This is a genomic window from Aeromonas taiwanensis (assembly GCF_000820165.1).
Taxonomy (GTDB): domain Bacteria; phylum Pseudomonadota; class Gammaproteobacteria; order Enterobacterales; family Aeromonadaceae; genus Aeromonas; species Aeromonas taiwanensis.
Genome location: NZ_CDDD01000101.1, coordinates 110,185 through 223,317 on the forward strand (window position 1 = coordinate 110,185; position 113,133 = coordinate 223,317).

At 63.1% G+C, this 113,133-nt stretch carries 106 protein-coding genes and 3 tRNA genes (2 of these 109 cut by a window edge); 54 read left to right on the forward strand and 55 right to left on the reverse strand.

Annotated elements, in window-relative coordinates; genetic code table 11:
* Positions 1–196, forward strand: the 3' end of a protein-coding gene (locus tag BN1136_RS18155) for an AhpA/YtjB family protein (RefSeq protein WP_043757478.1). Its footprint begins 422 nt before the window's first position; the window shows 196 of its 618 coding nt (coding positions 423–618); its start codon lies off the left edge, out of view; the stop codon is at positions 194–196.
* Positions 197–251: 55 nt separating this feature from the next.
* Positions 252–2,498: a sensor domain-containing diguanylate cyclase gene (locus BN1136_RS18160; protein ID WP_043757475.1), complete on the forward strand. Its 2,247-nt coding sequence runs from the start codon at positions 252–254 to the stop codon at positions 2,496–2,498.
* An 86-nt stretch (positions 2,499–2,584) separates the two neighbouring features.
* On the opposite strand, the gene BN1136_RS18165 is transcribed toward BN1136_RS18160, so the two are convergent.
* From BN1136_RS18165 to BN1136_RS18200, 8 genes are all read right to left on the reverse strand, one after another.
* The gene (locus BN1136_RS18165; protein WP_231557908.1) at positions 2,585–3,403 is read right to left on the reverse strand and encodes an RT0821/Lpp0805 family surface protein; all 819 of its coding nucleotides are present in this window, start codon (positions 3,401–3,403) and stop codon (positions 2,585–2,587) included.
* Positions 3,404–3,530: 127 nt separating this feature from the next.
* Complete coding sequence (gene deoD, locus BN1136_RS18170; protein ID WP_043757474.1) at positions 3,531–4,247, reverse strand: purine-nucleoside phosphorylase; 717 nt, start codon at positions 4,245–4,247, stop codon at positions 3,531–3,533.
* 80 nt (positions 4,248–4,327) lie between these two features.
* Positions 4,328–5,536, reverse strand: a complete 1,209-nt coding sequence (locus BN1136_RS18175) for a phosphopentomutase (protein WP_043757472.1) — start codon at positions 5,534–5,536, stop codon at positions 4,328–4,330.
* Between the two features lie 14 nt (positions 5,537–5,550).
* The gene (deoA, locus tag BN1136_RS18180) at positions 5,551–6,882 is read right to left on the reverse strand and encodes a thymidine phosphorylase (protein WP_043757469.1); all 1,332 of its coding nucleotides are present in this window, start codon (positions 6,880–6,882) and stop codon (positions 5,551–5,553) included.
* 83 nt (positions 6,883–6,965) lie between these two features.
* The gene (deoC, locus tag BN1136_RS18185) at positions 6,966–7,739 is read right to left on the reverse strand and encodes a deoxyribose-phosphate aldolase (RefSeq protein WP_043757466.1); all 774 of its coding nucleotides are present in this window, start codon (positions 7,737–7,739) and stop codon (positions 6,966–6,968) included.
* A gap of 390 nt (positions 7,740–8,129) precedes the next feature.
* Complete coding sequence (locus BN1136_RS18190) at positions 8,130–8,300, reverse strand: XapX domain-containing protein (RefSeq protein ID WP_010673027.1); 171 nt, start codon at positions 8,298–8,300, stop codon at positions 8,130–8,132.
* 123 nt (positions 8,301–8,423) lie between these two features.
* Positions 8,424–9,698 (reverse strand): NupC/NupG family nucleoside CNT transporter, encoded by a 1,275-nt coding sequence (locus tag BN1136_RS18195; protein WP_043757461.1) that lies wholly within the window; start codon positions 9,696–9,698, stop codon positions 8,424–8,426.
* A gap of 213 nt (positions 9,699–9,911) precedes the next feature.
* On the reverse strand, positions 9,912–10,700 hold the full coding sequence (locus tag BN1136_RS18200) for a TatD family hydrolase (protein ID WP_043757459.1): 789 nt from the start codon (positions 10,698–10,700) through the stop codon (positions 9,912–9,914).
* On the opposite strand from BN1136_RS18200, the gene BN1136_RS20325 reads away from it, so the two are divergent.
* Complete coding sequence (locus BN1136_RS20325) at positions 10,674–11,009, forward strand: hypothetical protein (RefSeq protein ID WP_156135315.1); 336 nt, start codon at positions 10,674–10,676, stop codon at positions 11,007–11,009. The genes BN1136_RS18200 and BN1136_RS20325 overlap by 27 nt on opposite strands.
* 227 nt (positions 11,010–11,236) lie before the next feature.
* Here BN1136_RS20325 and BN1136_RS18205 read toward each other — a convergent pair whose 3' ends face one another.
* From BN1136_RS18205 to BN1136_RS18220, 4 genes are all read right to left on the reverse strand, one after another.
* A complete protein-coding gene (locus BN1136_RS18205; protein WP_043757456.1) occupies positions 11,237–11,749 on the reverse strand; it encodes a GNAT family N-acetyltransferase in 513 nt (170 codons plus the stop codon).
* A gap of 127 nt (positions 11,750–11,876) precedes the next feature.
* Positions 11,877–13,229: a 23S rRNA (uracil(1939)-C(5))-methyltransferase RlmD gene (gene rlmD, locus BN1136_RS18210; RefSeq protein WP_043757452.1), complete on the reverse strand. Its 1,353-nt coding sequence runs from the start codon at positions 13,227–13,229 to the stop codon at positions 11,877–11,879.
* Positions 13,230–13,453: 224 nt separating this feature from the next.
* Positions 13,454–14,878: an ammonium transporter gene (gene amt / locus BN1136_RS18215; protein WP_043757450.1), complete on the reverse strand. Its 1,425-nt coding sequence runs from the start codon at positions 14,876–14,878 to the stop codon at positions 13,454–13,456.
* A 646-nt stretch (positions 14,879–15,524) separates the two neighbouring features.
* Positions 15,525–15,609, reverse strand: a tRNA-Leu gene (locus BN1136_RS18220).
* A 143-nt stretch (positions 15,610–15,752) separates the two neighbouring features.
* Here BN1136_RS18220 and BN1136_RS18225 point away from each other — a divergent pair.
* Positions 15,753–16,268, forward strand: coding sequence for an RDD family protein (locus tag BN1136_RS18225; RefSeq protein WP_043757449.1), 516 nt, complete (start codon positions 15,753–15,755; stop codon positions 16,266–16,268).
* A 108-nt stretch (positions 16,269–16,376) separates the two neighbouring features.
* Here the strand turns inward: BN1136_RS18225 and lptG are convergent, their stop codons facing one another.
* Together lptG and lptF are read right to left on the reverse strand one after the other, a co-directional pair.
* On the reverse strand, positions 16,377–17,447 hold the full coding sequence (gene lptG / locus BN1136_RS18230) for an LPS export ABC transporter permease LptG (protein ID WP_043757446.1): 1,071 nt from the start codon (positions 17,445–17,447) through the stop codon (positions 16,377–16,379).
* 25 nt (positions 17,448–17,472) lie between these two features.
* Positions 17,473–18,585, reverse strand: a complete 1,113-nt coding sequence (gene lptF / locus BN1136_RS18235; RefSeq protein ID WP_043757443.1) for an LPS export ABC transporter permease LptF — start codon at positions 18,583–18,585, stop codon at positions 17,473–17,475.
* 172 nt (positions 18,586–18,757) lie between these two features.
* Between lptF and pepA the strand changes: the two genes are divergently transcribed.
* The 6 genes from pepA to pbpG all read left to right on the forward strand — a co-directional run bounded on the left by pepA (position 18,758) and on the right by pbpG (position 26,989).
* Positions 18,758–20,269, forward strand: coding sequence for a leucyl aminopeptidase (pepA, locus tag BN1136_RS18240; protein ID WP_043757441.1), 1,512 nt, complete (start codon positions 18,758–18,760; stop codon positions 20,267–20,269).
* Between the two features lie 167 nt (positions 20,270–20,436).
* Complete coding sequence (locus BN1136_RS18245; protein ID WP_043757438.1) at positions 20,437–20,889, forward strand: DNA polymerase III subunit chi; 453 nt, start codon at positions 20,437–20,439, stop codon at positions 20,887–20,889.
* A 63-nt stretch (positions 20,890–20,952) separates the two neighbouring features.
* A complete protein-coding gene (locus tag BN1136_RS18250; RefSeq protein WP_043757433.1) occupies positions 20,953–23,817 on the forward strand; it encodes a valine--tRNA ligase in 2,865 nt (954 codons plus the stop codon).
* 231 nt (positions 23,818–24,048) lie between these two features.
* Complete coding sequence (locus BN1136_RS18255; protein ID WP_043757430.1) at positions 24,049–25,341, forward strand: hemolysin family protein; 1,293 nt, start codon at positions 24,049–24,051, stop codon at positions 25,339–25,341.
* Positions 25,342–25,359: 18 nt separating this feature from the next.
* Positions 25,360–26,025 carry a DedA family protein gene (locus tag BN1136_RS18260; RefSeq protein ID WP_043757427.1) on the forward strand — a complete coding sequence of 222 codons (666 nt, stop codon included), beginning with the start codon at positions 25,360–25,362 and terminating at the stop codon, positions 26,023–26,025.
* A gap of 178 nt (positions 26,026–26,203) precedes the next feature.
* Positions 26,204–26,989, forward strand: a complete 786-nt coding sequence (gene pbpG / locus BN1136_RS18265; protein WP_043757426.1) for a D-alanyl-D-alanine endopeptidase — start codon at positions 26,204–26,206, stop codon at positions 26,987–26,989.
* A gap of 428 nt (positions 26,990–27,417) precedes the next feature.
* Here pbpG and BN1136_RS18270 read toward each other — a convergent pair.
* From BN1136_RS18270 to pncC, 8 genes are all read right to left on the reverse strand, one after another.
* Positions 27,418–27,494, reverse strand: a tRNA-Arg gene (locus tag BN1136_RS18270).
* Between the two features lie 3 nt (positions 27,495–27,497).
* Positions 27,498–27,590: transfer RNA gene (locus BN1136_RS18275), tRNA-Ser, on the reverse strand.
* A 213-nt stretch (positions 27,591–27,803) separates the two neighbouring features.
* A complete protein-coding gene (gene csrA, locus BN1136_RS18280) occupies positions 27,804–27,992 on the reverse strand; it encodes a carbon storage regulator CsrA (protein ID WP_005315760.1) in 189 nt (62 codons plus the stop codon).
* A gap of 93 nt (positions 27,993–28,085) precedes the next feature.
* On the reverse strand, positions 28,086–29,333 hold the full coding sequence (locus tag BN1136_RS18285) for an aspartate kinase (protein ID WP_043757420.1): 1,248 nt from the start codon (positions 29,331–29,333) through the stop codon (positions 28,086–28,088).
* Between the two features lie 16 nt (positions 29,334–29,349).
* Complete coding sequence (gene alaS, locus BN1136_RS18290; RefSeq protein ID WP_043809032.1) at positions 29,350–31,974, reverse strand: alanine--tRNA ligase; 2,625 nt, start codon at positions 31,972–31,974, stop codon at positions 29,350–29,352.
* Positions 31,975–32,235: 261 nt separating this feature from the next.
* Positions 32,236–32,745: a regulatory protein RecX gene (locus tag BN1136_RS18295; protein ID WP_043757408.1), complete on the reverse strand. Its 510-nt coding sequence runs from the start codon at positions 32,743–32,745 to the stop codon at positions 32,236–32,238.
* 41 nt (positions 32,746–32,786) lie between these two features.
* Positions 32,787–33,851, reverse strand: a complete 1,065-nt coding sequence (gene recA, locus BN1136_RS18300) for a recombinase RecA (protein ID WP_043757404.1) — start codon at positions 33,849–33,851, stop codon at positions 32,787–32,789.
* A gap of 80 nt (positions 33,852–33,931) precedes the next feature.
* Positions 33,932–34,423: a nicotinamide-nucleotide amidase gene (gene pncC / locus BN1136_RS18305; protein WP_043757401.1), complete on the reverse strand. Its 492-nt coding sequence runs from the start codon at positions 34,421–34,423 to the stop codon at positions 33,932–33,934.
* A 200-nt stretch (positions 34,424–34,623) separates the two neighbouring features.
* Between pncC and BN1136_RS18310 the strand changes: the two genes are divergently transcribed.
* The gene (locus BN1136_RS18310; protein WP_043757398.1) at positions 34,624–35,031 is read left to right on the forward strand and encodes a Spy/CpxP family protein refolding chaperone; all 408 of its coding nucleotides are present in this window, start codon (positions 34,624–34,626) and stop codon (positions 35,029–35,031) included.
* 273 nt (positions 35,032–35,304) lie between these two features.
* On the forward strand, positions 35,305–37,875 hold the full coding sequence (gene mutS / locus BN1136_RS18315) for a DNA mismatch repair protein MutS (RefSeq protein ID WP_043757395.1): 2,571 nt from the start codon (positions 35,305–35,307) through the stop codon (positions 37,873–37,875).
* A 73-nt stretch (positions 37,876–37,948) separates the two neighbouring features.
* Here mutS and BN1136_RS18320 read toward each other — a convergent pair whose 3' ends face one another.
* Both BN1136_RS18320 and BN1136_RS18325 read right to left on the reverse strand, forming a co-directional pair.
* Positions 37,949–39,547 (reverse strand): BCCT family transporter, encoded by a 1,599-nt coding sequence (locus BN1136_RS18320; protein WP_043757391.1) that lies wholly within the window; start codon positions 39,545–39,547, stop codon positions 37,949–37,951.
* Positions 39,548–39,556: 9 nt separating this feature from the next.
* On the reverse strand, positions 39,557–40,084 hold the full coding sequence (locus tag BN1136_RS18325) for a hypothetical protein (protein WP_043757388.1): 528 nt from the start codon (positions 40,082–40,084) through the stop codon (positions 39,557–39,559).
* 164 nt (positions 40,085–40,248) lie between these two features.
* On the opposite strand from BN1136_RS18325, the gene BN1136_RS18330 reads away from it, so the two are divergent.
* Positions 40,249–40,728, forward strand: coding sequence for a MarR family winged helix-turn-helix transcriptional regulator (locus BN1136_RS18330; protein WP_043757386.1), 480 nt, complete (start codon positions 40,249–40,251; stop codon positions 40,726–40,728).
* A 61-nt stretch (positions 40,729–40,789) separates the two neighbouring features.
* Here the strand turns inward: BN1136_RS18330 and BN1136_RS18335 are convergent, their stop codons facing one another.
* On the reverse strand, positions 40,790–41,371 hold the full coding sequence (locus BN1136_RS18335; protein ID WP_043757364.1) for a YjaG family protein: 582 nt from the start codon (positions 41,369–41,371) through the stop codon (positions 40,790–40,792).
* A gap of 160 nt (positions 41,372–41,531) precedes the next feature.
* Here BN1136_RS18335 and BN1136_RS18340 point away from each other — a divergent pair, with 160 nt between their 5' ends.
* Entirely contained in the window at positions 41,532–42,476 is a 945-nt protein-coding gene (locus BN1136_RS18340) for a D-2-hydroxyacid dehydrogenase (RefSeq protein ID WP_043757362.1), read from the forward strand.
* Positions 42,477–42,535: 59 nt separating this feature from the next.
* Here BN1136_RS18340 and mepM read toward each other — a convergent pair whose 3' ends face one another.
* Positions 42,536–43,873 carry a murein DD-endopeptidase MepM gene (gene mepM, locus BN1136_RS18345; RefSeq protein ID WP_043757360.1) on the reverse strand — a complete coding sequence of 446 codons (1,338 nt, stop codon included), beginning with the start codon at positions 43,871–43,873 and terminating at the stop codon, positions 42,536–42,538.
* A 267-nt stretch (positions 43,874–44,140) separates the two neighbouring features.
* Between mepM and BN1136_RS18350 the strand changes: the two genes are divergently transcribed.
* Entirely contained in the window at positions 44,141–45,436 is a 1,296-nt protein-coding gene (locus BN1136_RS18350) for a LapD/MoxY N-terminal periplasmic domain-containing protein (RefSeq protein ID WP_043757358.1), read from the forward strand.
* Entirely contained in the window at positions 45,433–46,374 is a 942-nt protein-coding gene (locus BN1136_RS18355) for a TAXI family TRAP transporter solute-binding subunit (RefSeq protein ID WP_043757357.1), read from the forward strand. The genes BN1136_RS18350 and BN1136_RS18355 overlap by 4 nt, the downstream gene beginning before the upstream one ends.
* On the opposite strand, the gene BN1136_RS18360 is transcribed toward BN1136_RS18355, so the two are convergent.
* Together BN1136_RS18360 and znuA are read right to left on the reverse strand one after the other, a co-directional pair.
* Positions 46,369–47,040, reverse strand: coding sequence for a transglutaminase-like cysteine peptidase (locus BN1136_RS18360; RefSeq protein WP_043809034.1), 672 nt, complete (start codon positions 47,038–47,040; stop codon positions 46,369–46,371). The two genes, BN1136_RS18355 and BN1136_RS18360, sit on opposite strands and share 6 nt — an antisense overlap.
* Before the next feature lie 76 nt (positions 47,041–47,116).
* Positions 47,117–48,049, reverse strand: coding sequence for a zinc ABC transporter substrate-binding protein ZnuA (gene znuA, locus BN1136_RS18365; RefSeq protein ID WP_043757352.1), 933 nt, complete (start codon positions 48,047–48,049; stop codon positions 47,117–47,119).
* Positions 48,050–48,143: 94 nt separating this feature from the next.
* Here znuA and znuC point away from each other — a divergent pair, with 94 nt between their 5' ends.
* Both znuC and znuB read left to right on the forward strand, forming a co-directional pair.
* On the forward strand, positions 48,144–48,908 hold the full coding sequence (znuC, locus tag BN1136_RS18370) for a zinc ABC transporter ATP-binding protein ZnuC (protein ID WP_043757349.1): 765 nt from the start codon (positions 48,144–48,146) through the stop codon (positions 48,906–48,908).
* Positions 48,909–48,917: 9 nt separating this feature from the next.
* On the forward strand, positions 48,918–49,697 hold the full coding sequence (znuB, locus tag BN1136_RS18375; RefSeq protein ID WP_043757346.1) for a zinc ABC transporter permease subunit ZnuB: 780 nt from the start codon (positions 48,918–48,920) through the stop codon (positions 49,695–49,697).
* 6 nt (positions 49,698–49,703) lie between these two features.
* Here the strand turns inward: znuB and BN1136_RS18380 are convergent, their stop codons facing one another.
* On the reverse strand, positions 49,704–50,621 hold the full coding sequence (locus BN1136_RS18380; RefSeq protein ID WP_043757344.1) for a LysR substrate-binding domain-containing protein: 918 nt from the start codon (positions 50,619–50,621) through the stop codon (positions 49,704–49,706).
* 91 nt (positions 50,622–50,712) lie between these two features.
* On the opposite strand from BN1136_RS18380, the gene BN1136_RS18385 reads away from it, so the two are divergent.
* Complete coding sequence (locus BN1136_RS18385) at positions 50,713–51,567, forward strand: DMT family transporter (RefSeq protein WP_043757341.1); 855 nt, start codon at positions 50,713–50,715, stop codon at positions 51,565–51,567.
* 10 nt (positions 51,568–51,577) lie between these two features.
* On the opposite strand, the gene BN1136_RS18390 is transcribed toward BN1136_RS18385, so the two are convergent.
* On the reverse strand, positions 51,578–52,159 hold the full coding sequence (locus BN1136_RS18390) for a uracil-DNA glycosylase family protein (RefSeq protein WP_043757337.1): 582 nt from the start codon (positions 52,157–52,159) through the stop codon (positions 51,578–51,580).
* A gap of 100 nt (positions 52,160–52,259) precedes the next feature.
* On the opposite strand from BN1136_RS18390, the gene rarD reads away from it, so the two are divergent.
* Both rarD and BN1136_RS18400 read left to right on the forward strand, forming a co-directional pair.
* Positions 52,260–53,153: an EamA family transporter RarD gene (gene rarD / locus BN1136_RS18395; RefSeq protein ID WP_043757334.1), complete on the forward strand. Its 894-nt coding sequence runs from the start codon at positions 52,260–52,262 to the stop codon at positions 53,151–53,153.
* Positions 53,150–53,485, forward strand: a complete 336-nt coding sequence (locus BN1136_RS18400; RefSeq protein ID WP_043757331.1) for a GIY-YIG nuclease family protein — start codon at positions 53,150–53,152, stop codon at positions 53,483–53,485. Before rarD ends, BN1136_RS18400 begins: the two co-directional genes overlap by 4 nt.
* Positions 53,486–53,571: 86 nt before the next feature.
* On the opposite strand, the gene pspG is transcribed toward BN1136_RS18400, so the two are convergent.
* From pspG to BN1136_RS18420, 4 genes are all read right to left on the reverse strand, one after another.
* Complete coding sequence (pspG, locus tag BN1136_RS18405; protein WP_043757328.1) at positions 53,572–53,790, reverse strand: envelope stress response protein PspG; 219 nt, start codon at positions 53,788–53,790, stop codon at positions 53,572–53,574.
* Between the two features lie 48 nt (positions 53,791–53,838).
* On the reverse strand, positions 53,839–54,045 hold the full coding sequence (locus BN1136_RS18410) for a PspC domain-containing protein (RefSeq protein WP_043757374.1): 207 nt from the start codon (positions 54,043–54,045) through the stop codon (positions 53,839–53,841).
* A 2-nt stretch (positions 54,046–54,047) separates the two neighbouring features.
* On the reverse strand, positions 54,048–54,710 hold the full coding sequence (gene pspA, locus BN1136_RS18415; RefSeq protein ID WP_043757324.1) for a phage shock protein PspA: 663 nt from the start codon (positions 54,708–54,710) through the stop codon (positions 54,048–54,050).
* A 212-nt stretch (positions 54,711–54,922) separates the two neighbouring features.
* Positions 54,923–55,651: a 1-acylglycerol-3-phosphate O-acyltransferase gene (locus tag BN1136_RS18420; protein ID WP_043757323.1), complete on the reverse strand. Its 729-nt coding sequence runs from the start codon at positions 55,649–55,651 to the stop codon at positions 54,923–54,925.
* A gap of 164 nt (positions 55,652–55,815) precedes the next feature.
* Between BN1136_RS18420 and BN1136_RS18425 the strand changes: the two genes are divergently transcribed.
* The 4 genes from BN1136_RS18425 to BN1136_RS18440 are packed head-to-tail and all read left to right on the forward strand — an operon-like array spanning position 55,816 to position 59,558.
* Positions 55,816–56,190, forward strand: a complete 375-nt coding sequence (locus tag BN1136_RS18425) for a hypothetical protein (RefSeq protein WP_043757371.1) — start codon at positions 55,816–55,818, stop codon at positions 56,188–56,190.
* A gap of 52 nt (positions 56,191–56,242) precedes the next feature.
* Positions 56,243–58,282, forward strand: a complete 2,040-nt coding sequence (locus tag BN1136_RS18430) for a protein-disulfide reductase DsbD family protein (protein ID WP_043757320.1) — start codon at positions 56,243–56,245, stop codon at positions 58,280–58,282.
* Between the two features lie 10 nt (positions 58,283–58,292).
* A complete protein-coding gene (locus tag BN1136_RS18435) occupies positions 58,293–59,030 on the forward strand; it encodes a DsbA family protein (RefSeq protein ID WP_043757317.1) in 738 nt (245 codons plus the stop codon).
* Positions 59,031–59,033: 3 nt separating this feature from the next.
* Complete coding sequence (locus tag BN1136_RS18440; protein ID WP_043757315.1) at positions 59,034–59,558, forward strand: protein disulfide oxidoreductase; 525 nt, start codon at positions 59,034–59,036, stop codon at positions 59,556–59,558.
* Between the two features lie 73 nt (positions 59,559–59,631).
* Here BN1136_RS18440 and BN1136_RS18445 read toward each other — a convergent pair whose 3' ends face one another.
* On the reverse strand, positions 59,632–60,063 hold the full coding sequence (locus BN1136_RS18445) for an EF-hand domain-containing protein (protein WP_043757313.1): 432 nt from the start codon (positions 60,061–60,063) through the stop codon (positions 59,632–59,634).
* A 290-nt stretch (positions 60,064–60,353) separates the two neighbouring features.
* Between BN1136_RS18445 and atcJ the strand changes: the two genes are divergently transcribed.
* The 6 genes from atcJ to BN1136_RS18475 all read left to right on the forward strand — a co-directional run bounded on the left by atcJ (position 60,354) and on the right by BN1136_RS18475 (position 63,813).
* A complete protein-coding gene (gene atcJ / locus BN1136_RS18450; RefSeq protein ID WP_041212306.1) occupies positions 60,354–60,638 on the forward strand; it encodes a cold adaptation protein ActJcold adaptation protein ActJ in 285 nt (94 codons plus the stop codon).
* Between the two features lie 22 nt (positions 60,639–60,660).
* Positions 60,661–61,209: a cold adaptation protein AtcA gene (gene atcA / locus BN1136_RS18455; RefSeq protein ID WP_017778352.1), complete on the forward strand. Its 549-nt coding sequence runs from the start codon at positions 60,661–60,663 to the stop codon at positions 61,207–61,209.
* A 13-nt stretch (positions 61,210–61,222) separates the two neighbouring features.
* Positions 61,223–61,990: a cold adaptation protein AtcB gene (atcB, locus tag BN1136_RS18460; protein ID WP_005305283.1), complete on the forward strand. Its 768-nt coding sequence runs from the start codon at positions 61,223–61,225 to the stop codon at positions 61,988–61,990.
* Between the two features lie 11 nt (positions 61,991–62,001).
* Positions 62,002–62,904 carry a cold adaptation protein AtcC gene (gene atcC / locus BN1136_RS18465; protein WP_043757301.1) on the forward strand — a complete coding sequence of 301 codons (903 nt, stop codon included), beginning with the start codon at positions 62,002–62,004 and terminating at the stop codon, positions 62,902–62,904.
* 223 nt (positions 62,905–63,127) lie between these two features.
* Positions 63,128–63,379, forward strand: coding sequence for a hypothetical protein (locus tag BN1136_RS18470; protein WP_043757298.1), 252 nt, complete (start codon positions 63,128–63,130; stop codon positions 63,377–63,379).
* Positions 63,380–63,438: 59 nt separating this feature from the next.
* Complete coding sequence (locus BN1136_RS18475; protein WP_043757295.1) at positions 63,439–63,813, forward strand: hypothetical protein; 375 nt, start codon at positions 63,439–63,441, stop codon at positions 63,811–63,813.
* 120 nt (positions 63,814–63,933) lie between these two features.
* On the opposite strand, the gene BN1136_RS18480 is transcribed toward BN1136_RS18475, so the two are convergent.
* Positions 63,934–64,146 carry a hypothetical protein gene (locus BN1136_RS18480; protein WP_041212302.1) on the reverse strand — a complete coding sequence of 71 codons (213 nt, stop codon included), beginning with the start codon at positions 64,144–64,146 and terminating at the stop codon, positions 63,934–63,936.
* A 388-nt stretch (positions 64,147–64,534) separates the two neighbouring features.
* On the opposite strand from BN1136_RS18480, the gene BN1136_RS20330 reads away from it, so the two are divergent.
* Positions 64,535–66,091 carry a HEPN domain-containing protein gene (locus tag BN1136_RS20330; protein WP_156135316.1) on the forward strand — a complete coding sequence of 519 codons (1,557 nt, stop codon included), beginning with the start codon at positions 64,535–64,537 and terminating at the stop codon, positions 66,089–66,091.
* 48 nt (positions 66,092–66,139) lie between these two features.
* On the opposite strand, the gene parC is transcribed toward BN1136_RS20330, so the two are convergent.
* From parC to nudF, 8 genes are all read right to left on the reverse strand, one after another.
* Positions 66,140–68,434: a DNA topoisomerase IV subunit A gene (gene parC, locus BN1136_RS18485; RefSeq protein ID WP_043757286.1), complete on the reverse strand. Its 2,295-nt coding sequence runs from the start codon at positions 68,432–68,434 to the stop codon at positions 66,140–66,142.
* Positions 68,435–68,517: 83 nt separating this feature from the next.
* On the reverse strand, positions 68,518–70,416 hold the full coding sequence (parE, locus tag BN1136_RS18490) for a DNA topoisomerase IV subunit B (RefSeq protein WP_043757282.1): 1,899 nt from the start codon (positions 70,414–70,416) through the stop codon (positions 68,518–68,520).
* Positions 70,417–70,544: 128 nt separating this feature from the next.
* Positions 70,545–70,940, reverse strand: a complete 396-nt coding sequence (locus tag BN1136_RS18495; protein WP_043757279.1) for a GFA family protein — start codon at positions 70,938–70,940, stop codon at positions 70,545–70,547.
* A 36-nt stretch (positions 70,941–70,976) separates the two neighbouring features.
* Positions 70,977–71,600, reverse strand: a complete 624-nt coding sequence (locus tag BN1136_RS18500) for an NUDIX hydrolase (RefSeq protein WP_043757275.1) — start codon at positions 71,598–71,600, stop codon at positions 70,977–70,979.
* Positions 71,601–71,602: 2 nt separating this feature from the next.
* Positions 71,603–72,190 (reverse strand): YqiA/YcfP family alpha/beta fold hydrolase, encoded by a 588-nt coding sequence (locus BN1136_RS18505; RefSeq protein ID WP_043757272.1) that lies wholly within the window; start codon positions 72,188–72,190, stop codon positions 71,603–71,605.
* Positions 72,191–72,200: 10 nt separating this feature from the next.
* Complete coding sequence (gene cpdA / locus BN1136_RS18510; protein WP_043757271.1) at positions 72,201–73,019, reverse strand: 3',5'-cyclic-AMP phosphodiesterase; 819 nt, start codon at positions 73,017–73,019, stop codon at positions 72,201–72,203.
* A gap of 28 nt (positions 73,020–73,047) precedes the next feature.
* Complete coding sequence (locus BN1136_RS18515; RefSeq protein ID WP_043757268.1) at positions 73,048–73,494, reverse strand: DUF1249 domain-containing protein; 447 nt, start codon at positions 73,492–73,494, stop codon at positions 73,048–73,050.
* Positions 73,495–73,593: 99 nt separating this feature from the next.
* Positions 73,594–74,235 carry an ADP-ribose diphosphatase gene (nudF, locus tag BN1136_RS18520; protein ID WP_043757266.1) on the reverse strand — a complete coding sequence of 214 codons (642 nt, stop codon included), beginning with the start codon at positions 74,233–74,235 and terminating at the stop codon, positions 73,594–73,596.
* A gap of 307 nt (positions 74,236–74,542) precedes the next feature.
* Here nudF and tolC point away from each other — a divergent pair, with 307 nt between their 5' ends.
* Positions 74,543–75,868, forward strand: coding sequence for an outer membrane channel protein TolC (tolC, locus tag BN1136_RS18525; RefSeq protein WP_043757263.1), 1,326 nt, complete (start codon positions 74,543–74,545; stop codon positions 75,866–75,868).
* A gap of 99 nt (positions 75,869–75,967) precedes the next feature.
* Here the strand turns inward: tolC and hldE are convergent, their stop codons facing one another.
* The gene (gene hldE, locus BN1136_RS18530) at positions 75,968–77,395 is read right to left on the reverse strand and encodes a bifunctional D-glycero-beta-D-manno-heptose-7-phosphate kinase/D-glycero-beta-D-manno-heptose 1-phosphate adenylyltransferase HldE (protein WP_043757260.1); all 1,428 of its coding nucleotides are present in this window, start codon (positions 77,393–77,395) and stop codon (positions 75,968–75,970) included.
* A gap of 262 nt (positions 77,396–77,657) precedes the next feature.
* Between hldE and lpxL the strand changes: the two genes are divergently transcribed.
* On the forward strand, positions 77,658–78,581 hold the full coding sequence (lpxL, locus tag BN1136_RS18535) for an LpxL/LpxP family Kdo(2)-lipid IV(A) lauroyl/palmitoleoyl acyltransferase (protein WP_043757257.1): 924 nt from the start codon (positions 77,658–77,660) through the stop codon (positions 78,579–78,581).
* A gap of 116 nt (positions 78,582–78,697) precedes the next feature.
* On the opposite strand, the gene BN1136_RS18540 is transcribed toward lpxL, so the two are convergent.
* From BN1136_RS18540 to BN1136_RS18550, 3 genes are all read right to left on the reverse strand, one after another.
* On the reverse strand, positions 78,698–80,677 hold the full coding sequence (locus BN1136_RS18540) for a bifunctional 2',3'-cyclic-nucleotide 2'-phosphodiesterase/3'-nucleotidase (RefSeq protein WP_043757254.1): 1,980 nt from the start codon (positions 80,675–80,677) through the stop codon (positions 78,698–78,700).
* 127 nt (positions 80,678–80,804) lie between these two features.
* Positions 80,805–81,425 carry an L-lysine exporter gene (gene lysE, locus BN1136_RS18545; protein ID WP_043757303.1) on the reverse strand — a complete coding sequence of 207 codons (621 nt, stop codon included), beginning with the start codon at positions 81,423–81,425 and terminating at the stop codon, positions 80,805–80,807.
* A gap of 263 nt (positions 81,426–81,688) precedes the next feature.
* Positions 81,689–82,471: a LuxR family transcriptional regulator gene (locus tag BN1136_RS18550; protein ID WP_043757251.1), complete on the reverse strand. Its 783-nt coding sequence runs from the start codon at positions 82,469–82,471 to the stop codon at positions 81,689–81,691.
* Between the two features lie 579 nt (positions 82,472–83,050).
* On the opposite strand from BN1136_RS18550, the gene BN1136_RS18555 reads away from it, so the two are divergent.
* The 7 genes from BN1136_RS18555 to BN1136_RS18585 all read left to right on the forward strand — a co-directional run bounded on the left by BN1136_RS18555 (position 83,051) and on the right by BN1136_RS18585 (position 92,766).
* On the forward strand, positions 83,051–83,950 hold the full coding sequence (locus BN1136_RS18555; protein ID WP_043757249.1) for a LysR family transcriptional regulator ArgP: 900 nt from the start codon (positions 83,051–83,053) through the stop codon (positions 83,948–83,950).
* An 86-nt stretch (positions 83,951–84,036) separates the two neighbouring features.
* Entirely contained in the window at positions 84,037–86,058 is a 2,022-nt protein-coding gene (locus BN1136_RS18560; protein ID WP_043757246.1) for an exoribonuclease II, read from the forward strand.
* 749 nt (positions 86,059–86,807) lie between these two features.
* Complete coding sequence (locus BN1136_RS18565; protein WP_043757244.1) at positions 86,808–88,736, forward strand: PTS mannitol transporter subunit IICBA; 1,929 nt, start codon at positions 86,808–86,810, stop codon at positions 88,734–88,736.
* 37 nt (positions 88,737–88,773) lie between these two features.
* Positions 88,774–89,922: a mannitol-1-phosphate 5-dehydrogenase gene (locus BN1136_RS18570; protein WP_043809036.1), complete on the forward strand. Its 1,149-nt coding sequence runs from the start codon at positions 88,774–88,776 to the stop codon at positions 89,920–89,922.
* Between the two features lie 117 nt (positions 89,923–90,039).
* Positions 90,040–90,561: an MltR family transcriptional regulator gene (locus tag BN1136_RS18575; RefSeq protein ID WP_043764261.1), complete on the forward strand. Its 522-nt coding sequence runs from the start codon at positions 90,040–90,042 to the stop codon at positions 90,559–90,561.
* 95 nt (positions 90,562–90,656) lie between these two features.
* Positions 90,657–92,447: a cation:proton antiporter gene (locus BN1136_RS18580; RefSeq protein ID WP_043809038.1), complete on the forward strand. Its 1,791-nt coding sequence runs from the start codon at positions 90,657–90,659 to the stop codon at positions 92,445–92,447.
* A gap of 70 nt (positions 92,448–92,517) precedes the next feature.
* The gene (locus BN1136_RS18585) at positions 92,518–92,766 is read left to right on the forward strand and encodes a hypothetical protein (RefSeq protein WP_043757232.1); all 249 of its coding nucleotides are present in this window, start codon (positions 92,518–92,520) and stop codon (positions 92,764–92,766) included.
* Positions 92,767–92,818: 52 nt separating this feature from the next.
* Here the strand turns inward: BN1136_RS18585 and BN1136_RS18590 are convergent, their stop codons facing one another.
* Complete coding sequence (locus BN1136_RS18590; protein WP_043757230.1) at positions 92,819–93,337, reverse strand: mechanosensitive ion channel domain-containing protein; 519 nt, start codon at positions 93,335–93,337, stop codon at positions 92,819–92,821.
* 9 nt (positions 93,338–93,346) lie between these two features.
* Positions 93,347–94,312 (reverse strand): zinc transporter ZntB, encoded by a 966-nt coding sequence (gene zntB, locus BN1136_RS18595; RefSeq protein WP_043757227.1) that lies wholly within the window; start codon positions 94,310–94,312, stop codon positions 93,347–93,349.
* Between the two features lie 132 nt (positions 94,313–94,444).
* Between zntB and BN1136_RS18600 the strand changes: the two genes are divergently transcribed.
* Positions 94,445–94,894, forward strand: coding sequence for a YaiI/YqxD family protein (locus BN1136_RS18600; RefSeq protein WP_043757226.1), 450 nt, complete (start codon positions 94,445–94,447; stop codon positions 94,892–94,894).
* A gap of 118 nt (positions 94,895–95,012) precedes the next feature.
* Here the strand turns inward: BN1136_RS18600 and BN1136_RS18605 are convergent, their stop codons facing one another.
* The gene (locus tag BN1136_RS18605) at positions 95,013–96,218 is read right to left on the reverse strand and encodes a NupC/NupG family nucleoside CNT transporter (protein ID WP_043809040.1); all 1,206 of its coding nucleotides are present in this window, start codon (positions 96,216–96,218) and stop codon (positions 95,013–95,015) included.
* Positions 96,219–96,736: 518 nt separating this feature from the next.
* Here BN1136_RS18605 and dbpA point away from each other — a divergent pair.
* The 3 genes from dbpA to BN1136_RS18620 all read left to right on the forward strand — a co-directional run bounded on the left by dbpA (position 96,737) and on the right by BN1136_RS18620 (position 100,198).
* Positions 96,737–98,116 (forward strand): ATP-dependent RNA helicase DbpA, encoded by a 1,380-nt coding sequence (gene dbpA / locus BN1136_RS18610; protein WP_043757210.1) that lies wholly within the window; start codon positions 96,737–96,739, stop codon positions 98,114–98,116.
* A gap of 90 nt (positions 98,117–98,206) precedes the next feature.
* The gene (locus tag BN1136_RS18615; protein ID WP_043757207.1) at positions 98,207–98,497 is read left to right on the forward strand and encodes a YkgJ family cysteine cluster protein; all 291 of its coding nucleotides are present in this window, start codon (positions 98,207–98,209) and stop codon (positions 98,495–98,497) included.
* A 300-nt stretch (positions 98,498–98,797) separates the two neighbouring features.
* Entirely contained in the window at positions 98,798–100,198 is a 1,401-nt protein-coding gene (locus BN1136_RS18620; protein ID WP_043757205.1) for a PepSY-associated TM helix domain-containing protein, read from the forward strand.
* A 91-nt stretch (positions 100,199–100,289) separates the two neighbouring features.
* Here BN1136_RS18620 and BN1136_RS18625 read toward each other — a convergent pair whose 3' ends face one another.
* The gene (locus tag BN1136_RS18625) at positions 100,290–101,195 is read right to left on the reverse strand and encodes a 1,4-dihydroxy-2-naphthoate polyprenyltransferase (RefSeq protein ID WP_043757202.1); all 906 of its coding nucleotides are present in this window, start codon (positions 101,193–101,195) and stop codon (positions 100,290–100,292) included.
* A gap of 209 nt (positions 101,196–101,404) precedes the next feature.
* Here BN1136_RS18625 and BN1136_RS18630 point away from each other — a divergent pair, with 209 nt between their 5' ends.
* The 7 genes from BN1136_RS18630 to BN1136_RS18660 all read left to right on the forward strand — a co-directional run bounded on the left by BN1136_RS18630 (position 101,405) and on the right by BN1136_RS18660 (position 109,555).
* Complete coding sequence (locus BN1136_RS18630) at positions 101,405–102,736, forward strand: isochorismate synthase (RefSeq protein WP_043757198.1); 1,332 nt, start codon at positions 101,405–101,407, stop codon at positions 102,734–102,736.
* Positions 102,737–102,769: 33 nt separating this feature from the next.
* Positions 102,770–104,515 (forward strand): 2-succinyl-5-enolpyruvyl-6-hydroxy-3-cyclohexene-1-carboxylic-acid synthase, encoded by a 1,746-nt coding sequence (menD, locus tag BN1136_RS18635; protein ID WP_043757196.1) that lies wholly within the window; start codon positions 102,770–102,772, stop codon positions 104,513–104,515.
* Positions 104,505–105,272: a 2-succinyl-6-hydroxy-2,4-cyclohexadiene-1-carboxylate synthase gene (menH, locus tag BN1136_RS18640; protein ID WP_043757192.1), complete on the forward strand. Its 768-nt coding sequence runs from the start codon at positions 104,505–104,507 to the stop codon at positions 105,270–105,272. The genes menD and menH overlap by 11 nt, the downstream gene beginning before the upstream one ends.
* On the forward strand, positions 105,265–106,125 hold the full coding sequence (gene menB / locus BN1136_RS18645; RefSeq protein WP_043757191.1) for a 1,4-dihydroxy-2-naphthoyl-CoA synthase: 861 nt from the start codon (positions 105,265–105,267) through the stop codon (positions 106,123–106,125). The genes menH and menB overlap by 8 nt, the downstream gene beginning before the upstream one ends.
* Positions 106,125–107,054 carry an o-succinylbenzoate synthase gene (gene menC / locus BN1136_RS18650; protein WP_043757186.1) on the forward strand — a complete coding sequence of 310 codons (930 nt, stop codon included), beginning with the start codon at positions 106,125–106,127 and terminating at the stop codon, positions 107,052–107,054. Before menB ends, menC begins: the two co-directional genes overlap by 1 nt.
* Positions 107,047–108,480, forward strand: a complete 1,434-nt coding sequence (locus tag BN1136_RS18655) for an AMP-binding protein (RefSeq protein WP_231557910.1) — start codon at positions 107,047–107,049, stop codon at positions 108,478–108,480. The genes menC and BN1136_RS18655 overlap by 8 nt, the downstream gene beginning before the upstream one ends.
* Positions 108,481–108,646: 166 nt before the next feature.
* Entirely contained in the window at positions 108,647–109,555 is a 909-nt protein-coding gene (locus BN1136_RS18660; protein WP_043757182.1) for a SanA/YdcF family protein, read from the forward strand.
* Between the two features lie 77 nt (positions 109,556–109,632).
* On the opposite strand, the gene BN1136_RS18665 is transcribed toward BN1136_RS18660, so the two are convergent.
* Together BN1136_RS18665 and BN1136_RS18670 are read right to left on the reverse strand one after the other, a co-directional pair.
* Positions 109,633–110,247 (reverse strand): superoxide dismutase, encoded by a 615-nt coding sequence (locus BN1136_RS18665; RefSeq protein WP_043757179.1) that lies wholly within the window; start codon positions 110,245–110,247, stop codon positions 109,633–109,635.
* A gap of 23 nt (positions 110,248–110,270) precedes the next feature.
* Complete coding sequence (locus BN1136_RS18670) at positions 110,271–110,696, reverse strand: hypothetical protein (protein WP_043757214.1); 426 nt, start codon at positions 110,694–110,696, stop codon at positions 110,271–110,273.
* Between the two features lie 279 nt (positions 110,697–110,975).
* Here BN1136_RS18670 and BN1136_RS18675 point away from each other — a divergent pair, with 279 nt between their 5' ends.
* Both BN1136_RS18675 and BN1136_RS18680 read left to right on the forward strand, forming a co-directional pair.
* A complete protein-coding gene (locus tag BN1136_RS18675) occupies positions 110,976–111,887 on the forward strand; it encodes a lipase family alpha/beta hydrolase (protein WP_043757178.1) in 912 nt (303 codons plus the stop codon).
* Positions 111,884–112,639: a lipase secretion chaperone gene (locus BN1136_RS18680; protein ID WP_043809042.1), complete on the forward strand. Its 756-nt coding sequence runs from the start codon at positions 111,884–111,886 to the stop codon at positions 112,637–112,639. The genes BN1136_RS18675 and BN1136_RS18680 overlap by 4 nt, the downstream gene beginning before the upstream one ends.
* Before the next feature lie 145 nt (positions 112,640–112,784).
* Here BN1136_RS18680 and BN1136_RS18685 read toward each other — a convergent pair whose 3' ends face one another.
* On the reverse strand, positions 112,785–113,133 hold the final stretch of the coding sequence (locus BN1136_RS18685) for a hypothetical protein (protein ID WP_043757113.1). 353 nt of this gene lie beyond the right edge of the window; 349 of the gene's 702 nt are visible here — the last part of the coding sequence; its start codon lies off the right edge, out of view — the gene reads right to left on this strand; it ends in the stop codon at positions 112,785–112,787.

Below are 113,133 nucleotides of genomic sequence, written 5' to 3' on the forward strand. Positions count from 1 at the left end.
GATCACCCTGGAAGAGCAGAAGCTGCTGGCTGCGCAGGATACCCACCTCAAGGTGAATCAGGAGAAGCAGCGCCTGATGCTGCTCGTCATGTTGCTTGCCGGCCTGCTCATCTCCTACGGGGTGCGCCGCAACTACGTGCGGGTTCGCAAGCACAAGAAGCAGAGCAAGCCGGTCACACCGCAAGAAGGGGGGTAGATCGCGCCAGCCCGCTTGTATATAACTCTGACAGGATGACTGGCAGGAGAGCCACATGATTGCCCCCCCCTTGCCGCTGGACGAGCACAGCAGACTGGAGCGACTGCGCGTCCTCGGCCTGCTCGACCGCGAGCCCATCGACCAGCTGGATCGCCTCACCCGGCTCATCACCCGCCATTTCTCGCTGCCCATCGCCATGGTCTCCCTGACCGACGTGAACCGGCAGTGGTTTCTCGCCCGCACCGGCGTCGCACTGTGCGAGATCAGCCGGGAACACTCCTTCTGCGGCCACGCCATCCTGCGCCCCGACATCATGCAGGTGCCGGATGCCAGGCTTGACCCGCGCTTTGCCGACAACCCGCTGGTGACGGACGAGCCCCGCGTGGTCTTCTATGCGGGCCGACCGCTGCGGGCACTGGATGGCGTGGTGCTCGGTACCCTCTGCCTGGTGGATCATGCACCGCGCCACCTCGACGAGGAAGACTGCCGCGATCTCGACGACTTCGGCCACCTGGTGGAGAGCACACTGCACGATCTGGAGCGACGCCATCAGGTACGCAGCCTCAACCAGGTGCTGGAGGACAAGGACCACCTTTTCACCCTCACCTTCAATCAGGCGTCGGTGGGCATGGCCCTTTCTTCGGTCGAAGGACGGTGGCTACGGGCCAACCCGGGGCTGGAACGGCTGCTCGGATACAGCGAACAGGAGATGCTCAGCCGCACCTGGCACGCCATGACCCACCCCGAGGATCTGCCGAGGGAGCTCGCCCTGTTCACTGCACTCCTCGCAGGGCAGCGCCAGGAGTATCGCCTGGAGAAGCGGATGATCCGGGCCGATGGCAGCCTCTGCTGGGTGCAGCTCAGCGTGACCCTGTGCCAGAACCATACCATGGCCCCCCACATGATCGCCGTGTTCGCCGACCTCACGGAGCGCAAGCAGGTCGAAGCCGAGCTGCTGCAACTACAGCAGGGGCTCGAGCAGCAGGTGCGCGAACGCACCCGCGAGCTGTCGAGCACGGTGGAGCAGCTGCATCGTGAGATGCAGGAGCGCGGCACCGTGCAGCAGCGCCTGTGGCAGGAGCAGCGCCGGCTGCAACACATGCTGGAGCACACCAGCAACGCCTTCCTCGAACTCGACGAGACGCTGGTCATCACCGGCTGGAACCCGGCCTCCACCACCCTGCTCGGCTGGCATCCCGAGGAGATGCTGGGGCGCCCCCTGCCCGCCCTGCTCGGCAACGAGCACCCTCTGCTGGCTCATTTGACCCATTCCCAGACCACGCCTCGCCGTCTCGAGTGCGACATAGGTACGCGCGCCGGCCGCCACATCCCGGTCGAGGTGATCGCCGAGCGCTACCAGTTCGACGGCAAGGTGCGCCTCGCCCTGTTCCTGCACGACATCAGCGCACGGCGCCAGGTGCTGGCCGAAATCGAGCGCGGGCGAGCCCGGCTGCGGGCCATCACCGACGGCCTGCCGGTCACCATCAGCATGGTCTCCCCCGAGGGGCGCTACCTGTTTGCCAACCGGGCCTACTGCCGCTACTTCGGGCTGGATCCCGAGCGGATGCGGGAGATGAGCGTGCGGGACGTCATCGGCGAGGAGGCCTATGATCGGGCCATCACTCACCTGGCGCGGGCCGTGGCGGGCGAGCAGGTGAGCTTTGAGAACCGTTTCGAACTGCCCATCGGGCGCCGCGACCTCAGGATCACCATGATCCCGAGTCGTGGCGACGAGCCCGGGGTCTACATCCTCGGCAGCGACATCACCGAGTACAAGGCACTGCAAGACCAGCTGGAGCACGAGGCGGCCCATGACCCCCTCACCGGCCTGCCCAACCGGCGCGCCTTCACCCTGCGCCTCTCCCGTGAGCTGGAACGGGTGCATCAGAACGCCGAGCCCCTGGGCCTGCTGTTCCTCGACCTCGACGGCTTCAAGGGGATCAATGATCGCCTCGGCCACCACGTCGGCGATGCCCTGTTGCAACGCTTCGCCGAGGTGCTCGCGGCCGAGGTGCGCCCTGGCGACATGGTGGCGCGCCTCGCCGGTGACGAGTTCACCATCATACTGCCCGCCCTGCGCCAGCCAGAGCTGGAGCTGCCCGCCCTGTGCGAGCGCCTGCTGGCAGCCATGGCCGTGCCCGCCGACGTGGCCGGCCACCCGCTGCCCCTCGCCGGCAGCATAGGTGGCGCCCTCTGCCGTTCCGGCCAGTACTGCCACATCGACGATCTGCTGCACCGGGCCGACAGCGCCATGTACCGGGCCAAGCAGGCTGGCAAGGGGCGCTTTGCCCTCGAGCTGTGACCGACATGCCAGGGCGCTGACTGACAGACATCAAGAAACAGGGAGGCGTGATGCCTCCCTGCTCGTTTCCCCGCCCCGAGATTTTCTCAGTCCGAGACGATCTCCCAGGAACCGTCCGCGTTCTGGCAAGCGGTACCGAACGCATCCTCCTTTTTGCCCCCGACATTGACGGTCTGCTGGAATTCACGGCAGTAACGACCGTTGTTGCTGGTGCCTTCCCGCACCGCCGTCACCGAACCGTTGGCATTGCCGTCGCTCCAGGTGATGGGATCGTTCAGGGGAGCCGTGGTTGCCCTGACCTGGGCGCTCTCGTGTTCACGCTGCTGCGCTTCATTCAGGTTGTCGAGGATCTTCAGGGTGATGGCGGTGAAGGCCAGCCATTTCCAGGCATCGTTGTCGTCGTAGTAGTTGCCATAGCCCCCGTACCAGTGGCCATAGGGGCGCACCACCACCACGTCGTGATAGACCCGGCGCCGGTTGGGGGGAACGACGATGTGGTTGTGCCGATTGTTGATGATCACGTTATTGCCATGGATGTCGCGACTGTTGTCAAACTTGCGGTGATCGTCGATGTGACGATTCTTGATCTGGTTGCCATCCACATGACGATTCTGAACATGCAACTGACGGTCGCTCGAATGAACCGGGCGGGTCGCCTTGTCCCGCGCCCGCACGTTGCCCCAGCCCTCCTTGAACTTGACCGACTCCCGATTGACCTGGCGCGGCGCGGTATGCTGGCGCACCGCCTTGGGCTGGACCGGTTTGTGCTGTACCGGCCTGTGCTGTGGGACCCTGTGTTGCGTCGCCCTCTGCTGGAGCCTGCCCTCCGCCGCCGCCACCTCCTGCCAGCCCATGGGCACCAGCAGGATGAGCAGCAGCGGGGTCAAAATATGTATTCGTTTCATGGTGTCAGCCTCGTGAGGAGTTGCCCGAAAGTATAGACAGCGCAACCTGGCTGCCACGGACTCTCACGAGGAATAAAAAAACGGCGACCCGAGGTCGCCGTTTTGCGTGAATACCGATGTGGCGGGATCAGTTGTCGCCCAGCAGCACGGAGTCCAGCGCGATTTCGATCATGTCGTTGAAGGTCAGCTGACGCTCTTCGGAGGTGGTCTGCTCACCGGTACGGATATGGTCGGAAACGGTGCAAATGGTCAGCGCCTTGGCACCGTACTCGGCGGCCACGCCGTAGATACCGGCGGCTTCCATCTCGACACCCAGGATGCCGTACTTTTCCATGACGTCGAACATGGAGGGATCCGGGGTGTAGAACAGGTCGGCGGAGAAGATGTTGCCCACGCGCACGGCGACGCCCTTGTTCTTGGCGGCTTGCACGGCATTGGCCACCAGGTCGAAGTCGGCGATGGCGGCGAAGTCGTGATCCTTGAAGCGCAGGCGGTTCACCTTGGAGTCGGTGCAGGCACCCATGCCGATCACCACGTCACGCAGTTTCACGTCTTCACGCACGGCACCGCAGGAGCCCACGCGGATCAGGGTCTTCACGCCGTAGTCGGTGATCAGCTCTTTTGCGTAGATGGAGCAGGACGGGATACCCATGCCGTGGCCCATGACGGAGATGCGACGGCCCTTGTAGGTGCCGGTGAAGCCGTACATGTTGCGCACGTCGCACACCTGCTCGACGTTCTCCAAGAAGGTCTCGGCGATGTACTTGGCACGCAGGGGGTCACCCGGCATCAGCACGGTATCAGCAAAGGCGCCATCTTTCGCATTGATATGAGGAGTTGCCATTCTCTTTATTCCTTCACACTAGGTTGAGTTTTATTGTCTTTATTGGGTTGCCCGCCACCTCGCGGCGGCGGGCCGGTACATTACAGGAAACTGGTGCCGTATTGCAGCTTGGGCAGACCATGGTAAGCCGCGATGCTCTGACCGATGTCGGCAAAGGTCTCGCGACGACCGACGGAGCCCGCCTTGACCGGCTTGCCGTAGAACAGCACCGGAATGTATTCGCGGGTGTGGTCCGTGCCGCTCCAGGTCGGGTCGCAGCCGTGGTCGGCGGTCAGCACCACCACATCGCCCTCCTGCATCACCTCGAACAGCTCAGGCAGACGGGAGTCGAAGTACTCCAGCGCATCGGCGTAGCCCTTCACGTCACGGCGGTGCCCGTAGGAGGAGTCGAAGTCCACGAAGTTGGTGAAGACGATGGTGTTGTCACCGGCGGCTTTCACCTCTTCCAGGGTTCTGTCCCACAGCTCGGCCAGACCAGTGCCTTTCACCTGCTTGGTGATGCCCTGCTGGGCATAGATGTCGGCGATCTTGCCGATGGAGACCACCTGGCCGCCCGCGTCCTTCATGTAGTCCAGCACGGTCGGCGCCGGCGGCAGCACGGAGTAGTCGTGACGGTTGCCGGTGCGCTTGAAGTCGCCCTTGCCACTGCCCACGAACGGACGGGCGATGACGCGGCCGATGTTGTAGGGCTCCAGCAGCTCGCGGACGATGTGGCACAGCTCATAGAGCTTCTCGAGGCCATAGGTCTCTTCGTGGCAGGCGATCTGGAACACGGAGTCGGCAGAGGTATAGAGGATCGGCTTGCCGGTGCGCATGTGCTCTTCGCCCAGATCGTCCAGCACCTGGGTGCCGGAGGCGTGGCAGTTGCCCAGATACCCGGGCAGGCCGGCCTTCTCGACGATGGCGTCCAGCAGCTCCTGCGGGAAGCTGTTGTGGTGATCGTGGAAATAGCCCCACTCGAACAGCACGGGCACGCCGGCAATCTCCCAGTGGCCGGACGGGGTGTCCTTGCCGGAGGAGAGCTCCTGGGCGAAGCCGTAGGCGCCGATCACCTCGATATCTTTCTTCAGGCCGGCCGGGAAGACGCCGCTGGCGAGCTCGCCCGCGTGACCCAGACCCAGCTTGTTGAGGTTCGGCAGGTTGAGAGCGCCACGGCCCTCGATCTCGCCGGCGGCGCAGGCCTTGGCGATATGGCCAAGGGTATTGGCGCCCACATCTCCGAACTTGTCGGCGTCGGCGGCAGCGCCGATACCGAAAGAGTCCATCATCAGAATAAAGGTACGTTTCATGGGACTTCCCCTTGTTACAAATCAGCCAGACCGATGCGACGGTAGACCTCGGGCAGCGCCTCTGGTCGGGTGTCACCGATCTTGACGGCAGCCTGCACCATGCGGGCGGCCTCGGCAAATTGAGCTTCTGTCTGAGCGTGGATCAGGGCGAGCGGCTTGTCAGCCTCGACGCTCTGCCCCAGGCGGATAAAGTCGGTCAGACCGACTGCGTAATCGAGTTTGTCGCCCGCGGCGCGACGGCCACCGCCCATGGCGACCACGGCCAGACCCAGTTCACGGGTATCCATGGCGGTGACGAAACCGGCGTTGGCCGCGTACACCGGGCGTACGATGGCAGCCTTGGGCAGGTAGGCGTCGTAGCGCTCCATGAAGTCGGCGGGGCCACCGAGGCCGGTCACCATGCGACCGAAGATCTCGGCCGCCTTGCCGTTGTCCAGCACGGCCTGCAGCTTGGCACGGGCCTCTTGCTCATCGCGGGCCAGACCGGCGGAGATCAGCATCTCGGCACACAGGGCCATGGTCACTTCGTGGATACGCGGGTTGCGGTATTCACCGGTCAGGTAGCGCACCGCCTCGCGCACTTCCACCGCGTTGCCGGCACTGGAGGCCAGCACCTGGTTCATGTCGGTCAAGAGCGCAGAGGTGCGGCAGCCGGCGCCGTTGGCCACCGCGACTATGCTCTTGGCCAGCTCCTCGGATGCCTCAAAGGTCGGCATAAAGGCGCCGGAGCCCACCTTGACGTCCATCACCAGCGCTTCGAGCCCGGAGGCGAGCTTCTTAGAGAGGATGGAGCCGGTGATCATGGCGATGGATTCGACGGTGGCCGTGATGTCGCGCACCGCATAGATGCGCTTGTCGGCAGGTGCGAGATCGCCGGTCTGGCCGATGATGGCGACACCCGCCTCTTTTACCACTTTCAGGAAGCGGTCGTTGTCTACCGAGGTCTGGTAGCCAGGAATGGCATCCAGCTTGTCCAGGGTACCGCCGGTGTGACCCAGGCCACGGCCGGAGATCATCGGCACGAAACCGCCGCAGGCCGCGACCATGGGGCCCAGCATCAGGGAGACGACGTCACCCACGCCACCGGTGGAGTGCTTGTCGACGATGGGGCCACCCAGATTGAGGTGGTCCCAGGTCAGCACCATGCCGGAGTCGCGCATGGCACAGGTCAGGGCAACCCGCTCATCCATGGTCATGTCTTTGAAGTAGACCGCCATTGCCAGGGCCGCAATCTGGCCCTCGCCGATGGTGTTGTTGGTAATGCCCTGAACGAAGAATTGAATCTCTTGGGTACTGAGCGCTTCACCGTTGCGCTTCTTGCGAATGATTTCTTGAGGCAAAAACATCTTTCATTCCCTCCGTGCGTCACGCACGAACACTGACCGAACAGGATCCGGAGAGGGGGCGGCACACCGCCCCCTGCCGTCGCTTAGTAACCGCTGGTGTTGGCCGGCTTGTCGCCGTGCCCCAGGGTTGCCAGCAGGCTCGCCAGCAGGCTGGAGGCGCCGAAGCGGAAGGTGCGGGCGGATACCCAGTCTTTGCCCAGGATCTCTTCGGCCATGGCCAGATATTGGCCGGCAACGGCGGCGTCTTTCACGCCACCTGCGGGCTTGAAGCCGACGCTCGGGTTCTTGGCCTTGATCACTTCCATCATGATTCTGGCCGCTTCCGGGGTCGCGTTCACCGGCACCTTGCCGGTGGAGGTCTTGATGAAATCGGCACCGGCGTCGATGGAGATCTCGGAGGCGCGGCGGATCAGCGCTTCTTCTTTCAGCTCGCCGGTCTCGATGATCACCTTCAGCAGCACCTTGGCGCCACAGGCTTCCTTACAAGCTTTGACCAGATCGAAGCCGACCTGTTCATTGCCAGCCATGAAGGCACGGTACGGGAAGACCACGTCCACTTCGTCGGCACCATAGGCCACGGCGGCGCGGGTCTCGGCCACGGCGATCTCGATGTCGTCGTTGCCGTGGGGGAAGTTGGTCACGGTCGCAATGCGCACGTCGGCAGCACCGATGTCACGCAGGGTCTTGCGCGCGATGGGGATGAAACGGGGATAGATGCAGACGGCGGCGGTCAGGCCGGCCGGAGACTTGGCCTTGTGGCACAGGTCGATCACCTTCTGATCGGTGTCGTCATCGTTCAGGGTGGTCAGGTCCATCAGGTTCAGGGCGCGTTGGGCGGCCAGTTTCAGATCAGTCATGCTATGTCTCCAAAGTCTTGATAAGCCCCGTCCCTCCACGATCGGCCGTCACCGGACACCAAGGTCGGCAAGGAGCGATCCCGGCGCAACGGGATATGGAATTGCAGCGCAAGTGCACAGGCAATACGGCTGCAAATTAGGCAAGAGCCCTGTCACTTTCTTACAAAAGTGCGGACTTGGTTCCATGAAGACTTGAGAAAGGCAGACAAGGTCTGACCCGACTTCCCAATCAATTCCATTTGACCGCCAACACCCGGATGCACCGGGCATTAGTCAATGCCAGCACCCTGCTGGCATCGCCTATTTCAGCCGAGATACCCCGTGTTTGCAAGCCGGATTTGCCAATTTCAGAGGTATCTCACATCCGGCAAACCCAGCACTGACAGGTGCTTACGAGAAGAAGCGGGTCAGGATCCAGGAGTAGGCAATCCCCCCCAGATACACCCCCACAATCCCCATTACCCCGGACAGTACGGGGGGCGCCGGGATCGGCAACTTGAGGAAAGAAAACAACACCCCAACGATAAAGCCGGCGGCCATTGCCAGTAGCACTTCGTTCATAGAACCTCCGATTTGACTCATTTTATTATTAGTCTAGAAAGGAAAACGGTTGTCACCGCCCCAAACGAGAACGCCACAGCTTTTCGCTGTGGCGTTCGTCTTTACCCTGACAGTCAGGCGATATTACATGCCGGACAGCGCCAGGAAGAAGCCTGCGATGGTCGCAGACATCAGGTTGGACAGAGAACCTGCCAGTACGGCCTTCAGACCGAACTTGGCGATGGTGCCGCGACGGTTCGGTGCCATGGAACCCAGACCACCGAGCAGAATGGCGACGGAGGACAGGTTGGCGAAGCCACACAGGGCGAAGGAGATGATGGCCTTGGTGTGCTCGGACATGGCCACGCCATTGATCAGCACTTCGTCCTTCAGATAGGGGGCAAAGTTCAGGTACGCCACGAACTCGTTGACGACCAGCTTCTGACCGATGAAGGAACCGGCAACGACGGCTTCACTCCAGGGCACACCGATCAGGAAGGCCAGCGGGGAGAACAGCCAGCCCAGCAGCAGTTCCAGGGAGAGCTGCGGATAACCGAACCAGCCACCCACACCGGAGAAGATGCCGTTGATCATGGCGATCAGGCCGATGAAGGCCAGCAGCATGGCGCCGACGTTCAGGGCCAGCTGCAGACCGGCGGAAGCACCGGCGGCGGCGGCGTCGATCACGTTGGCCGGCTTGTCGTCCAGCTCGCTCTCGGCGCTGCTCTCGTCGTAGCTCGGGGTCTCGGTTTCCGGTACCAGCAGCTTGGCGAACAGCAGACCACCCGGTGCAGCCATGAAGGAGGCCGCGATCAGGTATTCCATCTTGACGCCCATGGAGGCGTAACCGGCCAGCACGGAACCGGCAACGGAGGCCAGGCCACCACACATGACGGCGAACAGCTCGGAGTCGGTCATCTTGGAGATGAAGGGACGCACCACCAGCGGCGCTTCGGTCTGACCGACGAAGATGTTGGCAGTCGCGGACAGGGATTCAGTACGGGAGGTGCCCAGTACTTTCTGCAGGCCACCGCCCAGCAGTTTGATCACCCACTGCATGATGCCGAGGTAGTAGAGCACCGCGATCAGGGAAGAGAAGAAGATGATAACGGGCAGGACGCGGAAGGCGAAGACGAAGCCACCGCCACCGAACACTTCAAACATCTTGTTGCCAACCAGACCACCAAACAGGAACTCGATGCCGTTCTGGCCATAGCCGATGACGCTGGAAACGGCGTCAGATACACCCACCAGGATGTCGCGACCAACCGGGACGTACAGCACGAAAGCCCCCAGGCCGGCCTGAATGGCAAAGGCGCCGCCTACGGTACGTATTTTGATTGCCTTGCGGTTGCTGGAGAACAGCACCGCAATCAGGATGAGCGTCGCCATCCCTACCAGACCCATTATCAGATTCATTATTAATACTTCCTCTTTAGTAGCACCTGCCAGCTTGTTAACGATTTGTGTATTGAAGCCGCTAATCAAGGGTGCGCATTATACTAATTACGGTGCGACAAAATAGAATACTGGTCACATTTTATAAGCCGGAAACGGACCGGACATCGTTTAATTAGACCGAAAACGATTTTTATGGGTTTGGTTTTTTACCACACCGGCATCAATAGTTAATCATATGTTAATTTGGTGATTTTTCAGCGGGAACAGTTTTTGGGTGGATTCATGTAACACCGAAATAACATCTGCCAGCGGCTGCTGGCGCAACTGCGCCAGCAAGGCGGCGATCTCCGGCAGACTGGCCGGGGTATTGGTCTCCCCCTGTCGTCCCTGCAGCGGCATGTCGGGGGCATCGGTCTCCAGCAGCAGGGCCTCCAGCGGCATGGCTCGCACCGCTTCCCTTGTCTTGTTGGCTCTCTCATAACTGATGACCCCCCCTATCCCCAGCCGAAACCCCAGCAGCCAGAAGGCCTCAGCCTGCTGAAGGGAGCCGCTGAAGGCATGAATGACGCCCCCTTGCGCCGGTTTGAAGCGCCGCAGGATCCTGGCAACCGTGTCATTGGCACGCACCGAGTGAACGATGAGGGGCAGTTCATGGGCCATGGCCAACCTCACCTGCGCCTCGAATGCCTCGACCTGCCCTTCCTGAGGTACCTGGCTGCGCAGATCCAGTCCGCACTCGCCCACCGCCACCAGTCCCCGGGGCCGGCTTGCCAGCAGGGCGGCCAGCCTGTCCAGCGCCCCCTCCGTCTGGGCCCCCACGTACCAGGGGTGGATCCCCAGGCCATAACGGATACTGTCGTGGCTCCCTGCCAATGCCATCACCCTGGCCCAGTTCTCTTCCCCCACGGCGGGGATGATGTACTCGCCCACCCCCAGCTGGTTCCACTGATTCAGCAATGCCTCACGCTCGGTATCGAAGACGGGAAAATCCAGGTGGCAGTGGGTATCTATCAGTTTCATGTCGCGCTTACCTGTCGGTCGTACTCAATGGGTGCATCTCATGCCACAACGCATCTCCCGCAGCCTCATGCCGGAACTTGTCATGCCGGTACCGGGGATCCTGGCTGTCACCACCCTCCCCACATCATCAACGTCCAGAGCGATGCCCTCAAAAGCCATTTCTCGGTGACGGCGGACAGCTCGCCCATGCCGGCCGGGCTGGTCCAGGTGAAGGAGGAACCGCTGTCCTTCTATCACTTTAGCGCCCTGGGGACGCAGAACCTCGACATCAACGGCATCATTGGTGCCGTGACCGGCCAGTATCCGTGAGTGACGCCTCCTCCCTTTGCTTTGGCGCCTGCTCATCCTGCTCGCGGCGCACCGGTGTGCAGCAGCGCCGGTTCTCAGGAATGAGTCCCCACTCCTCACACCAGGCATCGTAGCGAGCGAGCCAACGCAGCAATATCCCCTTCATGAACGCCTCCTTGTTTCGATTGCTTACTGACACAGCCTGCCCCAGACGCGTTCCCCGTGCCAGCGTCACGGGGCCAGCGGCGTCATGCTTCGCCCAACGGCAGCAGCAGGCCCATGGTGATCTCGTCCACATAGCCCTCGTCCAGTCGATACGCCTGCCGTCTCAGCCCCTCATCCATGAAACCGCACTTGCGGTAAAGGGCGTGGGCCACCTCGTTGTGCACCATCACGCCCAGCTCCAGCCGCTGGAGGCCGCACCCCGGCGCGGCGGCGATCAGGGTCTGCAGCAGGCGCTCTCCCCAACCCTGGCCCCGCGCCCCCGTCAGCAGCCCCATCACTACCAGGGCGCAGTGCCGGTTGCGTCGCAGCGCGCCCCCCATCATCACCGCAACCCCCTGCACTTCCCCGTCCAAAACGAGGATCCAGAGGCGTTGATTGGTGCTGGCTACCATGGCGGCCAGACGCTGGCGTTGCCCTTCGATATCCGAGGGGCGCTCTCCCGCCTCATACAGCATGAAGCGGGTCTCCCCATCCAGTTGCCGGAAGAAGTGATCCAGGACGGCGGCATCCTCCACCCCGGCCAAACGAATGCTCATATCGGGCCTCCAGCCGATCGACCCCGGGCCGACCATAAAAAAACGACTCCATTTGGAGTCGCTTTTATCAGAGCCATCTGGCTAATGCCATGCCTCCATGGCGAGGCTGCCTCCCAGCCAGGCCTGATCAGCCTTTCGCCGGCAGGCTCAGACGGGCGACCGCCTCCACGTGCATGGAGTGCGGGAACATGTCCACCGGCTGCACCTCGTCCAGCACGAAGCCCTGCTTGACCAGCCAGGCGAGATCCCGGGCCAGGGTCTGGGGGTTACAGGAGACATAGACCAGCCGGCGCGGCGCCATGGCCACCAGGGTCTGCAGCACCGCCTTGTCGCAACCCTTGCGGGGCGGGTCCATTACCACCACATCGGCGCTCACCCCGTCGGCATGCAGCACGGGCATCAGCTGCTCGGCCTTACCCACGTGGAACTCGGTGTGCTCGATGCCGTTGAGAGCCGCATTGCGGCGGGCATCGCTGATGGCGCTCTCCACCGACTCGATCCCCACCACCTTGGCAGCCTTGCCTGCCAGGAAGAGGGAGATGGTGCCGATGCCGCAATAGATGTCGAACACCGTCTCGCTGCCGGTCAGCTCGCAATACTCCAGCGCCTTGGAGTAGAGCACGTCGGTCTGGCTCGGGTTGTTCTGGAAGAAGGAGAGCGGCGAGATCTCGAACTCGAGGTCGTGGATCTTGTCGCGGATCACCCCTTCCCCCAGCAGCACCCGGTTGGTCGCGCCAAGAATGCGGTTGGTACGCTCGTCATTGATGTTCTGCACCAGGGTGGTGATGGGCAGATCGCTCAGGGCGGCCAGCAACTCCGCTTCGAACGGCAGATCCTCGCCCAGGGTCACCAGCACGACCATCAGCTCGCCGCTCTTGAAACCCTTGCGGGTCATCAGGTTGCGCACGCAGCCGGTGTGGTTGACCTCGTCATAGGCCGCGATGTCGTGCGCGCGCATCCACTGGCGCACCCGGGCATTCAACTCCACATGGAGCGGATCCTGCACCGCACAGTCGTCGGCGGTGATGAGGTCGTGGGAGTGCTTGCGATAGAAGCCGATCTCGGCCCCCGCCTCGCTGCCGCGCACGGCGTACTGGGCCTTGTTGCGATAGGCGAACGGGCTCTCCATGCCGAGGATGGGGTTGACCGGGGTCTCACCCAGACCAGCCTGCTCGAGCGCCTGCTGCACCATAGTCTGCTTGAGGGCGAGCTGGGCCGGATAGGCCAGCGGGCGCACCTGGCAGCCGCCGCATTCGGTGTTGGGGCAAAAATCGGCGACCCTGTCGGCAGACGGCTGGGTCAGCTCCACCAGCTTGCCGTGCAGGTAGTTGGGCTTGACCTCGGTCAACTCGACCAGCGCCTGCTCACCGGGCAGCAGACCCTCGACAAACAGGGGGCGATCGAACAGGCGACCCTTGCCATCCCCCTTGTCGGTCAGTTCCAGAATATCGATCTGATGTTGGTGTCCCACTAACGGCATGAGCGGCTCCGAAGGCATAAAAGAAGGGGGCGACGGGGCGGATCCGGCGGCCCCGAATAAAAGGGTGGCAGAGTTTAGCGAAGATCTGCCCAAAATGCAGGCACAAAACCGCCTCGTCAGGCAAATATCGGCGGGAACTGCTCCCCCGGCCCCGATGGCGGCCCGTTGCCGCCATAAAAAAACCGCCGGACGGTGCCGGCGGTCTCGAATCCTGGATCACGGGATCACAAGCTGTAGGCTTTCTCGCCATGGCTGGTCACGTCCAACCCTTCCCGCTCCGCATCTTCCTTCACCCGCAGGCCGATCAGCAGGTCCACCAGCTTGTAGGCCACGGCAGAGACCAGCGCGGTCCAGACCACAGTCACCAGCACGCCGATGACTTGCACTTTCACCTGGGCCAGGATGGAGTAACCTTCGGCCACCTGGTTGGTCACATAGTCCCACACCCCGGTACCACCGAGATCCGGACTGGCGAATACGCCGGTCAGCACGGCCCCCAGGATCCCGCACACTCCGTGCAGGCCGAACACGTCCAGGCTGTCATCGGCCCCCAGCAGGCGCTTGAGACCGTGTACGCCCCACAGGCCGGCAACGCCGCTCAGCAGGCCGATGATGAGGGCGCCCCCCACACCGACGAAGCCGGCTGCGGGGGTGATGGCGACCAGGCCAGCCACGGCACCGGAGACCGCCCCCAGCAGGGAGGGGCGCCCCTTCATCGCCCACTCGGCAAAGGTCCAGGAGAGCGCAGCACTGGCTGGCGCGATCCAGGTGTTGGCGAAGGCCAGGGCCGCCGTGCCGTTGGCTTCCAGGGAGGAGCCGGCGTTGAAACCGAACCAGCCGAACCAGAGCAGGGCGCCGCCGATCATGGTCATGGTCAGGCTGTGGGGCGTCATGGGGTCACGACCGTACCCAACCCGCTTGCCGACCATGAAGGCCCCCACCAGGCCGGCCACCGCCGCGTTGATGTGCACTACGGTGCCGCCCGCGAAATCCAGGGCGCCGTGCTGGAACAGATAGCCCGCGGTCGCCCCAGCCGCCTCGGCAGCGGCGGCATCCGTGTAGGCATCCGGGCCGGCCCAGTACCACACCATGTGCGCCATCGGAATGTAGGCGAAGGTGAACCAGATCACCGAGAACAGCAGCACGGCAGAGAACTTCATCCGTTCGGCGAAACCACCGACGATGAGCCCGCAGGTGATGGCAGCAAAGGCCCCCTGGAACACCACATAGATGAACTCGCTGATCCCCACCCCCTTGTTGAAGGTGGCGGCGATGGAGTCCGGCGTCACCCCGGCCAGCAGCACCTTGTCAAAGGAGCCGTAGAAGGCGCCGCCCTCGGTAAAGGCCAGTGAATAGCCGTAGATCACCCAGAGAACGGTGATGAGACAGAACAGGGTGAAGACCTGCATCAGCACGCTCAGCATATTCTTGGCGCGCACCAGACCGCCATAGAAGAGGGCGAGCCCGGGAACGGACATCAGGATCACCAGAGCCGCCGCCACCATCAGCCAGGTATTGTCCCCCTTGTTGATGGTCACGGTTGCCGCCTGTACCACATCGGCCTGCGCGGCCACCTCTTCGGCCCAGCCAGGGGCGGCCATGGTGGCGCTCAACGCCAGCAGGCCAGTCATTACGAGTCTCTTGAACATACAGCCCTCTCCTTGTCGTCCCGGCATCCGGGTCCATTTCCTGATTTGAATTCCATTCCTGATCATCACCCGTCCTGTTCATTCCGCTTGCCAGGTACCACCCGGGGATGAGGTCGCAGACTTGTGATGGCGACATGACATGGGCAAAAGCATAAAGCAGGCCAACAAAAATTTTCATTTAAATTCAATTTCTTATATCTAAATGATGACTTTAATGCACCATATTGGCGCACCATGCCCCGCAACGGAGGGAAAATCGCACTTTGGCTGTGCATCGCTGGAAGAGTGCACCAGGATGACTCAATCCCCCGGGGAAAGTGTCATCCCGGGATATGGGACAGGGGGCCTTGCATACCACCAGGACGCGAAGCTGATGCCCCATTGTTGCGGCACAAGGTTGGGCGGAAGCGAGGAGCGGGATGGTCGGGCAAGTCGTCATCCACTTGCCTGGGTCATGAAGAGCGGGAATGTGGTGACATAAGATGGGGTGCGTCCGGCCACACAGGCCAAGTCGAACGGGGAAGCAGACGCCTCGGGAGAATGATCTTTCCCCCCTGGATGGAATGATGAGCAGCCGCCCATGGTGTGGCGCCAGAAAAACATAAGGCCACCCGTTTGGGTGGCCTTATGTCATTGAATTTGTTGATGGTGCCCGGGGTCGGACTCGAACCGACACGTATTGCTACGGCGGATTTTGAATCCGCTGCGTCTACCGATTTCGCCACCCGGGCAACTGCGAGGGATTATACGAATGGCGTTTTGGCATGCAAGGTGTTTTTCTTTCGCCCACTGTTGTTTGCTCATTTATTCAACGCCTTGCCGATGCAGGATCTGTTACATAGAATGCCCGCATCATATTAATGGAATAATCACCATGGCCAAGCGCAAGACCCCCTCCTCTCTCCAGCCCCCTCCCCATCGACACCCATCGGCCGGCCTGCTGCGACGCCTGGGTGCACTGCTCTACGACTATCTGGTGGTCATCGCTCTCCTGATCATCGCCGGCTTCATCGGCATGGGGGTAGCGCAACTCCTGCTGGCTACCGGCATGGCGACCGTCCCCGAGGGCAAGGATGCGTCCTGGCTGCTCACCAGCCCCCTCTACAGCGCCTGGCTGGCCCTGGTGATCTGTGGTTTCTACACCTGGTTCTGGACCCGCGCCGGTCAGACCATCGGCATGCGCGCCTGGCGGCTGCGCATCCAGAATCTGGACGGCAGCAATATCCGTATCACTCAGGCCCTGATCCGGCTCGCCACCTCGGCCTTTGGCCTTGGCAACCTGCTCTGCGTGTTCAACCGCGCCCGCCCCCGCGCCTTCCAGGACATCTGGGCCGAGTGCGAGGTGGTGGTATTGAGCAAGGAGGAGAACCTGGAACAGCTGAACAAGTGACCGGAGCCTGCACGCAATAGAAAGAGGGCACCCTGGGGTGCCCTCTTTGCATCTGCTGGTATCACATGGCCGCGAGCATGGCGGACGCCGCAGTGCTCCCGGCCACCGTTACTGCTTGCGGCTCAGGATATAGAAGGAGATGCCACCGAACAGCAGGCTGGGGGCGATGGCCGCCAGTATGGGAGGCACCGCATAGACCAGACTGACGGGGCCAAAGACCCGGTCGCTCACATAGACGGCGAAGCCTGTCATGATCCCCATCAGCATCCGCGCGCCCATGCTCACCGAGCGCAGCGGGCCGAAGATGAAGGAGGAGGCCAGCAGTATCATGGCCACCACGGAGAGGGGGGACAGCAGCTTGCGCCACATTTCAAGCTTGTAGCGTCCGGCATCCTGCTTGTTGGCATCCAGATAGCCGATGTAGTCCATCAGTCCGGAGACGGGCAGGTTCTCGGGATCTATGCTGACCACCCCGAGCTGCTTGGGGGTCAGCTCTGACTGCCACTCCATCTGGGGATGCTGCTCGGTCACTATCTGCGTGGGATCGTCAAACCGGGTGACAGAGATATTGTTGAGCCGCCAGTGGTGTTGCTCGAACACCCCTTCCTGCGCCTGCACCACGTCGATCAGATCACGGGAGGGGGTGAAACGATAGAGGATAATACCGGTCAGGGCGCCGTCGTTGCGTACCCCGTTGATGCTGACGAAGTTGTTGCCATCCCGCGCCCAGACCCCGTAGGCGGAGACGGTCAGGCGCCCCTCCGACATGGCGCCCGCCTTGATGTCATCGGCCATCCGCTTGGCGGCCGGAGCAACGTACTCTCCCATCAGCCCCACCAGCAGCATCAAGGGGATCGCCGTCTTGAGTGCCGCCATGACGATGCTGATCTTGGAGCGACCGGCCGCCTGCATCACTACCAGCTCGGAGCTGGTCGCGAGCTGGCCCAGACCAATCAGACCGCCCAGCAGTGCTGCCAACGGGAAGAAGAGCACGGCCTCCTTGGGCATGGAGAGCATCACGAAGTAGAGGGCGTTGAGCATGTCATAGTTGCCCTCCCCCACGGCCTTCAGCTGTTCCACGTACTTGATGAGCGCTGCCAACCCGACCAGGGTCAGCTCGCACAGCAGGATCGACATGAAGATGACCCGGCCGATATATCTGTCGAGAATGCCGAACATCAGCAGAAACTCCTATGTTGCAGCATCATGCTGACTTTCTCTGGAAGAAGTGACCCTTGACCCCGTTCCACCAGCTGGTGCCCTGCAGGTTGAGCGGCAACCCGATCAGCAGCAGATAGACCAGCGGCACCAGGAACATGCCGGGCCAGTGGGGCAGACGCCCGCTGTCGATGGCCGAGCGGGCGGCGCTGAGCAGCAGGAAGTAGGAGAGATAGAGCAGGATGGCCGGCAGCAGCTTGGCATAACGCCCCTGGCGGGGGTTGACCCTGGCCATCGGCACCACCAGGAAGGTGAGCACCAGGATGGAGAGCGGCAACGACAGACGCCACTGCAGCTCGGCCATCAGCTGGTTGTCCTGGGTGCCGAGCAGTTCCATGGTCGGCTTGGCCGCCGCCTTGCGGTTGGAACGCTCCATCTCCTGCTGGCGGATCACCAGGCTGTACTCGGCAAACTCGGAGACCTGGAACTGGCGGGTGCCGAAACGCCCCTCGTAGCGGGAGCCATCCTTCAGGGTCAGCCACTGCAGTCCGTTGTCGTCCACCGTGACCACCCCTTCCGTCGCCACTACCACGGAGGGAGGGGACGTTCCTTCTGCCCGTTGCAGCACGAAGATCTTCTGCAGCTCGGAGCCCTTGTCGTTCAGATCCTGGATGTAGGCGACCAGACGCCCCTTGTCGAGCTCCATGAATCGGCCAGCCTGCAGGAAGGAGATGCCCGGATCGGCCTTGAATTCGTCGATTACCTGGTACTCGCGCTCCTTGGCCTGGGGGGCAATCCAGCCGGTGTTGAATGCCGCGACAGCCGCCGTCAGCAGGGCCAGCACCATGGCACTCCCCATGATGAAACGGTGGCTGAAGCCCACCGCGTGCATCACCGTCATCTCGCTTTCTGCGTACAGACGACCGTGAGCAAACAGAATGGCTAAAAACAGACTGATCGGCAGCATCAACAGGGCCATATTCGGCAGGTTGAGCAGCAAGAGGGTGGACACCAGGCGCGTCGGCACCTCGCCATCGGCGGCGTCGCCGATGATCTGGATGAATTGCTGGCTGACGAAGATAAGCAGCAGTACGAAGAGCACCGCCAGCTGGGTTTTCAGGGTCTCCCTGAACAAATATCGGAAAACGATCACAGTCATTCCCAAGTAAACTTGTGTTTTTAGTCGAATGCCTGAAAAATAGGGCCCTATATTGGATTTTTACCAGTTTGAACTGCGGAGCCTGTGGCTGTTCGCTCCGCCTCTGATACCCCAACAAGCACCGCATTATTCAATAAAAGGTGCCTTTTGTCTTTAGGATGTAGGAGATTCCATGGAGTTCAGTGTAAAGAGTGGCAGTCCTGAGAAGCAACGCAGCGCCTGCGTCGTGGTCGGCGTTTTTGAGCCGCGCCGCCTCTCTCCGGTTGCCGAACAGCTGGACAAGATCAGCGACGGCTACCTCAGCTCGCTGCTGCGCCGCGGCGATCTGGAAGGCAAACCAGGCCAGATGCTGCTGCTGCATCAAGTACCCGGAGTACTCAGCGAGCGCGTGCTGCTGGTGGGTTGCGGCAAGGAGCGGGAACTCGACGAACGCCAGTACAAGCAGATCATCAACAAGACCATCACCACCCTGAACGAAACCGGCTCCATGGAGGCGGTCTGCTTCCTGACCGAGTTGCACGTCAAGGGCCGGGACACCTACTGGAAGGTACGCCAGGCGGTAGAAACCACCAAGGCGGGCCTCTACAGCTTCGACCAGTTCAAGACCAACAAGGCCGAACCGCGCCGCCCCCTGCGCAAGCTGGTATTCAACGTGCCGACGCGTCGTGAACTGACCATAGGCGAGCGCGCCATCAACCACGGTCTGGCCGTGGCCAAGGGTGTGCGCATCTGCCGCGACGTGGCGAACATGCCGCCCAACGTCTGCAATCCGGCCTACCTCGCCTCCCAGGCCCGCCGTCTGGCGGATGCCTACGACAACATCACCACCAAGGTGATCGGCGAGCAGGAGATGGCCGAGCTCGGCATGAACTCCTACCTGGCGGTGGCCCGCGGCTCCGAGAACGAGGCCATGATGGCCATCATCGAGTACAAGGGCAACGCCGATGCCAAGCCCATCGTGCTGGTGGGCAAGGGGCTGACCTTCGACTCCGGCGGCATCTCCATCAAGCCGGCCGACGGCATGGACGAGATGAAATACGACATGGGTGGTGCCGCCTCCGTGCTCGGCACCATGCACGCCCTGGCCCAGCTGCAGCTCCCCATCAACGTCATCGGCGTGCTGGCGGGCTGCGAGAACATGCCGGGTGGCAATGCCTACCGTCCCGGTGACATCCTCACCACCATGTCCGGCCAGACCGTCGAGGTGCTCAACACCGACGCCGAAGGTCGCCTGGTGCTGTGCGATGCCCTCACCTACGTGGACCGCTACGATCCCGAGACCGTGATCGACGTGGCGACCCTGACCGGTGCCTGCATCATCGCCCTGGGTCACCACACCTCGGGCCTCTTGGCGAACCACAACCCGCTGGCCCACGAGCTGCTCAACGCCTCCGAGCAGGCTGGCGATCGCGCCTGGCGCCTGCCCCTGTTCGACGAGTATCAGGAGCAGCTGGAGAGCCCGTTTGCGGACATGGCCAACATCGGTGGTCGTCCGGCGGGGACCATCACCGCCGCCGCCTTCCTGTCGCGCTTCACCAAGAAGTACAACTGGGCCCACCTGGACATCGCCGGGACCGCCTGGAAGAGCGGCAAGGAGAAGGGCTCCACCGGTCGTCCTGTGCCCCTGCTGACCCAGTTCCTGCTCAATCGAGCCGGCGTGGCGGACGTCGAAGACAAGGAGTAATTCCCTCCATCGACTCCATGAGCGATGCGAAAAGGCGTTACCCTGTATCACAAGGAAGAGGCCTGCCTCTTCCTTGTTTCATTGAGAGAATCCGGGGAAATCCGTGCCGGCACGGGACTCCGAAGACGGCCAATCGCTGTCCGTCACAGCCAAACGGGACCAACCTGATGAGCCAAGTGACCTTTTACCTGATGAGCGAGCCGGACGACGGCCAGGCTTCTGCCGTCGAGCGCCTCGCCTGCCAGCTTGCGGCCGATGGTTGGAGCGCGGGCCACCTCTACCTGTTCTGCGACGACGAGGCCCAGGCTCTGCGCCTGGACGAGCTGTTGTGGCAGCTGCCGCCGGATCGCTTCGTGCCGCACCAGTTGCAGGGCGAGAGCGGCCAGGCCCCGGTGGAGATAGGCCATCAGCCGCCACGGCGGCGCTATGCCTGCCTCATCAACCTGGCCCGGCAGACACCTTTGTTTGCAGGACACTTCGCTCAAGTGGTAGATTTTGTCCCCACTGACGAAACGCAGAAGCAGCGGGCCCGCGAGCGCTACAAGCTTTATCGCCAGGCGGGACACACCCTCGAGATGAGGGATCAGCCCGTCGCGACTCAGGATCCGGCGCAGCCCTGACTGCCCCCGTTTCCTCCACCACCATCAGCACCAGAATCCATCCATCCAGAATACGGCGAGACCATGGAAAAGACTTTTAATCACAACGCCATCGAACAGGCGCTCTACCAGCACTGGGAAGCCCAGGGTTACTTCAAGCCCCACGGCGACACCAGCAAAGACTCCTTCTGCATCATGATCCCGCCGCCGAACGTCACCGGCAGCCTGCACATGGGTCACGCCTTCCAGCAGACCCTGATGGACACCCTGATCCGCTACAACCGCATGCAGGGCAAGAACACCCTGTGGCAGGCGGGTACCGACCACGCCGGTATCGCCACCCAGATGGTGGTGGAGCGCAAGATCGCCGCCGAAGAGGGCAAGACCCGCCACGATTACGGCCGCGAAGCCTTCATCGACAAGATCTGGCAGTGGAAGGAAGAGTCCGGTGGCACCATCACCCGCCAGATGCGCCGTCTGGGCGACTCCGTGGATTGGGAGCGCGAGCGCTTCACCATGGATGAAGGCCTCTCCGCCGCCGTGCAGGAAGTGTTCGTCCGTCTCTACGAAGACGGCCTGATGTACCGTGGCAAGCGCCTGGTGAACTGGGATCCCAAGCTCAACACCGCCATCTCTGACCTGGAAGTGGAAAACCGCGAGATCAAGGGCCACATGTGGCACCTGCGTTATCCGCTGGCCAACGGCGCCAAGACCGCCGAAGGCAAGGATCACCTGATCGTCGCCACCACCCGTCCGGAGACCATGCTGGGTGACACCGCCGTGGCTGTGAATCCGGAAGATCCGCGCTACAAGGCGCTGATCGGCCAGCACATCCTGCTGCCGCTGGTGAACCGCCTGATCCCCATCGTCGCCGACGAGCACGCCGACATGGAGAAGGGCACCGGCTGCGTGAAGATCACCCCGGCCCACGACTTCAACGACAACGAAGTCGGCAAGCGCCACAACCTGCCGATGATCAACATCTTCACCCTGGACGCTCACGTGCGTGCCGAGGCCGAAGTGGTGGATGCCAACGGCAACCCGAGCACCGCCTATGACGCCGCCCTGCCGGTCGAGTTCGCGGGGATGGAGCGCTTCGCGGCCCGCAAGGCCATCGTCGCCAAGCTGGACGAGCTGGGCCTGCTGGCCGAGATCAAGGATCACGTGCTGCAGCAGCCTTACGGCGATCGCGGTGGCGTGCCCATCGAGCCCATGCTGACCGACCAGTGGTACGTGCGCGTGGCCCCCATGGCCAAGACCGCCATCGAAGCCGTCGAAGATGGCCGCATCCAGTTCGTGCCGAAACAGTACGAGAACATGTACTTCTCCTGGATGCGCGACATTCAGGACTGGTGCGTCTCCCGTCAGCTGTGGTGGGGTCACCGCATCCCGGCCTGGTATGACGATGCCGGCAATGTCTTCGTCGGTCGCAGCGAGGAAGAGGTGCGCGCCAAGCACAGCATCCCGTCCGTGACCGTGCTGCGTCAGGACGAAGACGTGCTCGACACCTGGTTCAGCTCCGCCCTGTGGACCTTCTCCACCCTGGGCTGGCCGAACAACACAGAGGCGCTCAAGACCTTCCACCCGACCGACGTGCTGATGAGCGGCTTCGACATCATCTTCTTCTGGATTGCCCGGATGATCATGATGACCATGCACTTCATCAAGGATGAGGACGGCCAGCCGCAAGTCCCGTTCAAGACCGTCTACATCACGGGTCTTATCCGCGACGAGGAAGGCCAGAAGATGTCCAAGTCCAAGGGCAACGTGCTGGACCCCCTCGACATGATCGACGGCATCAGCCTGGAAGATCTGCTGGAGAAGCGCACCGGCAACATGATGCAGCCGCAGATGGCCGAGAAGATCGCCAAGCGTACCGCCAAGCAGTTCCCGGAAGGGATCGACGCCCACGGCACCGACGCCCTGCGCTTCACCCTGGCGGCGCTCGCCTCTACCGGTCGTGACATCAACTGGGACATGAAGCGTCTGGATGGCTACAACAACTTCTGCAACAAGCTGTGGAACGCCTCCCGCTACGTGCTGATGAACACCGAAGATCAGGATTGTGGCTTCTCTTCGCAAGGCAATGGCGGCGAGATGCTGTTCAGCCTGGCGGACCGCTGGATCCAGTCCCAACTGCAGGTAGCCATCCGTGACTTCCGCACCGCGCTGGATACCTACCGCTTCGACATCGCGGCCGGCGTCTTGTACGAATTTATCTGGAACCAGTTCTGTGACTGGTATCTGGAGCTGACCAAGCCGGTGCTGACCAAGGGTTCCGAGGCCGAGCAGCGTGCTGCCCGCCACACCCTCGTGACTGTGCTGGAAACCCTGCTGCGTCTGGCGCACCCCATCATCCCGTTCATCACCGAGACCATCTGGAAGTCGGTAGCCCCGCTGGCCGGCGTCAACGCCGACACCATCATGGTGCAGGCCTTCCCGCAGGTGGACGAGCGTAAGCTGGACGAAGCCGCCATGGCGGATCAGGAGTGGGTGAAGGAGTTCATCGTCAGCATCCGCAACATCCGCGCCGAAATGAACGTGGCACCGAGCGTGCCCCTCAACGTGCTGCTGAAATGCGATGCCAAGGATGCCGAGCGTGCCGCTGACAACGAGGCCTTCCTCAAGTCCCTGGCCCGTCTGGAGTCCATCCGCGTACTGGCGGATGGTGAAGCTGCTCCCCTGTCGGTGACCAAGCTCATCGGTGCCACCGAGCTGATGATCCCCATGGCCGGCCTCATCGACAAGGAAGCCGAACTGGCCCGTCTGGCCAAAGAGGTAGCCCGTCTGGTGGGCGAGTGCGGCCGCATCGAGGGCAAGCTCGGCAACGAGGCCTTCGTCGCCAAGGCGCCGGAAGCGGTCATCGCCAAGGAGCGCGAGAAGCTGGAGGACTACCGCCTCCAGCTGACCAAGCTGGAAGCCCAGCAGGCCGAGATCGCCGCCCTGTAAGCGAGTCTGTCTCCTTCAAAGCCCCCGTCCATCGGGGGCTTTTTCGTTTCTGGCGCAGGCCCGTCTTGGCACCCAAGCCCGGCCCTTACGGCCCGACTTAACGGGAAAACGCCGCCTGCAGAGGAGGCTGATTGAAAAATTCACGAGCCAAATCACCTCCTTTCACAAGCGCATCGCCCGCAAATTCATTACACTGCCAGCGGTCTTATCTATCGGGAGTGCTGCTGCAGTATGGAAATATTGATCCTGTTTGGATTGATTTTGCTCAATGGCGTCTTTGCCATGTCGGAAATCGCCATCGTCACCGCCCGTAAGGCACGGCTTGCCAAGATGGCCAATGAGGGGAGTCGTTCCGCCGCCATCGCCCTCAAGCTGGGCGAAGATCCGACCCATTTCCTCTCTGCCGTCCAGATCGGCATCACCAGCATCGGCCTGCTCAACGGTATCTATGGCGAATCCCTGCTGGCCCAGCCCTTCGCCCTCTGGCTGCAGGAGTGGGGACTCTCCCCCAAGAGCAGCAGCCTCCTCGCCACCGTCATCGTGGTGGTCCTGGTCACCTACCTCTCCATCGTGGTGGGGGAGCTGGTGCCCAAGCGTCTCGGCCAGCTCAGCGCCGAGCGCATCGCCTGCCTGGTGGCCCGTCCCATGCTCTGGCTCGCGACCCTGACCCGCCCCTTCGTCTGGTTGCTGTCCGCCTCCACCAACACCACCTTGCGCTTGCTGCGGGTCGATCAGAGCAGCGGCGCCAACGTCACCCAGGAGGAGATCCACGCCATGCTGGTGGAGGGCTCGGAAGCCGGGGTGATCGAGGATCACGAGCACACCATGTTGCGGAACGTGTTCCGCCTCGACGAGCGCAGCCTCTCGTCGCTGATGGTGCCCCGCAGCGACATCCGCTACATCGACCTCTCCCTGCCGCTGGAAACCAACCTGCAGCGTCTGGTGGAGTATCGCCACAGCTTCTTCCCGGTCTGTGACGGCAGCCTCTCGGATCTGGTGGGCATTCTCAACGTCAGCAAGGTGCTGCACGCCTACATCAAGGGGGAGCCCATCGATCTGGCGGCCCTGACCCAGGATGGCAGCCTGCTGCCGGAGACCCTGAACGGCCTGGAGCTGCTCAACCATTTCCGCACCCATTCCGAGCACATGGTGCTGGTGGTGGATGAATATGGCGAGCTGCAGGGGCTGGTCACCCAGCAGGATCTGCTGGAAACCCTGGCCGGCGACTTCCAGCAGGAAGGTGGGGAGGACAACTGGGCCTTCCAGCGCGCCGATGGCAGCTGGCTGCTCGACGGCCTCATCCCCCTGCCCGAGCTGAAGGATTGTCTGGAGCTGGTGCGACTGCCAGAAGAAGAAAAACATCACTATCACACCCTTGGAGGGCTTATCATGCTGCTCCTTGGCCGCCTTCCCCAGACCGGAGACCTGGTCACCCTGGAACAGTGGCAACTGGAAATAGTGGATATGGACGGCCTGCGCATCGACAAGGTGCTTGCCATGCCCTTGACCGACCAACCCAGCTAACCTGCGGAGTTTGCATGTATGGAGCAGTTTTACCACCTGGCTCACGCCTTCATTAATCAGGATCTGGCGACGCTTTCCAATCCCGACATGGTCTTCATGGTCTATGTCGTCCTCCTGACATTCCTGGTGCTGGAGAATGGTTTCATCCCCACCGCCTTTCTGCCCGGCGACACCCTGCTGATCCTGACCGGCGTGCTCATCTATCAGGGTGTGCTGCCCCTGGCAGTCGTCCCGCTGCTGATCCTGGCTACCTTCTGCGGCACCTGGCTCGGCTACATGCAGGGGCGTTTCCTTGGCCACACCCAGATGTATCACAGGCTGATGTCCCATCTGGACGACAAGCACAAGGAGAAGGTGCACTACCTGCTCAACAAGTACGGCATCATCACCCTGATCACCGCCCGCTACATTGCCTTCGTGCGCACTGCCTACCCCTATATCGTCGGCGCCAACGAGATCCCCCAGGGACGCTTCCTGGTAGTCAACCTCATCAGCTCCATCATGTGGATCTGCCCCCTGGTCGGACTGGGTTACTACCTGAGCCACACCAAGTTGGCCGCGCAGTATGAGTCCCAATTTCTCAGCGTTATCCTCTATCTGCCCGTGGTGTTGCTGGTGGGGGGTCTCATCGCCCTGGTCTGGCGCTGGTGGAGCAAACGCAAGGCCGGTGTCTCGCCGAAGTGAGGCAAATCAGAGGGTCGCCGACAGGCGGCCCTTTTTTATGGAAAATAGTGGCGAATTCCCCCTGCCCGCTCTTGTAAAGCAAGGGCAAAAATGAGTGAATCTACCGCCTTTTTTCGCTGTGGATGGAGTCGGTCGTATGGGGTGTTGGATTCGCGCAATCGCGCTGGTAGGTGGATTGATGGGAGTGCTCGGATCGCCGGCCGCCCTGGCAACCCCGAACCCGGCCAAGTTGCAACTCAAGTCGGGCAGCGCCCTGGTGATGGACGTCAACACCGGCAAGACGCTCTACCAGAAGAACCCCGCCCAGGTGCGTCCCATCGCCTCCCTCACCAAGCTGATGACGGCGCTGGTGGTGCTGGATGCCCGCCAGAACCTGAACCAGACGCTGACCATCGATCAGAACGACAGGGACAACCTCAAGCACACCTACTCCCGGGTGCGCATGGGCACCAAGGTGAGCCGCCGCGACGCCCTGCATCTGGCACTGATGTCCTCCGAGAATCGCATGGCCTCGGCGCTGGCCCGCCACTACCCGGGCGGCCGCTCGGCCTTCATTCGCGCCATGAACAACAAGGCCAAACAGCTCGGCATGCGCAACAGCCGCTTCTACGACGCCACCGGCCTGTCGACCCGCAACGTCTCCACTGCCCGGGATCTGGCCAAGCTCATCGCCGCCGCCTATCGCCAGCCGCTGATCCGCGAATTCACCCAGGACACCAGCAAGGAGATGCGCTTCAGCACTCCTGCCTACAGTCTGATGTTCAACAACACCAATCCCCTGGTGAAGAACCCGGACTGGGGTGTGCGCCTCTCCAAGACCGGCTACACCGACGAGGCGGGCCGCTGCCTGCTGATGCGTGCCAAGCCGGATAGCCAGGAGCTCGCCATCGTGCTGCTCAACTCCGTGGGGAAACGCACTCCGGTCGGGGATGCCAACCGCATCCGCAAGTGGCTGAAAAGCTGATTCTCTCCACGACGACAAGAAAGGATGCTGCGGCATCCTTTTTTATTGCCCGCAAACCGCCTCTATCCACATCTGAGCACATTCACCAGCAGAAGGTGACAAGGTGTTGTCTTGGACGAAGGGATACGCATAGGGCGCGATAGCGTGAGTGGGGGGCAAAGTTGGTAAAGGAGGCAGGGTGAGGCACCGAGCGAGCGCCCGCCATGCCGGCGTGGCAGCCGTTGTCACGAGCCTGCTGGTGACCGCCTGGATGGCCAGGATGGGATGATCGCGACCACAGCAGCGAAGCAGCAGCGCTGAGGCAAAGAGGTGAAGAGGTGAAGAGGTGAAGAGGTGAAGAGACGAGTATCACAACCAGCCGAATCGCATCGACACGCCTGGAGCGGCCCATAAAAAAACAGCCCCGACCGAAGTCGAGGCTGTCTGTATGGTGCGCCCGAGAGGATTCGAACCTCTGACCACCTGGTTCGTAGCCAGGTACTCTATCCAGCTGAGCTACGGGCGCTAATGGCGGAGAAGGGGGGATTCGAACCCCCGATGCGGGTATAAGCCGCATACTCCCTTAGCAGGGGAGCGCCTTCAGCCTCTCGGCCACCTCTCCGTTTGCGGGGCTGATAATACTTCACAGGGATTTTTAGTCAAACACTTTTTTGGAGAAAACAGAGCGTTCGCTCAGCATTTGGCCAAAGAGTGGAATATTCAAGCAATATCGACACTTACCCAGTTCCACCGCGCCCTGCAGGCCGATTGCCGGGGCCCGGAAAAACAAAAGGCGACACATGAGATGTCGCCTGATAGCTGCTAGCTGTACCGCTTAGAAGTTCGGTTGACCCGGTACCTTCTCGGCCTGTATCCGCATGTAGATCTCTTCGCGGTGTACGGAGACCTCTTTCGGTGCATTCACACCGATACGCACCTGGTTACCCTTGACGCCCAGTACGGTCACGGTCACTTCGTCACCAATCATCAGGGTTTCCCCAACACGACGAGTCAAAATAAGCATTCGCTTGCTCCTGTATCCTGTTTTGTATTTATATCGATATGCGCCATTATCTTACAAAGATACCGATATGGTAAATGGTTGAAACTAAATCAATCAGGGATTGTTCCCCAAGGGCTGCTCATGAGGCTCATTATCCAGCCCGAACGCCGAGTGCAATGAACGCACTGCCAGCTCCAGGTACTTCTCGTCAATCACCACGGATATCTTGATTTCAGAGGTGGAAATCAGCTGCATGTTGATCCCCTCCTCGCCCAATACCTTGAACATGGTGCGAGCGACGCCCGGATGATTCCACATGCCGACCCCGACGATGGAGACCTTGGCGATCTCCCCGTTGCCCTGCACGCAGGCGGCCCCCAGCTGGGTGGCGGTCTCCTCCAGCAGGGCGCGGGCCCGGCGGTAGTCATCGCGATTCACCGTGAAGGTGAAGTCGGCGGTGCCATCCCCCATGGTGTTCTGCACTATCATGTCGACATCTATGTTGGCATCGCTGATCGGATTCAGGATCTGCGCCGCCACCGTCGGCCGGTCCGGCACACCCAGAATGGTCAGACTCGCCTCGTTGCGATTGAACGCAATGCCGGATACCAGGGGTGCTTCCATCCTCTCACCTCCATATGTGATTAAGGTTCCCTCTCCGTCGACAAAACTCGACAGCACCCGCAACGGCACGCGGTACTTGCCCGCGAACTCCACCGAACGGATCTGCAGCACCTTGGCCCCCAGACTCGCCATCTCCAGCATCTCCTCGAAGGTGATGGTATCGAGGCGACGCGCCTTGGGCTCGATGCGCGGGTCCGTGGTGTAGACACCATCCACATCGGTAAAGATCTGGCATTCATCGGCCTTGATGGCCGCCGCCACGGCCACGGCCGTGGTGTCCGAACCACCACGTCCCAGGGTGGTGATGGCATTGTGCTCATCACGCCCCTGGAAGCCGGCGATCACCACCACCTTGCCGGCACCGAGCTCGGCCTGAACCTGCTCGGTGTCGATCCGGGTGATGCGCGCCTTGCCATAGGCGGAGTCGGTGTGGATACGGACCTGATCGCCGGTCATCGAGACCGCAGGGCAACCGCGCTTGTTCAACGCGATCGCCAGCAGCGCTATGGTGACCTGCTCACCGGTCGAGATCAGCACATCCATCTCGCGCCGATTGGCATCCTGATCCAGCTGCTGGGCCATGCCCAGCAACCGGTTGGTTTCGCCCGACATGGCGGAAACGACCACCACCACGTCATGTCCCTGGGCACGGGTCAGCTGAACGCGATCGGCGACTGCCTCGATCCGCTCCAGCGTCCCGACCGAGGTTCCACCGTACTTCTGAACAAAGAGTGCCACAGATCACCTCGCCCGCTTACAGGCGCTCTTCCAGCCAGGAGTGAACGGATTGCAGCGCCGCCGGCACCGCCTCAGGCTGGGTACCACCCGCCTGTGCCATGTCCGGACGACCACCGCCCTTGCCACCCACCTGCTGGGCCACCAGATTAACCAGCTCGCCAGCCTTGACCTTGCCGGTCAGGTCATTGGTCACGCCGGCAATCAGATTCACCTTGCCGTCGCCGCTGGTTGCCAGCAGTACGACACCGGACTTCATCTGGTTCTTCAGCTCGTCCAGCATGCCACGCAGGGACTTGGGATCGGCCCCTTCCAGCGCCGCGACCAGCACCTTCTGGCCATTGATCTCGATGACCTGGCTCAGCAGGTCGTTGCCGGCCTGGGCGGCCAGCTTGGCCTTGAGCTGTTCCAGCTCGCGCTCCATCATCTTGGCCTTGTCCAGCACCTGGCGCACCTTGTCGACGATGGAGAATTGATCCCCCTTCACCAGGGCGGCCGCCTCTTCGATCTGCTCACCCATCTGGTGCATGAAGTCGATGGCACCCTTGCCGGTCACGGCTTCGATACGACGCACACCGGCGGCAATACCGCTCTCGGCGACGATCTTGAAGAAGCCGATGTCACCGGTACGCTTGGCGTGAGTACCGCCACACAGCTCGGTGGAGTAGTCGCCCATGCGCACGACGCGCACGTCGTCTTCGTATTTCTCGCCAAACAGCGCCATGGCGCCGGCCGCCTTGGCCGCGTCCAGGTTCATCAGCTGGGTAGCCACTTCGTGGTTGGCACGGATCTGGGCGTTGACCAACTCCTCGACCCGGCGGATGGTCGCCATGGTCAGGCCTTCGAAGTGGGAGAAGTCGAAGCGCATGCGCTCGGCACCCACCAGGGAGCCCTTCTGGGTCACATGCTCGCCCAGCGCCTGGCGCAGGGCCGCGTGCAGCAGGTGAGTCACGGAGTGGTTCAGGGCCACGGCCTGACGGCGCTCCCCATCGACCACGGCCTCGACCTCGGCGCCTTTCTCCAGGGTGCCCAGCTCCAGATAACCCTTGTGAATGATGGCCTTGCCGGCCTTCTGGGTATCGGTCACGGCGAAGATGCCGTCGTCCACCTTGAGGATGCCGCTGTCGCCTACCTGGCCACCGGACTCCGCATAGAAGGGGGTCTCGGCCAGCACGATCACGGCTTCTTCACCGGCGATGAGACCATTGACCTCGACGCCATCCTTGTAGATGCCGACCACCTGGGTGGTCTGGCTCAGTTGCTTGTAGCCGGTGAAGGGGGTCTCGAAATCGAGTTTCAGGACCTCGTTGTAGTTCACGCCAAAGCTGGAGGCCTCTTTCGCGCGGGCGCGTTGCTTCTCCATCTCGACCTTGAAGCCCTCTTCGTCGATGCCGATCTCGCGCTCGCGCACCACGTCAGCGGTCAGATCCGCCGGGAAGCCATAGGTGTCATAGAGCTTGAACACCACCTCGCCCGGGATGACCTTGGCGTCGCCGAGGTTCGCCAGCGCGTCTTCCAGCAGCAGCAGACCTCTGTCCAGGGTGCGGACGAACTGCTCTTCCTCGATGCGCAGCACGCGCTCGACCAGAGGCAACTGGGCGATCAGCTCTTCGGCCACGTCCTTCATCTGCACCGCCAGCTCGGCCGCCAGCTTGTAGAAGAAGACCTCGGTAGCGCCCAGCTTGCGACCGTGACGCACGGCGCGGCGGATGATGCGGCGCAGCACATAGCCCCGGCCTTCGTTGGAGGGCATGACACCGTCAGCCACCAGGAAGGCACAGGAGCGAATGTGGTCGGCGATAACGCGCAGGGATTGGTTGCTCAGATCCGTGGTACCGACGATCTCGGCGGCCTTCTTGATCAGCGCCTGGAAGATGTCGATCTCGTAGTTGGAGTGCACGCCTTGCATGATGGCGGAGATACGCTCCAGGCCCATGCCGGTGTCCACAGACGGACGGGGCAGCGGCTCCATGGTGCCGTCTGCCTGACGGTTGAACTGCATGAAGACCACGTTCCAGATCTCGATGAAACGGTCGCCGTCTTCTTCGGGCGAGCCGGGAGGGCCACCCCAGATGTGGTCGCCGTGATCATAGAAGATCTCGGTGCAGGGACCGCACGGACCGGTATCGCCCATCTGCCAGAAGTTATCGGAGGCAAAGGCGGCGCCCTTGTTGTCACCGATGCGCACGATGCGATCGGCCGGTACGCCGATCTCGTCCGCCCAGATGTTGAAAGCTTCGTCGTCCGTTTCATAGACGGTCACCAGCAGGCGCTCTTTGGGCAGCTTGAGGGTACCGGTCAGGAATTCCCAGGCAAAACGGATGGCGTCCTGCTTGAAGTAGTCACCGAAGCTGAAGTTGCCCAGCATCTCGAAGAAGGTGTGGTGACGTGCGGTATAGCCGACGTTTTCCAGGTCATTGTGCTTGCCGCCCGCCCGCACGCAGCGCTGGGCCGTGGTGGCGCGGTTGTAGGCACGCTTGTCGGCGCCAAGGAACACGTCCTTGAACTGGTTCATCCCTGCGTTGGTGAACAGCAGGGTCGGGTCATTGTGCGGTACCAGCGAGCTGGAGGTGACAACCTGGTGCCCCTGGGAGCGGAAATACTCGAGAAACGCGGCGCGTATCTCTGACGTGGACATATACATGGAAAATCCTGCTTGATTCGAATACGGACTTTTAACCGCATTAATGTAAGTTTTCTGCCGGGTAAAGTAAAACGCGCGGGCCCCTTGCGGGTGAAAAAGCCCGCAACGGATACGGCGGCGAGCGACGCGTTGGCAAGCGGGGCGTAAAAGGGGAGTCGGCCGGCTGACACTGGCAGCCCTCTGGCAGCAATCGGAGGGGTCAATGGGAGTACAAACATGGTCGCGCGGGCGAGGGAGCCGCCACCGCACACCAAGACGAGTCTACTGCCCCTCCTCCTGCAAAGCAGAGAGGGCATAGCGAGACTGATCTTGCGTGAACCCCCGGCCAAGCAGGTATTTCAGCCATTTCATGCGCAGTTTGAAGTCGGCGAGATCGGCGGCCCGGGCACGCCGCGCCAGCAATGCCAGGGCAAGCTCGAACCAGTCCAGCTCGGGTTGCTCGAAGGCGGCATCAATCTGGACATCGCTCAGCCCCTTGCGGCGCAAGTCGAAACGGATCTTGAGCGGGCCATGCCCCTTGGCGGCACCAGCCCGCACCGCCATGGCACCGTAGCGCTCGTCATCGATCCAGTGATAGCCGCGACAGTAGTCGAGCACTGCGTCGATCACTTCCTCCTTGAAGCCTTGCTGGCGCAGGCGCCTGGCCAGCTCCGACTCGGCGCTCTCGCGCCGTGCCAGGCTGCGCATGGCGAAGGCGCGGGCGGCGGCCAGCTGCTCCTCAAAGGTGGGTTCGACGGGCTCGGCAGGCTCGGTAACGGATTCATCAACCATAAATGACAAGGCCGGGTATCAACCCGGCCTTCCTTTCGCTCTTATTCGAACTCTTGTTCGTTTTCGGCTTCAAACTCGTCGTACTCGGCGGCGGAGGCTTTCTCCTCCACCGGCGCGGCGCCGGAGAGCAGCAGCTCGCGCAGCTTGGCTTCTACCTCGCCAGCCAGCGCCTTGTTCTCGGAGAAGAGCTTCATGACGTTGGCCTTGCCCTGACCGATCTTCTCGCCGTTGTAGCTGTACCAGGCACCGGCCTTGTCGATCAGCTTGTGTTTGACGCCCAGATCAACCAGCTCGCCCTCTTTGGAGATGCCAGCACCGTAGAAGATCTGGAACTCGGCCTGCTTGAAGGGGGGCGCCACCTTGTTCTTGACCACCTTGACGCGGGTCTCGTTGCCGACCACTTCGTCCCCTTCCTTGATGGCGCCGGTACGACGGATGTCCAGGCGCACGGAGGCGTAGAACTTGAGCGCGTTACCACCGGTGGTAGTCTCCGGGCTGCCGAACATGACGCCGATCTTCATCCGGATCTGGTTGATGAAGATGCACAGGCAGTTGGCATTCTTGATGTTGGCGGTCAGCTTGCGCAAGGCCTGGGACATCAGGCGGGCCTGCAGGCCGACGTGGGAGTCACCCATCTCCCCTTCGATTTCCGCTTTCGGCGTCAGGGCGGCCACGGAGTCGACGATGATGACGTCGACGGCGTTGGAGCGTACCAGCATGTCGCAGATCTCCAGCGCCTGTTCACCGGTATCCGGCTGTGAGATCAGCAGGTCGTCGACGTTGACCCCCAGCTTGGCGGCATAGACGGGATCCAGGGCGTGCTCCGCATCGACGAAGGCGCAGGTCTTGCCCTTTTTCTGGGCCTCGGCGATCACCTGCAGGGTCAGCGTGGTCTTGCCGGAGGATTCCGGACCGTAGATCTCGACAATACGGCCGCACGGCAGGCCGCCGATCCCCAGCGCCACGTCCAGGGAGAGGGAGCCGGTGGAGATGGCTTCGATATCCATGGTCTTGCTGTCGCCCAGACGCATGATGGAGCCTTTGCCAAACTGCTTTTCGATCTGGCCCAGCGCAGCCGCCAGTGCCTTCTGTTTGTTCTGATCCATGCCAATCTCCGCTGGGAATCGTGATGAAGAAGTGAAGTTGGGCTAAGTATACTGTTTATGCATACAGTATCAAGTCCAATTTATTTGAGCAGGGCCAGCAGTCCGGACAAGGCCTGTCTGACCGCCTGCTGGCGAACCTGATGGCGATCCCCGTCGAAACGAGCGAGCAGGGAGTGATGGCGGCCGGTGCGATCCGCCCAGGCGAACCAGACGGTACCGACCGGCTTCTCGTCGCTACCGCCGCCGGGCCCGGCGATGCCGCTGATGGCCACGCAGATCCCCGCATCGGAGCGGGCCAGACAGCCTCGCGTCATCTCCAATACCACCGCCTCGCTGACGGCGCCGTGGCGCAGCAGGCTGTCAATGCTGACTCCCAGCATCTGCTGCTTGGCCTCGTTGGTATAGGTGACGAAGCCGCGATCGAACCAGGTCGAGCTGCCGGCGATATCGGTAATGGCCGTGGCCACGCCGCCGCCGGTACAGGACTCCGCCGTGGCGGCCAGCCAGCCCTTGGCCAGCAATGCTTCGCCCAGCTCCTGGGATAAACGGGTGATCTCTGCCTCCAGTCCCATCGTCATCTCCTCAGTTGCCCCTTGCAGGGCGAAATATGCGGCTCATTATGCAGTTGCCCCGCCCCCCGGGCAACCGACCCGGGTTCGTGCGCGTCAGCAAGTTGTCACGGCTTAAGCTCCAGTACAAGGGCACCTCGTATCATCTCATGGCACCGTCATGCGTGCGGTTTCACCCCGTGACAGAAAAGGAGAACACACCGATGAAACACCCGTTCAAAGCCGCCCTGGTTGCCCTCGCCCTCTGCGCCACCACCCAGGTTTTTGCCGCCGAGGCAACCCCGGAGCTGCAGACCGAGACAACCCTGGCCCAGGAGCTCAACCTCTCGAACGCGCAGATGGAGCAGATCAAGGGACTGCGTGAGCAGGCAGCCAAGGACCTGGGAGCCGTCAAGCTCGATGCCATCGGCCAGGACGTCATCGTCAACATGATCAAGTCCGGCAAGTGGGACGAGGCGGCCGCCAAGAAACAGCTGCAGACCATCAGCGACGTACAGGCCGAGGCTCGCTATTATCGCGCCCACTACCTGTTCGAGGTGAGCCAGGTGCTGACACCTGAGCAGAAAGCCAAGCTGCACGAGATGCTGAACGGCGGCGAGGCGATGTACTGAGAGGCGGTTTCCCTCCTCTGGCCCCGATCCCCGCGCCGATGCGGGGATTTTGTCTGCTCCTCCTCTTCTGCCCCGGTTGAACAAGGCTCAGGAGCCCCCTCTCTTTGCCCTCCCCGACCCCGCAAGAGGCGACCAGGCCAGGCTAGGACGCCGGCTTTACCCCCAAGACGGAGATTCCCCCTCACCATCCGCCCCCGAGCATGTAGAATGGCCTCCAGATTCAGACCCATGATGGCAGACGCTTGCCTGCCAGAGCACCTTCTGGAAAAGCACATGACAGCACAGCACCCAGTCAGCGGCGCCAATCTCAGCGCCCACACCCCCATGATGCAGCAATACCTGACCCTCAAGGCAGAGAACCCGGAGATCCTGCTGTTCTACCGCATGGGCGACTTCTACGAGCTCTTCTACGACGATGCCCGCAAGGCCTCCCAGCTGCTCGACATCTCCCTGACCAAGCGTGGCCAGTCCGCCGGCAGCCCCATCCCCATGGCGGGGGTGCCTTATCACGCCATCGAGGGGTATCTGGCCAAGCTGGTGCAGCTCGGCGAGTCCGCCGCCATCTGCGAACAGGTGGGGGATCCGGCCACCAGCAAGGGGCCGGTGGAGCGCAAGGTCATTCGCATCATCACCCCGGGCACCGTCTCCGACGAGGCGCTGCTCACCGAGCGTCAGGACAACCTGATCGCCGCCGTCTACCACGACGGCCGCCGCTTCGGTTACGGCACCATGGACATCGGCTCCGGCCGTTTCTTCATCAACCAGTTCGAGAAGGAAGAGACCCTGCTCGCCGAGCTGCAGCGCACCAACCCGGCCGAGCTGCTCTACCCCGAATCCTTCGAGTTCCTGCGCCACGTCGAGGGTCGCCGTGGCCTGCGCCGCCGCCCGGAGTGGGAATTCGAACTCGGCACCGCCCGCAAGCTCTTGTGCCAGCAGTTTGGCACCCAGGATCTGGTGGGCTTCGGCGTCGAGCAGAGCGAGACCGCCCTGTGCGCCGCCGGCTGCCTGATGCAGTACGTGAAAGACACCCAGCGCACCGCCCTGCCCCACATTCGCAGTGTGCGCCTCGAGCAGCCCGATCATGCGGTCATCATGGACGCCGCCACCCGCCGCAATCTGGAGCTGACCCAGAACCTGGCCGGCGGCCACGACAACACCCTCTCCGCCGTGCTGGACTGCACCGCCACCCCCATGGGCAGCCGCCTGCTCAAGCGCTGGATCCACCAGCCGATCCGCGACCGGGTGATCCTCAAAGGCCGCCAGAGCACCATCAAGGAGCTCATCGAGCAGAACCTCTATGACGATCTCGGCGGCCTGCTGCGCCAGGTCGGTGACGTGGAGCGGGTGCTGGCGCGCCTGGCCCTGCGTTCCGCCCGTCCGCGTGACCTCACCCGCCTGCGCCAGGCCTTCGCCCAGCTGCCCGAACTGCAGCGCCTGCTGGCGGAGAGCGAACACGAGGCGGTGCAGCAGCTGCGCGAGCGGGCCAGCACCTTCCCCGAGTTGCATGACCTGCTGGAGCGCGCCGTGATGGAGGTACCGCCTGTGCTCATCCGCGATGGCGGCGTCATCCGCGAAGGGTTCAACCAGGAGCTGGACGAGCTGCGGGATCTCGCCAACGGCGCTACCGCGAGCCTGGCCCGCATCGAGGAGCGTGAGAAGGCGCTGACCGGCATCAATACCCTCAAGGTGGGTTACAACAAGGTGCACGGCTTCTATATCGAGGTGAGCCGTGCCAACAGCCATCTGGTGCCGGCCCACTACATCCGTCGCCAGACGCTGAAAAACAACGAGCGCTACATCATCGACGAGCTCAAGAAGTACGAAGACAAGGTGCTCACCGCCCAGGCCCAGGCGCTGGCGCTGGAGAAACGCCTCTACGAGGAGCTGCTCGATGCCCTGCTGCCGCACCTCGGCGATCTGCAGGAATCCGCTGCCGCCCTGGCGGAGCTGGACGTGCTGGCCAACCTGGCCGAGCGGGCCGAGACCCTCGACTACCGCTGCCCGACGCTCATCGACGAGGATCAGATCCTGATCGAGGCGGGCCGCCATCCCGTGGTGGAGCAGGTGATGACGGATCCCTTCATCGCCAACCCGATCCACCTCGACCGTGATCGCCGCATGCTGATCATCACCGGCCCCAACATGGGGGGTAAGTCCACCTACATGCGCCAGACTGCGCTGATCGTGCTGCTGGCCCATATCGGCGCCTTCGTGCCGGCCGACAGCGCCCGCATCGGTCCCATCGACCGCATCTTCACCCGCATCGGGGCATCCGATGACCTGGCATCGGGCCGTTCCACCTTTATGGTGGAGATGACCGAGACCGCCAATATCCTCAACAACGCCACCGCCCGCAGCCTGGTGCTGATGGACGAGATCGGCCGCGGCACCAGCACCTACGACGGCCTGTCCCTGGCCTGGGCCTGCGCCGAGCAGCTGGCGAGCAAGATCGGCGCCTACACCCTGTTCGCCACCCACTACTTCGAGCTGACCCGGCTGCCGGAGCTGATGAACGGGCTTGCCAACGTCCATCTGGATGCGGTGGAGCACGGCGACACCATCGCCTTTATGCACGCGGTGCAGGAGGGGGCGGCGAGCCGCTCCTACGGCCTGCAGGTAGCCGCCCTGGCGGGGGTGCCGAAATCGGTGATCCAGCAGGCCCGCCACAAACTGCACGAGCTGGAGAGCGCCACCCCGGTGGCCGCCGGCGAAGTGCGCCCGACCCCGGTCGCCCTGCCGCCCCAGAGCCATCCCGTGGTGGAGGAGCTGGAAGCGGTACGCCCGGACGAGCTGACCCCGCGTCAGGCCCTGGATCTGCTCTATCGCCTCAAGCAGATGCTGTAACCCGTCACCAACACAGCCATAAAAAAGGGGAACCGCGAGGTTCCCCTTTTCGTTGTCATGGTTCTGCCTGTCATCAGGCCGGCCCTATCCTGTCCATCAGGCTCATGTGGCTGGAGCCATCGTGGCGCTTGAGGTTCTGGCGATACTCGAACTGGCGCTGGCTCTCCTGCTTGAGGCCCAGCATCAGGGAGTAGCACATGGCCAGCATGATCAGGGAGAACGGCAGCGCCGCTATGATGCTGGCCGCCTGCAGGGCTGCCAGACCGCCGGAGACCAGCAGAATGGCCGCCACCAGCCCCTGACCCAGCCCCCAGACCGCGCGGTGCAGCACGGGGGGATCCTGATCCCCGATGGAGAGCAGGGTGGTGATGACGAGGGTGCCCGAGTCGCTGGAGGTGATGAAGTAGGTGCAGATGAGCAGCGTCAGCACCCCCTTGGCGATCCAGCCGAAGGTCTCCCAGTGCAGCAACTCCACCGTCTTGTAGAGCGCCAGGGTGACGTCCTGATTGACCGCTTCTACCACGCCGCCCGAGCCGAACAGCTCGAGGTGCATGGCGGTCCCGCCGAAGACGGTGAGCCAGAGCATGCCGAGCAGGGAGGGCACCAGCAACACGCCGAGCACGAACTCGCGGATGGTGCGTCCCTTGGAGATGCGGGCGATGAACATGCCGACGAAGGGAGCCCAGGCTATCCACCAGCCCCAGTAGAAGGCGGTCCAGCTCGATTGCCAGGCCGAGGTGCCGTTCGCCTCTGTGTTGGTCCAGAAGCTCAGGCGGACGATGTTCTGCAGGTAGTCACCGATGTTCTGCACATAGGCATTGAGGATATAGGTGGTCGGGCCCAGCGCCAGGAACAGGGCCAGGACGAAGACGCTGAGCCAGATGTTGAGCTCGGAGAGGATCTTCACCCCGCGCCCGACACCGGAGATGGCCGACAGGGTCGCGATCAGGCTGATGCCCCCGATGAGCCAGAGCTGGTTCGCCTGCGAGACCGCCATGCCGAACATCTGGTTGAGACCCGTGTTCATCTGGGAGACCCCGAGGCCGAGGGAGGTCGCCACCCCGAACACGGTGCCGAACACCGCCAGCACGTCGGCGGCGTGGCCCCAGAAGCCGTAGATGCGATCGCCGAGGATGGGGTAGAGCACAGAGCGAATGGCCAGCGGCAGCTTGCGCCGGTAGCTGAAGAAGGCCAGCGACAGGCCGACGATCACGTAGATGGCCCAGGGGTGCAGGCCCCAGTGGAAGAAGGTGAGACGCATGGCGATCTGCGCCGCCTCCGGGGTCATGCCTTCGGTGACGAAGGGGTTGCCCTGCAGGTGGTACATGGGTTCGGCGATGCTCCAGAACACCAGGCCGATCCCCATGCCGGCGCTGAACAGCATGGAGAACCAGGCGAAGTAGCCGAACTCCGGTACCTGGTCGTCGTCGCCCAGCCGGATGCTGCCAAAGCGGCTGAACATCAGATAGACGGCGAAGAACAGGAACAGGGCGACCACCAGAATGTAGTACCACTTGAAGCCTGCAATGATGGTGTCCTTGGCGCCGGTGAACCAGGTGCCCGCGGTGTCGGGATCAAATACGCCAAACAGCAGGAACAGGGTCACGACGGTCAGGGCCGTCATGGCCATGGTGGGATTGAGGCCTTTCAATAGCCCTTTGGTTGCTCTCATCAACCCTCCTTAGTCGTTGTTGAAGAAGTCTTCGCCCACGTGATCACCCGCACCGCCGATGGCGCGATAGACCAGTCGACCGGCGACCTGCTCACGGTGATCCACCAGGCTGACGGACGGCTGACCGTTCACCGCGTGGCGCTTGCCGAGGAAAATGGCCATGGGGACCCCCAGGCTGGAGACACCGCTGGTGATCCAGAGGCGGTTGAAATCGTAGGAGCCGCCGATGAACTCGAGCTGGGCCAGGCCGTTGTCCAGACCCGCCAGGTAGAAGTTCATGGCGCTCTCGTCGGGAAAGAGGTGCACCAGCACATAGGCATAGCGCAGTTCATTGACCAACTCCTTTAGGCTGAAAGAACCTGTATTGCTGCAGGAGAGGGGCAACTCGCCATCATAGTGATGCACCTTGAGGTTGTTGGGATCCTCGTCATAGGCGGGCTGATAACGTACGAAAGCCGCAGTATCCGGCAGTTCATAACGGACTCTGACCACGCGCAGGTCGGCAACCAGGGACTTGATATCCAGGTCGTCATGCATGATGTCACTCCTTAAATATCGGGTTTTCATGGGAAAATGGTTCAATAACCTAACACAATATTATTTAGAGTAGAAATGATTACACCAAAAACCATATTGACCCGATGGTGAATTAGGTGGAGAATTTTGCGCCTCTCCACAGCCCTGCACTAACCCGGACTCCCATGGAAAAACATGATGAAGTGCTGATCGCACTGCGCCAGATCATCCGTGCCATCGATATGCACTCCAAACGCCTGATCAAGGAGGCCGGGCTGACGTCGCCCCAGCTCCTGCTGCTCAAGGGGATCGACGAGCTGGGCCAGATCTCCATGCGCCAACTGGCGGATCACACCAACATGAGTCAGGCCACCGCGACCACCATCATGGACCGGCTGGAGAGCCGTCAGCTGGTGCAGCGCATCCGCAGCGATACCGACAAGCGCAAGGTCCATGCGACCCTGACTGACGCAGGGCGCGCCCTGCTCGCCCAGGCCCCCACTCCGCTGCAGGAGAGCTTTATCCAGCGCTTCCAGGCCCTGGAAAACTGGGAGCAGGGTCTGCTGCTCTCCTCCCTGCAGCGCATCTCGGCCATGATGAATGCCGACGGCATCGACGCGGCCCCGGTGCTGAGCGTCCGCCCCCTGACCGAAGAGCGGGCCTGAACGCCAGGCATAAAAAAAGCTCCCTGACGGGAGCTTTTTTTATGGGGCCTGAAGAAAAGACTCACTCTTCCAGACTGATGCCGATGTTGGAGACACCGTCCTGAGCCGCAAATTTGCGGATGGCCAGGATGCGATCGCTGTCGCGCTCGTGAGCCACCCGCTTGAGCAACTCGACCTGGAACTCCAGCTCGGCTTCCATGTGCTCGTGCTCGTAGAGCTCCTCGTCGGTCAGCTCGCGCCCTTCCAGCATGTCGATGAACCCCGCTACCGTCCCCACCGAGGCATGGCTGGCGTCGTTCGCCTCCTCACCCACCCGGCAGATCACCGAGTTGTAGGCACAACCCAGCGCCACGCAGGCATCCAGCGCCGGATAGGCACCATAGGATTCAAACTTGCTGGGCTCGGGAATATAGACCTCGAATGCCTCCAGGATGGCGCCCAGATTGACGCGGGATCCCTTGACGGTCAGGTAGTTCCACATCTGATCCAGGGCGTGGCGAAACGCCTTTGCATCCCCGAAGCCGGTCGCCTGGGTAAACAGCACATAGTTGGGGTACATGCGCTCTGCCAGCGCCAGGGTGTAGACCGTCTGCTGCCAGGGTTGCAGCTCGGCCAGTCGCTTATAAAACTTGTCACCAAACACTGGAGTCGGATCCTTTGCAAAATGTGGGGCAGATTGTAGCCCACGAGGGGCGCGGCGAAAATGAAAAAGCGCCCTGCTCGACTTTCTTGCCCGATCAACTGGGGTAAGATGGGAACAGCACCCTCATCGCCCTGCCATAAACATGATAAGGAACAAGAGTATGAGCCAACGTACCCTGCTTCTGCTCAGCCAGGACAACCACCACTACGAGCGTCTGCTCAAGGCAGCCAATCTGCCCCATCTGCGCATCCTTCGGGCCGACAATCAGGGCGAGGCCGAGAAACTGATCGGCGATGCCCACATCCTGATGGCCGAGCCGGCGCGGGCCAAACCCCTGCTGGCCAAGGCCGGCCGGCTGAGCTGGCTCCAGTCCACCTATGCCGGGGTCGACGTCCTGCTGGATGCGAGCTGCCGCCGTGACTACCTGCTCACCAATGTACGCGGCATCTTCGGCCCGCTGATGAGTGAATACGTGTTTGGCCACCTGCTCAGTCTCACCCGCCAGCTGCCGCTCTATCGTGATCAGCAACAGCAGAAGCTGTGGCAGAGCCACCCCTATCAGGGGCTGAGAGGCAAGACCCTGCTGCTGCTCGGCACCGGCAGCATAGGCCAGCACATCGCCCACACCGGCAAACACTTCGGCATGAGGGTGCTCGGCATCAGCCACAGCGGCCATGAGTGCGCCGGGTTCGATCAGGTATATCAGCTACCCGCGCTGAACAAGATGCTGGCCCAGGCCGACGTCATCGTCAGCGTGCTGCCGTCGACCCGCGAGACCCGCCACCTGTTCACCGCCGATCGCTTCAACCACTGCAAGCCGGGCGCCATCTTCTTCAACGTCGGCCGGGGCAGCGCGGTCCACGAGGGGGATCTGCTGGCAGCCCTGCGCGGCGGCCAGCTCGGCACGGCGGTGCTGGATGTGTTCGAACAGGAACCCCTGCCCGCCGACAGCCCGCTCTGGCACCAGCCCAACCTCATCATCACCCCCCACAACAGCGCCTACAGCTTCCCCGAGGATGTGGCCCAGATCTTCATCCGCAACTACATCCGCTTCATCGACGGCCAGCAACTCGACGGCCGGATTGACTTCGACATGGGCTACTAGCCGCCCAACGAAAAGGCCCCGCCAGTTGGCGGGGCCTTCGTTTGTGCGAGGGAGGAGGATCAACCCGCCTCCATCTCCTTGCGGTAGCTTTTCACCTTGGCGAGGAACTGGCGCTTCTCCTTGCCGGAGAGGGGTTCCGCCATCGGCAGCTTGACCTTCATGGCATCCACCGGACGGTTGTTGATCCGCACCTCGTAGTGCAGGTGGGCACCGGTGGAGCGGCCCGTGTTGCCGGAGAGCGCGATCTTGTCCCCCATCTTCACCCTCTGACCCGGTTTCACCAGCAGCTTGCTCAGGTGCAGGTAACGGGTCGTCAGGGTACGGCCATGCTTGATGACCACATAGGTACCGGCCAGCGGGTGGCGGGTGGCCTTGAGCACGACACCGTCCCCGGTCGCCATGACGGCCGTCCCGACCGGCAGGGCAAAGTCGGTCCCCTCGTGAGGGCGCACCTGACCCGTGATGGGGTGGCGTCGTGCCGGGTTGAAGTTGGAGCTGACGCGATAGCGGCTGTGGGTCGGGTAACGACGGAAACCGCGCTCCAAGCTGTTCGCCTGACCGTCATAATAGTTGCCATCCTCGGACAACCAGGCGGACACCGCCTTGCCCTGGCTGAGCACTTCGACCCCCAGCAACTGGGTGTTGCCCGTGCTCTTGCCCTCGACCGTCTCCTGTCTCACCAGCACCTTGAACTTGTCGCCCTTTTTCAAATCCTTGGCAAAGTTCATGCGCCACTGGAACAGGTTGGCGATCTTCTGGATGTGATTCGCCGGGATCCCTGCGTTGCGGGCACTGACATAGAAGCTGCCATTGATGACACCCTCATAGCTCTTCTGCTGCCACTCCACCTCTTCGTTGAGCATGTTGGCGCTGTAGGAGTCATCCGTGCGCTCCAGCACCAGGGTCTGCTTGATGTTCAGGCGGATCTTGAGCTGCTGCAGTATGTTGTCCTGATCGATCAGCAACTCTATGGTCTGACCGGGTTTGAGGCGAGCCAGATTGTTCTTGGCATCCGCATCCAGCACCTTGTAGAGGGTGGTGGTGGACAGCCCCAGGTTGTTGAAGATGGTGGTGAGAGTTTCGCCATTTCGTACCCGGTAATCCTGCCACTGGGGGGTGGCATCGGCCGGAATGTCATCATCCGGAGCCGCAGCCTCCACCAGCTCGTGATCCGGGATGTCGTTGAAGTCGGTGTTGTCTTCGTTGGTGGCCGTGCCTGTCGTGGCAATCGGCAATTCCAGACGCAGTGGCCGCTCCAGGATGTCACCCGGAGCTGGCAATACGGCTACCGCTGACAGCGTCATGGCCGTGAGCAATAGCATGGCGTAAAAGTGTTTGCGGGGAACCGGGGGTTCCCAGTTGGCAGCCTGCGCTACCAAGGGACGGAGACGTTTCATCCGCTATCCTGTTATTAGATCTAAGGGTGGTTGTGGGTCTGTCTTTATAAATTTTTATTATGAAAATCGAATATCTGGGTGTTAGACCTAAATACTTACAAAAAGTTCATACCTACATGCACGAAACTCACATTTTATGCATAACCTTCCAGCATGGGCAGAAATGATCGTCGTTTTGGGCCATTTTTTTCTATTTTTAAGAACCCTGTCCGGTTGCGTGGCCCCCTGGCCTCGCACATGTTGCAAAAACATTTCCATGGAGTGGGTATGTCATTGGCAAAATTGTTAAACATCATCATTGTGGTTCTGTTCGCCATCGGTGCCGCCTTGCTGCTGCTGCTGGAGATCACCACGGTCCGGCAATCTATTCTCGACCAGATGTCCGCCAATCTTGAGACCTCCATCACGGCGCTCGGTCTGGTGCTGCAGGGCACCCTGCTCAATGATGACAAAGTCCTCGCGGAAACCATCGTCAACGCCATGTTCGACGGTGGGTTTGTCAGCTCCGTCGTCTTGCTGGATCCGGATGGCCAGCCGTTGTTCCAGAGGGTGTTCCACTCCGCACAGCAGAACGTGCCGAGCTGGCTCCCCTCCCTGGTCCACATGCCACCGGTCAAGGTGGAGCAGGAGCTGACCGATGGTTGGCGGATCCTCGGCACCCTCACTCTGGAAGGGCACGAGGGTTATGCCTACCAGCACCTGTGGAATGCCATCAGCCGCACCGGGCTCGCACTGCTCGCCGGTGTGCTGGTCTTTACCCTCATCATCACCTGGGTATGCCATCGCCTGCTGCGCCCGCTCGAGCAAGTCAGCCTGCAACTGACGCAGCTTCGCCAACGCCAGTTCAGCGGCAGTCTGCCCACTCCCTGGCTGCGCGAATTGAAGGAGGTCGTCGCGTCCATCAACCAGCTGGTCTCGGAACGCAAACGGGATCTGCTGCAACAACGGCTCAAAATCACCCAGCTCGGCAAGCAAGCCACCCCGTCAGCCCATCAGAAGCTGACGGGATTGACCGACACCGCAGGTGACATGTACCTGCAACACTTCGTCTCCACCCAGGGCAGCATCAGGCTGTATAGCCGGCTCCTGCCCAAACATCCCCCCGGCACGGACAGCTCGCCCGACGAGATCAGGTCCCTGATCCACGACTGGCTTGCCCAGAAGGCGGAGGGGCTCCAGCTGCCTCTCAGTCTGCTCAGCCATCCCGACTGGGCACAGTTTGCACCCGTCCTGGCCGGCGCCAGAGGCAGGACCCTGGACTGGCGCTGGGATCTGTCAGCCTTTCCTGCCCTCGCCGAGGAGCGACTGGATACACTGCGAGCCCAAGGCGTCGAGATGGCCTTCAGCAATGTGCCGATGAGCAACGACAACCTGGCCAGGCTCGACCCCGTCAGGCCCGTCTTCATCTGCTGCCAGCTGACTCAGGCCCCCCTCTACTGGAACCTGCTCTCCCAGTGCCTCCATGCTTCCGGCTATACCCTGCTCGCCGAAGCCAGCGAGGTAAGCGACGTGGACACCCTGCGCAACTGGGGCATTGATGGTTATGCCCAGGAGGCCGTATGAGAACCCCGCTGCTGTTGCTGGCCCTGCTGTGGCAACCCGGCCTGCATGCCGCCATGCTGACCATAGGCACGGGGGGCGAGCAGGGCATCTATTACCAGGTCATCAAAGAATTCTGCCGGTTGGCCCAAAAGAGTGACCCCGGGTCGCAATGCAAGCCGCAGGCCAGTTCGGGTTCCATCGAAAATCTGCACCTGCTGCAGACAGGTGACATACCCTACGCCCTCGTCCAGTCCGACTGGCTTTATCAAGCCAGCAACGGAACCGGGCCTTTCGCCCAAAAACCCCAACCCGAATTGCGGACGCTCTTCGCCACCCACGCCGAGCCCTTCACCATAGTGGTGCGAGCCGATGGGGATATCACCACCCTGGCACAGCTCAAGCTCGCGCCCATCGACATGGGGCTGAAACACTCGGGCACTCGCCAGACGGCATTGGCACTGTTCAATGCACTGGGCACCAGAGAGCAGGACCTCGACCTGAAGAGCGTGGCCAATCTTTCCGAAGCACTGTGCAGCAAGCAGATCGATGCCTATGGGCTGGTGATGGGACACCCCAACCGGATCGTCCTGGAGACCGCGAAACGCTGCGCCATCCGCTTCCTGCCGATCGAGGGGGAAACGCGGGACCAGCTGCTCAAGGGGGTCAAATATTATCAGCGCAGCCAGGTGCCGGCGCGTATCTATCCCGGCAACCTCAAGGCCACCCCGACCTTTGCCATCGCCGCCACCCTGGTGACCAATGCCGCCACGCCAGACGAAGATGTCTATCGCCTGACCAAAGCCATGCTGAGCCGGCAAACCAGTTTCAACGAGCAGACCTACGGCTACGCCAACCTGTTCCACAAGGCCCGCAACAAGGTGGGTCCGGTGCTGAGCGTCACCCAGCATCCGGGAGCAGCAAAATACTTCGAGGAGTTGAAGGCGGCAGGCAAGCTATAGCTGGCGGCGGGGAGTGCGCAGATGGTCGCTGGAGAAGCGGCTCTGCATCGAGGTCCACTGGGTCAGGCGATCGGCACTCCCCGCCAGCGTCCCATCACGGCGTGACTTCATGATCCAGATGCTCCTGGCATCGAAACTGTAGACAGGTTGCAGATCCGTACGCTGACTGCCCGGCAAGATGCGGCCATTGATGTTGTCGAGCACCATGGGATCGGACTTGGTCGTCGCGAAGTAGAGCGTCACCATATGAAACTGGTTGTAACGGATCGCCTTCACATAGGCCAGCCGCAGTTTCTTCTCGTCGACGCCGAGCTCCATCAGGGTGTAGTACTTGGAGATGCTGTAATCCTCGCAATCCCCCCCCCGGGCACCGATAAACTCCAGCGGATTGGCCCAGTAGTCCTCTTCTCCCCACAGCCTGGGATCTTCGCTGTACGTCAGATTGTTGAAGTAGTTGTTGACCAGCTCCAGCTTCTGCTGGTCCGTCGTACCAGCCCTTGGCGTGAGCAGGCGAGAAAAGGCTTCGGCTCGCTGGATAGCCCTTGCCCCATAGACGGCCTGCATCTTTGCCTTGAGCTCGGGGCTGACAACGTGTTTGGAGAGACGAGACGCCTGCACGTTGCCCAGCAGGGCCAACGTGCAGACGGGAACTAACCACCATTTCATAACAGACACTCCATGTCGGATGCTGGAGGTCAGTATAGTTGGCAGTGACAGTCCTATCAGAAATGTCGGGCGTGGCTCAACGACACTGGGCGAAGGCGTCGGCCAGCTGCTGCATGAACTGCGGATAGGCATCCGGGCCGAGCGGCACCTGCTCGCCCACCTCATCCAGCAGCAACACCTTGGCCCCGGTGTTGCGGGCGACCGACTCGATCACCGCCGGCGAGAATTGTGGCTCCGCATAGATGCAGCTCGCCTTCTTCTCTTCCAGCGCCTTGCGGATCTCCACCAGGGTCTTGGCGCCAGGACGGCGCTCCGGGCTCACGGTGAAGTGCCCCCTGGAACTCATCCCGTAGTGGCGTTCCCAGTAGCCATAGGCTTCGTGAAACACGAAATAGCCTTTCTGGTTGACCACCTTCATCTGCTCGGCGATCACCTTGTCCCTGGCATCTACCTTGTGCTCGAACGCCGCGAGGTTGGCGGCATAACGAGCCTGGTTGGCCGGGTCCAGTTTGCCCAGCTCGGTCGCGATCGCCCTGGCGATCACCTTGGCCTGGGTCGGACCCAGCCAGAGATGGGGATCCACCCCTTCGTGGTGGTGCCCCTCGTGTCCTTCGTCATGGTCACCCTGCTCATGGGCACCATGATCGTGGTCATCATGATCATGGTCGTCGTGATTCGCCTGGGTGGCGTAGTTGAACAGGGGCATGCCCGACACCTGAGTCAGAGTCAGGGCATGGGGATGCCTTGCCAGTGGCTTGGCCATGAAACCTTCCAGTTCAGGGCCAACCCACACCACCAGGCCGGCGTCGTTGATACTGCGGATGTCGGAAGGACGCAGGGAAAAATCGTGGGGGGAGGCGCCGGTCGGCAGCAACACCGTGGGCTCGCTCACGCCGTCGGTGATCGCCGCCGCGATGAAGCCGAGGGGCTTGATGGTGGTCAGCACCTCGAGGGCACGGACAGGCAGGCTCACCGCCAGCAGGGCAGTGATCAGGGCAAGAATTCGCATAGGGGTCTCGTCAGGGAGTGTGTGTGTGATAATATAACAAACCAACATCGCTGTTATATTATAACTCTCACAGGCTGTAAACCCCGGAGCTGTCATGACCCAACTGGTGGAGCTGAAAGAGGTCTGTCTGTCGTTTGACGGGCGATCCGTGCTCGACAAGGTCTCCTTTACCCTGAACAAAGGCAAAATCACCACCCTAGTCGGCCCCAACGGCGCGGGCAAGAGCACCCTGAGCAAACTGGTGCTGGGCCTGCTCACACCTGATTCCGGCAAGATCACCCGCCGCCGCGATCTGCGGGTCGGTTATGTGCCCCAGCGCCTCTACCTGGATCCCACCCTGCCGCTGACGGTGCGCCGCTTCCTGCAGCTTGGCAAGAATGGCCGCCTCTCCATCGAGGAGGCCCTGACCCGGGTCGGCGCCCAGGATCTGCTGGACAACCGGATGCAGAAGCTCTCCGGCGGCGAGATGCAGCGAGTGCTGCTGGCCCGCGCCCTGCTGGTGAAACCCGAGCTGCTGGTGCTGGACGAGCCGGTGCAAGGGGTGGACATCACGGGCCAGATCGAGCTCTACGCCCTCATCAGCCAGCTCGCCGCCGAGTTCCACTGCGCCGTGCTCATGGTCTCCCACGACCTGCACCTGGTGATGGCCAGCACCCACGAGGTGATCTGCCTCAATCGCCACGTCTGCTGCCACGGCGAGCCGGAGAGCGTGGCCCGACACCCCGAGTTCGCCCGCCTGTTCGGCCGGCCGGAGCGGGAAGTCCTCGCGGTCTACACCCACCATCACCACTGCGATGGCGAACATCACCACCATGAACCGCAGGCCCCCGTCATCCGCCTGCCCTCTCGCAACAAATAGGATCACCCCGTGGACAGCTTTCTGTTATACGCCCTCGCGGCCGGCCTCGGCATCGCCCTGCTGGCAGGCCCTCTCGGCAGCTTCGTGGTCTGGCGCAAGATGGCCTATTTTGGCGACACCCTCTCCCACGCCTGCCTGTTCGGCATCGCGCTCGGCATCCTGCTGCAGGTGGATCTGACCCTGGCGGTGGTGGTCTGCTGCCTCGCCATGGCCATGCTGCTGGTGATCATGAGCCGCAACCAGCAGGTGGCCACCGATACCCTGCTCGGCATCCTGGCCCACAGCGCCCTGTCGCTCGGCCTGGTCACGCTGAGCTTCATGGACAACGTGCGGGTGGATCTCATGGCCTACCTGTTCGGCGACCTGCTCTCGGTGCAACCCATGGACCTGCTCTGGATCTACGGCGGCGGCGCCCTGGTGCTGCTCACCCTGTGGCGGCTCTGGGATCCCCTGCTCTCCATGACCATCTCGGAGGAGCTGGCCCGGGTGGAAGGGGTTCGGGTGGATGTGCTGCGCTGCGTGCTGATGCTGCTGATTGGCCTGGTCATCGCGGTGGCGATGAAGTTTGTCGGGGCGCTGATCATCACCTCGCTCCTGATCATTCCCGCCGCCACCGCCCGCCGTTTCAGCCAGACGCCGGAGCAGATGGCCGGCTTTGCCGCCCTGATCGGGTGCCTGGCGGTATTGGGAGGGCTCTCGCTCTCCTGGTATCAGGACACGCCGGCCGGTCCGTCTGTCGTGGTCTGCGCCACCAGCCTATTCGTGCTGAGCCAGTTCAAGCGCACCTGAGCCGGTTCAACCCCGCCTAAATGGCTCATTCTCCCCGGGACGCAGGCTCGCCTGCGCCTCCTGCCAGAGCCACTGGCGCAACCGGCTGATGGCGGGCTCATGGGCCCGAGAGCGCTTGCAGACGAAATAGAAGTTGTCCCCTGTCTCCAGGGCGTGCAGCGGTAGCCGCACCAGACCGGGGTCTTCCGGGCGCAGCATGTAGTCATTGATGAGCGCCACCCCCTGATCCCAGCTGGCCGCCTCCAGCGCCAGCAGGATGTGGCTGAAGTGGTGCATCCGCGCCTCGGGGGGAATGGTCAGCCCGCCCACCTCGGCCCAGCGCCGCCAGTCCTCCCCCTTCTCCCGGTAGATCGCCTGGATGGAGAGCAGCGGCAACTGCCACAGGGCCGCGGGCCACTCCCCCTCCACCTGCTGCCACAGGCGACGGCTGCACACCGGCATCAGCCGCTCCCGGTAGAGCAGGTCGTGCAGATAGCCCGGCCCCTCGGGGGAGACGGTGATGAAGCCGTCCGCCACCCGGTCGGAGAGCTCGGGGTCTTCCGCCACCATCTCCAGGCTGAGATCCAGCTCGGGATGGAGCTGGCGCAGCCCCGCCAGGCGCGGGATCAGCCACTTCACCGCGAAGGAGCTGTAGACAGCCAGCCGCACCCGCATCTCGCCGCCGCCACGCAACTGCTCGCTGCTCTGGGCTATCTGGCCGAGCCCGGCGGAGATCCCCTCGAAGTAGACTTCCCCCTGGGGCGTCAACGACAACAGCCGGCCCTGGCGCAGCAGCAGCCGCTCCCCCAGAAAATCCTCCAGCAGGCGGATCTGGTGGCTCACCGCGCTCTGGCTGACATTGAGCTCCAGAGCGGCGCGGGAGAAGCTCAGCAGGCGGGCAACCACCTCGAAATATTGCACCGCACGGAGGGGAGGCAGCTTCATTATCCAAAATTCTCATGCATGGTGATTTTTTATCATTTTACTGGATAACTGAGGGCGGGCTACCCTCCTCTCATCTGAATCTGGAGGTGGTATGAACGCAGTCGGAATAGGCATCCTCTATCTGGTGCTGGGCAACATGGTGGCGGTCTTTTCCGATGCACTGGTCAAGGTGCTGGAACCGGACCAGCCCCTCTTCCAGTTCGTCTTCTTCCGCCAGCTCTCCGCCGCCCTGCTGCTCGCCCCCTGGCTGCTCTGGTCCTGGCGTCGCCACCCGCCGGTGGCCCTCAAGTGGCATCTGCTGCGGGCCCACATCTGGGCCATCGGCGTCTGCCTGATGGTAGTCGCCCTCACCCGGTTGCCGCTCGCCACCGCCAACGCCCTCTTTTATGCAGCGCCGCTCCTGATGGTGCCGCTCGCGGTCTGGCTGGCGGGGGAGGCGTTGTCGCGCCAGAAGGTGCTGACGGCGCTGCTCGGCTTTGTCGGGGTGCTCATCGTGCTGCGCCCGACGGAGGTGAACTGGGCCGCCCTGGCGGCGCTCGGGGTCGCCCTCTCCCTGGCGCTCAACAACCTGCTGATCAAACGGATCCCGCTCCAGCAGCCCATCGCCCAGACCCTGTTTTTCACCAACGTGCTGAGCATGCCCCTCATCCTGGCGCTGGCCTGGTGGGAAGGGGGAGAGTGGCAGTGGCAGATGTGGTGGCCCGCCTTCGGCTCCTCGGCGCTGATCATGGTCTACGCGGGGCTGTGCGTGATGGCCTATCGCAAGGCGGAGGCGAGCAAGATCGCTTCGGCGGAGTACACGGGGCTGCTGATGGCGGTCGCCATCGGGGTCTGGCTGTTCGACGAGCAGCCCGGCCTGCCGCTGCTGCTCGGGTGCCTGTGCATCATACTGCCGCTCATCGCCATGGCCCGCAAACCCAAGCCCCAGGCCGAACCGGCGCTCTAGGAGACGCGGTTTATCCCAAGAACGGGGCGACCCTCTGCCGCAGGTGAGGCACCACCTCCTGCTCGAACCAGGGGTTCTTCTTGAGCCAGAGGGTGTTGCGCGGGGACGGGTGCGGCAGCGGCAACCAGGCTGGGCCATAGTCCGTCCAGTGTCGCACCGTCTCGGTGAGGGTCTCCTTGCCCGCCTTGCCCAGGTAGTAGGCTTGCGCATACTGGCCGATAAGCAGGGTCAGCTCGACCCGGGGCAGCAGCATCAGCACCTTGTCGTGCCAGGTGGGGGCACACTCGGGCCTGGGGGGCAGATCCCCCGACTTGCCCCGGCCGGGGTAACAGAGCCCCATGGGCATGATGGCGATACGGGATTCGTCGTAGAAGACGCTCTTGTCCACTCCGAGCCACTGGCGCAAGCGATCCCCCGAGGGGTCGTCCCAGGGAATGCCGCTGGCATGGACCCGGGTCCCCGGAGCCTGGCCGATGATCAGCAGACGGGCGTGCTCGCTACCGCGGATCACCGGCCTCGGTCCCAGGGGGAGGTGAGCCTCGCACAGGCGGCAGGCCCGGATCTGTTCAAACAGGGAGTCGAGTCGGTTCATGGCCGGATAGTACCAGAGTTTTCCCCCGCTCCCGCTTGTGAAAGTGTCAGCGGATACTTATCATGCAGCCGCCATTGTTTAGTTTAATAAACGGAGAGAGATGAAGAACTGGATGGGCACCGGCAGCGCGGCCCTCTCATTCGTGCTGTGGGGCATGCTGCCCCTCTATTACCAGTTCATGCCCGAGATCAACATGTGGGAGCTGCTCTCCCACCGGGTGCTCTGGTCCGTGGTGCTGCTGGCAGGCCTGTTCCTGCTGCTCGGTCACCGGGTGCCCTGGGCGACCCTGCGCGGCGAACCCCGCCAGCTCGGCCTCATCCTGCTGGCCGGCCCCGTCATGTCCATCAGCTGGTGCATGTTCACCTGGTGTCTGACCACGGGTCAGGTGCTGGCCACCAGCCTCGCCTTCTTCATGACGCCCCTGTTCAACATCGCCTTTGCCGTCCTCTTCCTGAAAGAGAGGCTCACCCCGCAGAAGCATCTGGCGGTGGCCCTGGCGCTGGCGGGGCTCGCCTACATGCTGTTCTCCTACGGCCAGCTGCCCTGGTTCTCCCTCATCATGGGGGCCAACTTCGCCCTCTATGGCCTCATCAAGAAGCAGGTGAAGCTGGACGCCGGCAGCAGCCTCTATCTCGAATCCCTGGTGCAGCTGCCCGTCGCCCTTCTCATCATCGGCTGGCTCTCCCTGCACGGCGCCAGCCAGTTTATGGCAGGTGACTGGACCGAGCGACTGCTGCTGATGGGCAGCGCCCCCGCCACCCTGCTGCCGGTCGGCCTGTTCTGCTATGCCGTGACGCGCACTCCCATGAGCACGGTGGGGCTGCTGCAATACATAGAGCCGAGCCTCGCCTTCCTGCTCGCCATCTTCTGGTTTGGCGAGATCCCGGATCCGGTGAAATCCGTGGGCTTTGCCTTCGTCTGGGCCGGCCTGCTGGTCAGCCTGCTCCCCCTGCACCGGCTCCGGCGCCAGCGGGCCGGGTGGCGAGCGTCATGACCGCCGCTCCCTCATCCCGCTGGTTTGTCTATCTGGTGCGCACCGGCGCAGGGGCACTCTATGCGGGGATCAGCACGGATCCCGAGCGGCGCCTGCGCCAGCACCAGAGCGGCAAGGGGGCACGTGCCTTGCGCGGCAAGGGGCCCCTCTCCCTGGTGTGGCAGCAGGAAGTCCAGGGCAAGGGGGAGGCACTGCGCCTCGAGTACCGCCTCAAGCAGCAGAGCAAGGCGTTCAAGGAGCGTCTGGTGCTCAACCCCGCGCAATGGCACGACTGGAGCCAGTTATGGCTAAACGCCCCCGCCGAGCCCGTGCCGGCTCCCCAGGCTAACTGACGTCACCACCCCAAGACTCGCGATTCCCCTCACCCGCCCCATGAAAAAGGCCACCGCAAGCGGTGGCCGAAAAGTATCAGGGAGGCTTAACGGTAGGTGTTCGACTGCTTGCGCCTGTTGCTGAGCAACCAGCACACCACCAGCACCAGCAACAACCAGGGTGCCAGCTTGATGATGAGGGCAAACATGCCGGCCAGGGCGCCAAACAGCACGAAGACCCCGCTCACCAGCAGCATGGCCAGCACGGTGAACCCGGTCAGCGCCATGCCGATCAGCACCAGTATCAAGACGATAAATTCCAGCATGTTGTGCTCCTCACAGGTGTGCACTTGCCGGCGGGACGGATCCGGAGATCACTCCAGCCAGCGCTTCAATTCACGACGGGGCGGCATGACGAGCACCGCCAGCAGATACAGGGCCAGGGCCAGGGGCGGCATCAGGATCAGGGTGAGCAGGGCCACCACCCGCACCGTCACCCTGGAGATCCCGAGCCCCTTGGCCAGACCGGCGCAGACGCCGGTCAGCTTGCGATGGGCCAGGTCCTTGGGCCAGGGAGTCATGATCACGCCTCCGCCTTTTGACCCTTGAGTCGAGCCAGCTCCCGCTCAATCTCGTCGTTCAGCTCCAGCTCGCGGAACTGGGCCTCGAGGGACGGATTCTGCCCCAGGGTCGCCGCCTCCAGTTGCGCCTCCAGCTGATCGACCCGGTTCTGGAAACCGTCGAAACGGGCCACCAGCTCGTGCATGCGCTGGTTGTCCACCTGGGCGCGGGCACGAAGGCGGCTGTGGGCGGTCTGCTCCCGCAGGGTCAGCAGCTTCTGCTTCTCCCGCGCTTCGGTCAGCTTGGCCGCCAGCCGCTCGCTGTCGGCGGTGAGCTGGGCCAGTACCTCGGCCACCCGGGCCTTGTCCTCTTCCAGCCGTTCGCACTGCTTCACCTCGGCCAGCTTCTCGGTGAGGGCGGCACGGGCGAGATCTTCCCGGCCTTTCTGGATGGCGAGCTCGGCCTTGGCCGACCACTCCTGGATCTGGTGGCGCAGCGCCTGCTGATGGCGCTCCAGCTGCTTCTGTTCGGCGATGACGCGGGCGGCCTGGGTACGCATCTCGATCTGGACCTGCTCCATCTCCTCGATCATCAGCCGCAGCATCTTCTCCGGCTCTTCGCTCTTGTCGAGCAGGCTGTGCAGGTTGGCATTGATCACGTCGGTCAGGCGGCTGAATACGCTCATGGTCTGGCTCCTTGTTGATGGGATGACAATCTCTTCCCATGACATTACAAGAGCCGTGCCAAGATAAATTATTGTTGTTTTACATATAGATATGAATCACACACTCGCTACCAGTCGGCCTAATGTGGTGAAAACAACCACCCAAGTGGCGATATTTACCAACAAAAAAGGGAGCCCCTGGCTCCCTCTTTTTTCTGTCAGCTGTGGCAGGCTCAGGCAGCCGGACGGTGACCCAGCTTGCCGTCCAGCTCCGCCAGCTTGGCTTCCATCTGCGCCCGGCAGGTGTCGGAGAGCTCGCGAATGCCGGCGGCGCCGTGCTCCTTGGAGCACAGGGGAGGCAGCATCTCCAGCAACACCTCGCCGTTGTCCCAGCGGTTCAGATCCACCTGGCCGAAATAGCTGGAGCAGACGATGGGCACCACGGGCACCTCGGCCTGGACGGCGGTATGGAAGGCGCCGGCCTTGAACGGCAGCAGACCGCGCCCCTGGGAGCGGGTCCCCTCCGGGAACATCCAGATGGAGGTGCCACGCGCCTTGATGCGATCCACCACCTGGCCTATGGTGCCGATGGCGCGGGAGCGGTTGGAGCGGTCGATCAGCACGTTGCCGGAGAGCCAGAAGATAAGGCCGAAGAAGGGCAGCCACAGCAAGCTCTTCTTGCCCACCGCCACCACGCCGGGTCGCACCGCACCGGTCACTGTGAAGATGTCGAAGTTGCTCTGGTGGTTGCAGACATAGACCGCCGGACCTACCGACTTGACCTCGTCCGGAATGGTGACCCGCACCTTGAGCCCGATGAGGGGGCAGACCGCGTGGTACATGCGGGCAAAGACATAGACGTTGTTCGGATGGCGCGGGCGCACCAGACAGAGCAACAGGCCAAAGACGAACCAGAAGACGAGCAGCAGGGCCAGCAGCAGCACACGGGCAAGTTTGAGCATCGAACACCTCGAAATGTGATTCGGCGCAGTATACTGGTCCCCCTTTTAGCGAACAAGCGTTCGCCAGACAGAACCGACCAGCCCCGGACGGCCACCCGCGGCCCCGACTTGCCCCTCCCGCCATTGGCCGTTAGGATGTGCCCATCTTGATGAACGGGGCGAGCATGATTCACCAACAACGCGTGGCGAAACGACTCCTGCTGCTGGTCTGCCTGCTGGTGCTCAATTGCGCTGCCCAGCCGCTGGCCCGGCTCGCCCTGCTCGATCAGGCCATCGGCTGCCAGATCCAGCTCACCCAGGTGACGGACGACAAGCAGGCCGAGTCCAGCCCCAGTCCGCATCCCACCAGCTGCCAGCTCAACGGCAAGTGGCTGAGCGCCGCCACCCTGCTCAGCGTCGAACAGCTGTTCTTCGCGGTGGCACTGGTGGTCGCCCTGCTGGCACCGCTCTGGCGATACGTCCCCCCTCTGCCCCCACCCAGAGTCATCTCCCCGCCCGAGCGGCGTCTTCATCTCACCCTCTGCGTCTGGCGGGAATGAGTTCGACGGTTTCTCTCATCCACCGTCATTCATTTCTTTGCGAGACAACAAGATGTCAAATCTCTTCAAGGCAACCCTGTTACTGGGCTGCTTGCTGTGGCAATCCGCAGGGTTGGCCGGCGACACCGGCTGGCTCACCAGCCCCCGGAACGATCACGCCAAAGTGCGGCTGCTGGCCGACCGCAGCACGCCGGACCACACCCGTATCCTGCTCGAGGTCGCCCTCGAATCGGGCTGGAAGACCTACTGGCACAGCCCGGGTGAAGGGGGCATAGCGCCCCAGATCCTGTGGGATGGTCCGGTCGGCGACTTCCAGTGGCACTGGCCCACGCCGCGCCCCTTCGAGGTGGCCGGGCTCAGCACCCAGGGCTACGACGAGGCGGTGCGCTTCCCCCTGAGCCTCAGCTATCCGGCCGGGCAACCCCTCACGGGCACCTTGCGCCTCTCCACCTGCAGCAACGTCTGCATCCTGACCGACTACCCCTTCACCCTGGCGGTGAACGGGCAGGCACCCGCCGGTTTCGACTTCGCCTGGGCCCAGGCCATGAGCACGCTGCCCCAGCCCCTGCCCGCCGACACCCGGGTCGCGCTCGGCTACCAGCACAACCAGCTGCAGCTGCGCGCCGAGCGGGCGGAGGGCTGGCAGGCCCCGTCCCTCTTCATCGACGCTCTGGAGGGAGCCGAGTTCGGCAAGCCGGTGATAGACGTGCAGGGCAACACCCTGATCGCCCGGGTGCCGGTGAGCGACGGTTGGCAAGGGGATGCCCCCGACCTGCGCGGCCAGCGCCTCGGCCTGCTGCTCACCAGCGGCGAGCAGGCCTGGCAGACCAGTGCCACCATAGCCGGGCCGCTGCCCCTGCCCACCCAGGGTCACCCCCTCTTCTGGTTGCTGGGGGCGGCGCTGCTCGGCGGTCTCATCCTCAACCTGATGCCCTGCGTGCTGCCGGTGCTGGCCCTGAAACTCGGCACCGTGCTGCAACAGCAGGAACGGGAACAGCGACAGGTGCGCAGGCAGTTTCTCGCCGCCAGCGGCGGTATCCTCGCCTCCTTCTGGGTGTTGGCGGCCATGAGCAGCCTGCTGCGCGCGACTCAGGGCGCCGTCGGCTGGGGGATCCAGTTCCAGAGCGCCGGTTTCATCGGCTTCATGGTGGCGGTGACCCTGCTGTTTTGCGCCAACCTGCTGGGGCTGTTCGAGATAAGGCTGCCGAGCAGTCTCAGTACCCGGCTCGCCACCCGCGGCGGTAACGGATTGGGCGGGCACTTCCTGCAGGGGAGCTTCGCCACCCTGCTGGCGACCCCCTGCTCCGCCCCCTTCCTCGGCACCGCGGTGGCCTTTGCCCTGGCGGCGCCCCTCGGCCAGCTCTGGCTCATCTTCACGGCGCTCGGCCTTGGCATGAGCCTGCCCTGGCTGCTGGTGGCGGCCCTGCCCCGCCTCGCCCTCTGGCTGCCGAAGCCGGGTCGCTGGATGGGGCACCTGCGCATCCTGCTCGGCCTGATGATGCTGGGCTCCAGCCTCTGGCTGGCGAGCCTGCTCGGCAACCACCTGGGCAGCACGGCGACCGGCTGGCTGATGGCGGCCATGGTGCTGGCACTGCTGGTGGGCATCCTCTGGCGTTACGGCATCCGGGGCGCCACGCTGGCCCTCGCCCTCTCGGCCCTCATCGGCGGCGCCCTGCTGCTGGGGGGCGCGCTCACCGCGCAGGGCTCGGGCGGCGTCGACCGGGTGGCCTGGCAGCCCCTCTCCGAGCGGGCCATCGCCGACGCCCTGGCCCAGAACAAGCGGGTCTTCGTGGACGTCACCGCCGACTGGTGCGTCACCTGCAAGGCCAACAAGTACAACGTGCTGCTGCGCGATGAGGTGCAGAGCGCCCTGTCGGCACCGGACGTGGTGGCCCTGCGCGGAGACTGGAGCCGGCCAAACGACGCCATCTCGGCCTTCCTGCGCCAGCGCGGCGCGGCCGCCGTCCCCTTCAACCAGATCTACGGGCCCGGTCTGCCAGAGGGAGAGATCCTCTCCCCCCTGCTGGACAAGGCCGACCTGCTCATCGTCTTGAAAAAGGCCGGCCTCATCCAGCCCGCCTCCCAGTTCTAAGGAGAATGCCATGAAACTGCCTACCCTGACCCTGATCGCCACCCTCTCTGCCAGCCTGCTGGCCCCGGCCCTGCACGCCGCCCCGTTTACCCCGGAGCAGGAGGCCCGCATCAAGGAGCTGATCCGCGAGACCCTGGTCCAGAACCCCAAGATCCTCGACGAGGCGGCCGAATCCTGGGAGAAGCAGAACGCCGCAGCCCAGGCGTCCCAGCTCGGTGACTTCATCAAGGGCAACCAGGATGTGTTGTTCAACAGCGCCACCAGCCCGCGCCTCGGCGCCAAGAACCCCAAGCTGACCCTGGTGCTGTTCACCGACTACAACTGCCCCTACTGCAAGCAGTTCGATCCCCAGCTGACCAAGCTGCTCAAGGCCTATCCGGACGATCTGGGGCTGGTCATCAAGCTGCTGCCGTTCAAGGGCCAGAGCTCCGCCAAGGCGGCCCAGTACAGCCTCACCCTGTGGCAGCAGGATCCCGCCCGCTTCCTCCCCCTGCACGACAAGCTGATGAGCAAGCAGGGCATGCTGACCGAAACGGACATCAACAAGGCGCTGGCCGCCACCGACAACCTGAGCCTCACCCCCAACGCCAAGGCGACCGAGGAGCTGCGCAACAGCCTGCGCATCGGCACCCTGCTCGGTGTGCAGGGCACCCCGGCGACGCTCATCGGCAACCAGCTGGTGCCAGGCGCCATCTCCTATGACGAACTGGAGCAGCTGGTGAAGGCCGAGCTGGCCAAGCGGAGCTAAACCATGGCTGAGGATGCCGCTGTAAAGGCACCGCGCTGGCGGCGCTGGGGCAAGGAAGCCCTCTGGCTGCTGCTGATGGCGCTGGTCGTCTCCACCCTGCTGGATCTGTGGCGCGGCCCCAGTCTGCCGGAGGGAGCCATGACCGCCCCCCTCACCCTGCAGAACGGCACCACCACGGATCTCGCGACCCTGAGCCAGGGCCGGCCGCTGCTGGTCTACTATTGGGCCAGCTGGTGCGGGGTGTGCCGCTTCACCACGCCGACCGTGGACCGGCTCTGGCAGGAGGGAGAGAACGTGTTGACGGTAGCCTTGCGCTCCGGCGACGACACCCGACTGCACGCGGGGATGGAGAAGAAAGGGCTCGCCTTTCCGACCCACAACGATGCGTCCGGGGCCCTCGCCGAGCGCTGGGAAGTGGGGGTGACCCCCACCTTCCTCATCGTCAGGGATGGGCAGCTGGTGAGCAGCACCACGGGCTGGAGCAGCCGCTGGGGGCTCAAGCTGCGGCTGCTGTGGGCCCGCTGGTAAACCGCCGCCACGCAAGAAATGCAAAGAGCCCGGTATCGCTACCGGGCTCTTTTTTTATTGAAGGCTGCCAAGCCTATTGCTGCGCGGGGGTCATCATCCCCTGCCCGAGCCGTCCCTTGACGCTGGCCCGCTCGGCCTCGTCGAGCACCCCGTCCCCGTTTTTGTCCATCCGGGTGAAGATGGCCTCATGGCGCGCCATGAACTGCTCCTTGGTCGTGTCCTGCATCGGCCTCATGTTGCCCATGTTCCCCATCTTGCCCGGCATGGCCTTGCCGGACTGCTGCATCGCCTCGTGCATCTTGGCCATGGCGGCCTCTCTCTCGGCCACCGACAGGGTGCCATCCTTGTCGGTATCCTGCCGGGCGAAACGCTGCTCGGCTCTTTCCATGAACTGGGCCTTGGTGATGTCTCCCTTGATGAGCATCATGGGCTCGTCGAGGGGCTCCTCGGCAGCAAGGGCGGCGCCGCCAAGCAATACCAGAGGCAAAAGATAAAATTTGAGCATGGCTGTCCATTCCTTAAGTAAGGGTCTCGGCCCCGCCGAGGCCTGCTGAAGATCGCCGGGGCAACGCCCGGCGCCTCCTGTAGTGTAGCCCCGGGGCCGCCCCCCACCGGGAGCCAGATCCCAGGACGCACCGGCCGTACTCTCCGTCTGGTTACTTTTCTTCCTATTCATGGCGATGGCGGGAGCTTTGCGTTAAAATCACCGGTTTTTGCCAAGCCTGGTTTGCCACCTTTCCCGTCACCAGGCCCCCGCAGGGTGAATTCCACGATGCCAGTGAGGCAGGATCCGTCATGAACAACTACTTCCGGGTGTTGGGCGTCAAGTCCAACGCCAGTGAAAACGACATCAAGAAAGCCTATCGACGGCTGTCGAACCAGTACCACCCCGACAAGCTGCACGGGGCCACGGATGAAGAGAAAGAGCAGGCAGCCGCCCGGCTGCACCAGATAAAGCAGGCCTATGAGGTGTTGTCCGATCCGAAACAGCGGGCCGCCTTCATCAAGGATTTCAACAACGTCATCGTGACCGATCCCGCTGCTGCCATGCAGGAGATGTGGGACCAGTTCTACCCCTGAGACACCAGGCAAGAAGGCGACTATGCAAAAGAAATGGGACCAGGCACGGCTCAAGGCCCTGCAAAGCGATGCCAGCGAGAATATCGAATCCTACCGGGATCAGGACGACCCCAAGGGGCTGGAGCAGTTCACCGACCAGATGAAGGCCCTGCTGCTGGCCGACATGAGCATGCTGGAGTTCATGCCCGAATACCTGCCGCTCGCCCTCTATGGCCGGGTGCAGTTCCCGGCCAAGGCCAAGGGGCAGTGGAACAAGTGGCTCGCCAGCGGCGAGCAGCCCTCCTGGGACGAGTTCAAGGTGAGCGTCGGCTTCAACAACGCCGCCCTGCCGCTGGTCAAGGCGGTGCGGGCCCAGAGCGAAGATCAACTGATGGAAGCCTGCGCCGTGCTGTTCCTGCTCGACAACCCGCTGCCCCGCGGCAGCCACCGTGCCGATGACGACTACGAGCTGCGCGACGAGGAAGAAGATGACGGGGAAGATGCCGACGCCGACTACCACGGCGGCGGCCGCCGCGATCGCTATGGCGACGACCAGGGCGAGCAGGATATGTACGACGAAGTCCGTTTCTAACTTGGGGCAAGGCATGAGCAACAGTCTGATAGAAATTACCGCCATCGAGATCAAAGAGCTGGCCGTCATCGAGCCGAAGCAGGCCAGCGAGAAGTTCGAGCTGATCGCCAAGACCATGTCTGACGACCAGCTGGCGGAAGTCATTGAAAATATTGATATCGTTACCCTGACCCAGATCAACGGCCAGCACGACATCTCCTTCCCCTCCATCATCTCCGAGCTGATGACCCCGGAGCGAATCCGCGACATCGTCTGCCAGCAGCCCCTCTACTGGGAAGAGGCGATCAAGAACAACGCCGACGAGCTGCAGCAGCACACCTTCGACTTCCTCAACTACCTGATCCGCACCCAGGAGAGCGAAGCCAAGCAGCGCGAGATCCTCGAATGCGTGGCCGAGGATCCGGCCGGCCTCTTCTACCTCGCCATCCCCTTTATCGAGTTCTACCGCGGCGATCGCTATGAAGAAGAGGAAGGCTATCGCGACGTGCTGCACGCCGAAGAGGAAGATCTCGAAGAGTCCCTGCGCTACAGCGAGCGCCAGCAGAGCGAGGATGTCCACGACTACGCCCTGGACGACCCGCGCAGCCTCTTGATGCTGATCCGCGAGCTGGCCCCCGAGGTGGAGAAGTCCATCAAGTCGCTGCTGCGCAATGAGCACTCCAGCTGGGACGGCATCATCAACAAGTTTGCCGCCGAGCTGGTGATGCAGGCCAAAGAGAAGAACAAGGTCGAGGAAGACGAGTACGGCGACGTCGACGACATGTTCAGCTTTCTGGATTAAGGAGCCCATTCATGCAGTTAGTCATTCGCGATGCCAACCAGGGCCCCTATCTCACCCAGGTGCTGCGCTTTGGCCGCGACAATGAACGCCTGAGCGAGCAGCAGCTGGCCGCCATCAAGGGCAAGGCGGTGCTGATGAGCCTGAAATTCGCCGACAAGTACTACAACAAGTACAAGATGCACCTGCTGGAGCAGGCCGCCCACGACGTCATCGGCGTGGTGAGCCTGGGGTTGCAGGAGCTCTCCCAGCGGGATCCGGCCAGGGCGCTGGCGCTCTTGCAGGCGCCGGAAGGCCCCATCAAGCCGTTCCAGAAGGGCTGGTCCATGCTCATCACCGTCAGCCCCAAGCAGGCTGGCAACAGCCTCTACGGTGACGTGGATGCGCGCCTGCTGGACAAGATCTCGAGCCCCCCCGACATCGAGGAGTGGCAAGGGTGGCAGGAGTACGAGAAGGCGCTGGCCGAGCACAACAAGAGCCGCCTGATGGGGCTGATCGATCAGCACTTCTTCGCCAGCGAGAGCGACCACCCTACCATGGAGGACAAGCTGGCCGAGGCCCTGCTCTATCGCATCCTCTGCGGCAAGGGCAGCGGCGCCGCCCCCCTCAGGGTGAAGCAGGATCTCAAGCGCAAACTGGCGCGAGAGATTGCCCTCGACGAGGCCTGGTTCGCCACCGACCATCTCGCCACCCAGCTCGCCCTGATGCTGAGCGAGCTGCCCGCCGACATGGCCGCGGCCCTGCGCCAGGAGCTGAGCCCGGGCTTTGTGCCCAACCTGCTCCATACCCTGGGGTTTGTGCGCCAGTACCAGCAGCTGCAAAAAGAGGACGCCTCGCCGGAGAAGCTCGACAACATGGAGATGCGCGCCGGGCTCAAGCACCCCCTGCTCGGCTGGCCCCTCTATCACGACTTCTGATGAGGGGTCTTTCCCCTTCACCGTATTCCAACGCCCGGCTTGCCGGGCGTTGTGCTATCCAGTGCCCCGTTTTTAGCACGAACACTAGCAATGGCCACCACCCTCGGCAGAAAACTACCCCGTAAGCGTCATTGGCCCCATTTTTGACAGGGATATAATGACTCCCCCATACAAGCCGCAGGGGAGCAAGGCCGTGAGCAGAAAGCCCGACAGGATCACCGCGATGCAGCAGATCATCGACGCCGTGAAGGCGGAGTTTCCGCTCTACCAACCGGATACCTTCAAGTGCGGGCCTGACAACACCTGCATCGGCTGCCCCAAGAAGTTGATGGAGCTGGTGGATACGGACCTCTGCTACTGGCAATATCAGATCGATCGCGGCATCCCGCCCACCTTCGACGAGCTCAACCGCTTCGGCAAGCTGTGCAAGAACATCCGCCGGGCCCTGGTTCGCAATGGCCGCATCCCCGCCTGAGCGCCCCATCGCAGCCAGGAATTAAAACATCCGCCGGCAACACCAGAGAGGTACAGAGCATGACCCAGGAGAGGATACAGACCCGCTACACCCTGAATGGCCCCCTTGCCAGCCGCGCCGAGCGGGAGCAGGCCATCGCCCGAACCATCGAGGCGAACAAGCCGGACTTCTTCCCCCTGCTGGAGCGGCTGGTGGATGTGGGGGACAGCCGGGTCAAGCTCAGCCAGAAAGACCCGCTGCGGGTACTGGGGGTGGAACTCGACGGGGCCCAGACCGGCGGCAGTGCGCGCCTCGGTTACGAGTCCAACTTCGCCGAGAGCTGCCGCCTTATCGACGAATACGACCAGCACCAGACCAGCCTGGCCTTTCGCCTCGACGGGGATCAGCTGATATTCGACCTTGAGTTGCCCATTGCCTGGAACGTCGACAACTAGGGCACTTCCCGCCTTCGCCCTGCCCATCACAAGAAAGGAGCCTTGCCGACTCCTTTGTCACTGACTCACCGCATCGCGCGGCTCGTCCCGCCCTCTGCGTCACCCCTCAGGTGAAGTAGTTCAGGTGAGGTAATAACGCCACGACCGGACCGGCTCGGCGTAACCGACCCGGATGCAGAAGGGCGCCAGCTCGTGATTGGCCTGCTCCAGGCTGAGGGTCTGGTGGGTATCTTCCTGGCACCACTGCACGAACTCGCCGCTGTTGAAGCTGTAGTGATCCCCGTGAAAGACCCCGTGGGCCTCGATCAGTCCGATGGCTTTGTCGATCTCCATGATTGGCCTCCTGGCACTGTGCTGCTCCCCTTTAAGCTTAGCGAGCGGGGAGGCGTAGGGTCGATTAGCGAAGCGTAATCGTCCACGCCATTGGCCCCGTGGCGATTGGAAAAGGGAGAGAAGAGGGGTTGCTGGCAGAACAGCGGCAACCGGTTTTCGCGAACGTCTGATTACGCCTCGCTAATCAGACCTACGGGCTAAAATGCCTACAGAATGGCGACAACTGGTTTTCGTGAACTTCTCATTACGTTTCGCCCATCACGCCTGCAGTCCTCATAACCAAAATTCAGTCTTGGCATAAGATAATAATCTTCCTAATTATGATAACCTGTAAACCAATCTGCTTAAGAGTCAACTTCAAGAGTCGCTTCTTTACTTGGAAAAGAATATGGACGTTAATCACAAGATAAGACTAATAGCAAGTTACATTGGACCAAGGTTGTTAACCTATAGCCTTGCCATTGATTCTGAGAAACCTGAAGAACTAGACAAAATCGCAGCATCACTATCAGAGGTTCAGAATGAGGTCGTTCATTTTCTAGCGAAGAAAATTGAAGAGATTAGGATTAGACAAGCAACTGAAGGGATAATAGGAGATAGCATATCCCTTTCACTATCCTCATTAGGAATAGATGGAAAAAACATTTTTGATTTTTTCAGAAAACATTGTGGCGGTAGTTACCCACAATATAAAACAGATGACCCTATACTATCCTTGCTAGTGACTACATGTATTTCTGAATATCCAATATTGATGTTGAGACATTCGCAGGGAAGTCATGATGTAGGAATGTATATAAACACCAACCATGACAATGCAATTAAGTTCATTTCCTTGGTTAAAAGTGACATCCTTAACAAAATAACCAATCAAAAGGATGGCTTTGACTACTGTTTTTCTGTGAGGTTGGACAACGGCACTGAGTTTTCCACTCAAGTATATTCTGCATTCAACACCCTTATTATAAGATCATTTCAAAATGCCTGTAACAAAATGGCATATTCATTATCTGATGTATTAAAAGAAATTGATATAAATCTAAATTCACTTAGGGGGTTAGCTAGCAACGGTGAGATTGAGTATTCATATTTCATGGGAATTAGAGGTATGAACTTTGATGGGTTTACAGATATTGAGTTTGATCAAAATACCTATCTACGGCAATTTGACTCACCGTCTAATCCAAGTGTTCACTCTCTAACTACGACATCTCACAATTTCAACGGCGAAAGTAACTACATTTCAGGCCATGTTCTAGAGATAAAAGAAAAAACACGCCTGATTGATACTAACGCCAGCATGACATGTGCAATGGAGGAGCATTGCCATAAAAAAATAACTAATATTATCGACACGCTAAAATTAGCGTTAGCTTTTGCTCTGAGGGAAGATAGAGGAATATCGCATAGCTTTTCTGAAAGCGGTTTTCCTTTGCTGATCCCTGGGAATTATTCCATTAGCAGCACCCCACCCAGTAAATATCTTATAGTTGATGAAAAGGACGTAGCGCCCATTAAGGGTTGGTTTAAGAAACTTTCAGATACAAACTTAAAATACATTAACATTCCTTTACAAAGGTTAAAAAATGCAATATTTGAACGCATTCATCCTGAAGATGCGATTGTGGATGCAATAATTGCTTGGGAAGGAATGTTCAGTGAAGCTTTCGAAACATCATTCAAAGTCACCGCTAGCATGGCAAAATATTTGGCAGAACCTGCAGATAGAGATGAGCTTTATCAGAGACTACGTAAACTGTATACTTTACGCAGTGAAATTGTCCACGGTAAAAAAAGCAAACTAATGACTCCTGACAATGTTGATTCATTGAGAAGTGAGGTAATTGACATTGGTATCCGCTGCATAACAAAATTAATATCAGATCATGACATACTCCCCAAGTCATCAGGTGAGAGAGTCAAAGAAATACTTGTTAATCGCTAGCCAATATCAGAATTAGATGAAGGGCGCTTTCGCGCCCTTCATTAATAATTACCCTTCCTGATTTTCCCCGGCTACCGGTTCGGCGCCGGCGACGGGTTCAATCTCGATGCGATCGACCCGCTGCAAACCGCGGGGCAGCTTGGCGCCGCGGCGACCACGTTCGCCACGGTAGTAGTCGAGATCTGAAGGTTTCAGGGTCAGCTTGCGCTTGCCGGCAAACAGGGTCACCGACTGGCCCTGCGGAATGACGGCAGCCATCACCACAAACTCCTCTCGTGCCTTCACGCGCGCCGACGGGATGCTGATGAGCTTGTTGCCCTTGCCCTTGCCGAGCACCGGCAGGGTATTGAGCGGGAACAGCAGCATGCGCCCCTCGTTGGAGATGGCCATGCAGAGATCCGTGTCCGGCGCGCCTATCTTCTGGGGCGCCATGACGATGCCCCCTTCCGGTACGGTGAGCAGCGCCTTGCCGTTCTTGTTCTTGCCAATCAGGTCGTCGTATTTGCAGACGAAGCCGTAACCGGCGTCGCTCGCGATCAGATACGGCTCGCCCTCGTTGCCCATCACCAGATGGCGCACCTCTTCACCAGCCCCCAGCGCGAAGCGGCCGGTGAGCGGCTCGCCCTGACTGCGGGCGGAGGGCAGGGTGTGAGCCTCCAGCGAGTAGGTTCTCCCCAGGGTGGAGAGGAACACCGCCTGCTGGTTGCTGCGGCCATGGGCGTGGGCCAGATAGCCATCCCCCGCCTTGTAGGAGAGCCCGGCCACGTCCACGTCGTGGCCCTTGGCGGCGCGCACCCAGCCCTTGTCGGAAAGGATGACGGTGACCGGCTCACTCGGGGTCAGCTCCTTCTCAGTCAGGGCCACGGCGGTGGCGCGCTCCACCAGCGGGGTGCGGCGATCGTCGCCGTACTTCTCGGCATCCGCCAGGATCTCTTTCTTGAGCAGGGTGCTGAGACGGCGCTCGGAACCCAAGATCAGTTCCAGCTTGTCGCGCTCTTCGGCCAGCTCATTCTGTTCGGCGCGCAGCTTGAACTCTTCGAGCTTGGCCAGGTGGCGCAGTTTGAGCTCGAGGATCGCCTCGGCCTGGGTCTCGCTGATGTTGAAGCGCTCCATCATCACCCGGCCCGGCTCTTCCTCGGTGCGGATGATCTCGATCACCTCGTCGATGTTGAGGTAGGCGATCAGCAAACCTTCGAGAATGTGCAGGCGAGCCAGCACCTTGTCGAGGCGATACTGCAGGCGGCGGCGCACCGTCTCACGACGGAAGCTCAGCCACTCGGTGAGGATGGTCTTGAGGTCTTTCACCTGGGGACGGTTGTCCAGACCCAGGATGTTGAGGTTGACCCGGTAGTTCTTCTCCAAGTCCGTGGTGGCGAACAGGTGGGCCATCAGCCCCTCCACGTCCACCCGGTTGGAGCGCGGCACTATCACCAGACGGGTCGGGTTCTCGTGGTCCGACTCATCGCGCAGATCGGTCACCATGGGCAGCTTTTTGGCCACCATCTGGGCGGCAATCTGCTCCATGATCTTGGCGCCTGAGGCCTGATGGGGCAGCGCCGTGATGACGATGTCGCCATCCTCCTCGCTCCAGACCGCTCGCTGCTTGATGGAGCCTTTGCCGGTCTCGTAGATTTTGCGGATGTCGTCCCGCGGCGTGATGATCTCGGCATTGGTCGGGTAGTCCGGCCCCTGCACATGGGCCATCAGGGCATCCAGGCCGGCATTGGGGTTATCCAGCAGCTCCACACAGGCGTGGGCCACTTCCCGCGCGTTGTGGGGCGGGATATCGGTCGCCATCCCCACCGCGATGCCGGTCACCCCGTTGAGCAGGATGTGGGGCAGGCGGGCAGGCAGCACCACGGGCTCTTTCATGGTGCCGTCGAAGTTCGGCGTCCACTCCACCGTGCCTTGCCCCAACTCGGAGAGCAGCAGCTCGGAGAAGCGCGACAGCCGCGCCTCGGTATAACGCATGGCGGCGAAGGATTTGGGATCGTCCGGCGCACCCCAGTTGCCCTGACCGTCCACCAGCGGGTAGCGGTAGGAGAAGGGCTGGGCCATCAGCACCATGGCCTCGTAACAGGCGCTGTCGCCGTGGGGGTGATATTTACCCAGCACGTCACCCACGGTACGGGCAGACTTCTTGTGCTTGGAGAGGGCCGACAGCCCCAGCTCGCTCATGGCGTAGATGATGCGCCGCTGCACGGGCTTGAGGCCGTCGCCGATGTGCGGCAGGGCCCGATCCATGATGACGTACATGGAGTAGTTCAAGTAAGCCTGCTCGGTGAAGGTGCGCATTGGCTGGCGCTCCACCCCGTCCAGACTGAGCTCGATAGCATCACTCATGTGATTTTCTCTTTCGGTTCGGGAGCCCCCACAGGGCGGCTCCGGCTAAATGCTTGCCGGCCCCGACAGGGCCGGCCAACGGCTTAGATGATGGCGAGGTTGCCCTTCTCTTCCAGCCACTCACGGCGATCGCTCGCCCGCTTCTTGGCCAGCAGCATGTCCATCAGCTGCAGGGTCTCATCCCCCTCATCCCCTTCCGCACCCATGGTGAGTTGCACCAGGCGGCGAGTGTTGGGATCCATGGTGGTTTCCCGCAGCTGTTTCGGGTTCATCTCACCCAAGCCCTTGAATCGGGTCACCATCACCTTGCCCTTCTTCTTCTCGGCTTCGACCCGCTGCAGTACGCCGTTCTTCTCGTCCTCGTCGAGGGCGTAGAAGACCTCCTTGCCGATGTCGATGCGATAGAGGGGCGGCATGGCCACATAGACGTGACCCTTTTCGACCAGGGTTCTGAAGTGCTTCACAAAGAGGGCGCAGAGCAGGGTGGCGATGTGCAGACCGTCCGAGTCCGCATCCGCGAGGATGCACACCTTGCCGTAGCGAAGGCCACTGAGGTCGTTGGAGTCGGGGTCGAGCCCGATGGCCACCGAGATGTCGTGCACTTCTTGCGAGGCGAGCACCTGACCGGCTTCGACCTCCCAGGTGTTCAGGATCTTGCCGCGCAGGGGCATGATGGCCTGGAACTCGCGATCCCGCGCCTGCTTGGCGCTGCCGCCCGCGGAGTCACCCTCCACCAGGAAGAGCTCCCCCTGCATGGGGTCGGCGCAGCCGCAGTCGGTGAGCTTGCCGGGCAGGGCCGGGCCCTGGGTAATCTTCTTGCGCACCACCGTCTTGGCGGCGCGCATGCGGCGCTGGGCGCTGGAGATGCAGAGCTCCGCCAGCTGTTCGGCGAGCTCGGTGTTGCTGTTCAGATAGAGGCTGAAGGCATCCTTCACCACGCCCGACACGAACGCCGAGCTCTGGCGGGAGGAGAGCCGTTCCTTGGTCTGACCGGCAAACTGGGGATCCTGCATCTTGATGGAGAGGATGTAGGCGCAGCGATCCCAGATATCCTCCGGAGTGAGCTTGACCCCGCGCGGCAGGAGGTTGCGGAACTCGCAGAACTCGCGCATGGCGTCGAGCAGCCCCTGACGCAGGCCGTTGACGTGGGTACCGCCAAGCGCCGTGGGGATCAGGTTCACATAGGATTCGGCGAGGCACTCGCCCCCTTCCGGCAACCAGCACAGGGCCCAGTCCACCGCCGATTGCTCGGAGCTGAAGGAGCCGACGAAGGGCTGCTCCGGCAGGCAGGTGAACTGCTTGACCGCGTCGACCAGGTAATCCTTGAGGCCATCTTCGTAGCACCACTCCAGCTTGATGCCAGTGTTCTTGTCGAGGAACTTGATGGTGAGGCCCGGGCAGAGCACGGCCTTGGCCTTGAGCAGGTGCTCGAGCTTGGAGACCGAGAAGCGCGGCGAGTCGAAATAGCTCGGCTGGGGCCAGAAGCGCACCCGGGTGCCGGTGTTGCGGCGGCCGCAGGTGCCTGTGATGGTCAGCTCCTGTACCTTCTCGCCACGCTCGAAGGCGATGTCATAGACCTGGCCGTCCCGGCGCACCGTCACCTCGACCCGCTCGGAGAGGGCGTTCACCACCGAGATCCCCACCCCGTGCAGGCCGCCGGAGAACTGGTAGTTCTTGTTGGAGAACTTGCCCCCCGCGTGCAGCTTGCAGAGGATGAGCTCCACCCCGCTGACCCCTTCCTCCGGGTGGATGTCGACCGGCATGCCGCGACCGTCGTCGATCACCTCGAGGGACTGGTCCTCGTGCAGGATCACCTCCAGATTGCGGGCATGCCCCGCCAGCGCCTCGTCGACGCTGTTGTCGATGACCTCCTGGCCGAGGTGATTGGGCCGGGTGGTGTCGGTGTACATGCCGGGGCGACGACGCACCGGTTCGAGGCCATTGAGGACCTCAATGGCATCCGCATTGTATTGAGTGGACATGGAGGGCCTTGCGAATTGACGTTTGGGGGGAATCTTAACTGCTAGGCGGGGGCAGAACAAACTCCCAGCACAGAAAGCTTGATCTGAATGGGTGCCCTGCCATTTTTCGGGAGAACGCCGGGCCGGTCTTAACGGTCGGCCGGATGGTGGATGCCGTCCAGCACCGGCACCTCGCCGAGCTCGAACGGATTGACCCCCTCAAGGCAGGCGAGGTTGTAGCCATACTCCGCCGGGTTGGAGCGACGCTGGTGATGGGTGTAGATGCCGCAGACAGAGCAGAAATAGTGCTTCGCGGTGCGGGTATTGAACTGGTAGCAGCGAAGCGCCGCCTCCCCCTGCAGGATGCGGATGCCGGAGAGCGGCACCGAGGCGACGATGGCCCCCCGCCGCCGGCAGAGGGAGCAGTCGCAGCGGCGCGGATCCACCACGCCGTCCGGCAGGGTCAGCTCCAGCACCACGGCGCCGCAATGACAGCTGGCGGTGTGTTTCTCTTGAATGGGGGTATTGCCGATACGCTTGATCATCCGGCCTCCTTGCAGACGGTTCAGGTTCCGAGCCAATCAATCGAACAGGGTATCTCGCCGCCCTTGCCGCACATGGTCATGGAGGGTGCGCAGCTGGGATGCCACCACCCGATGGTGAGAGAGGGGTGGCAACGCATCGATGGGGAAGTACCCGGCGCCCTGAGTTTCATCGGTCTCGCCCAGCAGCTGGCCACCCGTCACCTCGCACAGGAAGAAGGCCTTGTGGGCGTGGGGCAGCTGGGGCGGATGGGGGTGCCTGAGCTTGTCGAACAGGGCCAGCAGCTGCACGGCCCGGCACGCCAGGCCCGTCTCCTCCGCCACCTCGCGCACCACAGCCCCCGCCGGCGAGTCGCCGACGTCACACCAGCCCCCCGGCAGGGTCCAGGCCCCGTCGCTGCGCTCCTGCACCAGCAGGATCTGTCCGGCCTCATCGAGGATGAGCGCCCGCACGTCCAGCTTGGGGGTGGGGTAGCCACTATCGAGGGCAATCCAGTCGCCGATGGCTGCGGGATCCAGCTCGCTCTGGCTGGCGATAAGGGCGACCGTGGCCGCGCGCAGCGCCTCGAAGCGGCCGATGTCGAAGGGGTCTTTGGAGTAGGTGAGCCCCGCCTGCGCCGTGGCCAGCACCTGTTCGAGGAAGGCGGCCAACGGCGGTTGCACGGCTAGAGCCCGAGGAAGCGAATGATCTGGGCGGGATAGCGCTCGAAGCCTGTGAAGGCGTGATTGCCACCGCATTCCAGGGAGAGGCGGGCGAAGGCGTACTCCTGCAGCGCCTTGCGATAGTCGAGCACTTCATCGTCCTGCTGCTGCAGGATCCAGAGCCGCTCGGGGGCCGTGACCGGTACCGCCAACGCCCGCAGCTCGTCCATGTGCGCCGGCAGCAGTTCAAACTGCTCGTTCGTGTAGGGATTGGTCTGGGGGCCGAGATAGTCGCACAAGAGCTCGTGGGGGCGCACCGCCGGGTTGATGAGGGCGGCACGGCAGCCGTACAACTCGCTCACCCTGGTCGCCATAAAGCCGCCGAGGGAGCTGCCCACGGCGCCGAGGCGCAGCCCCTCCCCATGACGGGCCTGCAGCCCGGCAAGGGTCTGCTCGATGGCCGCCCAGGCCTGCGCCGGAGTATTGGGCTGGGCCGGGATCACCACCTCGATGTCGGGTCGGTTGGCGGCCACCCAGGCCGCCATCTGTTGCGCCTTGGCGGAACCCGGTGAGGAGTTGAAACCGTGCAGGTAGAGGAGGACGGGCTTCATGCAGTGCTCCTCAGTAACCGGTGGCATTGGGGTCCGGCACGAACTGCCCCAGCGGCAGGCGCCACACCTGGCTCGCGATCCGGCCGTCCGGATGCAGAGTGAGATAGCGCCAGCCCGGGCCGGATTCGTCCAGGGCGAAACCGTCGGAGAGCGGCTTGAACTGGATGCAGGTGGAGGGGCTCGCGATGAGTCGCACGCCGCGATGCACCTCGTCAAACTCCTGGTGGACGTGGCCGAACAGTATGGTCTTCTGCTGCGGGTGACGAGCCAGCACGGCAAAGAGATCGTCGGCATTCTTGAGGTTGTGCTGATCCAGCCAGGCGCAGCCCACCGGCACCGCCTGATGGTGCAGGGCGATCAGGGCGTGCCGCTCGGGATGCTGGCGCAGTGCGCTGTCCAGCGCCGCCAGCTGGTGATCCCCCAGCACCCCGTGAGGTTTGCCACGCACCTGGGTGTCGAGCAGGATCACCTGCCAGTGCTCCCCCACCAGTTGCTTGGCCTCGCTGATCCCGGCCGCATGCAGATACTCGGTCATCAGGGGACCGTCGTCGTGGTTGCCGGGCAGCCAGTAGATGGGGCGCGCCAGGGGAGCCATCATGGAGGCAAAGCGCTGATAGGATTCCGGGCTGTGATCCTGGGAGAGATCCCCGGTGGCGAGGATGAGATCGAACGGATGGTCGTTGCCCTGTACCTGCTCCAGCACGGCGGCCAGGCTCGCTGCGGTGGGCACGGCCAGCAACCGCCCCTCGGCACTGGCGAAGAGGTGGGTATCGGTAATCTGTAACAGGCGCACACTGCCGTCCGGCGCCTGAGGTAGCTCTGTTTCCAAAATCACGCTTCTTTTTTTATGAGTTCGACTAGAGGATGTTGATCAGGCTGGTGCCGTGTTTGAGACAAAATCTTAACCAATCGGCCAGGAATAGATTTACCTGCTCTTTTTCATCCCTGTGGTGCATTTTTTGATTGGGATAATCATAACGTGGTTGCAACATCGAAATCTGTTGCGCCGCACACACTTCCGCCATCCGCACGTCGTGATACAAACGAATCTCAATGCGAGCCTGCAAGTAGCTCGGCAACTCGGGATTGTGCTGGGCCAGGATCACCTGGCTGGTGAAGCGGCTCTCTTCGGTGACGGTGAGCCGGAACTGCAGGCCGTTGCCTACCTGATAGCGGCGCTCGGCCCCCACGACACTGTCGGGGGGCAAGAGCTTCATCAAGGCCATGTAATTCACCTCGCAGGTACGCTGCAAGGACATCAGATCAGGCACATAGCGCTTCATCGGGCTCTGGACTAATGGCATATCGCGGCTCCATCAATCAGGGTCCATGAAGAGTGGACCCGCTGCATGGTGATCAAGTCGGCCACACGACACCTGACCCCGGTCTGAACGAGCGCCACCTCAGCGCCCCGCCAGCCAGCGGGCTTGCAGCTCGCCGTGGTTGAGGGCCAGCCACTGCAGGGCGATGACGGAAGCGGCGTTGTCGATACGCCCCTCCTTGAGCCAGGCATAGGCTTGCTCACGGCTCACCACGTGCACCCGGATGTCTTCCCCCTCTTCCGCCAGACCGTGGATCCCCGAGGCCCGACTCGCATCCACCTCGCCCACATAGACCTCGATCCGCTCTGTGCTGCCACCCGGGCTCACCAGGTAGCTGATGGCATGCTCGCAGCGGCCCACCTCGATGCCGGCCTCTTCCACCGCCTCGCGGCGCACCACAGCCTCGGCGGTCTCCCCTTCGTCTATGATGCCGGCCACCAGTTCAAGCAGCCAGGGGGTGGCGCTGGTCTCCATGGCGCCGATGCGAAACTGCTCCACCAGCACGATTTCATCGCGCACCGGGTCATAGGGCAGCAGGGCGGCGGCATGGCCCCGTTCGAACAGCTCGCGTACTATGGGCTCATTCCAGCCACCAGCGAACAACCTGTGTTGTAGACGGTAAACGTTCACCTTGAAGAAGCCGTTATATCCAGCTGATTTATCGATGATTTTCACATCATCACTGGCAAAGTGGGCGGTTTGAGGCAAGGCTTGCTGTGACATTCGAGACTCCTGCCAGCTTGACTTGGCTTGGTTTGACCATAATATTCGGGGTCATGAATGAACATTCATTCACTCGTGCTCGCCGACGATGAGGGAAGGATTTTAGCAGTCACAGGACATTTGGCTAGGCGCCTTGCCGAGAAAACTCGCCCCAAACCTTGACGTTGCCCCTGCTGGAAAAGAGACAGTTCGCAATGAAATCTGCTTATAGTAGAGTGGTTAAGCTGAAATCAAGCTTGGTCGGTGACAATCCCTCTCTTCATCCAGCGGACAGCTTTGGGTTGATACAAAAGGTTAAAACTATCATATGAAAAGAACACTCTTGTCAGTCATGGTGATGCTGGGTGTGAGCGCGACCGCTCATGCCGAAAACCTGCTCGATATTTACCAACAAGCCCAGCTCAAGGATACCCAACTGCTGGAGTCCAAGGCCAAGCGCGACCAAGCCTTCGAGAAGATCAACGAATCCCGTGCCGCCCTCTTGCCCCAGATCAACCTGGGTGCCGGCCTGAACTACCTGCAGAACAAGGATGACACCCAGACCAACACCGGCGCCACCGGCTCCCTGACCCTGGATCAGTCCATCTACCGTCGCAGCAACTGGGTCAACCTGGACCTCACCGAGAAGAGCGCCACCCAGTCCGATGTGGCCTACAACCTCGAATACCAGACCCTGATGCTGCGTACCGCCCAGGCCTACTTCAACGTGCTCAAGGCGATGGATACCCTGGAGTTCGTGCGGGCCAACAAGACCGCGGTCGAGCGTCAGCTTGAACAGACCCAGCAGCGCTTCGAAGTGGGCCTGACCGCCATCACCGACGTGCACGAAGCCGAGGCCGAGCGCGATCAGGCGCTGGCAGACGAGATCAATGCCGAGAACACCTTGGACAACAGCTACGAGAGCCTGCGCGAGCTGACCGGCATCGATCACCGCCAGCTGGACGTGCTCAACACCGATCGCTTCAGCCCGCAGAAGACCGCCTTCAACTCCGACAAGTGGCTGGAGCTGGCGCTGGACAAGAACCTGGAGCTGCACAGCGCCCGCATCGGCAAGGACATCGCCAAGGAACAGATCGATCTGGCCAAGACCGGCCACGAGCCGACCCTGGATCTGGGCGCCGGCCTCAGCGCCGGTTACAACGACTACAAGGACGAGATCCGCAACCCCGAGAGCAACAGCAACCAGGGCAACATCGGCCTGAACTTCAACCTGCCGCTCTACACCGGGGGTGCCACCACCTCCCAGGTCAAGCAGGCGCAGTTCAACTACGTGGCCGCCAGCGAGCAGCTGGAGCGCAGCTTCCGCTCGGTGCAGAGCACGGTCCGCTCCTCCTACAACAACGTGAACGCCAGCATCGGCTCGGTGCGCGCCTACAGCCAGTCCGTCATCTCCGCCGACAGCGCCCTGAAGGCGACCGAGGCCGGTTACGAGGTCGGTACCCGCACCATAGTCGACGTGCTGGACTCCACCCGCAAGCTGTACGAGGCCAAGCAGAAGCTCTCCGAGGCTCGCTACAACTACATCCTCAGCATCCTCTCCCTCAAGCAGGCCGCCGGCATTCTGGAGCAGAAGGATCTGGAAGAGGTGAACCAGGGTCTGATGCCCGCCCCTCAGGTCACCAAGCAGTCCTGAGCCAGGCGCACCCCATGAAAAAAGGCGACCCTCGGGTCGCCTTTTTGCTGCCTGCTTGCCAGCCCCTTGCGGGGCCGGCCATGGGCAGGTTCTCTTGACTCAGCCGCGCTCGCGGATGGTCTTGATGATGTCGGTGGTGGAGCAGCCGTCCTCGAAGTTCAGCACCCGCACCTCGCCGCCATTGGCGGTCACTTCGGCGTAACCCGCGATATCTTCAGGCTTGTAGTCGCCGCCCTTGACCAGCAGATCCGGCAGGATCTCGGCGATCAGGCGCTGGGGGGTGTCTTCGCTGAAGGGAACCACCCAGTCCACGGCACCCAGCGCCGCCAGCACCGTCATGCGGCGCTCGGTCGGATTGACCGGACGGCCCGGGCCCTTGAGGCGGCGCACGGACTCGTCGGTGTTGACCGCCACGATCAGGCGATCCCCCAGCTTGCCCGCATTGGCCAGGTAGGAGACGTGGCCCGCATGCAGAATGTCGAAGCAGCCGTTGGTCATCACCACCTTCTCGCCACGCAGGCGTGCAGCCTGGACGGCCACCTTGAGCTGGGCCTCGGACATGACGCCAAAACCGGTCTCCTGCTCGGTGTAGAGCGCGTTGGCGAGCTCCACCGGGCTGACGGTGGAGGTCCCCAGCTTGCCAACCACGATGCCGGCGGCGGTATTGGCCAGGGCACAGGCCTCGTCCAGGCTCATGCCGGCGGCCAGCGAGGTCGCCAGGGTGGAGATGACGGTATCGCCGGCACCGGTCACGTCATAGACCTCGTGGGCCTGGGCCGGCAGGTGCAGCTCGGGCCGTCCTTCGCGGATCAGGGTCATGCCGTTCTCGGAGCGGGTCACCAGCAGGGCGTCCAGCTCGAAGCGCTTGACCAGGTCCAGCCCCTTGGCGACCAGCTCCTCCTCCCCCTTCACCTTGCCCACCACGGCCTCGAATTCGGACATGTTGGGGGTCAGCAGGGTGGCGCCGCGGTACTTCTCGAAGTCGGTCCCCTTGGGGTCGACCAGCACGGGAATGCCGGCGGCGCGGGCGCGGCGGATCATGCCGGGCACGTCGTTCAGGGCACCCTTGCCATAGTCGGAGAGGATCATCACGTCCGCCTCGGGCAGCGCCTGCTCGACCTTGCCCATCAGCAGGCTCGCATCCACGTCGTGGAAGGCCTCTTCGAAGTCCAGGCGCAGCAGCTGCTGGTTGCGCGACAGCACCCGCAGCTTGGTGATGGTCGGGTAGTCGGCCAGGCGAACGAAATCACAGGCGACCTTGACCCCGGCCATCTGGCCGGCGAGGGCATCGGCAGGCTCATCCTGACCGGTCAGCCCCAGCAGCACGGCCTGGGCGCCGAGGGCGGCAGAGTTGAGCGCCACGTTGGCAGCGCCACCCGGGCGTTCCTCGATGTGCTCGACCTTGACCACGGGCACCGGTGCCTCGGGGGAGATCCGGCCGGTGGGGCCATGCCAGTAGCGATCCAACATGACATCGCCAACGACCAGAACGCGGGCTTTTTCAAACTCGGGCAGGGTGATCTTCATCTGTATCGGCTCTCAAAACCTGAAAAATTCAGCGGTCGATTTTATCACACTCTTTTCTCCGACGTGAAAAAAGCGCTGCCGTGGTCACCGGCCCCATCCCTCCCGACCCCTCTGACCAGGCGACGGTGATTCGCACCCGTCCCGCTTTTTCGGATAGAATCCCCAGATTGCGAGTGGCACCATCCGCACGGCCAGGCACAAGCACGGCCCGCCCCGTTCGGCTGGACTCCCCTATTTTGCGTTTGTGAACAAGAGACTCTTCATGGCCCAAGAACAAGCTCCCCGACTCGAACCCCGCCTGTTCCATCCCCGTTACTGGGGCAGCTGGCTGGGCCTCGGTCTGCTCTGGCTGCTGGTGCTGCTGCCCTGGCGCAGCCAGATGTGGCTGGGTCGCCAGCTCGGAACCCTGGCCCGCAAGGTATTGAAATCCCGCGTCAAGGTTGCCCGCCGCAACCTGGAGCTGGCGATGCCGGAGCTCAGCCGGGATCAGCGCGAGGCCCTGCTGGTGCAGAACTTCGAGAGCGTGGGTTGCGCCATCTTCGAGGTGGGCATGGCCTGGTTCTGGCCGGACTGGCGGATGCGCCGCCTGATGACGGTGGAAGGGGAAGAGCACGTTGCCCGCGCCGTGGAGCAGGGCCAGGGCATGCTGCTGCTCTCCTGCCACTTCCTCACTCTTGAACTGAATGCCCGCTGCTTCGGCCTGGTGCGGCCCGGAGTCGGCGTCTATCGCCCCAACACCAACCCGGTGCTGGAGTACGCCCAGTACCACGGCCGCTGCGCCTCCAACAAATACCTGGTGGACCGCATGGACGTGAAGGGCATGATCAAGGCGCTGCGCAACGGCGACGCCCTCTGGTACGCGCCGGATCACGACTACGGCAGCCATGCCAGTGTCTTTGTGCCCTATTTCGCGGTAGAGCAGGCGGCCACCATCACGGGCACCGCCACCCTGGCCCGGGTGAAAAACACCGTCACCCTGCCCTGCTACAACATCCGTACCGCCACCGGTTACACCCTGCACATAGGGGCGCCGCTGGCAGACTACCCGAGCGGCGACGACGTGGCGGATGCCAGCCGCGCCAACCGGGAGATAGAAGCCGCCGTGCGCAAGGCCCCCGAGCAGTACATGTGGCTGCACCGCCGCTTCAAGACCCGTCCCAATCCGGAAGATCCCGGCTACTACTGATGGCCGGCCCGTCACTCCCGACGCCGGAGGGTGACACTGCCGACAGCGCCTTGCCACCGGCCCTATGGAAAAGCCCTCGCACTGCGAGGGCTTTTTGTTGACTGCCAAAGCCAGCCTTACTGGCGGATCAGGCGGTAGATGGCGTAGCCGGGGTGCTTGGCGTCGTCCGTCGGCAGGGTGGACTGGTACGCCAGATCCGCCCCCGCCAGGGCCTTGGCCTCGTCGGTCGGCGAGGAGTAGAGGCGCACGTCCACGTTGGCCGGCAGGGCCTTCATGTGCCAGTTGTTGTTGGCCGCCGGGCTAAAGCCGGCCGGGTTCTCGGCGGACTGGGCCTTCAGGTACTGGGCAATGATCTCGCGCGTCTCGAAGGGATCCTCATGCACGATGTTGCTGCCATCGATGCCCGGGAAGTGGCCGCCGCCGCTGGCGCGGTAGTTGTTGGTCACCACGTAGAACTTCTGGGCCGGATCGATGGGCTGGCCGTTGAAGGTGAGGCCGCTGATGCGCTGGCCGTCGCTCACCTTGACCCCGTCCTTGCCGTAACGGGCGGGCTGGGTGATGTCCACCTCGTAGCTGACCCCGTCAATCACGTCGAAGTTGTAGGTGGGGAAGTTCTCGTTCACCAGCCACTGCACCTCTGTCTTGGTGGTGTCGATCCGGTTGAACTGGCCGGCGCTCATCTCCAGCCACTCCTTGACGGTGGCCCCGTTCACCTCGACCACCTGCAGGGTGTTCGGGTAGATGTAGAGGTCGGAGACGTTGCGCAGGGAGATGTCGCCCTGGGTCACATAGGTGAAGTCGTTGATGCCGTTGCGCCCGCCACGGAACGGGGCCGCAACCGACAGGATCGGGTAGGACTCCTTGAGCAGGCCGTCTTTTTGCAGTTGCTCGGCGTGGCGGCGCTGGGCATCGCTCACCAGCTGCACCGAGGGGTCGTCCTGCACCAGGGCGAAGAAGCTGTGGATGGGAGAGGTGATCTTGCCCAGCGGCTCGTCCAGCCACTGGTTGGTGGCGTCGTGATCCGCCTGCACCAGGTCCACCACCCGCTGATCCACGGCGCTGCCCTCGCTGGCGTCGATCTTGCGCAGGCTGGCCTGGCTCTGTTTCACCTGCCACTTGCCGTCCACCTGCTCCAGCTTGAGGTCGATGATGCCGAGGTGGTTGCCCCAGTAGCCGGGCATCACGGTCGGGATGCCGCTGAGGGTGCCGGCCTGGTTGTCCACCTCCGGCAGATCCGGGAAATCCCCCGGGAAGTTCTTGTGGGCATGGCCCAGCATCAGGGCATCGACCCCCTTCACCTTGGCCAGGTGCCAGGCGGAGTTCTCCATCATGGCCTCGTAGCTGCTGGCGTTGATGCCGGTATGGGCCACCACCACCACCAGATCGGCCCCCTTGGCACGCATCTCGGGCACGTAGTGGTTCGCGGCCTCGACCATGTCGGCCACCACCACCTTGCCTTCCAGATGGCGTTTGTCCCACTGCAGCACCTGGGTCGGGGTCAGGCCCAGAATGCCCACCTTGACGGTCTGACGCTGACCCTTGTCGTCGGTCACCTCGCGATCCAGCAGCAGGTAGGGGGTGAACTTGTTGCCACTCCACTCAATCTGCCCCTTGGCGTCCCGCTTGAAGGCCGCCGCCTCGAACACGTTGGCGTTCACATAGGGGAACTCGGCTCCCGCCAGCACCTTGCCGAGGTAGTCCAGGCCGTAGTTGAACTCGTGGTTGCCGAGGTTGCCGGCGTCGTAGCCGAGCTCGTTCATCGCCTTGAACACAGGGTGCGCCTGTTTCTCCAGGTAACCGGCGCCGGACTGTTCGAAGATGTAGTCCGCCAGCGGCGTGCCCTGGATCAGGTCGCCGTTGTCGAGCAGCAGGTTGTTGGGGTTCTCGGCGCGGGCCGCGCGGATCAGCAAGGCGGTGCGGGAGAGGCCGAACTTGCGGTCCTCCTTGTTCTGGTAGTAGTCATACCCCAGCACGTTGGAGTGGATATCGGAGGTCTGGATCAGGCGCAGGGAGACGGTCCCCGGCTGCGCCTTGCTGTCGTTTTCGTTGCTGCAGGCAGACAGCAGCACGATGGCGGCAATCGCCCCCAGCTTCATGGTGTTATTCACTGTATTTTCCCTTTTATTATGAGTAACGCTTTACCAGCGCCGGGAATTTAACAGACGAATATGTCAGCAGATGACACCGGGACTCATTTTTATGAAGCCCGGCACAAAAATAGCCTTATGAGGCCAGGATGGCCCCGCCTGCCAGCTTGGCCGCCAACACCAGCATGATGAGACCAACAACAAGATCAATGGCTTGCTGCACTCTTCCCCGAGCGAGCCAGGGTGACAGCGCCGCCGCCCCGAATGCCAGCCCGTAGAACCAGACCAGGGACGCCAGCATGGCACCGGCCGCAAAGGCAGGCCGCAGCTCCTCGGAAAACTGGCTGCCGAAGGAGCCGAGCAGCATCAGGGTATCCAGATAGACATGGGGATTGAGCAGGGTCACCCCGAGGGTCATGGCCAGCACGCTCTTGACCCCCATCAGCTGCGGCGAATCCGCCAGCGCCGCCTCCTGGCCGCGCCAGGCGCTGCGCAGGGAGCGCACGCCGAACCAGCCGAGGAAGAGCACGCCGCCCCAGGTGAGCAGGGCCAGCCCCACCGGACTGGCCGCCAGCAGGTTGGCGCCACCGAAGACACCTATGCCGATCAGCACGAGATCGCACAGGCAGCAGAGGGTCGCCGTCAGCAGGTGGTGGTTGCGGTGGATGCCCCGGCTCAGCACGAAGGCATTCTGGGCTCCGATGGGGATGATCATGGCGAGGCCGAGGGTAAAGCCTTGCAGGGTGGTGGCAAACATGGACATGCGTTCCTGTAGAAGAGTTGGACGCACTATAAAGGGGCGCACTCAATCAGAGAAATTCATTCATTTTCTGGTGTATTCGAAAATCTTATGACCAGAACGGGAAGCTGCTCGGCGGCGGGCTGTCAGTGGCAGGATCTGGCAATTGTGGCGCCCTGACACGGCCCAGAGAATCACCGGGATAGGAAGTGCGGGTGAGAAGGCGAGCATGGCGACTGGGAAAATATCGAACGATGGGGGGGGCGCGGCCCGGTCGGGGCTCACTGCGGCAACCTGGGGAAGTTGGTGACCACGACCTGCTCGAGGTTGGGCAGCAGGATGCCGCTGCTGACCCCCTTGGCGACGGCCTGGTAGCGGTTCATCGAGCCCGTCTTGCGGGTCACCTGATTGAGGTGGTAGTTCACCGTACGCTCGGTGATCCCGAGAATGCAGGCAATCTCCCCCGACGTCTTCCCCTCGCTGGCCCAGAACAGGCACTCGGTCTCCCGCTCCGTCAGGGCCTCCTGGGGAGCATCTTCCCTCATGCTGCTGCGCACGACCCGGATCGCCGCCTCGAAGATGTAGTGGGACATCCAGGAGAGGATGGGCGAGGACTCCAGCATCAGGTCGCTCGACGCCCGCTCCCGGGTGATGAACGACAGTATGCCGTTCTCTCCCGCCGCGCCGTGCAACGGGAACGAGATGCCGTTGCGCAACCCGAACTCCGCCGCCAGCCCCATCACGTCCATGCTCCCCTCTTGCAGGAAGCGCGCCTTCTCGTCCAGTCGATTCCAGTAGATAGGCAGGGTCTGCTGGCGGGCAAGCTGGATGATGGGGTCGCAGGCCAGCATGTTGTTCGCCGTATAGGCCTGCACCCAGGAGTCGGGGCACTGGTTGAACAGCACGACCTTGGGCCTTTGCATCGACATGGGCAGGATGAGCGCAAAGCGATAGTAGTCGTAGCCCATACCCCGAGAGAAACGACCGATCAGCTCGGACAGCCGGTTGCCATCGGTCACCAGAGTGAAATGTTCCAGATACTCAAGCAGTTGGTCGCGTGTCATGGGCAAGCCTCCCCGTGGCCAAGGCCTGGGATTATAGCGGCTAACCCTGAAATACAGAGATATGAATGCTTGTTTTCAAAGAAAAATCAGCCGAACACCCCAGATGGTAGGCCGGAAACGAGCGCAATCGGTTTCGCAAACGAGCCCTTTCAAACCGACTCAATCGAGGCAAAAAACCCTGAAAGAAACCCACCCGGAACGATATCGACAAACTGGATACCCATCGGGTACAGAACGGAAGTGGAGCACAACCTGTGCAGCTGACGCCACCTGCTCAGCTTTACCAGAGCGATATGTGTTCAGCCCCCTGGCGAGGGGAGTACAGAGTCGCCAGCACGCTGGTTGCGGCGACCTGATCCCGTAAAAAGGCCCCGGGGCTGTGCCCGGGACCAAGACGCTCGCTATGGCCCGTTTCCACCCCATGCAAAAACGGACCAAATGAGTATCTTATGAATCTCATTTGACCTCTACTGTCACATCTCACAGTGGCGGCCCCTCTTCACCATCCGCAGCGGGTTGTCCTCCCGGCGCCGCTCCAGTAGCATTCTTGCTCAATCCTCCTTCTCATAAGGAATGCTGATGAAGACGCTGGACTACAAGCTGCTGCTGGCGCTGGATGCGGTGATGCAGGAGCAGAACTTCGAGCGCGCCGCCCAGCGCCTGCACATCACCCAGTCTGCCATCTCCCAGCGCATCAAGCAGCTGGAGCAACAGTTTGCCGAGCCCCTGCTCATCCGCAGCCAGCCCCTGCAGGCCACCCCGCTCGGCCAGAAGCTGCTGGCCCACTACCGTCAGGTGCGCCAGCTGGAACTGGAGCTGGCCGGGGAGCTCTCTCCCGCCGCGCCCCAGGCGCCGATCCGGGTCAGCATCGCCGTCAACGCCGACAGCCTGGCCACCTGGTTCCTGCCCGCCCTGGCGCCGCTGCTGGAGCAGCACCCCATCGAGCTGAATCTCCTGGTGGACGACGAGAGCCGCACCCTGGATCGGGTGCGCGAGGGGCAGGCGTTCGGCGCCGTCAGCCTGCAGTCCCAGGCACTGGCCGGCTGCTGCGTCGACGAGCTCGGCGAGATGCGCTACCTGTTGACCGCCAGCCCCGCCTTCGTCGCCCGCCACTTCCCCCACGGCCTGACCCCGGAGGCACTCGCCAAGGCGCCGGCGGTGGCCTTCGATCAGCGCGACGACATGCACGTGAGCTTCATGGCCCGCCACTTCGCACTGCCCCCCGGTGGCTACCCCTGCCACACGGTGCGCTCGTCCGAGGCCTTTGTCGCCATGGCCGAACAGGGGCTGGCCTGCTGTCTCATCCCTGAACTGCAGATCCGTCAGCAACTTGCCGAGGGGCGCCTGCTCGATCTCAGCCCTGAGCACCACCTGATAGAGCGACTCTACTGGCACCGCTGGGTGCTGGAGCGGGGGCTGCACAAGCAGATCTCCCAGCGCCTCATCCAGCAGGGACGCCAGGCACTGCAGCCGCGCTGAGGGGGCCGTTCACCTTGGCTTTGGAGGGGTAAAAACGTATAGTGCTGGGCGATTAACCATCAGGTCTCCACTCAGGTTCCCCATTTATGTTCCAAGACAATCCGCTGCTGGCCCAGCTCAAACAACAAATCCGCGAAAACATCCCCAAGAAAGAGGGTGTGATCCGCGCCTCCGATCGGGGCTTCGGCTTCCTGGAGGTCGATGAGAAGACCAGCTATTTCGTGCCGCCTCCCTATATGAAGAAGGTGATGCACGGTGACCGGGTGAGCGCCCTGATCCGTACCGAGAAAGAGAAGGAAGTGGCCGAGCCGGATGCCCTGCTGGAGCAGGCGGTCACCCGCTTCGTCGGCCGCGTCAAGATGTTCCGCGACCGCCTCAACGTGGTGCCGGACCATCCCCTCATCAAGGACGCCATCAAGGCCCGCGCCAAAAAGGGTCTGGACGAGAAATCCTTCAAGGAAGGGGACTGGGTGGTTGCGACCCTCAAGCGCCACGCCCTGGCAGACGGCAACTTCTCCGCCGAGATCACCCAGCTCATCGCCACCCAGGAAGACCACAACGTGCCCTGGTGGGTGGTGCTGGCACGCCACAATCTGGCCCAGGTCGAGCCGGCGGATCTGCCTGAGTGGAAGGTGATCGAAGAGGAAGAGCTGCCCCGCCGCGACCTGACCCAGGTCCCCTTCTTCACCATCGACGGCGCCAAGACCAAGGACATGGACGATGCCCTGGCCATCACCAAGCTGGAGAACGGCTGGGAGCTGCTGGTGGCCATCGCCGACCCGACCGCCTATGTGGCCGAAGGCAGCGAGCTGGACAAGGAGGCCGCCCAGCGCGCCTTCACCGTCTACATGCCGGGCCGCAACGTGCCCATGATCCCGCGCACCCTCTCCGACGAGCTCTGCTCCCTGAAGGAGGGCGAGGAGCGCAACACCCTGTGCGCCCGCCTGCTGATCGCCGAAGACGGCCTGCTGCTGGAGGAGACCGAGTTCTTCGCCGCCCGCATCAACTCCCACGCCCGCCTCAGCTATGACGACGTCTCCGACTGGGCCGAGCACGGCAAAGCGCTGGCCATCGACGCCGGCGTCCTGGCCCAGCTGCCCCTGATGAAGGCGATGACGGAGGCGCGCATCAAGTGGCGTACCGAGCACGCCCTGGTGTTCCCGGACCGCCCCGACTACGACTTCGAGCTGGGCGAGAACGGCGAAGTGCTGGCCATCCACGTCGAGCCACGCCGCATCGCCAACCGCATGGTGGAGGAGTCGATGATCGCCGCCAACATCTGCGCCGGTCGCGTGCTGGGCAAGACCGTCGGCTACGGTATCTTCAACGTCCACACCGGCTTTGACGAGGAGTCCCTCGACGGTGCCATCGAGCTGCTCAAGAGCGCCGAAGCCCCCTTCGAGAAGGAAGATATCGCCAGCCTCTCCGGCTTCTGCGCCCTGCGCCGCTGGATCGACAACCTGGATACTCGCTGGCTGGACGGCAAGATCCGCCGCTTCCAGAGCTACGCCCTGATGTCTGCCGAGCCGGGCGCCCACTACGGCCTGGGGCTGGACGCCTACGCCACCTGGACTTCCCCTATCCGTAAATACGGCGACATGGTCAACCATCGCCTGCTCAAGGCCGTCATCGCCGGCAAGACCCCGGGTGAGCGCCCGAGCCTGGAGCTCACCGAGCACCTGACCGCCTGCCGCCGCCTGCACCGCATGGTGGAGCGCGACATCGGCGACTGGCTCTATGTGCGCTACCTGAAGGCGGCCGCCGGCACCGATCAGGTATTCAACGCCGAGATCATCGACGTGATGCGTGCCGGCCTCAAGCTGCGCCTGCAGGAGAACGGTGCCGTGGTCTTCATGCCCGCCCGCCACATCCTGGACAACAAGGATCGGCTGGAGTGCAACTGGGACAACGGCCGCGTCTATCTGGACAAGACCGAGGTGGTCTATGAACTGGGCCAGATCATCGAGGTGAAGCTGACCGAGGCGGTGGAAGAGACCCGCTCCCTCATCGCCAAGCCGGCTGTAGAGCTGGTGCCGGGCCCGGCGCCGGTGGCGCCGGCCAGCGATGCCGTGGCAGCGCCGACCGACGAGGCTCCCAAGGCGGAATAATCCCACCCCGCCTTTTCGCCAAAAAAGCCCGCATGATGCGGGCTTTTTTATGCGTGCCGGTGGCAGTCAAAGCATAAGGAAGGAGTCACAGGGCACGACCCTACCCCCACCAGCCCGGCATGTTTCGCTCCCCTTGTCGGTGTCGGCCCTCTCCAACCAGCAAACAACGGGGATGGATACCCGGTAACGTCCCCTCGACGCGAGCAGATCCCAGCCCCCGCTCCTCCGGGTCGGAGAAGTAGCACATGGGTATCACCTCCCCCTTGGTGGCTGATGGTGCCCCATACGCTGCTCTGTCGTGGGAGCGGAAAAACTGAAAGTAAATTACATCTTTCCAGATCCATCGGCTGTTAACAGGCAATAATCGAAAATCCATCGCTGAAACCCTGGTTCACACCACCGCCAGACAGGCATCAAATGAATACACATTTCATATATGTGATGTGAATCACATTGACACAAGGTTTGCGCAAACCGCAATTGGTGATCCACTTCACATAAATAGGGTCTGCGCGACAGAAGAGAACGAAATGTAGCCGAAATACGGAGCAATGATGTGATCTACATCACCATGAAGGGAGGGGGGGGATCGGGGTATTCGAGATCCGGATCACAATACCCCCCGTTTTCAGCCTAATTTGATCACAAGCTGGTAGATTGAAGTTGCTTAGACGACAGGGATGGGGTTCTGCAAAACCGACCATTCCGACTACCACTTACAATCACACAGGCTTAAACGGGGTGCCGTCATGTTATCACCGGATACCAAAGTCAAGATACAGAATTTTGGACGCTTCCTGTCCAATATGGTCATGCCCAACATAGGCGCCTTCATCGCCTGGGGCTTCATTACCGCCCTCTTCATCCCCACCGGCTGGCTGCCGAGCGAAACCTTGGCCAAGCTGGTCGGCCCCATGATCACCTACCTGCTGCCGCTGCTCATCGGCTACACCGGCGGCAAGCTGATCGGGGGTGATCGCGGTGCCGTGGTCGGTGCCATCACGACCATGGGCGTCATCGTGGGGACCGACATCCCCATGTTCATGGGCGCCATGATGGTCGGCCCGCTGGGTGGCTGGGCCATCAAGCGCTTCGACCAGGCGATGGAAGGTCGCGTCAAGAGCGGCTTCGAGATGCTGGTCAACAACTTCTCCGCCGGCATCATCGGCATGCTGTGTGCCATCCTCGCCTTCTTCGTCATCGGTCCCTTCGTCAAGGTGCTCTCCGGTGCCCTGGCCGGTGGCGTCGACTTCCTGGTCGCCCACGGTTTGCTGCCGCTCACCTCCATCTTCGTCGAGCCGGCCAAGATCCTGTTCCTGAACAATGCCATCAACCACGGCATCTTCTCGCCGCTGGGGATCCAGCAGGCCACCGAACAGGGCCGCTCCATCTTCTTCCTGATTGAAGCCAACCCGGGCCCGGGTCTGGGCGTGCTGCTGGCCTACATTGTGTTCGGCCGTGGCAATGCCAAGCAATCCGCGGCGGGTGCCTCCATCATCCACTTCTTCGGCGGCATCCACGAGATCTACTTCCCGTACGTGCTGATGAATCCGCGCCTCATCCTGGCGGTGATCGCTGGCGGCATGACCGGGGTCTTCACCCTGACCCTGTTCAACGCAGGTCTGGTCTCCCCCGCCTCCCCGGGATCCATCTTCGCTGTGCTGCTGATGACGCCGAAAGCCTCCCTGATCGGGGTGCTGCTCTCCATCATCGCCTCTGCCACCGTCTCCTTCCTGGTCGCCTCCGTGTTCGTTCGCGCCCAGCAGCCGGAAGCCGACGAGGCCGATGCCCTGGATGAAGCCACTCGCAAGATGAAAGCCATGAAGGGGGCCAGACCCGAGACCACAGCGGCCAAGAAGCCGGGTGCCGAGCTGACCGCAGTGCGCAACATCGTGGTCGCCTGCGACGCCGGCATGGGCTCCAGCGCCATGGGCGCCGGCATGCTGCGCAAGCGGGTGCAGGCCGCCGGCCTCAACATCAGCGTCACCAACCGTGCCATCAACAACCTGGACGATCAGGTCGATCTGGTCATCACCCACAAGGATCTGACCGACCGCGCCCGTCGCCATGCGCCGCACGCCCAGCACATCTCCTTGAGCAACTTCCTCGACAACGAGCTCTACCAGGAGCTGGTGATGAACCTCAGCATGGCCAATGCGGCCAACGACGACGTGGCCAACCCGCAGCTGCTGGTAGCAGCCAACGATGACAGCTACGAACAGCAGGAGCCGGAAGTCTTCACCCTGAGCCTGCAGGACGTCCACCTGGGCCTCAAGGCCGACAACAAGGAAGCCGCCATCCTCACCGCCGGCAAACTGCTGGCCGAGCGGGGCTATGTGGCACCGGACTACGTCAACGCCATGCTGGAACGGGAGAAACTGGTCTCCACCTACCTCGGCGAGTCCATCGCCGTGCCCCACGGCACCATCGCCGCCAAAGAGCACGTCAAGCGCACCGGCATCGTCATCTGCCAGTATCCGGCCGGCGTGCCGTTCGGCGAGGCGGCGGACGAGGTCGCACGCCTGGTGATCGGCATCGCCGCCCGCAATGACGAGCACATTCAGGTAATAACCCGACTGACCAATGCACTGGATGAGCCCGGTCTCATCGACCGGCTGGCCAGCACCCAGGATCCCCAGGAGTTCCTGGACTTGCTGGGCGCCGAGCAGGCCGCCTGATCATCCTTCATCGTCTTTGGTTATAGAGGTTAATATCATGAAAACATTGCATTTTGGTGCCGGCAATATCGGTCGTGGCTTCATCGGCAAACTGCTGGCTGACGCCAGCCACCAGGTCACCTTCGCCGACGTCAACGAGACCCTGATCGATCAGCTCAACCACCGGCAGGAGTACAAGGTGCACGTGGTGGGCACGGATCAGAAGCTGGACGTGGTGCGCAACGTCGCCGCCGTCAGCTCCGCCGGCCACGAGGTGATCGCCCGCATCATCACCGCCGATCTGGTGACCACGGCGGTCGGCCCCAACATCCTGGACAAGATTGCCAGCACCCTGGCCAAGGGGCTGCAGGCCCGCTTCGATGCCGGCAACCTGACGCCGCTCAACATCATCGCCTGCGAGAACATGGTACGCGGCACCAGCCACCTCAAGGAGGAGGTACTCAAGTACCTGCCGGTCGCGTATCATGCCACCCTCGAGCAGTGCGTCGGCTTTGTCGACTCGGCGGTGGACCGCATCGTCCCGCCCACGGCAGCGGCAAACGACGACCCGCTGGAGGTGACGGTAGAGAGCTTCAGCGAGTGGATCGTCGACAAGACCCAGTTCAAGGGGGAGCTGCCCCAGGTGGCGGGCATGGAGACCACAGACAACCTGATGGCCTTCGTCGAGCGCAAGCTGTTCACCCTCAACACGGGTCATATCGTCACCGCCTACCTGGGCAAGCTCAGGGGCTATCACACCGTGCGCGAGGCGATCGAGGATCCGGTGATCCGCAGCAAGGTGCGCCGCGCCATGGAAGAGAGCGGGGCCGTGCTGGTCAAGCGCTACGGCTTCGACCCGCGCCTGCACGCCGCCTACATCGAGAAGATCCTGGCCCGTTTCGCCAACCCCTATCTGGTGGACGAGATTGACCGGGTCGGTCGCCAGCCGCTGCGCAAGCTGGCGGCGGGGGACAGGCTGGTGAAGCCGCTGCTGGGCACCCTGGAGTACGGTCTGCCGAGCGATCATCTGCAGGAGGGCATCGCCGCGGCGCTGCACTACCGCAACGCCGATGATCCCCAGGCGGTGGAGCTGCAGGCCCTGCTGGCGGAGCTGGGCCCGGCTCGGGCCCTGGCAAAGGTGACCGGTCTGGAGGAGGACAGCGACATCGTCCGTACCATAGTCGCCCGTTACAACAACCTGAAGTGACCCGATGAGGCGCCTTCACTGCCGCCGGCCCCGACAGGCTGACACGTGAAGCGCCTCATACGATAAAAACCGGGAGAGAGGCCGGCTCTCTCCCTGTCAGCTGGACCCAATGCACTTATGACCACACACCAGGAAGATGAAGTACTGGAACGACTGAACGAGCAGGATGGCCCCCGTGGCTTCTTTCTCGAGGTCGTGACCATCCTGGAAGAGGCGGTCGACTCCCTGATGCGACGAGCCTTTCGCCAGGAGGAGTATGCCGTCAAATACGCCATCGAACCCCTGCTCAACCAGAGCGGCCCCCTCGGCCAGCTGGAGGTGCGCCTCAAGCTCATCTTCGCCCTCGGCCTCATCTCCCTCGAGTGCTATCAGGATCTCGAGGCCTACCTGAAGATCCGCGATTTTCTGGTGCGCGATCCCAAGGATTACCGCTTCAGTGACAAGCCGATCCGCGATCTGCTCGAACGCCTGAATGCCATCAATCAGGCCAGCATGATGCCGCAGGATCCCCCGGCCAACGAGGAAGACTGGCCCCTCTACCAGATGCAACTCAACCGGCTCGATCAGATGGTGCGCTCCGCCCTGGTGCTGGCGGTGACCGACTGCGTCACCGAACTCCACAAAGAGAGCCCCATCTGATCAGGCCTGCGCGCTGAGTCCCCTGCTGGCGGGTGTCAATGTGCCCCGCTTCCCCGCTACACTACTCCCAACCCCATCATCTGCTCGAGGTTGGCATGATTGCACTCTCCCTCGCCGGGATCGCCCTGATCTCCCTGTTGGCCCAGTGGCTAGCCTGGTCGCTGCGCGTTCCCGCCATTCTGTTTCTGCTGCTGAGCGGCCTCTTGCTCGGTCCGGTCACCGGCCTGCTCGACCCGGATGCCCTGCTCGGCGACCTGCTGTTCCCGCTGGTGTCGTTGTCGGTCGCCATCATCCTGTTTGAGGGGGCACTGACCCTGCACCTGGCAGAGCTCAAGGGGATCGGCAAGGTGGTGCGCAACCTCTGCTCCACCGGCATGCTGGTCAGCTTCGCGGTGATTGGCGGGGCCAGCTACTTCTTGCTGGGACTGGACTGGCGGGTCGCCATGGTGCTCGGCGCCGTGCTGGTGGTCACCGGCCCCACGGTGATCGCCCCCATGCTCAACGTGATCCGGCCGGTGCGGGAGGTGGACAAGATCCTGCGCTGGGAGGGGATCGTCATCGACCCTATCGGCGCACTGTTTGCGGTACTGGTGTTCGAGGCGGTGCGCCTCGGCAGCCAGGGGAATCTTATCGATCACACCCTGCTGGCCCTGGCCAAGACGGTGGGGGTGGGCTCCCTCATCGGGATAGCGGCGGGATGGCTCACCACCCTGCTCATTCGCAAGGACTGGCTGCCGGTCAGCCTGCACAAGTTTGGGGTGCTGGCCCTGGTGCTGGTCACCTTCACCCTCTCCAACTGGCTCAGTCATGAGTCCGGTCTGCTGGCGGTCACCGTGTTCGGCATCTGGCTCGCCAATCAGGAGGGGCTGGACCTGGAGGAGGTGCTGGCCTTCAAGGAGGATCTCGCCGTCATCCTAATCTCTTCCCTCTTCGTCCTGCTGGCGGCCCGCCTCGATCTGGCCCAGCTCTGGCAGCTCGGCCCCATGGTGCTGGTACTGTTGTGCGTGGTGCAGTTCGTGGCCCGCCCCCTCGGCATCCTGCTCTCTACCTGGGGCTCGGACCTCCCCTGGCGGGCGCGCGCCCTGCTGGCCTGGATAGCCCCCCGCGGCATAGTGGCCGCGGCGGTCAGCGCCTCCTTCGCCATCAGCATGCACGAGGCCGGCATTGCGGATGCCGACAAGCTGGTGCCCCTGGTGTTTGCCGTCATCATCTTCACCGTGGTGCTGCAGAGCCTGACGGCGACCCCCCTCGCCAGGTTGCTCGGCATGCGCCAGAGTGCCCCCAATATCTGGCTGCTGATCGGCGCCAACTCGGTGGCGCGGGCCATCGGCAAGGCGCTGGCGGATCAGGGCATCCCCGTCCATCTCTCCGATCCCGCCTGGGAGCATTGCAAGCTGGCCCGCATGAGCGGCCTGCCCTGCTATTTCGGCAACCCGCAGTCGGAGCACGCCGAGCTGCACCTGCCCCTCACCAGCATCAGCACAGTGCTCGCCGTCTCCCCCAACCGCCACAACAACGCCCTCGGCGTGTTGCACTTCGCCCACCTCTACGGCGAGGAGCGGGTCCATTCCCTGCGATCCAGCGAGCAGCACGGCAAGGCGAACCGGGAGAGCGCCACCTTCCGCGCCCGCCAGAACCTGTTCGGCCCCGACATGAACTTCGCCCGCCTGAGCGGCCTGCTGGGCCGGGGCGGCCAGATCAAGGCAACCCGGTTGAGCGAGGCCTTTGACTGGGATCGCTATCAGGAGGCCAATCCGGGCGCCATCCCCCTGTTCGTGCTGGATGCCAGGGGCAAACCCAGGGTCGTCACCGGTCCCGTCTCGCCGCTGGCCGGTGAGCTGCTCATCGCCTTGCAGCCCCCGCGGGAGACGCCGACGACGGATTGATCCCCGCTTTGCGGATGACGGAGGCTGACGACTAGACTTGAGGGTGCGCCATGAGTCATAGGAGGATGTCATGACAGTCAGCGAATTGCGCACGCTTCACCAGCAACACAGGTTCAAGGAAGCGGAGATCATGCACGACGTCATCGCGCCCGGCTGGATAGTGGAGTTTCGGGGGCTGGACGGCCATCTCTACGTGATGACGGATACCCTGGGATGCCCGATGAGTTTTTCTTCCACCGAAGAGGCTCGTGACCACATCCACCTCGTGGCCGATTGTCCCATCCAGGTCGAGCATCTCTACCGCTTCTTCGAACGTTGAGTGTCTGCTCAGCAAAAAGGCTCCCGAGGGAGCCTTTTTTCATTCCGCTTTCTTATTCCGGGGACAGGGGCTCAGGCTCCTTGCCCTCCAGCCGCCTTACCGGTTTTTGCAGGATCAGGTTGGCCGGATAGGTGACCAGATCGCCGTTGTCATCGCGCACCCGCACGTAGAAGAGGCCGATCTCGGTGATGACGCCGGTCACCGAGTCATCCTTGTCGAGGATACGGATGCGATCGCCAATCCGGTAGGGGAAGGCGAAGAAGATGGTGATGCTGGCGGTGATGTTGGAGAGGATGGACCACTGGGCCACCATGGCCACCCCCAGCACCGCGAAGAAGGAGGAGGCGAGCACCACCAGCCGGGAGAAGTCGAGCCCCCACACCCCGGCCAGGATCAGCAGGGTGGCGCAGCCGAGCAGGAAATGGAACACGTGCTCCACGTAGAGCACCCGGTTCTCGCTCACCTGCCGGCTCTGGCCGAGGGCCATCAGGCTCTTGTGAATCAACCCGCGGATCAGGGTGTGCCCCAGCAGCAGAACCAGAGTCACGCCAAAAGATTCCCATGTCGTCATGTCGGCTCCTTACCACCAGCGCCTGTGCTTGAGCCAGACCGCCAGCCCGGTCGCCAGCGCCAGCAGGGATCCGCAGAAGACCCAGAAGGCGGTCGGGCTCTCCGCCCCGGGGATCCCCCCCAGGTTGATGCCAAACAGGCCCGTCAGGAAGCTGGCGGGCAGGAACAGCAGCGCCATCACCGACATCTGGTAGGCACGGCGGTTGGTCGCCTCGGCCATCAGGTTGTTGATCTCGTCCGCCAGCACGGCGGTGCGCGCCACGCCGGCATCCAGATCGTCGAGCCAGCGCCGCAGCCGGTCGGCGATGTCCAGCAGACGGCGCCTGTCGTCCTCGTCCAGCCAGCTAATCTTCTCGTTGGCCAGACGCGCCACCAGATCCCGCTGGGGGGAGAGGTAGCGGCGGATCATGATGAGTTGCTTGCGGATCCTTGCCAGACGGCCATTGGGGGGCAGATCACGCATCAGCACCATCTCCTCCAGATCCAGGATCTGATCGTGCAGCTCCTCGACGAACTCCCCGGCCCGGTCGGTCAGGGCGTCGCAGATCTCCACCAGCCAGTCGGCCGGAGAGTCAGCACCGCCCCCCAGCTTCAGCTGCTCGAAGACATCTTTTTCCGACAACAGCGGCCGGCGGCGGCTGCTGATGATGAGATCCGGGGTGATGTAGATGCGCAGCGCCACCATCTCTTCGGGGCGGTGATCCTTGTTGTGGTTGATGCCCCGCAGGATCAGCAGCACCGTCTCCCCCATCCGCACCAGCTTGGGTCTGTTGCTCTGGCCGAGCAGGGCCTCCCGCGCCGCGTCTCCCAGCAAGGGGGTCTGCAGCAGCCAGCGCGCCGCCTCAGGATTGCCGTAGTCCAGATGCAGCCAGCTGGGCCGGGCTCCCGGGATCTCGCTCCCTGCGGCCAGCGGAGTCATCCCCCCCTTGCCATCCAGGGTCAGGCCATAAATCACATCACTGGGCACCCGATCCATCCACACGTCCTTCTCATCATGGTTGTTGGCCCAGAGCTTACACCAAAGCCGCGGTCGACTCAGCCCCGGGGCAGCCGCCCCGCGCCGGCCGTGCTAACATGCAACCCCGTTTCAGTCACAGGAAGCCATGCCATGCCCATCTGGGTCGATGCCGATGCCTGCCCCATTCCGGTCAAGGAGATCCTCTACCGCGCCGCCCACCGCGCCCAGGTGGTGACCACCCTGGTAGCCAACCAGGGGCTCAGAGTCCCCCCCTCCCCCTTCATCAAGACCCAGCAGGTGGAGAAGGGATTCGATGTGGCGGATCATGTCATCGCCCAGCAGGTCAAACCCGGCGATCTGGTGATCACCGGCGACATCCCCCTCGCCTCCTGGGTCATCGATGCCGGTGGCGAGGCGCTCAACCCCCGCGGCGAGATCTACACCCGCGAAACCATCAAGGCGCGCCTCGGCATGCGCAACTTCATGGAGGAGCTGCGCTCCGCCGGGGTTCAGACCGGTGGCCCCGCGCCCCTCAACGCCGCCGACAAGCAGCGCTTCGCCAATGCGCTGGACAAGTGGCTGGTCAGAGGCAAGCTCTGACCCCTGCATACAGGGTCTGACAGGGCCAGTCCCTTGCTTGCGGCCTGTGACCGCCAGACGCAAAAAAACAAGCCCCTGCCGGGGCAGGGGCTTGTCACCGCAAATGCGGGCGGACCAATCAGATCATCACGCCGGCAATGACGGCGGAGAGCAGGCTCACCAGGGTGGAGCCGTAGACCAGCTTCAGACCGAAGCGGGAGACCATGTTGCCCTTCTCTTCGTTCAGCGCCTTCACTGCACCGGCGATGATGCCGATGGAACTAAAGTTGGCGAACGACACCATGAAGATGGAGAGCATGCCGACGGTGCGGGGGGAGAGCTCGGCGGCAACCTTGCCGAGATCCATCATGGCCACGAACTCGTTGGTCACCAGCTTGGTCGCCATGATGGAGCCGGCCTGCAGCGCCTCACCGCTCGGGATGCCCAGGATCCAGGCGATGGGGTAGAAGATATAGCCCATGACGTGCTGGAAGTTGACGCCAAATGCCGCCTCGAACAGGAAGTTGATGAGGGCGATCAGGGCGATGAAGCCCACCAGCATGGCACCGACGATGACCGCCACGGTGAAACCGGCCATGATGTATTCCCCCAGCATCTCGAAGAAGTTCTCCTGCTTCGGGGTGTGGTGCTCGTCACCTTCGGCCAGCGCCTTGGCGTCGGTCACGGTATTGTCCGGCTCGTAGGGGTTGATGAGGGAGAGCACGATGAAGGTGCTGAACATGTTGAGCACCAGGGCCGCCACCACGTAACGCGGCTCGATCATCTGCATGTAGGCACCGACGATGGACATGGAGACGGTGGACATGGCGGTCGCCGCCAGGGTGTACATCTGCTTCTCGTTGAGGTGCGGCAGTATGTTCTTGAGGGCGATGAAGTTCTCGGACTGGCCGACGATCATGGAGCTGATGGCGTTGAAGGACTCCAGCTTGCCCATGCCGTTGATCTTGGCCAGCACGGTGCCGATGCCGCGAATGACGATGGGCAGCAGGCGGATGTACTGCAGTATGCCGATCAGCACGGAGATGAAGACGATGGGCATCAGCACCATCAGGAAGAAGGAGAAGGCCCCCTCATTCATCAGACCGCCGAACACGAAGTCGGTCCCCTGCTTGGCAAACTCCATCAGCTTGGTGAAGCCGGCGGCAAAGCCACCGATGACGGCCAGACCCACTTCGGAGTTCAGCATGAACCAGGCCAGCGCCAGCTCGACCACCAACAGTTGGCCGATGTAGCGCAGCTTGATCTGTTTCCAGTTGCGGCGGTTTGCCAGCAACGCCAGAGCGAGGACCATCACGAGTCCGAGCACAAAGTGAACGTATTCCATACCAGTAGCACCTGAGTAAGTGATAATTTTTGACTGGCGCCATCATAAATAACTGCATATTTAAAAATCAGATGGCCATCACAATCCGCAGTAAAAATATGCATCCTAGATAATACAAACGTTTTTAAATTAATTCCCCTTTCCAGCGTTATTAATCATTTTTCACTAGTTATAAAACTTGTTAAAAAACAATTATATAATGTCACATCATGCCCACTTGCATCAGCAAACGTTTTTTCTCGACATCATGATACAAGAATATAAAACCCATCTTATTCACTGCCCCGCGTCTTGCGTCTAATTAAAAACGTTTTCTCTCCGGGAAATAATGATTCCGGCAGGATGGTTGTCATACGGTGCAGTCCCATGACCAGCCCCCATGTCGGGAGATGGTATGGCACCCTCCCGGTACCTCACGGACAACAGCTCAATTTTCCGCCACATCGAGCGCCACATTCTGGTATGATGCGCCCCCTTGCGCGCCGCGCACCCCGTTTTCAGTGAAATAGAGTCCTTTTGTGAACAACAGTGAATTTAGCAGCCTGAACCTCTCCCCCGCCCTGCAAGAGAACCTCGCCAGCCTGGGCTATCTGCAGATGACCCCGATCCAGGCCCAGAGCCTGCCCCTGGTTCTCGATGGCAAAGATCTGATCGCCAAGGCAAAAACCGGCAGCGGCAAGACCGCCGCCTTCGGCCTCGGCCTGCTCTCCCACCTCGACGTCAACCGGCTCGAGGTACAGGCACTGGTGCTCTGCCCGACCCGCGAGCTGGCGGATCAGGTGGCCACCGAGATCCGTCGGCTGGCCCGCACCCTGCCGAACGTCAAGCTGGTGACCCTGTGCGGCGGCACACCGACCGCCCCCCAGTCCGCCACCCTGAGCTTCGGCGCCCACATCGCCGTCGGCACGCCGGGCCGGGTGCTCAAGCATCTGGAGCAGGGCACCCTGGATCTGGATTGCCTCAAGACGCTGGTGCTGGACGAGGCGGATCGCATGCTGGACATGGGCTTTGGCGAAGACATCAACCGGGTCATCGGCTATGCCCCGCACGAGCGTCAGACCCTGCTCTTCTCCGCCACCTACCCGGAGGGGATCGCCAGGATGAGCCGCGGCGTGCAGCGCAACCCGGTCGAGGTGAGCGTGGAGTCCCTGCACGAGGAGAGCGCCATCGAACAGAAGCTCTACGAAGTGCCGGCCGGTCAGCGCCTCGACGCCCTCACCTGGTTGCTGAGCCACCATCAACCCGCCTCCTGCGTGGTGTTCTGCAACACCAAGCGTGCCTGCAGCGACGTGGCCGACCATCTGGCGGCCAAGGGCTTCTCGGCCCTGGCGCTGAACGGCGATCTGGAGCAGCGGGAGCGGGATCAGGTGCTGGTGCGCTTTGCCAACGGCAGCGCCACCATACTGGTGGCCACCGACGTGGCGGCCCGCGGCCTCGACATCAAGGAGCTGGGTGCCGTCATCAACTACGAGCTCACCTATGACCCCGAGGTGCACGTGCACCGCATCGGCCGCACCGGCCGCGCCGGTCAGCAGGGTCTGGCCCTGAGTCTCTATCAGCCCAATGAAGCCCAGCGCGTCAACCTCATCGAGGAGTACCAGCGGGCCCCTATGCCCCTGGGGGATCTCGACGCCATCGGCCGCACCGTCAAGCCGATTGCCCCGCAGATGGTGACCCTCTCCATCGATGCGGGCCGCAAGACCAAGGTGCGAGCGGGCGACATCCTGGGCGCCCTGACCGGCGAGGGCGGCATTGCCGGTAGCGAGGTGGGCAAGATCCAGATCGCCGAGCAGTACTCCTACGTCGCGGTCAAGCAGGGCGTCGCCAAGGCGGCGCTCAAGCGGCTGCAGGAAGGCAAGATCAAGGGGCGCAGCTACCGTGCCCGCAAACTGGGCTAAGGTTTTCAACATCCCCGGATCCAGACCACAGGCGCCTGACAGGCGCCTGTTTCATATAGTTCGATGCCGCCCTGCGGCAAGACAGGTGCCATGAGCCAAGCAACCCAGACCGATGTCAGCTGCCAGAACTGCGAGGCCTGCTGCTGCCGCCTCGAGGTGATGCTGTTTACCGATACCGGCGTGCCGGATCGCTATGTGGAAGAGCGAGAGGGAGAGGTGCCGGTGATGCACCGGCTGGAGGATGGCTGGTGCGCGGCGCTCGACCGCAACACCATGATGTGCCGCATCTACGAGGTTCGCCCCCTCATCTGCCGCGAGTTCGAGATGGGGGAGCCCGACTGCCTCGACGAACGGGACAAGTGGTTTATCAGGCTCGAATAACGCGCTCCGAAGGGATCGCATCCCGACACTACCCCAAGCCTCCCTTCCGTCCTGGATCCTCGCCTCGCGATACCGCCTCCAATGTGGCAGCGAGGTAAGGATATAGGGTCAGGGCCCCCGCCCTTGCCCCGGCGAAAACCGGTCGTCATCCCTCGCGGAACACCGCAACCCGGCAACATTTAAGGACCCATATCGGCCCATTCGTGCGGTTGCAGTTAACAAAACGTTGCTGCTATCATCCGCGCCGACTCAAAACATTCCACCAACTGAAACCTTTTGGCATCCACCCGGGGACCCACGATGAAGCACCAAGACACCGCCTGCTACCAAAGGATCTGGCGCTGGCATTTCTATGCCGGCCTCTTCGTCGCCCCCTTCCTGATCCTGCTCTCCCTCACCGGCATCGTCTATCTGTACAAACCCCAGCTGGACAACCTCATGTATCCCGAGCTGATGAAGGTGACGCCCGCGACCCGCTCCCTGAGTGCCGATGCGCTCCTGGCCAAGGCGCAGATCGCCATGCCGGACGCCAGCCTGCGCAAATATCTGCCCCCGGCGGCGGAGGACGCGAGCGCCCAGCTCATCGTCATGCGGGACGGCCAGGAGCTGACCCTCTTCCTGGATCCGGCCACCGGCGCCCTGCTCGGCACCATGGACAACAAGTGGAATCTGCAGGCGGTGGCCCGCGCCCTGCACGCGGAGCTGATGCTCGGCACCACGGGGGATCGCCTGATCGAACTCGCCGCCGGCTGGGGTATCGTGCTGCTCATCAGCGGGCTCTATCTCTGGTGGCCCCGCAAGGGGCCGGGGATGGGTGGCATCCTCTGGCCGCGCCGCAGCCAGCACGGTCGCCTCTGGTGGCGCGATCTGCACGCCGTGGTCGGCTTCTGGGGGGCGGGTTTCCTGCTGCTGCTGCTCTTGAGCGGCATGACCTGGACCGGCTTCTGGGGCAGCCAGTTCGCCGACCTGTGGAACCGTTTCCCCGCCGCCATGTGGAACGAGGTGCCCAAGTCGGCCCTCCTCGGCCGCAGCCTCAACCACGCCCACGAGCAGACCCTGCCCTGGGGGACCGAGACCCTGCCCATGCCGAGCTCGCAACCCCAGCCAGAGAGCCATGATCACAGCGCCATGGACCATGGCGGCGGACACGAGGGCATGGTCATGGCCAGCCACCGCATTCCGCTGCAACGGGTAGTTGACATCGCCACCGAGCGTAGGGTCAGCCCGGGCTACAGCATCACCCCGCCCGCCGGAGACACCGGCGTCTACACCATCGCCATCTTTGCCGACGATCCGCGCAACGACGCCACCCTGCACATCGACCAGTACAGCGGCGAGGTGCTGGCCGACGTGCGCTGGCAGGATTACAGCCCGGTCGCCAAGACGGTGGAGACAGGCGTCATGCTGCACATGGGCAAGATGTATGGCTGGCCCCACCAGCTCGTCATGCTGATCATCTGCCTGATGATACTGGCCAGCTCGGTGAGCGGGCTCTGGATCTGGTGGCGCCGCCGCCCCAGCGGCCGCCTCGCCGCCCCGCCCCTGCCGGCAACCCTGCCCCCCATGGGCGGTGCCATCGCCGTGCTGGTGGTGCTCGGGATCTGCTTCCCGCTGGTGGGCGGCTCCATGCTGGTGATCTGGCTGCTGGACAGCCTGCTCTTCGCTCGCCGTCGGGCCTCCCGACTGGCACGGGCCAGCTAGTCGCAGGCCAGGGTTAACGCAACCTGACGCACCCGCCAGCAAAAAGGCTCCCCTGCGGGAGCCTTTTTTCATTGCCAAACAAGGCCGCGACTCAGGAGAGCGCCAGCCCGATGGAGAGCAGCAGGCTGTAGAGGAAGGCGCTGATGGCGGTCTTCTTGAGAGCACCTGTCAGCACCTCACCATCGAAACTCTCTCGCAGGGTCCTGGCCGCATCGGTCAGCGGCTTCATGGCGGGCAGGAAGATCCAGGGCCAGACGCTGGCGGGCTGGGTCAGGATGAAGGCGATGGTGACCAGCAGCGCCGCCCCCAGCAGGACCCAGTGATAGGCGATGGCGCGGTTGCGACCCAGGCGCACCGCCAGGGTGATCTTGCCGCTGGCGGCATCGGTCTCGATGTCGCGCACGTTGTTGATGTTGAGCACGGCGGTGGCCAGCAGACCGCAGGCGGTGGCTGGCAGCAGCAGGTCCCACTCCAGGCTATGGGTGAAGAGGTAGTAGGAGCCGAGCACCCCCAGCAGGCCGAAGAAAAGGAACACCGAGATATCCCCGAAACCGCGATAGCCGTAGGGGGTCTTGCCCACTGTGTAGGTGATGGCCGCGACGATGGCCGCGCCCCCCAGCAGGATGAAGGCCAGGATCTGCCGCCACTCCTCGCCAAACGCGCAGGCCAGCAGGGCCAGTCCGCTCACCACGGCCGCCAGGGCGGTCAGCCCCATGGCCACGCACATCTGATGCTTGGTAATGAGACCGGAGACCACGGCACGCTGGGGGCCGATCCGCTCCCCGTTGTCGGCACCGGAGACCGCATCCCCGTAGTCGTTGGCCAGGTTGGAGAGGATCTGCAGCAGGATGGCGGTCAGCAGAGAGAGACCCATGATGGTGCCATCGAAGGCACCCCGACTGGCTGCGAGCCCCGAGCCCAGCAGAATGGAGGAGCACGCCAGGGGCAAAGTTCGCAAACGCGCCGCCAGCAACCAAACAGAGAGGGTATTAGTCATATTGTGATGGCCAAACGATCGGATATTGATCGTGTTAAGGGTTATCGAACCGGATTTAGGTATACTTGGCTCCGTGGGGGCTGGGCTCCCTCGGGCAATTTACATGGAAGAATGGGCAGATAATATATAGGAAATCATCGCCCTTTGGCATCAACCTGCGCCATCCTCCCCCAGAGCGAGCGCGACTATCCGGCTCAGACAAGACATCCATGTTGGCTCAGACCCATCTCAAGCAACAACTGGACGCCCTGCGTCACAGCAATGTCAGCGGTTTCGTGCGCCTGCGCGTGGCGGCCAGCGTCGACGCCTTCCCGGGCTGGCTGGCGGCCCAGACGCTCTACCCCCGTATCTATTGGCAGGCCAGAGGGCAGCAGAGCCCGGAGTATGTCGCGCTCGGCGCCATCCATGAGCTGACCCGCCCGGAAGAGATCCAGCGGGTCTGCGATCTCGCCGCCGCCGGCAGCGAAGACAGCCCGCGCTATTACGGCGGCCTGGCGTTCGACCCGGATCAGCCGGGCTGGCAGGGTTTTGGCCCCTGCCGCTTCGTGCTGCCCCGCGTCGAGCTGGTGCGCCGGGGGGAGTGCACCAGCCTGTGCCTCAACCTCTGGCTGCCCGACCCGGCCCACGGCGCCGAGTTCGAGGCCGAGCTGCAGGCGGCCGAGTCCGCCCTGGATGCGCTGCAACCTGAGGCCCCCCTGCCTGTGCTGCAGAAGCGGCCATGGCAGCGCCGGGATGTGCCGGGCCAGGCCCAGTGGCAGACCCTGGTAGCGCGGGTGACGGATCCCGGCTTCCAGGCCCGCACCCCCAAGGTGGTGCTGTCGCGGGAGAGCCTGCTCGAAAGCGAGCAGAAGGAGGCCCCCCTCTGCCCCTGGTCCCTGCTGACCCAATGGGCGAGCCTGGCCCAGGAGTGCTTCCACTTCGGCTTCCAGTTCTCCCCCGAGCAGAGCTTCATCTCCTGCTCCCCCGAACGCCTCTACCGCCGGGAGCGCGGCCACCTCTTCACCGAGGCGCTGGCGGGCACCATTCGCCGCTCCGGCGACGAAGCGACCGACGCGGCCCTGGCCGCCGAGCTGCTGGCCGACAACAAGAACCGGCTGGAGAACCGGCTGGTCCACGCCGACATTCTCAACCGTCTGGCCCCCCTCACCACCGATGCCACCCTGACCGAGCCGCGCATCCTGAAACTGCGGCTGCTGCAGCACCTCAAGTGCGACATCGAGGCCGAGCTCAAGCCCGGCGTGTGCGACTGGCAGCTGCTGGCCGCGCTGCACCCCACCCCCGCCGTGGGCGGCGCCCCGCGGGAGGCGGCGCTCGCCTTCATCCGCGAGTTCGAACCCTATGATCGCGGCTGGTATGCCGGTGCCTGCGGCATGCTGAGCCGGGAAACCTCGGAGTTTGCGGTCGCCATTCGCAGCGCCCGGATCAGGGAGCAGCGCATCAGCCTGTTTGCCGGTGCCGGCATAGTGGCGGGCTCGGAGCCTGCCGCCGAGTGGGCCGAACTCGACAACAAGATCGCCAACGTGCTCTCCCTGCTGGGATAGCGTTTCTCACCGTTTCCTCACTGCGAGAGCCCCATGTCCGCCAGCCAAGTGTCCGCGCATCCCGCCTTTGCCAGCCACCATGCCACCTTCAACCACGTCTGGTCCTCCCTCTTGCTGGAAGAGCTCTATCGCCTCGGCGTGCGCGACATCGCCCTGGCCTCCGGCTCGCGCTCGGCGCCGCTCACCATGGCCGCCGCCGCCCACCCGGGGTTTCGCCGTCACCTGCATTTTGACGAGCGGGGTCTGGGCTTCATGGCGCTGGGGCTGGCCAAGGGGAGCGGTCGCCCGGTGGCGGTGATCATGACCTCGGGCACCGCGGTGGCCAACCTCTGGCCCGCAGTGGCCGAGGCCCAGCTGACCGGCGTGCCGCTCATCATTCTCTCCGCCGACCGGCCACCCGAGCTCATCGACAACGGGGCCAACCAGGCCATCGACCAGCAGGGGATCTTCGGCCGCTACCCCGTCCACCAGCAGAACCTGCCGAGCCCCACCCCCAGCATCCCGGCCGCCTTCGTGCTGAGCTCGGTGGATCAGGCGCTGGCCCGGCAGGCGCACACGCCGGGGCCGGTACACTTCAACTGCATGTACCCCGAGCCCCTCTATCCGGGCGATGCCTACCTGGACTTCTCCGCCTATCTGGCCCCCCTCGGGGACTGGCTCCACTCGGGCGAGCCCTGGAGTCCCTGGCAGCAGAGCGAACAGCACTGCCCCCGTCAACCCGACTGGGACAGCCTCACCGGCAGGCGCGGCGTCATCGTCGCCGGGCGCATCCAGGATCCGGCGCAAGGCAAGGCGGTCGCCGCGCTGGCCGAGCGGCTCGGCTGGCCGCTGCTGGCGGACTTGCAGAGCCAGATACGCTTCGACACCTGCAATCTGGTGCACACGGACCTCGCCCTGCAGAACAGCTGCTTCGTGACCGAGCTGGCCCGCGCCGAGGTGCTGCTGCAATTCGGCGCCCGCCTCATCTCCAAGCGCCTCGGCCAGTTCATCAAGCAGCACCCCTGGCAGGATTACTGGCTGGTGGATCCGCAGCCGGCCCGGCTCGACCCCGACTACCGGCTGCGCCGGCGCCTGGTGTGCGAGCCCGACGCCTTTGCCGCGGCCCACCCGGTGGCGCACCCGCAGCAACCCTGGCACAGGCTGGCAGAGCGCCAGCAGGGCATCAGCCAGCAGATCCGCGCCGCCTGCGATCGCTTCTCCGAGCTCGGGGTCTGCCATCGCCTGAATCGGCTCATCCGGGGCCAGCTGTTTGTCGGCAACAGCATGCCGGCCCGGCTGATGGACATGCTGGGCGAGGCGGGTCACGGCCCCAGCCGGGTGATGACCAACCGCGGCGCCTCCGGCATCGACGGCCTGATCGCCACCGCCCATGGCTTCGCCCAGTCGGTCCGGCCGGACGGCGACGAGCCCACCACCTTGCTGCTCGGGGATCTCAGCGCCCTGCACGACCTCAACAGCCTGGCCCTGCTCGGCAAGGGGAGCCGCCCTATGGTGGTGATCCTGCTCAACAACGACGGCGGCAGCATCTTCCGCATGCTGCCGGTGCCGACCAAAGACGCACTGCTGGAGACCTACTACTGCCTGCCCCACGGCCTGCACTTCGAGCACGCCGCCGCCATGTTCGGCCTGCAGTACCGGGCGCCGACCACCCTGGGCGAATTTGAACGGGACTACGCCACTGCACTGCAAAGCGGGGTTACCCTGATTGAAATCAAGGTGCCGAGCAGTGAAGTCGCCGAGGATCTCAAGGCGCTGGGAGCCGCTATCCGTGGCGTCTAACGCTGACCGGCCAGTCCTGGTGCTGCTGCACGGTCTGCTCGGCGACACCGACGACTGGCAGCCCGTCATCCGGGCCCTGCCCGACGTCGAATGCCATCCCCTGGATCTGCCGGGCCACGGCCGCAACCGGGCACTGCGGGTGAGCGGCTTTGACGAAGCCCATCGCTGGCTCTGCGACGAGCTCGCCGCCCGTGGCATCCGTCGCTACCGCCTGGCGGGCTATTCCCTGGGTGGACGCCTCGCCCTCTATCACGCCAGCCAGTCCCCGGCGGGGCTGCAAGCCCTGCTGCTGGAGAACTGCCATCCCGGCCTGCCCGCCGGGGAGCGCGCCGCGCGCCTGGCCCACGACGAGCAGTGGGCCAAGCGCTTCGAGCAGGAACCCCTGGCCGAGGTGCTGGCAGACTGGTATCTGCAAGGGGTGTTCGCCGATCTGGACAACGCCGCCCGGGCCCGCCAGGCCGCCCGGCGCCTTGGCAACGACGGCAGGGCCGTGGCCGCCATGCTGCGGGCCACCTCCCTGGGCAGGCAGCCGAACCTCGCCCCCTGGCTCGGGGAAACCGGGCTGCCGGTGTGCTGGGTCTCCGGCAACCGGGATCACAAATTCCATGGCCTGGCTTGCCAGCTGGTAAAGCAAGGCTGCAATATCAAACACTTGGCTCTGGAAGGCGGGCACAACCTGCACGCCGGCCAGCCCGATACCTTTGCCCGGCTCCTGCGGGAGTGGGTCAACCAACCAGAAGAGAAGATCCATGATTGAAGCGATGACGGAAGCCGAGCTCTACGCCCCTGTCGAGTGGCAAGACTGCTCCGCCGGTTACGAGGACATCCTCTATCACAAGTCCCGGGATGGCATTGCCAAGATCACCATCAACCGTCCCCAGGTGCGCAACGCCTTCCGCCCCCGCACCGTGAAGGAGATGCTGCAGGCCCTGGCCGATGCCCGCTACGACGATCAGGTGGGCACCATCATCCTCACCGGCTTCGGCGAGCAGGCCTTCTGCGCCGGCGGTGACCAGAAGATCCGTGGCGACTACGGTGGCTACAAGGATGATGAAGGCACCCATCACCTCAACGTGCTCGACTTCCAGCGCGACATCCGCACCTGCCCGAAACCCGTGGTGGCCATGGTGGCCGGCTACGCGGTCGGTGGCGGCCACGTGCTGCACATGATGTGCGACCTGACCATCGCCGCCGACAATGCCCAGTTCGGCCAGACCGGCCCGAAAGTGGGTTCCTTCGATGGCGGCTGGGGTGCCTCCTACATGGCGCGCATCGTCGGCCAGAAGAAGGCCCGCGAGATCTGGTTCCTGTGCCGTCTGTATGACGCCAAGCAGGCCCTCGACATGGGGCTGGTCAACACCGTCGTGCCGGTCGCCGAGCTGGAGCGTGAAACCGTGCGCTGGTGCCGCGAGATGCTGCAACACAGCCCGATGGCGCTGCGCTGCCTGAAGGCCGCCCTGAACGCCGACTGCGACGGCCAGGCCGGGTTGCAGGAGCTGGCGGGCAATGCCACCATGCTGTTCTACATGACCGAAGAGGGTCAGGAAGGGCGCAACGCGTTCAACGAGAAACGCCGTCCCGACTTCTCCAAATACAAGCGGAATCCCTGATGACACTCGCCCTCTATCGCTACCAGCTGCCCTTTACCCAGCCCCTGACCTTTCACGGCAAGGTGGAGGTGGCGCGAGAGGGCCTGCTGGTGCGCATCGGCAACGGCTGGGGGGAGATAGCCCCCTTGCCCGGCTTCTCCAGAGAGACCCTGGCCGAGGCCGAGGCGGAAGCCCTCGACTGCCTCGCCAGGCTGGCACGGGGGCAGACCACGGCCCCCCGGCTACCCTCGGTGCAGTTCGGCCTGGACTGTGCGCACCGCCACTGGCCCGAGCAGGGCGCCCCCCTGCCCGAGCCCTATCCGCTCATTCAGGGCTCTCCCCAGGAGCTGCTCAAGAACTGGAAGCAGTGGCTGCACGAGACGCCCCTCAAGGCCAAGCTCAAGGTTGCCCGCTACCCCATGCGGGACGAGCTGGCCCTGATCCGCCTGCTGCTCGACAGGCGCCCCAATCTCAAGCTGGTGCTGGATGCCAACCAGGGCTGGAACCGCGAGGAGGCCTGGGCCTTCTGCGGCCACCTGGATCCGAACCGGATCGAATATCTGGAAGATCTCTGCGCCAACTTCGAGGACATCGCCTTCGTCGCCAGCCGCACCGGCATGCCGGTGGCGCTGGACGAGCTGCTGGCCCAGGGCAAGGACTGGGAGCCCATCCCCCAGCTGCGCGCCCTGGTGCTCAAGCCGACCCTGCTCGGGTCCCTGACCCGCTGCGAGGCCCTGGTGGCCCGCGCCCGGGAGCTGCGCCTCAAGGTCATCGTCTCCTCCTGCTTCGAGTCCGGAGTGGGTCTGGGCCAGCTCGCCCGCCTCGCGGGAGAGTGGGCACCGGATCAAGCCCCCGGCCTCGACACCCGGCGCTGGCTGGCCGGGGATCTGCTGGACCCGCAGGGCCAACCCGATCCCGGCAAGATGGAGCCCCTGTTCCACCGTGACTGACCGGGAAAGCCTGTCGCCGGCGCCTCACCCCGTCGAACCCTGTCCGGTACGCCACTGGGCACGGGTTGCCCCCGACCGCATCGCCCTCCACGGCGCCCCTCATCCGGATGAGACCCTCGGCTACCGGCAGCTGGATGCACGGCTCAACGCCCTGTGCCAGCAGCTGGAGCAGGCGGGCTTGAAGGCCGGAGACCGCCTCGTCGCCGTGGTGCGCGGCGCCCTGGAAGATGTCCTGCTGGCCTGGGCCTGCGTGCGCACCGGCCTCGTCTTCTGCCCCCTCAACCCCGCCTTCCCCGTTGCCAGGCAGGCCGAGCTGGCGCGCCAGCTTGACGTGGCCGCCTGCTGGTCGGCGAGCGAGATCCCGACCGGCCCCTGGCAGGCGCTGCGGCTGGACTTCACGGCCGAGCGGGAGATGGACGAGGAGCCCGTCTGGCTGGTGCCGGCGCGGCTCAACAACATGATCCTCACCTCGGGCTCCAGCGGCACGCCCAAGGCGGTGGTGCACCGCCTGGCGAACCACCTGGCCTCGGCGCGGGGGTCCACCAGCCTGATCCCGCTCGATGAGCGCTGCGGCTGGCTGCTCTCCCTGCCGCTGTTCCACGTCGGCGGCTACGCCATCCTCTTCCGGGTCTTCCTCGCGGGGGCCGCCCTGGTGCTGGACGATCGCAGCCGCCCCCTCGGGGAGCGGCTCGAACGCCAGCCCATCACCCACCTCTCCCTGGTGCCGACCCAGCTCTGGCGTCTGCTGGCACAGGGCTTCGATCCCGGCCGCACCCGGCTGCGCGAGCTGCTGCTCGGGGGCGCCGCCATCCCGGCCCCCCTGGTGGCGCGGCTGGCCGCCATGGGGCTGGTGCCCAAGGTGAGCTACGGCCTCTCCGAGATGGGCAGCCAGGTCTGTACCGGCCAACCCGCCGGGGCCGGCGTGGTGGGCCTGCCCCTGCCGGGGCGGGAGGTCTGCATTCGGCAGGGGGAGATCTGCGTGCGCGGCGAGACCCTGTTTGCGGGCTACTTCAAGGACGGCGCGCTGGCGCTGCCCCTCGATCAGGGCGGCTGGTTCCACACCCGGGACAAGGGCTACCTCACCACAGGCGGCGAGCTGGTGGTGGAGGGACGCCTCGACAACCTCTTCATCTCGGGGGGCGAGAACATCCAGCCCGAGACCATAGAGCAGCGGCTGGTGGATCACCCCGCCGTGGCCCAGGCCCTGGTGGTGCCGGTGCCGAGCGAGGAGTGGGGCCAGCGCCCCGCCGCCTTTATCGACTGGCACGGCGAACCTGTCCCCCCTGCCGAGCTGGCCGCCTGGATCAGGCTGTCGTTACCCGGCTTTATGGTACCGGACCAGTGGCTCCCCTGGCCGGATCTCGGCGGCAACCTGAAACCCTCCCGCACCCTGCTGGCCGCGCAGGCCAACGACTCTTCCCACTGAGACGCTGGCATCGATACCCAAGGGTGGCCATGGCCGCCCTTTTGATTGGAGGATGTTAAGCGGGACAGGATCAAGCAGTTAGCCACTCCCGTCATGCGACAACCTCTGCCCGAGTGACTCCCTTCACCGCCATCAGACCTGACGCGCCGCGGCAACTTGTAATAGAATGGCCCCCTGTCATCTCTTACTTCAGACCCGAACCGCACCGCGCATGAAGAAGTTTGCCAAGATCCTGCTCGCCTGCCTCTGCCTGTTGCTGGCCTTCGCCGCCGCCCTGCTCGGCTACAGCGAGTGGACCGTCTCCGACGCCCGTCACTACACCTATGACGACGTCGATGCGGTGCCCTACAACCGGGTCGCCCTGGTGCTCGGCACCTCCAAATACCTGATCGGCGGCAGCCCGAACCACTACTTCAAGTACAGGATCAAGGCCGCCGCCGAGCTCTACAACAACGGCAAGGTGGACTACATCCTGGTCTCCGGCGACAACGCCACCGTGCAGTACAACGAGCCGCGCCAGATGCGGCGAGCCCTGATCCAGGCCGGCATCCCGGCCAGCGCCATCTACAGCGACTACGCCGGTTTTCGCACCCTGGACTCCATCGTCCGGGCCAAGGAGGTATTCGGCCAGAGCCACTTCACCGTGGTCTCCCAGGCCTTTCACAACGAGCGCGCCATCTTCATCGCCCGCCACTTCGGCATCGAGGCGGTCGGCTTCAACGCCGTGGATCCCAGCGCCTATCAGGGCATCAAGACCCGGGTACGCGAGGTGTTCGCCCGCCTGATGGGGCTGCTCGACCTCTACGTGCTGGACAAGGGGCCCAAATTCCTCGGTGAGCCCATCGTCATCGGCGCCCCCGCCCCCTGCCAGTCCCTGAGCACCATAGGGGCGAGCCAGCCCTGCCTGCCCCCGCCATCCCGGGTGCCGGCAACCGACCCCGTCGCCAGCGTATCAACCAGCGGCGCCGTGGCCACCAGTGCGGCCACCCAGGCCGTTGCCCCCGCCAGCGGCGCGACCCCGACCAGTGCCGCCACCCCCACCAGCGCGGCGGCACCGACCAGCGCGACCGACTGATCCCCGAACCCAGCAAATGAAGAGACCCGCCGATTGGCGGGTCTCTTCATTGGGTACGTCAGGCGCATCCGCCAGCCTTATGCCAGCGCCCCACGGTAGCGCCGCGCCACCTCGGGCCAGTCGATGACGTTGTAAAATGCGGCAATGTAGTCGGGACGCTTGTTCTGGTACTTGAGGTAGTAGGCGTGCTCCCACACGTCCAGCCCCAGGATGGGCACCAGCCCGTCCATCAGGGGGCTGTCCTGGTTGGCACTGCTCACCACCTGCAGCTTGCCCGTCTCGTCCACCACCAGCCAGGCCCAGCCGCTGCCAAAGCGACTCAGGGCCGCCTGGGTGAAGGCCTGCCTGAAGGCCTCCTGCCCGCCCAGATCCCGCTGGATCGCCGCGGCCAGCTCACCCGTCGGCTCACCGCCCCCTTGCGGACTCATCACCTGCCAGAACAGGCTGTGGTTGGCATGGCCGCCGCCGTGATTGCGCACCGCCCCCTGCACCGCGGCTGGCAGGCTGTCGACGCTGGCCAGCAGGGCCTCCAACGGCAGGGCAGCCAGCTCCGGCAGATCGGCCAGGGCGGCATTGAGATTGGTGACATAGGTCTGGTGATGGCGGCTGTGATGGATCTCCATGGTCAGCGCGTCGATATGGGGCTCCAGGGCGTCATAGGCGTATGGAAGAGCAGGCAGGGTATGGCTCATGTTCGTTCTCTCTCGTGTTGGATTCAATGCAGTTGATGGGCGGGCCCGGTCTGGCAGTGGCATTGACCCAGGCAGTGCTGGATGCCGTCGTGGTGACCGTGCCTGCGCACGAAGGCAAGCAGTTCGGTGCGGGTGCTGCGGCTGTGGCGCAGGGCCGCCGCTCGCAGCACCTCTGAGCTGGCGGGAGACTGGCTGGTGGCGAGCAGGCAGTCGTGGATGTGGCACAGCAGATCGGCCGCCCGCTCTGGCAGCGTCATGGCCACCAGCAGATCCGCCAGGTTGTGGTGGGCCACCACCAGGGCTGCCACCGCCTCGTCGGCATCCGGCCAGCTGGCAAACTGCTGGCGAGCCAGCCACAGGGCCTGCTGGTAGCAGTCGAGTGCCCTGGCGTGCTCCCCCGCTTCGAAATGGCGGTTGCCACTCAGGGTCTGCCCCTTCCAGTGCGCCATGCTGCTGTCCGCCTCCGTGGTGCCGATCCACCCCTTCACCCAGGTTCCCGTCATGATTTGACTACTTAAATGATAATAATTATTATTTAACTTAAACTGGTCATGAACACAAGATCTGGTTGGCGCCACCGCCTCGCCCATATGGGGAGGCGGTTCCCACAATGCCCGGTTTAGTGATCCCATCCACAGATGCATTTGAGTTCGCATACCATGCTGGTGACACTGGCATGATGCCGGTCGCTGCCGGATGGGCAGCCGATTTTCACAAGGACGGTGAAGATGAAGAGATGGCTATTGGTGCTCTTGTGCGCCCTGCCCATGCTGGGCCAGAGCGCGGGTTATACCCAGACCCGCTACCCCATAGTGCTGGTGCACGGCCTGTTCGGCTTCGACCGGCTGCTGGGGGTCGATTACTTCTACGGCATTCCCCAGGCCCTCACCCGGGACGGTGCCCGGGTCTTCGTGGCCCAGGTCTCCGCGACCCAGAGCTCGGAGCTGCGCGGCGAGCAGTTGCTCAGGCAGGTGCAGCAGGTGCTCGCCATCACCGGAGCTGAGAAGGTGAACCTCATCGGCCACTCCCACGGCGGCCCCACCATTCGCTACGTCGCCTCGGTCGCCCCCGAGCTGGTTGCTTCCGCCACCAGCGTGGGGGGGGTCAACCAGGGCTCTGAAATCGCCGACCTGGTGCGCGCCAAGGTGGCGCCGGGTTCGGCGGCCGAGCAACTGGCGGTGGCCGCCGCCTCGGCGCTCTCCGGGGTCATCTCCCTGCTCTCCGGAGGTGCCGATCTGCCCCAGGATCCCCTCGCCTCCCTCGACGCCCTGACCAGCGAAGGTGCCCGGCGCTTCAACCAGCGCTACCCGGAAGGGCTCCCCGACCAGCATTGCGGTGAGGGGCCCATGCTGGCCGCCAACGGGGTCTACTACTTCTCCTGGAGCGGGCGCGGCAACATGACCAACATCCTGGATCCGGTGGATCCGGCCCTGGCGCTGACCGGCACCTTCTTCGGCGAACCCAATGACGGCCTGGTGGGGGTCTGCAGCAGCCATCTCGGCAAGGTGATCGGCACCGGCTACCGGATGAACCACCTGGACGAGGTGAACCAATCCTTCGGCATCCACCACCTGTTCGACACCGATCCGGTCAGCCTCTATCGCCAGCATGCCAACCGGCTGCAGGGGCTGGGGCTATGAGAGGCCTGCTGCCGGGCGCCCTCGCCCTGGGTGCCCTCCTCCTGGGAGGCGTCCTGCTCTGGCCTGCTCCCGCCCCCGACCTGGCAGCGGCCCCGGAGCGCGGTGCCCTGCGCCACCAGCTGGCCCAGCGCCTCGCACAGGGGGAGACGGGGGATGAGGATCCGCTGCTTGCCCGCTACCGGCAGTTTCTGCGGGCTGAGGGGGGGCTGACCGTGCCGACGGATCCCGGCCTGGCCAGCCTGCAGCAGCTGTTTGACGAGCGGGAGCGGCTACGCCGGCAACACTTCAGCCCGGCCGAGCAGACCAGGCTGTTTGCCGAGGATCGGCTGATGGAGCAGTGGACCCTGAAGCGCAAGGCGCTGGCGGAGGCGGACGATGCCGACAAGGGGCCCCTGAGCCAGGAACTCGCGCTCTGGCTGGCAGAGCAGCCCCAGTGGTTTCAGGAGGCGGAGGCCAATGGCCGTCTGCTCGGGGATCTGCAGCGCCTGGAGCAGGCGCCCCCCGCCGAGCGGGATGCCGTGTTGCTGGAGCGGCTCGGCCCCGAGGCGGTGGACAGGCTGCACCAGCTCGCCCAGAGCCAGCAGCAGTTCGAACAGCGTCTCACGGGCTATCTGGCGGAGCTGGCCCCCCTGCCTGCCGAGGCGCGGGCCAGCCAGCAGCAGGAGATACTGGCGCGCTGGTTCGAACCCGGTCAGTGGCGACGGGTGGAGGCCCTCACCCGGCTCAAGCTGGGCGAGTCATCGGCGCAATGAAAAGGGGGCCCATACCCGGGCCCCCTCGCTTTGATACCGTCACGCTGATTGCGGCTTGTTGCCCCCGGCAGCGGCTGCCTGAAGGGGAATAGACCACAACGATAAGGGAGCCAGATGCCCCCCTTTCTTCATGCTGCAGCCGTACTCACAGCGGCTTGTTGGCCCCCGGCAGCGGCTGCCAGGTAAGGCGGGTCACCCGGTTGCCCTGCACCTCGCAGGTGAGGCAGAGATCCTGCCATCCCTTCTCCCGGCGCAGGGAGACCTCCCCCTCGATGCCCTCGGCAGTCGTCTTGAGTTTGCCCTGCTCGAAGGTCACCTTGTCCCCGCCGGCGAGGGTCATCAGCTTGCCGTTGCAGAGCCAATGGGCAAGCTCGGCGCCCTTGAGCTTGATGCCCCCCTTGTCTGCCTTCTCCTCGGCGGGGCTAGCTGCAAACAGCGCCCCCAGTTCGGCGGACCGTTTGGTGAGCCAGGCCTCGCGCTGCTGCATGCTCATC

Excerpts from the sequence above, each read along its gene's own strand:
- BN1136_RS18160 (WP_043757475.1), top strand. The coding sequence starts at position 252 with ATGATTGCCCCCCCCTTGCCGCTGGACGAGCACAGCAGACTGGAGCGA.
- BN1136_RS18165 (WP_231557908.1), bottom strand. The coding sequence starts at position 3,403 with ATGAAACGAATACATATTTTGACCCCGCTGCTGCTCATCCTGCTGGTG.
- deoD (WP_043757474.1), bottom strand. The coding sequence starts at position 4,247 with ATGGCAACTCCTCATATCAATGCGAAAGATGGCGCCTTTGCTGATACC.
- BN1136_RS18175 (WP_043757472.1), bottom strand. The coding sequence starts at position 5,536 with ATGAAACGTACCTTTATTCTGATGATGGACTCTTTCGGTATCGGCGCT.
- deoA (WP_043757469.1), bottom strand. The coding sequence starts at position 6,882 with ATGTTTTTGCCTCAAGAAATCATTCGCAAGAAGCGCAACGGTGAAGCG.
- deoC (WP_043757466.1), bottom strand. The coding sequence starts at position 7,739 with ATGACTGATCTGAAACTGGCCGCCCAACGCGCCCTGAACCTGATGGAC.
- BN1136_RS18190 (WP_010673027.1), bottom strand. The coding sequence starts at position 8,300 with ATGAACGAAGTGCTACTGGCAATGGCCGCCGGCTTTATCGTTGGGGTG.
- BN1136_RS18195 (WP_043757461.1), bottom strand. The coding sequence starts at position 9,698 with ATGAATCTGATAATGGGTCTGGTAGGGATGGCGACGCTCATCCTGATT.
- BN1136_RS18200 (WP_043757459.1), bottom strand. The coding sequence starts at position 10,700 with ATGAAACTGATAGATACCCACTGCCACCTGGATTTTCCCGTCTTCGAT.
- BN1136_RS18205 (WP_043757456.1), bottom strand. The coding sequence starts at position 11,749 with ATGAGCATTCGTTTGGCCGGGGTGGAGGATGCCGCCGTCCTGGATCAC.
- rlmD (WP_043757452.1), bottom strand. The coding sequence starts at position 13,229 with ATGCCGTTAGTGGGACACCAACATCAGATCGATATTCTGGAACTGACC.
- amt (WP_043757450.1), bottom strand. The coding sequence starts at position 14,878 with ATGTTCAAGAGACTCGTAATGACTGGCCTGCTGGCGTTGAGCGCCACC.
- BN1136_RS18225 (WP_043757449.1), top strand. The coding sequence starts at position 15,753 with ATGGCCAAGCGCAAGACCCCCTCCTCTCTCCAGCCCCCTCCCCATCGA.
- lptG (WP_043757446.1), bottom strand. The coding sequence starts at position 17,447 with ATGTTCGGCATTCTCGACAGATATATCGGCCGGGTCATCTTCATGTCG.
- lptF (WP_043757443.1), bottom strand. The coding sequence starts at position 18,585 with ATGACTGTGATCGTTTTCCGATATTTGTTCAGGGAGACCCTGAAAACC.
- pepA (WP_043757441.1), top strand. The coding sequence starts at position 18,758 with ATGGAGTTCAGTGTAAAGAGTGGCAGTCCTGAGAAGCAACGCAGCGCC.
- BN1136_RS18245 (WP_043757438.1), top strand. The coding sequence starts at position 20,437 with ATGAGCCAAGTGACCTTTTACCTGATGAGCGAGCCGGACGACGGCCAG.
- BN1136_RS18250 (WP_043757433.1), top strand. The coding sequence starts at position 20,953 with ATGGAAAAGACTTTTAATCACAACGCCATCGAACAGGCGCTCTACCAG.
- BN1136_RS18255 (WP_043757430.1), top strand. The coding sequence starts at position 24,049 with ATGGAAATATTGATCCTGTTTGGATTGATTTTGCTCAATGGCGTCTTT.
- BN1136_RS18260 (WP_043757427.1), top strand. The coding sequence starts at position 25,360 with ATGGAGCAGTTTTACCACCTGGCTCACGCCTTCATTAATCAGGATCTG.
- pbpG (WP_043757426.1), top strand. The coding sequence starts at position 26,204 with ATGGGAGTGCTCGGATCGCCGGCCGCCCTGGCAACCCCGAACCCGGCC.
- csrA (WP_005315760.1), bottom strand. The coding sequence starts at position 27,992 with ATGCTTATTTTGACTCGTCGTGTTGGGGAAACCCTGATGATTGGTGAC.
- alaS (WP_043809032.1), bottom strand. The coding sequence starts at position 31,974 with ATGTATATGTCCACGTCAGAGATACGCGCCGCGTTTCTCGAGTATTTC.
- BN1136_RS18295 (WP_043757408.1), bottom strand. The coding sequence starts at position 32,745 with ATGGTTGATGAATCCGTTACCGAGCCTGCCGAGCCCGTCGAACCCACC.
- recA (WP_043757404.1), bottom strand. The coding sequence starts at position 33,851 with ATGGATCAGAACAAACAGAAGGCACTGGCGGCTGCGCTGGGCCAGATC.
- pncC (WP_043757401.1), bottom strand. The coding sequence starts at position 34,423 with ATGGGACTGGAGGCAGAGATCACCCGTTTATCCCAGGAGCTGGGCGAA.
- BN1136_RS18310 (WP_043757398.1), top strand. The coding sequence starts at position 34,624 with ATGAAACACCCGTTCAAAGCCGCCCTGGTTGCCCTCGCCCTCTGCGCC.
- mutS (WP_043757395.1), top strand. The coding sequence starts at position 35,305 with ATGACAGCACAGCACCCAGTCAGCGGCGCCAATCTCAGCGCCCACACC.
- BN1136_RS18320 (WP_043757391.1), bottom strand. The coding sequence starts at position 39,547 with ATGAGAGCAACCAAAGGGCTATTGAAAGGCCTCAATCCCACCATGGCC.
- BN1136_RS18325 (WP_043757388.1), bottom strand. The coding sequence starts at position 40,084 with ATGCATGACGACCTGGATATCAAGTCCCTGGTTGCCGACCTGCGCGTG.
- BN1136_RS18330 (WP_043757386.1), top strand. The coding sequence starts at position 40,249 with ATGGAAAAACATGATGAAGTGCTGATCGCACTGCGCCAGATCATCCGT.
- BN1136_RS18340 (WP_043757362.1), top strand. The coding sequence starts at position 41,532 with ATGAGCCAACGTACCCTGCTTCTGCTCAGCCAGGACAACCACCACTAC.
- mepM (WP_043757360.1), bottom strand. The coding sequence starts at position 43,873 with ATGAAACGTCTCCGTCCCTTGGTAGCGCAGGCTGCCAACTGGGAACCC.
- BN1136_RS18350 (WP_043757358.1), top strand. The coding sequence starts at position 44,141 with ATGTCATTGGCAAAATTGTTAAACATCATCATTGTGGTTCTGTTCGCC.
- BN1136_RS18355 (WP_043757357.1), top strand. The coding sequence starts at position 45,433 with ATGAGAACCCCGCTGCTGTTGCTGGCCCTGCTGTGGCAACCCGGCCTG.
- BN1136_RS18360 (WP_043809034.1), bottom strand. The coding sequence starts at position 47,040 with ATGAAATGGTGGTTAGTTCCCGTCTGCACGTTGGCCCTGCTGGGCAAC.
- znuA (WP_043757352.1), bottom strand. The coding sequence starts at position 48,049 with ATGCGAATTCTTGCCCTGATCACTGCCCTGCTGGCGGTGAGCCTGCCT.
- znuC (WP_043757349.1), top strand. The coding sequence starts at position 48,144 with ATGACCCAACTGGTGGAGCTGAAAGAGGTCTGTCTGTCGTTTGACGGG.
- BN1136_RS18380 (WP_043757344.1), bottom strand. The coding sequence starts at position 50,621 with ATGAAGCTGCCTCCCCTCCGTGCGGTGCAATATTTCGAGGTGGTTGCC.
- BN1136_RS18385 (WP_043757341.1), top strand. The coding sequence starts at position 50,713 with ATGAACGCAGTCGGAATAGGCATCCTCTATCTGGTGCTGGGCAACATG.
- BN1136_RS18390 (WP_043757337.1), bottom strand. The coding sequence starts at position 52,159 with ATGAACCGACTCGACTCCCTGTTTGAACAGATCCGGGCCTGCCGCCTG.
- rarD (WP_043757334.1), top strand. The coding sequence starts at position 52,260 with ATGAAGAACTGGATGGGCACCGGCAGCGCGGCCCTCTCATTCGTGCTG.
- BN1136_RS18400 (WP_043757331.1), top strand. The coding sequence starts at position 53,150 with ATGACCGCCGCTCCCTCATCCCGCTGGTTTGTCTATCTGGTGCGCACC.
- pspG (WP_043757328.1), bottom strand. The coding sequence starts at position 53,790 with ATGCTGGAATTTATCGTCTTGATACTGGTGCTGATCGGCATGGCGCTG.
- BN1136_RS18410 (WP_043757374.1), bottom strand. The coding sequence starts at position 54,045 with ATGACTCCCTGGCCCAAGGACCTGGCCCATCGCAAGCTGACCGGCGTC.
- pspA (WP_043757324.1), bottom strand. The coding sequence starts at position 54,710 with ATGAGCGTATTCAGCCGCCTGACCGACGTGATCAATGCCAACCTGCAC.
- BN1136_RS18420 (WP_043757323.1), bottom strand. The coding sequence starts at position 55,651 with ATGCTCAAACTTGCCCGTGTGCTGCTGCTGGCCCTGCTGCTCGTCTTC.
- BN1136_RS18425 (WP_043757371.1), top strand. The coding sequence starts at position 55,816 with ATGATTCACCAACAACGCGTGGCGAAACGACTCCTGCTGCTGGTCTGC.
- BN1136_RS18430 (WP_043757320.1), top strand. The coding sequence starts at position 56,243 with ATGTCAAATCTCTTCAAGGCAACCCTGTTACTGGGCTGCTTGCTGTGG.
- BN1136_RS18435 (WP_043757317.1), top strand. The coding sequence starts at position 58,293 with ATGAAACTGCCTACCCTGACCCTGATCGCCACCCTCTCTGCCAGCCTG.
- BN1136_RS18440 (WP_043757315.1), top strand. The coding sequence starts at position 59,034 with ATGGCTGAGGATGCCGCTGTAAAGGCACCGCGCTGGCGGCGCTGGGGC.
- BN1136_RS18445 (WP_043757313.1), bottom strand. The coding sequence starts at position 60,063 with ATGCTCAAATTTTATCTTTTGCCTCTGGTATTGCTTGGCGGCGCCGCC.
- atcJ (WP_041212306.1), top strand. The coding sequence starts at position 60,354 with ATGAACAACTACTTCCGGGTGTTGGGCGTCAAGTCCAACGCCAGTGAA.
- atcA (WP_017778352.1), top strand. The coding sequence starts at position 60,661 with ATGCAAAAGAAATGGGACCAGGCACGGCTCAAGGCCCTGCAAAGCGAT.
- atcB (WP_005305283.1), top strand. The coding sequence starts at position 61,223 with ATGAGCAACAGTCTGATAGAAATTACCGCCATCGAGATCAAAGAGCTG.
- atcC (WP_043757301.1), top strand. The coding sequence starts at position 62,002 with ATGCAGTTAGTCATTCGCGATGCCAACCAGGGCCCCTATCTCACCCAG.
- BN1136_RS18470 (WP_043757298.1), top strand. The coding sequence starts at position 63,128 with ATGCAGCAGATCATCGACGCCGTGAAGGCGGAGTTTCCGCTCTACCAA.
- BN1136_RS18475 (WP_043757295.1), top strand. The coding sequence starts at position 63,439 with ATGACCCAGGAGAGGATACAGACCCGCTACACCCTGAATGGCCCCCTT.
- BN1136_RS18480 (WP_041212302.1), bottom strand. The coding sequence starts at position 64,146 with ATGGAGATCGACAAAGCCATCGGACTGATCGAGGCCCACGGGGTCTTT.
- BN1136_RS20330 (WP_156135316.1), top strand. The coding sequence starts at position 64,535 with ATGGACGTTAATCACAAGATAAGACTAATAGCAAGTTACATTGGACCA.
- parC (WP_043757286.1), bottom strand. The coding sequence starts at position 68,434 with ATGAGTGATGCTATCGAGCTCAGTCTGGACGGGGTGGAGCGCCAGCCA.
- parE (WP_043757282.1), bottom strand. The coding sequence starts at position 70,416 with ATGTCCACTCAATACAATGCGGATGCCATTGAGGTCCTCAATGGCCTC.
- BN1136_RS18495 (WP_043757279.1), bottom strand. The coding sequence starts at position 70,940 with ATGATCAAGCGTATCGGCAATACCCCCATTCAAGAGAAACACACCGCC.
- BN1136_RS18505 (WP_043757272.1), bottom strand. The coding sequence starts at position 72,190 with ATGAAGCCCGTCCTCCTCTACCTGCACGGTTTCAACTCCTCACCGGGT.
- BN1136_RS18515 (WP_043757268.1), bottom strand. The coding sequence starts at position 73,494 with ATGCCATTAGTCCAGAGCCCGATGAAGCGCTATGTGCCTGATCTGATG.
- nudF (WP_043757266.1), bottom strand. The coding sequence starts at position 74,235 with ATGTCACAGCAAGCCTTGCCTCAAACCGCCCACTTTGCCAGTGATGAT.
- tolC (WP_043757263.1), top strand. The coding sequence starts at position 74,543 with ATGAAAAGAACACTCTTGTCAGTCATGGTGATGCTGGGTGTGAGCGCG.
- hldE (WP_043757260.1), bottom strand. The coding sequence starts at position 77,395 with ATGAAGATCACCCTGCCCGAGTTTGAAAAAGCCCGCGTTCTGGTCGTT.
- lpxL (WP_043757257.1), top strand. The coding sequence starts at position 77,658 with ATGGCCCAAGAACAAGCTCCCCGACTCGAACCCCGCCTGTTCCATCCC.
- BN1136_RS18540 (WP_043757254.1), bottom strand. The coding sequence starts at position 80,677 with ATGAAGCTGGGGGCGATTGCCGCCATCGTGCTGCTGTCTGCCTGCAGC.
- lysE (WP_043757303.1), bottom strand. The coding sequence starts at position 81,425 with ATGTTTGCCACCACCCTGCAAGGCTTTACCCTCGGCCTCGCCATGATC.
- BN1136_RS18550 (WP_043757251.1), bottom strand. The coding sequence starts at position 82,471 with ATGACACGCGACCAACTGCTTGAGTATCTGGAACATTTCACTCTGGTG.
- BN1136_RS18555 (WP_043757249.1), top strand. The coding sequence starts at position 83,051 with ATGAAGACGCTGGACTACAAGCTGCTGCTGGCGCTGGATGCGGTGATG.
- BN1136_RS18560 (WP_043757246.1), top strand. The coding sequence starts at position 84,037 with ATGTTCCAAGACAATCCGCTGCTGGCCCAGCTCAAACAACAAATCCGC.
- BN1136_RS18565 (WP_043757244.1), top strand. The coding sequence starts at position 86,808 with ATGTTATCACCGGATACCAAAGTCAAGATACAGAATTTTGGACGCTTC.
- BN1136_RS18570 (WP_043809036.1), top strand. The coding sequence starts at position 88,774 with ATGAAAACATTGCATTTTGGTGCCGGCAATATCGGTCGTGGCTTCATC.
- BN1136_RS18575 (WP_043764261.1), top strand. The coding sequence starts at position 90,040 with ATGACCACACACCAGGAAGATGAAGTACTGGAACGACTGAACGAGCAG.
- BN1136_RS18580 (WP_043809038.1), top strand. The coding sequence starts at position 90,657 with ATGATTGCACTCTCCCTCGCCGGGATCGCCCTGATCTCCCTGTTGGCC.
- BN1136_RS18585 (WP_043757232.1), top strand. The coding sequence starts at position 92,518 with ATGACAGTCAGCGAATTGCGCACGCTTCACCAGCAACACAGGTTCAAG.
- BN1136_RS18590 (WP_043757230.1), bottom strand. The coding sequence starts at position 93,337 with ATGACGACATGGGAATCTTTTGGCGTGACTCTGGTTCTGCTGCTGGGG.
- zntB (WP_043757227.1), bottom strand. The coding sequence starts at position 94,312 with ATGGATCGGGTGCCCAGTGATGTGATTTATGGCCTGACCCTGGATGGC.
- BN1136_RS18600 (WP_043757226.1), top strand. The coding sequence starts at position 94,445 with ATGCCCATCTGGGTCGATGCCGATGCCTGCCCCATTCCGGTCAAGGAG.
- BN1136_RS18605 (WP_043809040.1), bottom strand. The coding sequence starts at position 96,218 with ATGGAATACGTTCACTTTGTGCTCGGACTCGTGATGGTCCTCGCTCTG.
- BN1136_RS18615 (WP_043757207.1), top strand. The coding sequence starts at position 98,207 with ATGAGCCAAGCAACCCAGACCGATGTCAGCTGCCAGAACTGCGAGGCC.
- BN1136_RS18620 (WP_043757205.1), top strand. The coding sequence starts at position 98,798 with ATGAAGCACCAAGACACCGCCTGCTACCAAAGGATCTGGCGCTGGCAT.
- BN1136_RS18625 (WP_043757202.1), bottom strand. The coding sequence starts at position 101,195 with ATGACTAATACCCTCTCTGTTTGGTTGCTGGCGGCGCGTTTGCGAACT.
- BN1136_RS18630 (WP_043757198.1), top strand. The coding sequence starts at position 101,405 with ATGTTGGCTCAGACCCATCTCAAGCAACAACTGGACGCCCTGCGTCAC.
- menD (WP_043757196.1), top strand. The coding sequence starts at position 102,770 with ATGTCCGCCAGCCAAGTGTCCGCGCATCCCGCCTTTGCCAGCCACCAT.
- menB (WP_043757191.1), top strand. The coding sequence starts at position 105,265 with ATGATTGAAGCGATGACGGAAGCCGAGCTCTACGCCCCTGTCGAGTGG.
- menC (WP_043757186.1), top strand. The coding sequence starts at position 106,125 with ATGACACTCGCCCTCTATCGCTACCAGCTGCCCTTTACCCAGCCCCTG.
- BN1136_RS18660 (WP_043757182.1), top strand. The coding sequence starts at position 108,647 with ATGGCCCCCTGTCATCTCTTACTTCAGACCCGAACCGCACCGCGCATG.
- BN1136_RS18665 (WP_043757179.1), bottom strand. The coding sequence starts at position 110,247 with ATGAGCCATACCCTGCCTGCTCTTCCATACGCCTATGACGCCCTGGAG.
- BN1136_RS18670 (WP_043757214.1), bottom strand. The coding sequence starts at position 110,696 with ATGGCGCACTGGAAGGGGCAGACCCTGAGTGGCAACCGCCATTTCGAA.
- BN1136_RS18675 (WP_043757178.1), top strand. The coding sequence starts at position 110,976 with ATGAAGAGATGGCTATTGGTGCTCTTGTGCGCCCTGCCCATGCTGGGC.
- BN1136_RS18680 (WP_043809042.1), top strand. The coding sequence starts at position 111,884 with ATGAGAGGCCTGCTGCCGGGCGCCCTCGCCCTGGGTGCCCTCCTCCTG.